Origin of the sequence: Carboxylicivirga agarovorans (assembly GCF_050589845.1) — a bacterium.
GTDB classification, from domain to species: domain Bacteria; phylum Bacteroidota; class Bacteroidia; order Bacteroidales; family Marinilabiliaceae; genus Carboxylicivirga; species Carboxylicivirga agarovorans.
The window spans coordinates 1-115,343 of sequence record NZ_JBNGPA010000017.1 but is presented as its reverse complement, the minus strand read 5'-3'; the positions used below and the strand labels follow the sequence as shown (position 1 = coordinate 115,343).

Sequence of the window (115,343 nt, the reverse complement as noted above, 5' to 3'; positions counted from 1 at the left end):
CTTCGTGTGAAACAATTGAAGAAACAGTTTCAGTATCAATTGAACGAACACCGTTATTTGCTCTTTCTTCTTTGATAGCATCCAGGCAGATGTTCCAAAGTTGCTTTGTTCTCTCAGTCGGACCACTTAAGAATGAACTATCACCATCATAAGGAGTGATGTTTTTTTGAACAAAATCTCTAACGTTGATTGCTTCGTTCCATGAACCCTTTACGAACGTCTCATTAATTTTACTCATAATTCGCTTATTAACCTGTACTTTATTATTTGTGCTTTTAATTTCGTATTTGCTCCGCAAAGTAAAGCCCTTTTATTTTACTGTGCAATCGTCTTTTAACGGTATAAAACAGAGTTTTAAGTCTTAAAATAGGGTGAGAGTAAGCTTATATTATTAGAATATCTGTGTGGTATATTCGAAAGAAAATTGTAATGTCCACATTACAAAAGGGATTTAAGAGTGGTAATCAGAAGCTGCAATAAGTGCTTTATTTAGGAATCTTCAGTTCTTTAATTGAAGATTGGTGATGAGGTGGATATTATATTTAACAAACTTTAACATGCCTGGGCGTTTTTTTATCTCCACAAACACTCCATTCAGTTTAAATGCAAAATTTCAGGAATACACATCTACTGTTTTAAGCTTTTAAATATCTTTATGCTTGTAACCTAAATTATATTCTATGAATAAAGTATTGTATTTGCTGGTTATAGCCTTTGCTGTAGCCTGTAATCCTTCGAATAAGAAAGTTTCAATGATTCCAGATGATTTACCACCAGCCCCAAGGGCCGAACAAAAAGATTCAGTATTAACCATTCATGATCATACCCGCGTAGATCCATATTTCTGGATGCGACTGACCGATGAACAGAAAGAAGCCGAAACACCGGATGAGCACACGCAAAAGGTGCTTGATTATTTAAATGCAGAAAACAGCTATACCGATGCTGTATTAAAAAACACTGAAGAATTGCAGGAGAAATTGTTCAATGAAATCGTTGGACGTATAAAGAAAGATGATGAGTCGGTTCCATACTTCTCCAATGGATACTGGTATTACTCGAGGTATGAAAAAGGAAAGGAATACCGTATTCATTGTCGTAAAAAGGAAAGTCTTGATGCCGAAGAGGAAGTGTTTTTTGATGAAAATGAACGTGCTGAAGGACAGGCTTATTATGCCCTTGGAAGTATGAGTATAAGTTTGGATAACAAGATGCTGGCTTTTGCCGAAGATTTCGTGAGCCGACGTATTTACACCATACGTTTTAAGAACCTTGAAACTGGTGAAATTTATACTGATGAACTTGGGAATGCTCAGGCAGGTGGAGCATGGGCCAATGACAACAGAACGTATTTTTACACGACAAAGAATGAAGTATCGCTTTTAAGTGAAAAGATATGGCGCCATAAGTTGGGTACATCAACTGATAAGGATGTGATGGTTTATCATGAAACCGATCCTTCTTTTTATATCGGTGTAAGCAAAACCAAATCGGACAAGTATATTGTAATTGGGGAAGACGCCACATTAGTAAGTGATTACTGGATATTAGATGCAAATGATCCGACAGGAGAGTTCAAGCAGTTCACACCAAGAGGAACAGAACATCAGTATTATATCGAGCACTTTGAGGATAAATGGTTTATTACAACCAATAGCGAAGCGACTAATTTCCGTTTGATGGAAACGCCGGTTGATGCTACTGAAATGAGTAACTGGAAAGAAGTCATACCACACCGCGAAGATGTATTGTTAGACGAAATAGAGGTGTTTAAAGAGCATTTGGTGGTGAGTGAACGAAAAGATGCTTTAACCCATCTGCGTGTTATTAATCAAAAAACGAAAGAAGAGCATTACCTTGATTTTGGAGAAGAGGTATATGTGGCCTATATATCTACCAACCCTGAGTTTGGTACAGATGTGTTACGCTTTGGATACAGCTCAATGACAACACCTGCATCAACGATTGATTACAATATGAACACCAGGGCCAAAGAGGTTAAAAAGGTACAGGAAGTAGTTGGGGGGCATAATCCGGATGAGTATGTTACAGAACGCTTATGGGCCAAGGCGCGCGATGGTAAAAAAGTACCAATGTCGGTAGTGTATAAAAAGGGTGTTGAAAAAGATGGGAATGCGCCTCTTTTATTATATGCTTACGGATCATATGGCAGTACAATGGAGCCATGGTTCAGTTCAACCCGCCTGAGCTTACTCGACAGAGGCTTTATATTTGTGGTGGCTCATATCAGGGGAAGTCAGGCCATGGGACGCCAGTGGTATGATGATGGTAAGATGCTGAATAAAATGAATACCTTTAATGATTACATTGACTGCAGTAAGTATTTAATTGATAAGAACTATACATCAGCAGATCATTTATACGCCATGGGAGGAAGTGCCGGAGGATTACTGATGGGAGCTGTTGCCAATATGGCCCCGGAACTGTACAATGGTATGGTGGCTGCCGTTCCTTTTGTTGATGTTGTTTCAACCATGCTGGATGAGACCATTCCATTGACAACGAATGAATTTGATGAATGGGGTAACCCCAAGAATAAAGAGTACTACGACTATATGTTGAGTTACTCACCATATGATAATGTTGAGGCCAAAGCGTATCCGAATATGCTGATAACAACAGGCCTGTTTGATTCGCAGGTGCAATACTGGGAGCCTGCCAAGTGGTGTGCCAAGCTGCGTGAAAAGAAAACGGATGAGAACATCCTGATTATGCATACCAATATGGAAGCAGGTCATGGAGGTGCTTCGGGTCGTTTTAAGCGTTATCGTGAAACTGCCCTGGACTATGCATTCTTAATGATGCTTGAGGGAATTAATGAATAATCAGACTGCTGTTAGTCAGTAAAATAAAACCCGTCAGCTTTTTAAGCTGACGGGTTATTTTTTTCTCTTTAGTCAACGTGTAGCTGACTAAGAAGCTATAATTTACAATGAATTCAAGTATTCAGTTACATTCTTTTCAACGCGACCAATTACTTCTGAAACATCAGCTTTTTCGAATTTATCACCAGTGATGCTTTCGTAAAGCTCAATGTAACGATCTGATACTTCTGTTACAAATTCATCAGACATTTCCGGTACTACTTCACCTTCACGGCCCTGGAAGTTATTTTCCATTAGCCATTCGCGAACGAATTCTTTTGATAACTGCTTTTGGTTTTCTCCTTTATCGAAACGCTCCTGGTAGCCATCAGCATAGAAATAACGTGATGAATCAGGTGTGTGGATTTCATCGATCAGGTAAATTTTACCATCTTTTCTACCAAACTCATACTTGGTATCAACAAGGATCAATCCCATTTCTTTAGCTATCTCGCTACCACGCTTAAATAACTCTAATGAAATACGCTCAAGCTCAAGGTATTCTTCTTCTGAAACCAAACCCTGCTTGATAATCTCTTCGCGTGTGATGTTTTCATCGTGCTCACCTTGCTCAGCCTTTGTAGTAGGCGTAAGGATCGGCTCCGGAAATGCCTGGTGCTCTTTCATGCCGTCAGGAATCGGTACACCGCAGATGTCGCGTCCGCCATCTTTGTACAAACGCCATGAGCTACCGGTTAAGTAACCACGAACGATCATCTCAACAGGATATGTTTCACAAAAATGACCAACGGTTACGGTTGGATCGGGTGTAGCTATTTTCCAGTTAGGAACGATATCAGCAGTCGCATCAAGGAACTTTTCTGCGATCTGGTTCAATACCTGTCCTTTGTATGGAATTCCTTTTGGTAATACCACATCAAAAGCAGAGATGCGGTCAGAAACAACCATTACCAAATAATCATCGTTGATGTTGTAAACGTCGCGTACTTTTCCTTTGTATACGCTTTTTTGTCCCGGAAAATTGTAATCCGTCTTAACAATTGCTTGACTCATAATTATTAGTTTATATCAATGTTTATTTTCCTTTAGTCCTGATATGTTCCTTTAGTTGTTGCTGTCTTTATATAACTGAATTTGTTTCCTTCAATAAGCTGATTGTAAATTTTGTGTGCTTATTCTTTATCATATGCTTCAACAATGTCCTGAACCAATTTATGACGAACAATGTCTTTGACGTTAAAGTTCACACGCTCTATTCTTTTAATACCTTTTAATATTCGCATAGCTTGCACAAGGCCGGACTGCGAATGACTGGGTAAGTCAATCTGGGTAACATCGCCTGTGATAATAAACTTGGCATATTCACCCATCCTTGTCAAAAACATCTTCATTTGATTATTGGTGGTATTTTGTGCTTCGTCCAGTATGACACAGGCATTGTTCAATGTTCGTCCACGCATAAATGCCAGTGGAGCGATTTGTATGGTCCCATTCTCCATAAACTCCTTAAGCTTGGCCCCGGGAATCATATCCTGCAGTGCATCGTATAAAGGTTGCAGGTACGGATCGATTTTCTCTTTCATGTCACCGGGTAGAAAGCCCAGTTTTTCTCCTGCCTCAACAGCCGGACGACTAAGAATGATGCGTCGCACCTGGCGATTTTTAAGTGCTGCTACCGCCAAGGCAATGGCTACATAGGTTTTACCCGAACCGGCCGGGCCAACAGCAAATAACAGATCATTCTTCTTGAATCCCTTAACCAGCTTTTCCTGGTTTTTTGTGCGGGCTTTAATGGGCTTGCCACTTGTGCTGAAAAGTATCACATCACTATCACTGCTGGCATCGCTGATTTTGTCGCCACCAAGTATCTCGCTAAGCGATTTCTCTGTTAATACGTTGTAGTTGTGGTAATGAGTGAGCAGTAAATTTACCTTTTCTTCAAAATCAGCAACTTCTTCGGCATCGCCCATGGCTTTTAGCCAATTGCCTCGTGCAATGATATTTAATTTTGGGAATCGATTTTTAATTAGTTCCAGCTTGGCATTTTTAATGCCTAAAAACTCCACCAGATCAACCGATTCCAGGTAGATTAACTTTTCTATCATAAAGTGGTTTAAATCCTTAGATTAATACAAATTCAATACATGAATTTTTTGCTTTATTTTAAAAGCACTACAAATATAGAGCAAAAATTGAGAAGATAATAAGGAAATATATCATGAAAATATAGTTATTGAGGGCATGCTTTCTTCTGTACTGTTCGATTTTAGATATCATTAATGAAATATATTGGAGAAAGCTTGACTCATGCAAGATAATGCATTCAATGTTTGACTAGGTGAGGGTTATTTAATAGGCTTTGTAATGCCTGTTACTCTATAAAAAGCGTTTACTTTACTCTCACCAATTTTGAAAGATTTTCCTTCTAAAGTTTTAAATAAATATTCCTCTTCAGTCTCACCGATTAGAAACTCTTCAATTGTGCAAAATATAAGCTTATCCTTATCATTTTCTAATCGCATTACATAAGGTTTATTTAAAACAAGTCCTCTGGCTTCTTTGAGATATAATATATCATTTTTGCAATATACATCACCTTCATTCTTTGTCATTGTTATCATTAATGTATATGGGAATGGGAATTTTATTGCTGGACTTGAAGGGTTGTTTTCTGTAAATAGTAAGGTTTGAAGGTCTACTTTTAGTATTTCTGAAAGCTCTTCTAAAAAAGTCAACTTCCAATCACCATATGACAATTTGCGACTTAATATCGGTTGGGTAGTTCCCATTAGTGCAGCAATTTCTTTTAAGGTATAACCTTGTTGTTTAATTGCCATCCTTAATTTGTTTTCTATCCTATCAGCGTTAATTGACTTATTTGCAGCACTCTTCATGAATTTGAAGTATTAAATTAATGATATACAAATATACAAATGAATGTCATAATAAAAATAAATAGCAAAAAAAGCATATTAGTTTTTGGTAAAAGAAATAAATATGTCATATTTGCAATGTAAAAATGAATGAGATAAATGACATCACCCCAAACGGAGGGAGCAAGTGATTGTTGTTTCATTCATGGCAAAATAAATTATAAATAGAATCGGGTCGCAAAATTAAAAAGACCCAACACATACATATTATAGAATTATGAAACAGGTTTAGTATAAAATATCGCACTTCATACACTTAGCGAAAGAGGCCTGTTTCAATGTTTAACGAAACAGGCTTTCTTTTTATATGTATGTGAAAAATTAGGAGAGAAGATTATGATTAAAACAAATGAGGTGGCGACCAACGCAAAGTTGAAAGAATGCAAGTGTTGTGGTGAAACAAAGATTCTAAAAGAGTTTAATAAGGATGCTCGGAATTTAGATGGTTTTGAAGGTGTTTGTAAAGAGTGCAGGAGATTAAGGCGTGTAGAGAGAAAGTGTGAGTTAGAAAGAGAAAGGTTTAATAATCTGCCATTTGGCGATCAAGTAAATGAGTTCATGAACGATTGTGACTTTTCTAAACAGGAAGCGGAAGAAGTACTTTTAGGAAGTGGTGCACCGAAATTACTTGATGAACAAGCTCCGATAGAAAGAACAGTTTTTGAATGCTCATACTGCGGTAAGCTTTACAAGACAGAAAGAGGTGCTACTAATCATGGCAAGAAGTGTTTTAAAAATCCTGATGCTTGGGATCAGATTGATTTTATAAATGGGGTGTTTGTAATAGAGCGCATAAATAAAAGTGGTGACAGATGGATAGCACACTGGAGCACTGAAGATGGTTTTCTTTCTTTTGAAAAGATTAAACGAGCTTCTTAAGGATTAGAGGTTTAATAGACCATATTTAAAATAAAGAGAAATGATTTAAAACAATGGGCAATATAATAAGAGGCGTGAAATTCGCCATTCTTAGGCCTGTATATATAACTGTACAGGCCTTTTTTATGCCCAAAAAAATAGATTGGCTTGGATAAACTAAAATTAGGAAGGTTAATTAGCTACTGCTGAGAAATGTATAGATGCGATGTTTACAATTAATTAACCTGCTTTTCTCAAATTGTCTCAGTTCTGAGGAATAGATAATTGGAGTCCATTTTTGTATAGCCTGTTGTTGGATTGATAACCATCATTGGGGATCCCATTGTCATTGTTGAGCTGTTGAAGAGGTGGACTGTGAAGTGTAATGTGCAGATATGTAGGTGCATGTAGTGTGAATATATTGATTTTCGCACACTATATGATTTATAAAAAGGTACTAATAAGTATTTAATGAGAGTGTGATTGTGAATTATTAGAATATTAAAAATTTTATAAGATTATGGGATTAGGGAAACATAAAGAAATAAGAAATTTCAAGAGAATACAAAAGGAGCGAATTGAGGGTAATTTTGAAAAAATCCTCAAGGAGGAAATTAAGCAATTGAAAGTTGATATGCTCAAACAACTTACAAAGGCTGTATTTGATATAAAAGTTGTGCAGCGATTTTTCTCGCCACGTTATGATGCGTTATTTGTTAAGTCATTGGTCAAGGTGTATGAGTTGTTAGTTCATCTCTCCGAGAGTGAAGAGTTGACACTTCAAGTTGCATCAGACAAAGTGCTTCAATTAGTTGGATATAATGAAGAGCAAAGAGCTGGGAGAAGTGCCCAAAACGTTGGTATGAAATTAACTGCTGCGTTTATAGATAGTTGTTCTATGTTGTATTTGCGTGGTGTAAGTGTTGAAAATGTAGATAGTCAAGTATTGGTGAATAGATTTACGCTTGAAGCATTGAGTCAATTACCTGATAGTGTGAAAAGATTATCAACACAACCATTAAAAAACATGCCGAAGGAGAAAAGCTTGAAAACTTTGAAAATTAGTGGGAATAGGGCTCTTTTTCGTGCTAAAAAGCAACAGCACCATCATAAGGTGCTAGAAGCAGCGACTAGGCTTGAGCAAGTAGAATTTCAGCTTAATAATGAAGTTAAAATTTACTTAGCTGAAAAATGGTCTGATCTACAGCCAGAAAGGAAGGGTGAAGATATGGACAAATGGAAGGCAGTTAACAGGATAGTGAATAGGCTATCAATCTTGCCCGAAACCTTTTACCTGAAAACTTTTTACGATACTAGAGGGCGTATATATTATGATAGTTTTATCAATCCGCAGCAATCTGATGAAATAAAAGGTCTGCTTCAATATGCAAATGGTGTAAAACTGACTGATAGAGGACTTGATTGGTCATTTGCTTATATGTCATCATTATTTGGGAAGGATAAACTCCCCTTCGAATCTAGGGTAAATGAAGGTAAAAAACTATTACATGCTGATTGGTTGCAGGCTGCAGAACCTTATCAGTTTTTAGGATTCAGGTCTGAAGTGATAAGGGCAATTGAGAATCCGAACCACCTCTTTAAAGGTCGTATTCATATTGACGCCTGTGCTAGTGGTACGCAATTTCTTAGTGCGCTAGCTGGAGATACAGAGGGGTGTTTGTTGTCAAATGTACTTCCATCATACGATGCAGAGGGGCATCTTATCAGAAAGGATATTTATCAATACTTGGCTGAGAGGGTAAAGAACTGGTTGGAGGCTGAACTTCTCAGGGGTGTGCCTGTTGGAAGTCTAAATGATGAAGATATACTGTATATAAATCATGCGGTTGATGCTCTTGCTAATCATGGTCGAAAAATGGGCAAAGAGGTGATTATGACAGGAAATTATGGTGCTTCTAAAGGGAGTATACAGAGAAATATTATTAACATTATTAATGATATTATACCTGATTTTTCTGAATTAGATGAGTTTGATTTATCCTTTACAGATGAAATGAAAGCAGACCTGGACTCTTTTGTTTCAGTGGCCATTGTTGATGAATCAGAAGGATTGCTCAAGGGTGCAACAGCTTTAAAGAAGTACCTTAGGCATGTTTTAGGAGACCAAGTTACAGAGTGGCAGACACCTGATGGTTTTCAAGCTGTGAATGGAGGTAAGTCTTCAAATACTCACAGGTGTTATTTAACTGTTGGTGGTGAAAGATATACTGCTCAGTATCGAATTTGGGACAATGATAGAAGCAATCATGATAGAAGTAAGACTAAAAGGGGTATTGTTCCAAATTTTATACATAGTCTGGATGCTGCCTTGTTAAGGATGACAGTGAATAAGTGTGATTTCGACATGACTGTTATTCATGATTCATATGGATGTCACCCAAATAATGTTGATGAAATGTTGCTAGCAACCAAGCAGGCATTTATTGAGATAATTGAATATGACCCAATTAAGCAGTTGACAGGTTCAAGTTTTAGTCTAATTGATAAAGATTTTAGTCTTGAAAAATTGACTGATTCAATATGGTTTTTCAGTTAAAAAATAGATAATTGTAATGTGCAGGTAGACAGCTGGTAAGGGTTTGTATTTATTGCTTTTTACACACTGTATGATGAGGAAAAACATAGGTTATTATTAAAATAGCTGCGTTGCAGCTCTGGTTCTAGGCTGGATCTGGCTTGTTACCAGTTCCAGTCACATACTCAAAATGAGTATTCCTGCAGAGCGTTCTGTAGGACTTTTTTACTAACCAGATGAGTGGTTAGTGTTAAATCCTTTTATGGGGTTGCTGTAAGTGATGAGATGGCAGCCCTGAAGACTTCATTACATTTCAATATATAAATTATCATCTCAGAGGGTGTGGGTTTTTAAATCTACACCCTTGTTTGTAATGGTATGAAGTACAGCAGTATATGTAGTTTTAGTATTAATTTAAATATAGTTTTATGAATTTCTTTAAGAAAAACAAGGTTGAGGAGACCAAAGCAGAAGTTAGACCACATGTTGTGGAATCTAAATCATTAGAACTGAATGCAGAACAGTCTGCAAGGTTAACTAAATTGTTAGAAATTAATCTTTTAACGAGAGAGATTGAAAAATCAATTTTTAAGGGGTTTAAGGTTGGTTTTGACTATGCAGTTCAAGAGAATTTTATCAGTGTTTATGGTGAGCAAATTATTGTCAATGCAATCGGTCGTAAATGGTTAAAAGAAGGGTTGTCAATAGACCAAAAGGCATTTATAAGAAAGTTGTTTAGTACTGGTTATAATAACTTGAGAACAAATACCAGATTTTTAACTGTCAATTCAAATCTGTTAGCAGAAAATTGGTGGCCGTTGGTTAGAAAGCTGGGTGTGCGGTTAACGAGTATGGAGCAATTCAACATCATATTGTCAAGAATGAGTGTGATGGAGTTTATAACTATTGAGCAACCACATGAAAAAGATCACTTTGATAGGCCTACAGTGTTTATTAAGGTGTCTGAAAAAGGGCTAAGGTGGTTAGCAAATAACCTTCCACAAAATGAGCGTTACACACTGCCTGAGCCATATAATTTATCAGACAAAGAAAAGGCTCGGATAGCAGAGAGTAAAGCTAAAGTGATGACAAGGCAACAAGGTATTGATTTAAAAGAGTTTAGGTAGATGAGGATTGTTGACAATCAGGAGTTTAGGAGAGTTATGGTAGCTTACTTTATTCTATTGATAATAGAGGTTGGAATTGTAATCAACCTATTTAATTCATAATAATAAAAACAAACAATATGACAGGAAGAAAATTTGACACTACGACAGAGGCTGGAAAAAACGAAATGAGCATTTACTTCGAGAAGTTGGAAGACAGGATTAAAAGGAAGGAGCTTTTCAACATCAAAGGATGCCAAATTTCAGCTAGATCACTGGAAGAAGCTGAAAATATCTGGAAAGATATACCATCCAGCTTTCGTGCAATGGCACAAAGAAGCGGAAATGAGGAAATTAAGTGTGAGAGTATCGGAGGACACGTAAGGGTAAATGATTAAATAAATACAGGAATATGAACAAAGTAATTTTAAAAGAAGCAGTATGTCAAGGAGTTGCAGCTTTAAGGGTTGATGCATCAAATGCAAACATTATTAAGTTAATTGTCGGTTGTACAGTTGATGTAGAAATATTTATGGAAGAGAATGTAAAATATTTGAAGCCAGAGCTGGTAAATGATGATTACTTTATCATTAAAGCGTTAGAGATTTCAAACTAAAGGTGTGTTAATAAATCTTATCGGGATGGCAGGTGTAACAACCTGCCTTTTTCGTTATAAAAAGTTTTGGGTATGAAGGTCAATATGAGTGATATGAATTTGATTGACAGCATGATAAAAGAGCTGGAAATGATTAAGGAGGTTGACAAGGAGCGTGAAGGGGTGAAGGTTCTAAAAAGGATAAGGAAACTGGACAAGGATGCTAGGATGAGTAATAAGGACAGGGCTAGCAAGTTTAAAAGAAGGTTAAAGGCCGTTAGTGAGTCAATGGCAAGTGATCCGGCACCAGAACGATGGCAAGCTTTACCACACTGCAGGCCTTATAAAATGATGGGAGGTAAACGATATAAGAGAATTTCAACACTAAGAAAAATAGCATGATAAGCAATAAGAACAAACAAGCAATAAGCAAAGCACTAGCCAACATTGATGGCAATAAGATCGATAAAGCAGATATAAGCAAATCAAGATTCAGCGCATTGAAAAAACATGGGATAGCTATTGAGAATGATGGTGTAATTACCATAGACAGACCAAGAGCAAGGAAATTATTAAATGATTGGCCAGTGAGTTAAATATGGGTGGTATGTTTCTAAAAAGATGGCAAGAAACTACAGAACATAGCAACCTGAACTGCTTAACCATGGCAACCAGAGAACAAAACAGGTTGAATAAAATAAACTGATGGATACTAACACATCATACTTTATCCAGAAGAGAAGCCTGAGAAACTAACCTGAGTATTAATGGAACTATAATCAGTAACATGGTAACCAGGCACACCTTCAAATTAGTTACATATGATTGAATAGTTATTGATGGTTGTTAACTCAGGTTCGATGGTTTGCCTTAGGTGATGGGTGTGTTTGATGGGAGGCGGGGCATGTTTTTGAGGCATAAAGATCTGATCAACCAGACACACCAGTCTTGTAATGTCACAGGGCAGTTCTTTAGGTTTGGGAATTAGGTAAAATGTTAAGGAAACCCAAGTGTTATAATGTGTATAGGGTGGTTTTTGTATAAAAAATAAGAAATGGTATATAGAAAAATAGATCGTAAAAAATTAGAGGAAAACCTTGGTAGACAGGGGTTTTTGGATGAAAAGCAAATAGTTGTAGAGCTGTTGAGAAAGTTGTTTTTTCTTGATGATTTGGCGTATTTCTACACTAAAAGCATTAAAAATGATGGTGTAATGATGAAAAGTACAAGAGGGCAGAAGGCAAACCCAGCAGTTCAAGCCCTAGAAAAGTGTTGTAAGGAGATAACTTCAATATTGGTTGAGTTAGCCAATTTAACAAATGATTAAAAGCTTATGAAGAGGTTTAAAAAAAAGAAAGGGAGTGCAGGTAAAAAATGCACAAATGAAGCACATTATTACAATGTCAGAGATTCTGTTACAAGTGTCAGTGGTGTCGAGGTTTATCGATGTAATTGCGCTGATAATTACCATGGGGTAAAAGTCAATGACTTGAGAGCAGGTGCAGTGCGCAACCATAAGAAAGACCTTGAGGAGGCCTTTGAAAAGGAGTTGGAGTTCATTGAGCAGGATGTTAATTATACGAATGAATGGTTTAGTGATGGATTCTGTTTGTGATTAAGCCGTTTGTATAATCTATATGAAGGTAGGTTTATTGTATTTGAATAGATTTTAATCTTGGTTTTTCGGTATGTTAATCAAATATTGCAAGTTTTTATTGGTGTGTATCAGTTTCAAATCTATATATTTGATTGTAAGTTAAATTTACAATAAATAAAGGCTATGATAAATACTAGATTGTACATAGGATTGGTTTTTATGATTCTTATTTCAAATAGTTCTTATGGGCAGGAAGAAATCTACAAAGAGAAAATTGATAGTATTCAAAATTTGATAGATTCTCACAAATCTTCTATTGATCTTTTAGTGGCAAAAAAAGATGAAGTAGCTGCAAACCTTAATGCTTATATGATTGAGAAAGCTAAAGGGGATGTTTTGATTTGTACGATTGGTACTCGTGTCTATAGGGAGTCTAATTGCATTGGTGATTATTATTGTTCAATAAATAATGGAGATAGGGCAATTGTTATAGAGATTGTAAATGAAAGGATCGTTCATGTAAAGTTTAGGGATCATCAAGGGTATGTCCTAAGGGCTGGTTTTATTACGATTGATGAGTATATAGAAAAGGAAGTCAATAAGGCTAAGATTCAAGAGTTGAAAAGGGAGCAAGAAAAGCAAGCGTTAGAGGCAAGGAAGAAAAGGGAAGAAGAGAAAGCTATTGCAGAAGCAAAAAGAAGAGAGAAACAAAGGCAGGCATTGGAGCAAAGAAAAAAAGATATTGTTGCGAAATATGGATTGATAAATGGGGAAAAGGTGCTAGATGGATATGTATGGATTGGTATGACCAAAGAAATGCTCATTGATAGTAAAGGGAACCCTGATGATATTAATAGAAGTGTTGGAAGTTGGGGTGTTCATGAGCAATGGGTATATCATTCAATTTACGTCTATCTTGAGGATGGTGTTGTAACATCTTATCAAGACTAATTACGATTATTTAAACTATTAAATCGGGATTCTAGGAGGGCTGAAAGGCTCTCTTTTTTTGCTTATAAAGATTGTTGGTTTTAATTATTAATGTTAACATTATGCTCAGATGGTGAGGTTGTTAGGTTGAATACAAATAATTAGGCAAAGTTTGTATAAGATTGAAAATTACCTCACGAAGAAGTGAATTTTTATCTGTAATTATTAAAAAAAGTTTAACATGGATTCAAAAAAACAGAATCTTTTTAATACAAAAGATCCGCTATTGACGATTGCTGAAGCTACAGATTATTTGAGAGTATCTAGGGCAACAATTTACAATATGCACAGTGAAGGACGCCTAAAGATGGTTGGTGTAGGAGGTAAAAGGTTTATAAGGTTATCAGAACTTGAAAAGCAAATTGTTGAACTTAGGTAATACGATGGTTTTTATTATATCGGGAATATTAGAAGGGTGGGCTTATGGCTCACTTTTTTTAGGTCAGTACTTTGTGAGGTGTTGATCATTTTCTTTTCTAGATAAATAATTATTAAATACTTTTATGATAAAGTAATTAAAACTGTAGTTGTATGGATAAGTACATTAAAATGGTTGAGGAGTATATTAGCATTAAAACCAATTATGCAATAATCTTAAGTGGCTCATATGGCGTAGGTAAAACCCATTTTTTTGAAAAACATATTACTCATTTGGTTGAGCAGATGCCCGTTTCTGAAGGCAATGCGATGTATAAGCCTATCCATGTTTCTTTATTTGGATTGAAGGATATTGAGGAGTTACAAACACAAATACTTTATAGGCAGTTTGAGAGTCAGGATAGGAATGTAAGTGCCTTGATGGGGGTTGGAAGGGCAGTTGTTAAAAAGGTTATTGGAGATGATGTATGTAGGGATTTAGAGGGGGTAGCTGGGGGATTAATTGACTTTTCAAAGATTGTGTTGTGTATTGATGATATTGATCGGAAAGATGAGGTGTTTCAATATTCAACCTTGTTTGGTTATATAAATATGTTAGTTGAAAAGTATGGCACTAAGGTATTATTGATTGCAGATGAAAATAAATTACTTGAATATCCAAAATATAAAGAGGAATTAAAGGAAAAAGTAGTGGGTGTAACAATAAAGTATAAGCCAGATATACAGGAAGCATTTAATTCTATAATTGATGAAAGAACCGAAGGATACTATAGAAAGTATTTGTACAATGAAAAAAAGTTGATACTAAAAGTTATTGAAGGAAGGGGAAGCAACTTGAGACACCTCGTATTTTTTGTAGAATGGTTTAAGAGGATTTACGAAAGGTTTGTTGTGTCAATGTTAGAAGATAATAATCAATATGAACTAAAAGATGAAGTTGTCTTGAGTGTTTTTTATTTTTCCTTAGTTGTTTGCGTGGAGTTTAAAAGTGGTGATCTTAATGCTAAGAATTATGACAAAATAAGAGATGCAGCCAAGGAGCCTAAATTAATTTGGGCTCCAGCTGCTAAAGTAAATAGAACTGAAGAACAGAAGGAAGCTAATGAGTATCGTGAAAAATTCATGAATGCATACTATACGAGTGCTGAGTATTTATTTTTTGATTCAATATTCAATAATATAATTGGTGAAGATGCATTAAATATTAAGAAGTTAAAGAAAGAAGTTAGTGGGTATTTTCCTGTAGGTAAAGAGTATAGCGATCTAGAGTTGTTATTTAAAGACTTAGATTATATGGATTGTTTAAACTTATCATTGAAGGAGTTCAGGCTTAAGGTAACAAAAATGCTAGGTTATATTGATAGAGGGGAACTGGACTTGATAGATTATTTTAAGGCTTTTAAATTAATAACTAACTTCAATAATATTTATGGATTTGATTTGAAAAAGTTGGTTAAGCGAATAAAGCGAGGAATAAAAGTAGGTGCGAATAATTACAGCTATGAGTCAAATCTTCATGTAAATTTTAGATATAGTAGTTATGCTGCATTTCAACCTGAGTTGCAGGAGATTATTCGATTTTGTCTTGAGTTTAACAAGGAACTTAAAGAAATTGAGCAAAGAGAAAAAAGTGAAATGTTGTTTACGATATTGAAGAGAGATGTTGTGAATTTCAAAAGATTAATGGAGGAGGATGATGATAATTTCTTTTCAAATAATCCTTTTCTAAATCACTTTACAGCGTATCAAATATATCAAGTAATAAATAAGATGAATAATGAAGATGTTATTGTATTTCGTCAGTTTATCACAGGCCGTTTTACTTATACGGAAATTCGAAAATCTGAAAGAGAAGTGTTACAAGAATTGAAACATCTTATAAATAAACCAAAGCGTAGAAAGGTAAAGAATATTCGAAATTTTGTACTTGATGAACTGGTAATTGAGTTAACAAATTTCATAGATACAGTGGACTAAAATATGTAGTGAGATTAGCTTTAGAAATAATCAAACCAAATACTAGTGAGAAAATTAATATATAAACTCATTGATAAGAACGATGGAAGTAGGTTGAGCACAATTTTTGACTATGTAATAATGACTTTAATTGTGCTTAGTGTAGTGTCAATTATATTGGAATCAATTGAAAGTATTAAGGTCTCATATGGTGGCTATTTAAAGGCTTTTAATATCTTCTCAATAACCATATTTTCAATTGAATATTTACTAAGAATTATTGCTTCAGGAAAAACGCACCCTGCAAATAATAAATTCAAATCTGCTCTAAAGTTTATCTTCTCAACTTATGGAATTATTGACTTGTTGGCTATCCTTCCGTTTTTCCTTCCAATGTTGATTAAGTTAGATTTGAGATTTCTCAGAGCTTTAAGGTTGACAAGGATTTTAAGGATATTAAAACTTAATCGATATAATAGTTCTATGAACCTGATTTGGTTAGTAATTAAAGAGAAGAGGCCAGAGTTAACTGTGACTGGTTTTATAAGCTTTTTGATTTTACTTATATCATCCTTTCTCATGTATTATATTGAGGGCAAAGAACAGCCCGAAGCCTTCCCAAATATTTTAGCGTCCTTCTGGTGGGCGGTTGCAACATTAACCACTGTTGGTTATGGTGATGTATACCCTGTGACTGCAATGGGGCGTGTTTTAGCTGGTTTAATAGCTATTCTGGGTATTGGTATAATAGCTCTTCCAACAGGTATTATAAGTAGCGGATTTTTAACCAAAGTTGAGAGGCTTAAGAGTTCAAATAAATGTCCACATTGTGGAGGTGAGTTGGAATGATGGACGCTGTTTAGCAGGTGGCTAAAAAAAAAACAGCTGTTAGTCAGGATTTTAACAGCTGCGTTTTGAAGCATTGGAGGTTGATAAATAATGTTTTATTCTTGCGTTTTGAGCCGGTTAGAGTATGTTGATATCACGATTCAAAAGGTTTATAGATTAACTTCTTTTTTGCTTGTTTGATATCAGTTGCGGGTGGGACTCTTAACCACTTAAAAGGCTTTAATATACCTCCAAATAGTAAGTTGTTTGTAAAGTTATTCATCCTTATTTCGAGGTCTTTAGGGGTTGATAGAATAAGGAGTTTAGGAAGTTTTAATTTTGTACCTGTTGGAGATTCTAAGACATACCACCAACCGCGAGAGCAGATATAAACAGCAACCTCATAGAGTCTAGCTTTAATAGCTACCCTATAAACAGCAGATCTTTTATCAGCTTTAACTTCATTCACAAAAGTGTTATATATTTCACCACCTTTTTGCATAGCTTCAACAGTTACAGAGATAATATTGTGTTGACAATATTCGGCAAAAGTTTGCATGGAGGTGTGAAATGATTCTTTGACCTTTTGTGGATTCATATAAACTTCAAATGCTTTGTGAAGATCGTTTATTTGTTCATTAATACGGTCTATTGCATTTGATGCCCTTTGTTTTGCTCCTTTAGTTTGGTTACTGTCTCTTTCGTAATCAGTTTGAGTATAATCTTCATCAATTGCAAATAATTTTCTATAACCTTTAAGTTCTTTTTCTGCCTTTTCAAGCTCCTTTTCAGCTTTTGTTCTTTCTTCTGTTAGTTCTGCTTGCTTCAGATGGAGCTCTTCAATTTTAGAGCCTAAAAAATCACTATCAATACCATATGTAAGTGCGAGGTCTATGATTAAATTATTAACCATGTTAAAATTGACATTTAAATGCCCTGCCTTATAGTGGCCATTGTTGCAACGATATATTGAAAAATCTCCTCTTCCATGAGCTCCTGCTGCAGTTCCGCCACACACTGAGCATCTGATTTTATTTTGCAATGGGTGCAGGTGTTTTTGACCTTTAAATATCTCATTTGAGTGTTTTTTGCCTGTCTGACACCTATCGAATAATTCCTTTGTGATAATAGCAGGGACTTCAAATTCTCCAACGGTGTTTCTGTAGAGCCCATGGTAGGTTTTATTTGATAGAATCTGCTTAATTGATGCTGTCTGCCAATTGCCACCCCTTTGTGTAGGTATGTTGTTTTTAATGAGGTGTCTTACAACAGTATAATATTTGTTAGTTTCTGCAAACTTTTCAAATATCATTCTTACACCTTTGGCCTGTTCTTCATCTATTACAAGAACTTTGTTTTTCATTATATACCCATATGGAGGTCGTCCAATTCGAATACCCTTTTTTGTAGTTGTTGAAACAGATTCGTTAACTCGGTTAATTAATGTTCTTCTTTCGCTTTCTCCAAATGTGGAAAGCATACCTGTCATTAATTGAGCCTGCATTGTCATTTTGCCTGCATCGTCAAGTATATACAGGTTAAATGTTGATATGTAAATGTTAACTCCTTTTTCTTCCCAATATTCAATTATTTGTAGGGCTTCTGTTTGTCTTCTTGATAGCCTGTTAAGCTCGGAAATGATTATTAGTTTAACGTCATTGTCAAGCACATAATCATGCATCTCGTTGTAAACAGGTCTTTTTTTAGTGCGCTTTGATCCAGATACAGTTTCAGAAAAGATTTGTGTAACTTCGTGACCATTAGTAGTAGCCCACCGCATTAGGTGTTCTTCTTGTCTATCTGTGCTTTGGTCTTCTGTTGATACTCGCTGAAATATTACTGCTTTCATAATAAGAGGTTTAATTATGTAGCAAATTTGTATAAAAGTTTAATTTTGTATTGTGCAAAGTAACAATATTTTTTGCATTTGTAAGCTGACAAAAGTGGTATTCATTGACCTCTGAATTGAAAAAAATCCTATTTATTATGAAAGAGGTCGGTATTAAAATAAACGAAGTGTAGATTATGAGTCAAAACCAGCATGCAGCAACCCTGACTGTTTTTAAAGAGTTATTGGAAATAATGGATGAACTGAGGGCTAAATGTCCGTGGGATAAAAAACAAACCAATGAATCGTTAAGAACTTTAACCATTGAAGAGACCTATGAACTGGCCGATGCCATTATTAAAAATGACGCGTCACTGATAAAAAAGGAATTGGGTGATCTGTTGTTACACATTGTGTTTTACGCCAAAATAGGTTCTGAACAATGTGACTTTACAATGGCCGATGTTATTCAGTCATTAAATGAGAAGTTGATTTACCGCCACCCGCATATTTTTTCTGATGTTGAAGCCAATGATGCAAAAACTGTGGAAGAGAACTGGGAGAAATTGAAGCTCAAGGAAAAAGGCGGAAATAAATCAGTGCTTGAAGGGGTGCCTTTATCTTTACCAGCCATGGTTAAGGCTAACCGTATTCAGGATAAAGCACGCGGGGTAGGTTTTGACTGGGAGCACAAAGAGCAGGTTTGGGACAAGGTTAGAGAAGAACTGGATGAATTAAAGGCTGAAATTGAAGCTCACGATGAAGATAAGATGGAGGCCGAATTCGGAGATTTGTTATTTTCAGTTATCAATGCTGCCCGCTTGTATGGTGTTAACCCTGAAAATGCACTGGAGCGTACCAATCGTAAGTTTATTAAACGATTCAACTACTTAGAAGAGAAAACCCTAAAGGTTGGAAAAGATCTAAAGCAGATGAGCCTGGCTGAAATGGATGAAATATGGGAAGAAGCGAAAAAACTGTAGTTTTTGACGAATGACCATTTTAATACTCTCTTATTGAACAGAATGTGAAGGGTTAATTGTCTGAATCAATATGATGTTGAAACGTGCATATCATTAACATTCAGTATATCTGTGCATTAGGAGGGTTGTTTTCTTTATGTTAGTTAAGTTGTGTCTTGGTTTAATTGAAATTATATCTATTAGAAAATTTCAGGGCGAAGATTAATCAATAGTATTAAGTCGTTCGTCACGAAAAAACGACCATTCGTCAATATTGAATAACATATAGTGGTTTGCTGAGGTAAATACAAATGAATTCACAATTCATTAAACACTCAATGAAACCGGAACGGACGGTTTCGAAACACCCAACACTATTCAACATCCTTTACCTCTGCAGTACAAATTCTAACCCGAAATTACTGCAGAGGTTTTTTTGTTTTCGATCGGGACATACATTTCCGCCTGTCATCACAGACTTGCTTTTGCATCAAAGACATTTTTCAGTGAGTCTATACACGAACTTCATTCATATTTTATTCAATTTTAATCGAACAAACATTGAACGAACATCGAACGAACATTGAACGAACATTGAACGAACATTGAACGAACATTGAACGAACATTGAACGAACATTGAGGAAACTTTGGTTGATTTTGTCCAATCCTAGAATTACTATACAGATTATTAATAGTGAACAGGAATAACGTTACACCATTGAAAGGTCGTCCTAAATTAACTATACAGTTTTGATATACAATACTGAAATAGCTACGCTGACAAAGTACCAATTATTGATCATACCTTATGGGATTGGGATAATTGCATTTGTTTAAGATGATACTACTAAATAACCAGCCATTTTTTTGATTAAGTTGGTATATAATGATATTGCGGCTGTCATGTAGCTCACACATTTTAGCAAATGTGCCTGTTTTTTTGTATTTCGAATTAGATACGTTTGTCACTGAAATCTGTACGTTTATCAAAAACGAGCAACGATTAGGCCTAGAAAGTGTATACTTGAGTGATTTCAAAAATTAAACACCGTAACCAAAAAGTTGGTTACACCCCCAACACTATTCAACATCCTTTTACCTCTGTAGCCAATCTAACCCTAGAGAAACTGCGGAGGTTTTTTATGTTCGTACCTATGTTTATTGATGTAGAATATCGACCAAAACAGGTTTCAGACCGCTAAAGAAAAACTCAACAGCAATGACCATTACGATCAGCCCCATTAAGCGCATCAGAACATTGTTACCAGTTTCTCCAAGTGCCTTAATAATTTTGCTTGAACTTAAAAGTATAAAGTAAGTAAGAAGAACAACCAGCGACAGGGCAGCAACTAAAATCAACGCTCCGGCCAGTCCACCCGCATCTTCCATAAGAACAATAGCATTGGTAATAGCACCTGGTCCGGCAATCATGGGAATTGCCATAGGCGTGATAGAAATGTCATTCACATATTTTTTGACCTCCGAATCTTTCAGCTTGACCTTTGTTAAACGAGCCTGTAGCATGTCCATGCCCATGATGAAAAAGATAACACCACCAACAATTCTAAAGCTGTTTACTGAAATCCCGAAAAACTTAAATAGCAACTGACCGGACAGGGCAAAGGAAACAATGATCAAAAAACCTACGATACTTGCTTTTTTAGCAGTTTGTGCCCGGTTTTTAGCAGTCAGATCGGCACTCATGGTCATGAAAATAGGCATTACCCCAAGTGGATTAATAAGCGTGAAGAATGAGGTGAATGCTAAAATACCAAAGGTAATCAGTTCGTTCATTGTTTTTGTTGCAAAAGTAGGATACTATTTGACATTGTTCAGGTCTTTGATGCCTGATTTTTGTCAATGAAAGAGAGGGAATCATGTTCTGTTTTGTATGGTCATGTTCTTTTAGCATAGCCTGCTTGATTTTCTTCCCCATCATTGATTATATTAGTCTTTGAACCTGAAAAACTGTACAATCATGCTTCAACAACCCCTTGTTTTTATTGTGTTAATAGTTCTGTTGTCCGCTTGCTCATTTGTTGAAAACAAAGAGCCCGATCGTCCCAATATCATTTTTATTATGAGTGATGATCATGCTTACCAGGCCATAAGTGCTTATGGTTACGGTTTAAACCATACACCTAATATTGATCGTATAGCAAGCGAAGGTGCTATTTTTAACAGAGCCTATGTCAGTAATTCGATCTGTGCTCCCAGTCGGGCAGTCATGCTGACAGGCAAGCATAGCTTTATTAACGGAAAAGTGGACAATATGCAGCCCTTTGATTGGAAACAGGATAACTTTGCCAAACAATTGCAGCAAGCCGGTTATCAAACAGCAATGGTGGGTAAGATTCATTTACATGGTTTACCACAGGGCTTTGATTATTCCAATGTATTACCAGGGCAAGGGCATTATTATAATCCTGATTTTATTGAGAATGGTAATAAGAAACGCTATGAGGGCTATTGCACAACTATAACCACAGAGATTGCCATGGACTGGCTAAAGAATAAGCGCGAGAAAGATAAGCCGTTTTTATTGCTCTACCACCAGAAAGCGCCGCATCGTTCATGGATGCCAGAAAAAAAGTATTTTAAACTATTTGATGAAAAGGAATTTACGCCTCCCGGTAACTTTTTTGATGATTATAAGGGGCGTAAAGCAGCCTTGGTGCACGAAATGGGCATATATGAACATATGGATATGGCTTACGACCTTAAGATGCTTGATGAGGAAGGAGAGTTGGGTGGCAATTTAAGACAAAACGCTGAATGGGTGATGAGTCGTATGGATTCTGTTCAAAGAGCTGATTGGGACGCCTACTATAATCCGATAATCGAGGATTTTAAAAAGCGTAAAATGATGGAAAAGGAATTGGCTGTTTGGAAATATAACCGGTATATCAAAGATTACCTGCGTTGCATTCAGTCGGTTGATGATGGGGTTGGTGAGGTGCTGGACTATCTTGAACAAACAGGTCTGGATGAAAATACAATTGTTGTTTATACCTCCGATCAGGGATTCTATTTGGGTGAACATGGCTGGTTTGATAAGCGTTTTATGTATGAAGAATCGTATCGAACACCATTGCTGATAAAATATCCCAATGGGATCGATGCCGGAAGTAAGGTCGATAAGCTGGTTCAGAACATTGATTTTGCACCAACCTTTCTTGATTATGCAGGAGTTGATATACCTAATGATATTCAGGGTGTATCATTGAAGCCCCTCTTAGCCGGAAATACAGAAAACTGGCGTGATGCACTTTATTATACCTACTACGAATACCCGGCGGAGCACAATGTTAAGCGCCATTATGGTGTGAGTACCGAGCGTTACAAGTTAATTCATTTTTACTACGACATTGATGAGTGGGAATTGTATGATTTACAAAATGACCCATCGGAAATGAATAACCTATATGGTAATGAAGAATATGAAGCGGTGCAGCAAATGATGCACCGAAGGTTGGAAGAACTAAGAGTGCAATATGGTGATAGCGATGCTTTAAATGAGCAACATCTAACAAGGTACCTTGAGAAAGTTAAGAACTAAAGTGGTAATTTTTTAAGCTGGTATTTGTTGTTTGTTAAAAGAAATTTGTATGTTGCCACGAATGAATTTTTTTTAAAGAAGCAAACATGCCGTTAAGCAGTATACTTAAACATATTCAGGCCGATGAGCAATTGTGGAATCAGGCCATTGATCAATGCTCTTCATTTAAAGGTGGAGAGATCGTATATGAGCAGGATACTAATATGAAACATGCCTACTTTGTAAAGAGTGGTTTGTTAAAAATATATCGTGTTGGCTCAAAAGGTGAGCAGCAAATTGTAAGGCTGGTGAAAGAGGGTGATTTATTTGGTTTTCATTCCTTACTGGGCGATGAGCCTGAGGTGACAGCCTGTGAGTGTTTGACTGATAGTGAAGTGTGCCGGATTCCGGGCGACGCTTTTAAGCGATCCATTAGTGCCAATAAAGAATTGGCCGATCTGTTGATCAAAAAGACCTGTGATGAGCTGAAAAATTCGTATAACTCACTGGTTGAGCTATCGCAACGTACCGTTCGTGGACGCCTGGCTAACCTCTTGCTGAAACTGCAGGATCTGTTCAAGACATCGTCTGATGAGGCTATCCCACTGGTTATCTCGCGATTGGATATGGCGCGCTGGATTGGGACTTCAAAAGAATCGGTAAGCAGGCTGATCACTGAATTTAAAAACGACGGAGTGATACGTTTTGACCGTCGCGAGCTGATCATCACCAATAAAGAAAAACTGGAACGAATTATTATGCTGTCGTAACAGAATAGATAAAGAGATTAATAAAAAGGCCGGTAAACTAAGTTACCGGCCTTTTCTTCGCTATTTTTTATTGAGTGGTAACTCAACACCAAAGTGTTTTTTCTTGTCTTCGTATTTAAGCAGTAAGGCAAATATCAGCCCCAATAAACTAACTGCCGCAAACATTAATATGGTCGCAGTGTAATCGGACACTTCAGGATTGCCAGGGTTAGTAGCATCCAGGATGATTCCGGCAATAATCGGGAATCCCCAAAGTCCTAAATTCTGGATTGAATACATCAGGCCATAAGCTGTTCCAATTTGACTTTCATCAACCAGCCTCACCATACTGGGCCACATGGCAGCCGGAACCAGTGAAAAGGCAATGCCTAATAATATGATAGGAGCCTGTGGTGGAAAATAGGTAAGGGCAAATATCAAATGAACAGCTAAAAGTGTGGTTGCACCAAATATCATAGCTGTGGCACTTCTTCCTTTGCGATCAATTAACCAACCAAAGAAGGGCGTAAAGAATAACGTTCCCAATGGCAATAAAGATGTTAGTTTACCACTTTCAGACAGTGTTAAATCAAACTTGTCAGCGAAAAAGTCAGGAGCAAAGGCCAGAAATGGGAAAACAGCTGAATAAAAAGTAACACAAAGCAAGGCTATGTATAAATATGCCCTGTTACTTAATAATCCGGTTATATCGCTAAATGAGAATGCTTTTGTCTGGCTTGCTTTACCCGATACTATTCCTAATTGCTTATCAAGCTTTGCATCTAATAGCATGTACACCATAAAAGCAAGTAAGCCTGTACAAACTAAGATAGCAGCCAGCCATATTGCACCCGTCAGGTTGGCTCCATCTTTGGCAACGGCAGGCGACAGGTTTAATGCAGCAAAGGTTCCTAAACGACCAAATCCAACTTTTAAGCCAAAAGCCAGGGCCAGATCTTTACCTTTAAACCACTTTACCAATATTTTACTAACAACAACAATACTTGTTTCTGCACCCAGGCCAAAAAAGAAGCGACCAATAAGCATCATCTTTAATTCGGGAGAATAGTTTGGTAAAAATGAGGCCATCAAACTATAACCAATGCCACCAGCTCCATAATAATCAGATGCTCCATAGGCAGTTAGTAATGCTCCGATAGCCATAAAAAACACAAACATGAAACCAGTTTTACGTATGCCCAGTTTGTCAAGGATAACACCTCCGATAACTGCCATTAGCAAGAAGGTGTTGGGAACTGAATAGAAAGATACAAATAAGCCGTAATCACTATTGGTAAAGTCAAACTCAGCTCTTAACAGATCCTTTAATGTTGAAAAGGCATCATAGAAGTAATAATTAACAGATAGTACAAATCCTACTAATAAGAGGATTCCCCAACGCATGGCGGGAGATTCGTTCAGTGCTTTTTTAATTGTATTCATGTAGTGATATGATATAGTTTTAGTTGGCCAAAATAAGCAATTAATGACTGGGCCTTAATTATTTTTGTGGGCTTTCTGATTTAAATGATGCTCAAAGCTCTTAAATTCATGTTCGAAGTTCGGCGTAAAGATGCCTTTCCCCATGTTTTCTTTAATCTCATCAAAGGGCCAAAACCGCACTTCATCTACTTCTGTTGTATCAAATTTAAAGGGCCCCTTGTGTTGGGTGATGAAACAAAATACCATTTCCTTTTCAACATCGCTGGTCCATATGTATTGCCCAATGGCACTTGCTTTGAAATTTATCAGGCCTATTTCTTCCGATGTTTCCCTTTGCAACGATAACTCAATGCTTTCGCCGGCAGTAACATGACCGCCCACAGCTGTATCCCATTTGCCAGGCTGGATCAACTTGTGCTCAGGGCGTTTTTGCAATAAAACATGTCCGTTGTTGATAACATGCAGATGCACCACAGGATGCAAAAGAAACGATTTTTGATGCACAACAGACCTGGGGGCCGAACCTAGTATCTGGCCTTTTTCATCCACCAATGGCAGCCATTCTTCATCTTTATAGTGCTTGTTTTGCCTTTTTTTACGGAGCCATTCATAGGCCAGGAATACGCCCATTGCAACAAATAAACCTGCACTTCCCATAAAGCTCCATATGGCTTTGTTCTCAAGAAAAGAAGATGCGATGGTAAGCAGTGAATAGATCAATAGCAGCCAGAATATCCGTTTCATGCTTTGTTGCATCATCCATAATTGATAGGGGTTCATCTGCGTGTCCTTCATGTATCGCTGCGTCATTTGTAACATGAGGTTATGTTTCGAAAAGGCTGAAAAACCAATGAGTCCGGTCATTATAAGGCTGATGATGCCTGGCTTTAGCTTGAAAAACAAATCGTTGTCAAGTAGTATGGATACGGCACCGAGCGCAATAATGAGTCCAACGTCAAACAAGATAAACCGCTCTGCTTTTTGTTCCCTCATATAGCCAATTATCAGTTCAATAACACCAATAAATATGGCAACGACCAAGCCGTAAATGGTTCCCCATATTTCATCTACAACAATAAATACAAGAATGGGTAAAAAGCCTGGAAGTAAGTTTTTTACAATTTGCGCTCTGTTCATCATTTATACTTTAGATTGCGAATATAACAAATGATAACCTAAAGCATAAGATGAACGTATAGTTGGAATATTACCCATTGCGTCATCCTTTTTATTACTTTTGTGGTCTATTATCGCTGAAACATTATATATGAACGGTTACATAATACAGTTATTAGTGCCTTTTGCGTCCTTTTTGTCATTTATGATGGTGTTTTTAACAATCCCTACTATCCTGAGGGTCGCTCACTCGAAAAACCTTTTTGACGAACCGAACAAACGTAGTGTTCACCGCATGCGTATTCCTACGCTTGGAGGCCTGGCCATATTTGTTGGCTTTCTGTTTACCTATTCATTATTTGTTGATTGGTTTAAGTTTATTGAGATTCCATTTTTAATACCTGCCCTGCTTATTATTTTTGGCATTGGTATTAAAGACGATATACTGGTAACAGCGCCAATGGTTAAGCTGGGAGGGCAGTTGGTGGCAGTGATGATTGTAGTGGGGCTTGGAGGATTACAAATTACCGATTTTCATGGTTTCTTTGGATTGCAGCCGGACCCGTTTTGGGGTACGGTGTTAACCATTGTCGGAATGGTCTTTATCATTAATGGATTCAACCTTATTGATGGAATTGACGGACTGGCAGCAATTACAGGTATTATAACGATGTTATCCTTTTCTGTCTGGTATTACATCAATGATGAGTTCCATATTCCAACGCTTGCGGCAGCGCTGGTTGGAGGCCTGCTGGCCTTCGCCTACTATAATATTTTTTCAAGGCGACAGAAGATCTTTATGGGAGATACCGGTTCATTGATCCTGGGCTTTTTAGTAGCCGTGGTAGCCGTTCACTTTAGTGAATTTAATAAACCGGATAATCAGGTTAATTTAATTCATACAATGAATAGTGCACCAGCGGTTGCAATGGCTATTCTGATCGTACCAATAGTAGATACCTTGCGTGTATTCATGTTACGGGTTGCACAAGGTAATTCACCTTTTATGGCGGATAAAAACCATATTCACCATCGTATGCTGGCACTTGGTTTTTCGCACTTGCAGATCAGTTTAATAATCGGTGCCATTAATATTGGTTTTATTATTCTGGCTTTTTCCCTTCGTAACTGGGGAATGCTTCGTTTGAGTATTTTGGTTTTAAGCCTCGGCTTCGTAGTGGCTTACATCCCTTCGATAGTGCTTTTCTACAAGCGTCGTCACTTTATCAGACGATTACGGAATATCAAAAAAAGCAGGTCGTAGAGACCTGCTAACTTATGATTTTTTGAGAGCAGCATCTTTTGATTTGAAAGATGCAGGTGCTTTTGACTAATAAATTTGTCCATGTGGATGAATCTCTTTAAACATCTGTCAATATCAGATGTTATATAGTCTAATGATTCTGGATAAAATAAAGATTTAAAAATGCAAAAACTATCAGATATAGGCTTGATAGGCTTAGCCGTAATGGGCGAAAACCTGGTTTTAAATATGGAGAGCAAAGGATACCGTGTTTCGGTATATAATCGATCTACAGAAAAGGTAGACAACTTTATCAATGCTCGTGGAAAGGATAAAAATATACAAGGTACTTATTCACTTGAGGAGTTGGTGTCATCATTAGAGCGTCCGCGCAAGGTTATGATGATGATCAAGGCCGGGGGTGCTGTTGATGCGACAATAGATGCTCTGTTGCCTTTGCTTGAACCCGGTGATATTATAATTGATGGTGGAAATACGCATTATCCTGATACTGACAGACGTGTGAAACTGGTTGAGGCCAAGGGGATTTACTATATTGGAGCCGGTGTTTCAGGAGGTGAAGAAGGTGCTTTGCTTGGGCCGTCAATTATGCCTGGAGGATCTAAGGCGGCATGGCCTGCAGTTAAACCTGTTTTTCAGTCAATAGCAGCTAAGGTTGAAGATGGATCACCTTGTTGTGACTGGGTAGGAGAGAATGGAGCCGGCCACTTTGTGAAGATGGTGCACAATGGTATAGAGTACGGAGATATGCAACTGATCACGGAAGCTTATCATATAATGAAAGATCTTCTGGGGCTTTCTGCCGATGAAATGCATGATGTCTTTAAAGAGTGGAATGAACAGGAACTTGATTCATACCTGATTGAAATTACACGTGATATAATGGCTTTCAAAGACGAGGATGGGGAGCCGCTGGTTGAAAAAATACTGGACAAAGCAGGTCAGAAGGGTACCGGAAAGTGGACCGGTATCACAGCTCTTGATTTGGGAGTGCCGTTAACATTGATAGGTGAGGCGGTCTTTTCCCGTTGTTTGTCGTCTATTAAAGATGAAAGAGTTGAGGCCTCAACTGTTTTGTCGGGACCTTCACCAAAGTTTGAGGGCGATAAACAGGCTTTTATAAAAGCTATTAAAGATGCCTTATATGCTTCAAAGGTAGTTTCGTATGCCCAGGGATATGCATTGATGCGCGCTGCAGCTGAAGAAAATAACTGGAACCTTAACTATGGGGGGATAGCTTTAATGTGGCGGGGAGGATGTATTATCCGCTCCGGCTTCTTAGGAAAAATTAAGGAGGCCTATGATAATCAGCCAGGCCTGACCAACTTATTGCTTGATCCGTATTTTAAAGATGCAGTTGAGAAAGCACAGGAGGGATGGCGTAAGGTGGTTGCCACAGCTGTGATGAATGGCATTCCAACACCAGCCTTTGCCACGGCATTGAGTTATTTTGACGGATACAGGTCAGAGCGCTTACCTGCTAACTTATTGCAGGCACAACGCGACTATTTTGGTGCTCACACCTATGAACGGGTGGATAAACCACGTGGTGAGTTCTTCCATACCAACTGGACCGGCAGAGGTGGTGATACGGCAAGTACTACCTATAATGTGTAGCAGTATATTGAAAATCGATGAGTAGTCATTTGAACTAATATAGATAATAATCCATCACTGTTTTTGGTGATGGATTTTTTTTGTTTCCTTTATAAAGGCTAACGTATGAGCATTATCATTCTTGCGTAGCCTTATTTTTTCTTATAATTGCATTAGGTTAACATTGGGCGAATACTAGTTATGCAAATATCTGTCGACAAGGACATGCTAAAGCTGTTGCAAAAAGGTGATGAAGATGTGTATCGTAGCATCTTTAATCAGCTGCAACCGGCGTTGGTTATTTATGCCAAAGAATATGTGCCTGATACGGATATGGCATCAAACCTGGTGCAGGAAGCCTTTTTAAAAATGTGGGAAAAACGCCACAGTTTAAAGGTTGGAACAATTCTTAGTGCCTATTTGTATAAATCAGTCAGGAATTTGTGCCTGAATTATCTTCGCCATCTCAAGGTTCAGGATAAGTATTTAGGCAATGAACAACATGTGCAATTGAACTATGAGGCTTTAAAGGATAAAAGTGCTGAGCGCTTACTTGAAGGTGAAATTCTGGAACGTATTCAGCAGGCAGTTGAAAAGATGACACCTCAGTGCAGACGAGTCTTTGAGTTGAGCCGTTTTGAGGGAAAAAGCTATAAGGAAATTGCCCTGGAAATGGGAATTGCAGAGAAAACAGTAGAAAATCAAATGGGAAAAGCCCTTAAAGTGGCGCGCGCCGAACTGAAAGAGTTTTTACCCATCACTATTCTTTTGTATAATATGATGCCTTAGTTTTTATCTGGCCAGATAGGCATTTCTGATTCATCATCCCAAAACGGACCCCACTGAATTTCGGTAAGAATGTCATGGTCGAAAAACAGGTTAAGGCTAAAGTCTGGATTAGCTGCCAGTGTTTGATTTGGAATAATGTCTGTTGACAGATCCTCTAACTCAAATTCACCCAAATTAAATACTTCCATTTGTTCCATCACTTCCCCCTGGCTCAAGCCGATCAGGTCAATGCCTTCAAACAGAACTTCAGGTGATGCAGATGTGATAGAAGTTAATTTCCAGTTACAGTCCTCCTCAAATGACAGAGATAAGTGCATTTCATCGTAGTGCCAGGCTTCCATGGCACCCGAATCCTTGTCTCCATCCATTGCCTCAACTTCGCTTGGTTCACCTATTAGCTGTGTGATTTCCTGTCGGTTTAATCCGAATGTTATTTTTTCGAGCCCCTGACCTAGAGTGATGTCTTTCATTGTGTTGTATTAATTGATTTGTATACGGGTGCAAAAATAATGAATTGTTGAAGATCCACCTAATAAGCTGAGGCTGACATTGAATTTCGATTGAAATCAATGCTTAAAAATCCTTCATTCGCCTGTTGGCTTTTTTCTGTGACTGTTGTTTTTTGTTTGATAAACGCTTTTCAATGGAAGCCCTGGTTCTTTTGGTTTTAAACCTTTTCCTGACTGGAGTTAGTGCTTTTTCAATCAGCTTGAAAAAAGTTTCAATTGCCATGGTTTTGTTTTGTAACTGAGAGCGGCTAACCTGACAGCTAATAATCAGTTCATTGTCATTGCTAAGTCGATTTTTGAGTTTAGTGATCAATAATTGCTTTTCTTCAGTCGATAAAAGCAGTGAGTTGTGGATGTCAAAGCGCAGAATGACTTTTGAGTTGACTTTATTTACATTTTGACCACCAGGACCACTGCTGCGTGCTGTTGTGATTTTAGCTTCAGAGATGAGTCCGCGATATCTGATAGGGTTTAACATTTATATGATTGTAGTTCAGTAAGCGGATAAAGTTATCTAAAAAGGTTTATTCCATAATAATTTTCATTTATTTTAGTGATAATTTAAATGCCATGAAGCGTCTATTTCTGTTATTACATATCGCTTGTCTGTTTTTTGTTGGGCGAGCCCAGGAATTTACGGGGATCCATACGAGTCCGTATACGCCATTTATTGGTATTGTAAATCAGCCGGCTGAATTAACCCGCCATGACGCTACATGGAATATCAATGTACTATCAGGAGACATTGGGCTGATAAGGGATTTTAACCTTGTGTCAGCTGATTTCTGGGATGTGATAGCCAGGGTTGGGATGGGTGACCTGAAATATTTTTTAGCATCAGAAGAATCATTGCTCTATGTGAAAGGGAGGCTTATTGTGCCTTCACTGACATTCAAGCTAAATGATAAACATTCATTTGGAATAAGTACTAATGTGAGGGCTGATGGTGTTTATAATTCGTCGAATGATGATTTGTTGAAGATCTTTCAGGGAATTGAAAATCCAGAGTATTTTGAAGATATCAATAATGAGTATTTCCGGTCGCTGTTAAGTAGTTGGGTTGAATATGATTTTGTATGGTCAACGACGATTTTCAAAGATAATAACCGCTGGTTAACGGGAGGGGTGGTTGTTAAAATTCTTAATGGCTCGGGTGCAGGATATCTTGAAATGGATGATATAGATATAAACTTTGACAAAGAGTCTATTGCGCATTTAGATATGGAGATGTCTTATGGCTTCAATGAGAGTCTGAGTAAAACCATTGATGGCGGTGATATTGTTGAGCAATCCGGCGATTTTGGAATAGGTTTGGATTTAGGTTTGAGTTATTCGTACTTGCCAGAACATTTAATGGGGGTGAAAGGTATACCATACAGGTATAAGTTGGGATTTGTTGTGTCTGATATTGGAAAGATAAAACATAAGAGTACAAAGAACCAGGCTTCGTATTTTGTTAAAATGGATGATGTCCCTTATTCACGATTCAGAGGGGTCGAGACACTTGAAGCATTAAAGGATTCTATTGAAAAATCAATAGATTACGAGGAGATAAAAGGAGGTGGTTTTGAAACTAACTTGCCCATCACTATTGCTGCTAATGTTGACTACTGCATCAGACCTCATTTGTTTGTCAATACAACTGTTTTGTTACGGCCAAATTATTACACCAAACTTGTGAAACTGATTCAGAAGAATGTCTGGAGAACTAATGTAACAATGCGGTATGAGAAGCGGAAATGGGGAGTCTATTTGCCGCTGACTTATTCTAATGTTTTAGGTTGGAACATGGGGCTTTCGGCGCGTTATGGCAACTTTTTTATGGGGTCATCAACAATTCTGGATAATATTCTTAGTGGTAGTAATGACCGGCAGGTATTGTTCTTTGGTATGTCAATACCAATTTACTCCTCAAATCAATAACGTTTTAATGCTTGCAACAATTTCGTGATCAGTTGTATAGAGTATCCCTTTATGATTCATAAACGTTGACTCTTTACGATTTAAGTCCAATGCGTCGCCGTTAAAACTCCTGGCATAGGCACCAATTTCACTAAAGATGCAAGATGATGCTGCATAATCCCACAGGCTACCACCTCCACTTTCTGCTTTGGCTTGCTTAAAATATATAGCCGGATGGTTTTCTATCACCCACATGGCATTCATGGCTGCTCCTCCATGGCTGATTATTTTTATATCACTAAGGGATAAGTCTTGTAGCTTGTCAGTTGTGGCTTGATAATTCTTATTCCTCAAAAAGCTTCTGTCACAGACTAAGGTGAGGTTTGTACCTGGCACAGGCAGAAGCCATTGTTTATTGTTTTTAAAAGCACCCTGCCCCTTTATCGCGTGGTATAGTGTTCCGTCAACCGGGTTGTAAATAACGCCAATATGCGCCACCCCATTTTTGTCAACCAGGGCAATGGAGACTGAATAGCCATCTGTTTGCTCAATAAACGGCAATGTACCATCTAAAGGGTCGATGCACCAGAAATAGTCCTTTTTAAAGCGGCTATGGTCATCTGTCGTTTCTTCGCTTAATAAGGCTAGTTCATATTGCTCAATAGTTGGTTTTAATGTTTCAATAATTACCTGCTCACTGGCTAAATCAACTTCAGTAAACACCTGAGAAGCTAAACTATCACCTCCTGTTTTCATGTTAACAGAAAAATGCTCTTTACTTTTTTGTGCAATTAAAAGTCCGGCTCTTCTTGCTGCTTTAATGGCAAAGTCTGCAAGTTCATGTAGTTGTTCAGGTGATAGTTTCATGATTCTATTGGTTTTCCTTCAGCTTGGCAATAACCTCACGTGCCATTCGTTCACTGTAGCTGTTAATCTTCCAGTGATCGGGACTCCATCCCTTTAAAAAGCGATGGAAATCTGTCCAGGCAACAGGGTAAAGCTCACGCCATTCTTTTTCAAGTTTATTGAAATCAACAGCTGCTTGTTTTGTGGTAATTGCTGTCTTTAATTCAGTGAAATAAAAGCCTAATATTTGTTCTTCCATAGCTTCGCAATCATCTTCATACAGACAACTGCCAACAAAGTAGGCGAGATCTTTCATGCCACAGCCACCACCAACGTATTGAAAGTCTACTGCTGCAACCTTTTGACCATCTTCACTGAAGCAAAAGTTAGCCAGCTTGGCATCACCATGAACTAGTGTCTGGTAATTGCCATTTCGCAGCATATTATCGATGGCGGGAGCTGCTTTTTTTAGCTCCAGATCATCCATTATCTTTAGTTCATCGGGACGGGTGTCGAGGTGCCAGTATGTGCCGACGTCCCATAGCCTATCGGGTGTTTGATTGATGAATGTAGCGTGAAAATGAGCTAACCAGCTAATGCATGCCTGCATGTGCTTCCAGTTAACACTTGATAAACGTCCGGAGAAACCTGATGCATCCAGATCTTCCATGACCATTAGTACTTCGTCGTTTAAGTGTTGCAGAGCCAATACATGAGGTGTGCGGCAGTTGTTATCGCATTGACTGTTCCAGAATTCATACCAGGCTGTTTCAACTTTGTATGATTTAACCTTTCTTTCGTGTGAAAAGCTGGTATTCCACCCTCTGGGATGATGGCTGTTGTCAGGTAGTTTAACATGCTTGACAACCACACTTTTAAATTCACTGTCTTTTAAGCCAATTCGAATAATTTTCCCATAGCCGCTCCACAGGTTTTGTATGGTTTCTATCTCAAACAGCTCGCTGGCCCGGGTGGCCTTTAGTATTATGTCTTTAAAATGTTGGTTCATCTTATGGCGCTAAAAATTGTGCGCAAAGATAACTTAATTAGTCTCTGAAAGAAAACTCCGCTTTCTTCGTAATGACTGTTTTCTTATGGTTGTCCCGTTATAGGTTTTGTTGTGTTTTCATTGAATAATCTATAACGGGACTCATGCTTAATCTTCGAGCATTGCTTTAAGTACTTTGTAATCTGTTTTACCGGTTCCGAGTACTGGAATTTCATCAACCCTAATGGTTTCACGTATTTTTGAGATTGGAGCAACCCCGTTTTTGAGTAAATGATCATTGGCCTCGTTAAGGTCAATGTCGGTGGTTGAAAAAAGTGCAATGCGTTGTGGGGTGGTCTTATCAGTTCCTTCAACGGCCAGTACCTGCTCCTCATCACTGCCGTACTTTTCAAGCAGGATCTTTTCAATAAATGGCAGGCTTATCATTTCACCGGCTATTTTTATAAAACGTTTCAGGCGTCCGGTGATAAATAAATAACCTTCATTATCGATATACCCCAGGTCTCCTGTCTTGTAGTATTGCTTACCATCAATAGTTTCAAAAGGATTCAACTCTGGTTGATTGATGTAGCCGTTAAAAATGTTAGGTCCGTTTACATATATCATGCCTGGCTTTCCTGATTCACAAGGCTGGTGAGACTCCAGATCAAGGATGATCCCTTCAATGCCCGGTAAAAACTGTCCCACACTGTTTAGCTTTTGCTTTTTTTGTGGGTTTAGTGTTAAAACAGGTGAGCACTCAGTAATGCCATAACCTTCCAGGATAAGGCCTCCGTCTGTTACCGTTTCAAATTGCTCTTTTAATGAAGGAGGCATGGCTTCAGCACCGGATATGGCAAACCTGACAGATTTGAATGCATAGGAAGCCGAAGAGCTCTCGGCCAGTAATAATTTTAAAAAGCCAGGAGTGCCAAGTAAAACATTGGCCTTTATGTGCTTTAAGATGCGCAATACTTCACGGGAGTCTGTCGGATTTGGCGTATAGCCAACCTTAACTGCTGTTAACAAAGGCATGATGTTCAATACTGTAAATCCAAAGCTGTGAAATGGAGGTAAGAATGATAAGAATGTTTGATTGTTATCAATATTAACCAACTTAAAGGCACCTGATAGATTACTCACCAGGTTGGTGTGAGTCAGAGGTACAGCTTTGGGTAATGATTCACTACCTGAGGTAAATAATATAACAGCAGTTTCGGGCTTGCTTTTAGTCGAGATAAGAAGCTTTGGTAGTTTTGCCTTAATGGCACCTTTCAGTTTGGTAGCCAATGATAATTCAGGCACTTTCTTTTCCAATAGAACCAATTTCTCCTTGATTTCAGAGGGCAGCTGTTCATCGATCTTCTCAACGAAAGCACCTGCGGAAAGAATGGTTTTAACCCCAACTGTTTCGATGCAATGCAGCAGCACCTTTTTGCCAACGGTCCAGTTGAGCATAACCGGTACTTTGCCTGCCAGGTAACAGGCTGCAATTAACAGGGTGGTGCTCTGCAATGCCGGAAGCATTATTCCTACATTCTCTTCTTTAATTTCTTTCTTAAGTAATTCAGAAACCACACATGCCTTCAAAAAGAATTCTTTGCGCGAGGTAGAGCCTAGCATGGCATCGTAACAGAACGGGTCGTTACCATCTTTGCTGAATGATTCGATAAACTGGTGTAATACATTGTTTTTCCCATCAACCGTAAGGCGTTTGATGCTTGTAAGGTTATGATGTAATGTTGATGGCTTCAGGTCACTTTCACTTTTAAACTGGCCCATAGCCACCAGGCACAGATCCTGAACACTGCGTATCTCATTGATTTCAGGTGCTGAAAATGTCGGGAATTGATTCTCTACCTCAGATATTATCTCAACAATATTAAGAGAGTCAGCCCCTAAATCGAGTTGAAGGTAGTTTTCTTTTTGAATGGATTCTTTCTCAATTTCCAGAATGGAAGCAATGCATTCTTTGACTGTTGCTAATATTTCATCAGGAATGTGCTGAGAAGAGATGGTATTACTGCTTTTTAATGATTGATCAGAACCGGCTATGTCATCAGGTAGTTTACGCTTTAAGGCACCGGCAAGGAAATGGTATTTGATAAAAGTGGCTTGCTCTTCTCCATTTACATTGTAGACCTGTTCAAGGAACTGGTTGAATTCTGTTTTTCCTGATTGACTCTTGGCTTTGGCCTTTTCTGTAATGTTTTCAAATTCGATCAAAACACGACGCCTTGGCATAAAGAATAGCAGGTTGCTTACTATCAGGCCCAGCGATTGCAGAAGAGTGGGAAAAAATGAGGGTGATTTACCCTTCCATGCTCTGGACCAACGACTACCCCATAGACCTGAAAAGCGCACAGCAATTACCTCTGCCTCTTCCGGCATGTTTTTAACTGTTAATTGTGCGCTTTGCTTGTTTAAGATGCGCTCATAGCCTTGCGCGGCAATCTGGCCGCTGGGGTATAACACAATGTTTTTACCCATATCCAGGCCTTTGTCTACTGATTCAACGATTTGCTCAAGCACGTTGGTGTTCCTGCTTCCTTTTTCCAGGTCGCTAACCCTGACAGCTCCCCAGGCCTTAAAGACCGATTTTGCCACAGGTATATCATAATAGGTCGATAGCATAACCGGTACCGCTGAGTTGTACTTATATAAATGAGCAAACAGAACGATCGGATCTGTAATAGCCTGGTGATTGGGCAGAATAAGTTTGGCGCCTTTTTCTTTAAGCAGATTACCTCCTTTGACTGTTACCCGATAGCGGGAGCTTAAAATAAAGCGTAATAGGGCAAAAAAGCACCTGGCGAAAGCTATTATTATAGGATGATGTTGTTTCATAGTGTTAAATCATTAGGCTTTGATCCTGCCGGCTCCAGGAATGCGCAACCAGGCAACAATTGTTATAACAAGGGTGATGGCAGTTACGGCCCCAAATACCATCAATGAATTGGCCATGGTTTCTACCACGCCAAAAACACCGGCAGACAAAAGGATGAATGTAAATAGCATCAGGTTGTTGTAGGCGAGGATAAGTCCCAGCTTGCGTCCTTCAACACGATCTTGTATAAAGGCATTCAATGGTATTTTGAATACACCCGCAAAAAAGGCGGTAAGCACAATTAGTACTGTAAACAGAATGGTCTCAGGATTAAAAATAAAAATGGAGGCCACACATATCAGCATGCCTGTTCCGCCAATAGGGACTAAATACATTTTTACCTGTTTGTTTGATATGACACCTGTAACATAGCAACCTGCGCCAATGCCTATGGCTACAAGGGCCATTATTGAGCTGGTAGCAGTATCGGATAGTTCAAGCATATTGCGGCAATGCACCGTAATGTTCATTTGTAACAGGGATCCTATGGCCCAGAAAGTGGCCAGTCCTATGATGACACTGTTCAGGCCTGGTATCCGGCGACTCCATTTGTATGAGTTTATTAAAAAAGCGACAGGATTTAAGGTGGTCTGTTCCTCATCATCTGGCACAGTTTCCCGGGGAGCGATCTTTAAACTGAACAACCAGCCCATTACTGCAAACAGAATTAAGGCGCAACAAACAATGATCGTACGATAAGGAGCAAGCGAGTCAATCAGGCTGATGTCAGACGTAACACCTGCAATGTAGGTTCCAATTAATACCCCCATGAAAGTGAGCATTTCCATAGCTCCTGTTCCAAAAGGTATGCCTTCTTTGCCTCCGATGTCACGAATAATGCCATATTTGGCCGGGGAGAACAAACAACTTTGCAGGCCCATCAGGAAAATGGCAAACATAGTGATGCTGACGCTTTGAAGAATAAAGCCCAAAGAAGCTATGGCCATAATAGGTATTTCATAAAGTTTGGCCCGCTGAATGATTTTTGCTTTGGAATGATCACGCGCCAGTTTACCCGCTATCGGTGAAAATGCAATGTAGGGAATAACAAAAAGTGCGGAGGCCAGCATAATTACGATGGACTCTTTGTCCTTCATCATCCAGGTTGTGGAGATAAAGAAGACAAGATATTTCAGATAATTATCGTTTAATACCCCCAGAAAATTGGTGATAAACAATGGTAACCAGTTGGCTTTTTTTGTAGTATTCATAGTGATCAGATTATAAAGAGCTTGTCCCTTTATTTATTACTCATGGAGGGACAAGCTCATACAAATATAAGTGATGCGTCTGATTTCAGGTTAATATCAGGTTAATTAGTCGCTGTGTGAAAGCCTTGTTTAGTCTCTTCTCAATAGTTTTTATAATGAGTAACAAACTATTGAGGCTTCACGCAGAAGCTGGAAATTATTGACGAACACTCATGTTATATTATTGAGTCGAGCTAAGTTTCCTGTCCGTTGGTAATGCCGCTTTTTCAATGTTTTCTTTCTCAAGCCAGTGTTTATTAATCCGGGCAATCAGTAAAGTAACCAGACCTATTATTAATAAAAACACCATTTTACTGATAGTAGCTTCACCCGGAATATCCCAAAAGAAGACTTTAGCCGAAGTGAGAACAAGAACAATGGAACCCATTACCCTAAACGCGATTGCTTTAGTGTGTGCTCCCCATAGGAATATCAGCAGGGCATAAACAATATAAGAAATGGATATGGCCAGGTTTCGGCTGATAAAGTCAATGTTATAAGCTACCCACAGGTTTTTGATCTGAATGGTGAATAGTCCAGCCACTATAATGTTTGAAGCAATAGCCAGTAGGGTACTTAAACCACTGTTGTTGCTGTTTTCTTTTTGGGAAGCGTAAAATCCAAAGCCGGCCAAAGCCATCCATGTAAGTGCACCGGCGTTAAGGAATGGCAGGTATTTGATGCCAAACAGTTCAATCCACTTAACATCCCATGCTACGGTGAACCAGTAAATGAGAAGCATCAGCCAGGCGGCATAGCTCACATAAATTAATTCGTAAGCTTTGGCAAAGCGACCAATGGCATAGGTGCTGATCACTACCAGCAACCATAACATGGTAGTAATAACATATTCCATTCCGTTAATACTCATCGGTTGGATGTTGGAAGCTGAAATGGCAAATAATAACAATCCAAGACAAGTGTATATGATGGATGGGAATACCTTTTTGCCTGATAAGGAATAAATAAATACAGAGGCAGCAATAAACGTTGTTCCAACAATTAAAAGGGGAACTGTAAATGTTATATCAAAGCTACCAAGTATATAGATGGACCAGAAGATGAAAAGCATGGCATTAATAAGGCTCAAATACAGGTTCCAGCCTGTAAAACGATCGTTTTCGGCATAGGCAGCATAAATGATACCGCCCATGTATGTGATAAACAGAGCTGCAGCATAAAAGAATGGGCGTCCCCATGTTTCCGGCTCAAAATAAACAAAGTAGGTGGCGTATATTAGCACGGTGATCACAAAGGTCATGGCACGTAATTCGGTCCAGCGTTTGGAGATACTTACATAGAGGGAGCCTACATTTAATATCAGGACATAAGCAAATAATAATAAGTCGTGATGCGACTGTGCTTTCATAAAAAGAGGAGAGAGTAATCCGCCCATAATGCTTATGAATATCAAGGCGCGTAAATTGTAGCGATAACTTAAAAAAGTAGTTAATGCTGTAATGCTCAACACCGAAATAAAGGTGATGTTGTAGGGCCAATTGAGAATATCGCCAAAGGCGACATAGGAGAAGGTGGCATAAATAATGCTCATGCCCGTTCCGGCCAGTATCTGGCAGGTGTTGACGTTTTCTTTTTTGTAGTAGCTGTATCCGGCAAAAAGCAAGGTAATACCCAATGCAAAGCCCGATAGCACTCTTAGTTCTGTCGGAAACCAATCGTTTTCAAAAGCAATTTTGAGAAAATAAGTAAATGCTGAAAACAAAAACAAGATACCTAGTGTGGTTATCCAGTGTTTCTTAATTAATTCAATCATGATCATCTGATTTGGGTTAAACTTTCATTAATTGACGATGTAAACTTACAACCCGTATCAAGTCAAAGGCAAACCAAAATTGATCAAAAAAGGACTTTTAAAAGTGTGCAAAGTAATTAGTTTGTTATTGTGGGGGATTTGTGTGGTCTGTGATTTTAAATGCTTGATGAGTAGTCTTTAAGCTTTGTTTGCGATAGTGGAGTGCTTGGAGAGTATATCAGAGTGTTTACTTGTTTGTTAAAAGTATCAGTTTTAAAAAGGACTTTTAAAAAGAAAGAAAATACCTATATTGTTGTATAAATCATTGAGCATTATTTGTGGAGAATGGATAATGTGCCGTTGATGCTAAGCTTTTAGTTTTGTAAAGATGGTGTGATCATTGCCTTGAAGTATGGTCGTTATGGAGTTTTGATTGATATTGAAAGATATGGATGCATTAGTTGAAATTATTAAAACTTTCTCTGCTGGTGAAGCTTCTGAGTTCACTACTTTTATTAACCGGCTTAAGCGTAAGCAGAATCGTAAGGACCTGGAGCTGTTTTGGCTGTTGTACAGAGAGGATACATTGGATAAGCAGAGTTTGTTAAAGCGCTTGTACTCCGACGGTAATAAAGTGGCTTACCATGCTTTGCGAAAAAAGCTGTTGAGGCATGTTACTGATTATATCTTTTCAAAGCAGCTGCGCGAAGACTATACAAGTGAAACGCAGGTCTCGGCTTATGTTGGTTTAGCCCGCTATTTGAGTGAGCACAATATTGATACCCTGGCATGGAAATATTTGCGTAAAGCAGAGCAGATGGCGGTTAAAACAGAGCAGTATGCCATGGCCAATCAAATTGCCCGTCAGCAGCTAGATATGCCACTGCATCAGCTAAAGCAGGATATTGAGCCCGTATTGCAGCGTAAGAAAAACTATCTGCAGTTGGCTATTGAGGACGATAGGGCAGATACAGCCTATAAAATAATACATTATCACCTGCAACAGTCTAAAAGGGATGTTGAGGCAACCGATGTACAATCCGTTATTGAGCAGATCTTAAGTGAATATGAATTAACCGGGGCGGTATCGCGTCGTCCGTCAATGGTATACCGCTTAATGTCTATTGCCCGCAGTGCAGTCAAATCCTCCAAGAGTTATTATGGTTTTGAGCCTCTCTTGTTACAGTATTATAAAGGAGTTGAGCTGGGTGATGAGCCATCGGATAATGATCAGTTATATATGGCACGCCTGCAATATATGATTGCTCATACCCTGTTCAGGAATAAAAAATTTAAACAGGCACACGACTATATTTATCTGCTGCGTGAGCAGTTGCGTATTGTATCTAAAACAGAGTATACCCGGCTATTACCAAGGTTTACACAACTGTATTGTGCATTGCGTTTTTTCTCTGGCCATATTAATGAAGCTATTCGTATGGTTGATGCAGCTTTTATGCAAAAACTGCGTTTAAAGCCGGAGGAGGTTTTAAACTTAAAACTCAACAAGGCTATTTATCATTTTTATAACGAGGATCATAAGGTTGCACTGCAGGAGTTACTGCCTGTTGAGCACAGTAATGCATGGTGTGCTAAGGTGGCAGGAATAGAATGGGTCGTTAAAAAGGAGCTGCTTGAACTGTTTATTCAATATGAATTGGGTAATTATGATATTGCTTCAAATAAAATAAGGGCAATGCAGCGCCATAAGTACAGCTCAGGTAAACTGCCTCAGATGGAACGTGTTTTGGTGTTTTTGAATTTAATAAACCAGATAGTTGACGATCCTGCGGTGGCTCAAACCAGGCAATTCTACGATCTGGTTGAGGGGAGTTTTGACTGGATACCTATCGAACAGGAAGATTTACATGCTTCGGTCTATTATGCCTGGATGAAGTCCAAGATCGTAGATCAGAAACCATATAAAGTCTTGCTTGATCTGATATTGATAGAATAGCAGACCTTTGATAAAGAAGGTGAATGGGAGTGGATTTGTATTTTTGTTATTATCAGATACATAACCACTATACTATGGTATGGAGAACAGCTGTCCTGAATTATGCTAATTTTGTAGCATTACATTTAAATTAAAGGGTAATGATCAATGATGTGCCGATAATCAGTAAGCATCCAATGGCCGATATACCAATCGAAGGACTTGATTCAAGATTAATTCAGTCAGGCGATCAGCAGTTTGTTTTTATGGAGTTTGATGAAGATACTGAGGTGGAGCCTCATGCGCACGAGGCTCAGTGGGGTGTCGTGCTTGATGGTGAAATGGAAATTTGTATTGGAGGTAAGGTGCACCATTTAAAGAAAGGTGATACCTATTTTATTAAGAAAGATGAGGTGCATTCGGCTAAAATAAAGGCTGGTTATAAGGACCTGACCTTATTTGATCAGAAAGACAGGTATAAAGAAAAGAATTTGATAAAATGATTACAGTGCACTTAACTGCGAAAAGCAGAGTTGAACAGGTTGATATTCCATCTGGAACAAAACGACTACTACTGGAGGTGTCGCGGGCTAAATGTAAAGATGTGCTCCTGGAGGTGGTTGATGACTCAGGTCAGGCGAAAGGAAAACCACTGGAAAAGTGGTTGCCGCACATCAAACAAAAAGGGGTAAGTGCTTTGCGTTTTATGATGAATGATTTTAGTACTCAACCTATCAAAATACAAATAACATGCAAATGAACAGAATTGTAAGATCTGTTGTTATTGTCCTTTTAATCTTAGGTATGGGATGTACAGATAGTGACAATCATCGTCGGTTTCAAACAGGTGATATACTTTTCAGAGGGCGGTTAAACGGTTCTTTATCGCGGGCAATTGATGCTGTTACACAAACGGGTATGGAGCATCACTATACTCACATGGGTATAGTGGAACTCATTAATGATACTGTGTGGGTATATCATGCAGCTCCTGTAAAAGGTGTGTGTAAAGAACTGCTCGCTGATTTTTGTCTGGCCAATGAAGATTCGGTAGTAGTAGGTCATTTCAGGATTAAAAATGGCAGTAAATTGATGTTTGATACTGCTCTGGACAGAGCCAGGCAAGAGTTGGGGCAGCCCTACAATTACTCCTATATATTAGACGACGAAGGTTTTTATTGTTCTGAGTATATTTACCATTTGTTTGAGCAGGATTCCGTATTTAAACTTAATCCAATGACATTTGTCGATCCTTCAAGTGGCGAATTTCACAGTGGATGGATCCGTCACTATAAAGACCTCGGTATTGAAATTCCTGAGGGTGAGCCCGGTTGTAATCCTAATGGGATGGCTGCCAGTGAGAATCTTGAGTTTCTGGGAAGAGTGATGGAATAATGAATTATGATTGTAACGAATAAATTACAGAAATGGGCATATTAAGAAATATTAAAAGCGACTACGAAATTTATGAAAATCAGGGTATGGAATGCCTGGTAGCCATTCAAAGAGATGAATGCAGGCAAATTAAAGTTTATCGTAAAAAATATAAAGGTAAAGAGCCACTGCCGAGCCAAACCATAAAAGGATACAAATTTGTGATGGATGAGGAATTTGAGTCGCTCAAAATAGATTTCAGTAAAGAATATCAGTTCGAGATTAAGGATTTAATCAAAGTAAAAGGTTAACGATTGATTTTTACGGGCAATTAATACCAGTTTTATGAAACAATATCAGACTGGTAGGGTATAAATATTGTAAAATATTATGAATATTAAAATTTCAATTATTATGAAATACATTTGTACCTTTATTATTATTGCTTTAAGCTTCCTGTATACTGGATTAAATGCTCAAAAACTGGCAGATAAGAGTATTTACTACAAGTTTATGCAACTGCCTTCTTATCCGCTTGGCGTTGAGAAATACGATTATGTTGTATATCAAAATGGAGAAACTCCTGAGCAAGAAAGTGCCGTTGAGCAAAATAAAGCTGCGCTAAGAAGTGGATATGAGACTGATATTAAGCTGTATTATGACAGGGTTTTTGAAATCGATAATCAGATATACGAAATAGGCACTTCCAAGGACTTATCGCTGATAAAAAAGCAAATTAAAATGGGCGAGGTTCATAATACCATGCCCGAAAAACCAGCTCGTCCGAGTTTGGGTTATGAAGAGGAAATGGAATTGTATGCTCTTGAAATGGACTTTCATAATGCAAGGGAAGATTCTTTGAATAAGCAGGAGATAAAAATGATATTCAAGGAGCAGCTGCGTGTATTAATTAATGAAACAATACCGCTTAAGCCATCAATGTCTAATATGAATGCTGGCGCCTATCGTTTACCAGATGCTTTGGTGGCTAAAATTTTTGTGTTGGATGGTTTAGAGCGTGTTTATGATGAGCAGAATAAGACGCGTTTTGAAATCGCTTTGGCTGAGTTTGAAGTAAAGGAAAAAAAAGAAAAGGGTATCACTGAGATAAGCGGTAATGCAAACGAAACAGTCGTGGAATACCGCCGAATTGCAGGTTATAAGGTATATGATCAAAATAATGTAATGATTGATGAGGGAATCATTCCGGCCACAGAAGATTGGAGAAAGGAAGAATTCGGTGAAACAGTCAAGAGAAGTGAAATTGACAAGAAGATCAAAGCCTTTGAGAAGAATAGTGCCGAAAGCAGTCTGTATTCAGCCAAATACTTCCTTGCCAACAAATTTGCCTATGCAACCGAACAAAGAAACTTTGAACTAGGCTATGCAAAAGGTAAAAATCATGATTACAGTCAGTTGACAAAGGCCTATGAAACATCGTTTGAAATATTTGAAACCGCTTTGACAAAAGAAAATCCAGACCTGAGCGTGCTAAAGGAGGCGATTGAAATATGGGAATCGGAGTTAAAGACTGCAGACTACACAAATAAAAAGGCACGTATTAGTGCTCAAATTGCTGTGGGCTTGTATTTTAATATTATAGAAAGTTCTATTTGGTTAAATGATTTTGATAAAGCATATACAATGCTTGATGAATTGGCAGGCATGGATGGGATTAAATCAAAAACAGAACGAAAAATTAAGTACAGTCGTCAATTTATCGAAGATCGTCAAAAACGATTTGAAGCCAATAATAACCTTGTGGCCGATAATTAATCTGGCATAGAAAAAATAAACGATGGTAAAAATAACCTTCACCATTAACAGTCAGGTGACGAGAATTGCAGTCTGATCGAAGTGATAGATTGTGGAGTTGTTACGTTGGGTGGGTGATGTGTTGGTTGTCATCGAAAAGGTAAAAGTACTACAGGTCAAAAGTGCAGCAAGGAATACCTTGTGAGCTTTTGACCTGGTGTTTTTTATAATATGCTCTCTTGCTTTTTGTTTTCTTTACCATGAAAGTGCAGGCGCTAAAAGGGGGGCTGTTGATATAGCCGGCCGCTTATTATCAGATTATAAACCTTTTTCATTAAAGCTTGTTTGGTAATAATGCTGAAGAAAGCTTACAAACGTTCTTTCAAAGACATGGTAAGTCTTTTGTAATCTAAAGTCTTGCAACTAATAGCTGGTGATAATATGAAACAATTGATTCTAATAGCAGGCTCTGTTTATGGTGGCCTCTCGGTAATTTTTGGCGCAATGGGTGCTCATGCACTAAAAAAGGTACTGACAGAAACCCAAATTCAGAGCTTTGAAGTGGGGGTGAGGTACCAAATGTATCATGCCATCGTGTTGTTGATACTTGGTTTTTTCTTGTCGTTCGAAAGCCGCCTTCAGGTATATATGGGCTGGAGTTTTATTGTTGGAACATTCCTCTTTTCATTTAGCATCTACCTGTTGTCACTGCAATCGGTATTAGGCGCTAGTCTTAAATTTTTAGGTCCTGTTACTCCTTTGGGAGGTTTACTGATGATTGTTGGCTGGTGTTTGTTGTTGGTACAGTTGGTGCGGCAGGGGTCATAAATGGGCTGTATTTAAATAAAGGGTTCTTGTATTTGTTAAACATATTCAATAAATTAATAACAAATCCAATAGTTAATCCTTTATACCCCAAGTACTATGTCAACATCCAATCACCAACTCGACCGTATAGCTATTTCTGTTAAGTCACACATGCTGCTCAGGCAATTGCTACGCGAAAATCCCATACTCGAAGAAATTATGCGTAATGCCAGAAATGAAACAGAGGTTCTGGTTGGTGTTCGTAACTGGGTGCTTGATGAGATTAAGAAGAATAAGGATGCATATCAATTTTATAAGCGTGAAGCCCATGGCAGGGAGGCCTTTGAAAAGCTGAGTTGGAAAGACTTTGCTGCTATTCGAATTTTAGATTATATTGATAATGCCGGCCGTGAATTTGAAGATCTGAATTTAAGAGGTGAACTAGCCATTAGTAATCCTATTCATCTTATATGGCTTGCTGTCACAAACGGAACTGGCGGCGCCAAACCCTTTTTCTTCAAGGATATGCTAATGCTGTTTAAACAGTTCAGAGGCGAATATAAGCGCTCTATCCCATCGCGAGAACAGGTTGAGAAGTGGATGGATCGCTGGAGTTCAGGTTTGGACCCACGGATTGTTAAACTACGTGAAGAGAACAAAGAACGTATACTTAAGATCATTATCCGGATAATTGATTCGGGCGAATTAAGTGATGGTCGCTTTGTTTTCAAGGAAGGCTTGTCGAAGGAGCAAAAGTATCTGCAGGCGCTTGACTGGTGGGATAATCATTTGTTTCATTTGCGATTTGCTGTGCGATCGCCCGATCTCTTAAATGAAATGCTTGACAATTCGCTGGACCCCGATACCATGAAAGTTCTATATGAAGCAGCCGGCAAGGGAATTCCTTTCTTTGTGAATCCATATTACCTGTCACTATTGCATGTACGTGTACCTTACTTTGCAGTAGGAGCAGACCTGGCTATTAGGCATTATGTTATTTACAGCCAGAAACTGATTGATGAGTATGGCAATATTGTTGCATGGGAGAAAGAAGATACCGTAAAACCCGGCGAACCAAATGCGGCAGGCTGGTATTTGCCAAATGAGCATAATATTCACAGGCGGTATCCGGAGGTGGCTATTCTTATACCTGATACCATGGGACGCGCGTGTGGAGGTTTGTGTGCTTCGTGCCAGCGTATGTATGATTTTCAACGTGGTAATCTCAATTTTAACCTTGATAAATTAAAGCCCGGGCAAACCTGGGATGAAAAGCTGGTTTCATTACTGGACTATTTTGAAAAGGACTCACAATTGCGCGATATTTTAATTACGGGCGGAGATGCACTCATGAGCTCGGATAAATCACTTGAGAAGATACTGGACCGGGTATATCAAATGGCGGCCAATAAAGTGGAAGCTAACAAGGCCAAAGGTAATGGTGATAAATATGCTCATTTTGTACGTATCAGGCTGGGGAGTCGCTTGCCTGTCTATATGCCCCAGCGTATAACACCTGAGTTGGTCAATATATTGGGTGATTTCAAAAAGAAAGCATCAAAAATAGGTATTAAGCAGTTTTTTATGCAAACGCATTTTGAGTCGCCAATGGAAGTTACTCCTGAAGCAAGGCAAGCTATTAAGTTGTTAAACTCCGCGGGATGGACAGTTACTAATCAGCATGTCTTTACTACAGCAGCCTCAAGACGGGGGCATGCCGCCAAGCTTCGCAAAGTATTGAATGAGATCGGCGTTATTAATTACTATACCTTTAGTGTGAAAGGCTACATGGAGAACAGCTTTAATTTTGCCACTAATGAACGCGCAGTTCAGGAGCAAATGGAAGAGAAAGTGATCGGCAAAATTCCAAAGCAGTATTACGACATCATTAAGGAATTTCCCAATGACGCCGGTGCCATTGAACAGGAAATGGCCAAGCTGATGCAGGAGAGTGGTTTACCGTTTTTGGGAACTGATCGTAATGTGCTGAACCTACCAGGGGTTGGAAAGAGTTTGACATTTAGAACGATAGGCATTACCCGTTATGGGCGTCGAATTCTTGAGTTTGAACTGGATCACACCCGCAATCATAGTCCTGCCATGAAGCAGATGGATAAGGTGATTATAATTGAATCCAAATCCATTAGTGAATACCAACGCCAGATGGAAGATCTGGGTGAGGAGTTTAAGGATTATGAAAGTATCTGGGGGTACTCAATTGGTGAAACCGAGCAGCGTATTCCGATTTATGATTATCCTGATTATGACTATGAAGTAACCAGGCAATATACTAACCTTAGGGAGGAGGCTAAGGCGTAGAGCGAATCTGATAAATTAGAATGATTATGTTATGAAAGCCAGAATTAAGCAACTACTTATTATAGCACTCATTTGCTTATTGGTATTGGCCAGTACTTTTCTATTGCCTTTTGGATTTTCGGCGATTCATGATGGTATTGCAGCTGCTTTCTGGCTGTTTATCTCAGAAACGGGTGGTACGATTGGAGTGGTAATAATAACCCTTGTCTTTTGTGTTTTGGTCAGCTGGCATAATAAAGGTTGGAAGCGTAAGATGCTGACGATTGTTTTGTCTTTGGTAGCTTTTTCTGTGGTGCTGGGATTGGTGGCACGCCTTAATGAGTTTTTTATTAAAGAGCAGCTTAAGGTTCAGCGTCCCAATATTCAGTATCTGTCATCAGATAAAGGCTTTGATAGTGATGAGTTTTACGCCCATGAAAGTAAGGAAGAGAGACGACGCTACCTGGTGTTCTTTTTAAGAGCCAATGCAGAAGAAATAAGTTTTAATGACGAAGCCTTGCATCCAAAAGTGTTGGAGCATTGGGGCCACGAAACAGGTTATTCTTTTCCATCAGGTCATTCATTCAATGCCTTTTTAATGGCTACTTTAATGGCGTATATTGTGCTGTTTGTTTATTCCGACTTCAGGAGACGGCGTTTTTTTATTTTGCCCTTTGTATGGGCCACCATGGTGGCTCTGTCGCGGGTTATACTGGGTGTACATTCGCCCCTGGATATAAGTTGTGGTGCAGTACTGGGTGTAATTATAGGATTTTGTATAATCAAAATGCACTTAATTGACAGGTTGTTGAAGCAGAAAACAGCATGTTAAAAGGGTGTTATCCCCTAAAGGGAATAACACCTTTTTAGTGTTAGGTATTTCAATGCTGTACGCTCATGAATTAGTTCGAATTCATGGTGTCTATACCTCTTCTTATGCCTTCTATTGCCCTTTTGAATATCCAATTGGGGATATTTCTTAGCTGATCATAGGCTTTATTAGTCTTTTGATTCTAATTTTTCTTCTAATTCATCATACTCCAATCGTATAATTTTAAGTTCGGCAGGTTGCATAGCCCAAGGATGACCGTATGCCTCAAATCCAGAAATGACTGGCGCCGGAAATGATGGGTCTGTTAAGGTTCCTAACGCAATGCCAATAATATCTGGTGCGGCATCAATCTCCCAGTAAACGGTTGTGCCACATGTTGGGCAGAAATGAAATGTGGCTCCGCCGCTATCGCAAGAACGATAGTTAGCCTCTTGTCCTTTCTCATTTGGAAACCTCCATGCTGTAGATTTGCCCTCGATTTTTAAATTATTCTTCGGAAACCGACCTTGTATGCTGAAAGCAGAACCTGTCCTCATCTGGCATGAGTTGCAGTGGCACAAGGTACGTCTCTTGGGGGTGGGGCCGTTGTATGTTATACTAAGCTCTCCACAGCGACATGAAGCCTTGTGGGTTCTTACTATAGTATCCGGTGCTGATGTAACATCAATAATATGATTTTTATCGCTAGTAGGTTTGTCTACTGTTATGGTCGTTTGGGAATTACAATCTATTGTTACCAATAGAATTATCCCAATAAACCATGTTGTATAAGTATAGGTCTTCATTATTGTTTAATTTAGGTTATACAATAGCTTTTTAATTCTATACTCTTAAGGATTTTTGCCTTTGTATAATTATGTTTTAACGATTATTCTACCAGCACTGCATCAGAAGGATACCATTCGTTATCAAACCATGACTCCAGGGGACCGTAGAGCCTGAAAATGGTATTCCAGCCTTTACCAGGAATAGTTTGTACCCAATTATTTTCCATTCCTTTGGGTGCTTCGGGGCCAATGTAGATATCCCAGCTGCCATCAGCATTCTGCACTAAACCTTCTTTATTGTTATCAATGCCAGGGAACTGCTGGTCGGTTTGTAACATAGAGCGTGTTTGATTATCATAGATGGTGAAAGACCAGAAGTCTTTCATCGGCGGATTAGCCGGTAGATGAAATTTATATGTTTTGCTGCCGTCAAAGGTGTTGCCATCAGCATCCGAATAGGCAATAGCATATTGCGAACCTTTACCTATAATCTTCATGGACATAGCAGGCGTTATACCGGTTGCGTAAAAGTGAAACGCACTTCTGGCATCCAATAGTCTTACTCCTTCATGTTCAAATAAGTAACTTTTGTAAGCTAGTGGATTCAACCATTGTGTGCCTTTAAACTTGTACAGGTATTCTGAACGCGGTTTAGCCATTTGTGTCCGCACGATGGCAGCACCGATCTTTGCAGCTTCATCTAAAATTTTCTGCATACGGGCATCAGGCTGAAAGGCTTGTCCCTTTTTAATGCCTATGGCGGCCAGTGAGCCTAATAATTCAGGGTTTTCACCAATTAATGGTTCCGACTGAACCACGGCATTGATTTCATTAAAAATTTCAGCATCCATACGGTGGATGGTATTAATTGATTTTCCTGAAGCATTAATGAAATTCATAGCCGGAGGGTTGTCTTTCTGTGAAAGCGGGTAAATCCTAACACTTGCTTTGGTGGCGTCAACCGCTGGTTTTGGACTGCCGTCTTTTTGAAAGCCGCGCCAAATAACCCAATGACCATAGGTATTGGTTGTATACGTGTAATATCCTTCGGGTACTTCTCCTTTATAGCCTGGAGGAAGTATCAGAAATTTTCCTCCTTGCGCTTTGTCTGGTCCTAAGCGTCCGAAATCAGCGACATACTTAAACCAATGGTCGTCAATTATTCCTAGCACATCAGGCGGTGTTTCAATCACCATTGGTTCATCACCTAGTTCCACCCACGACATCATATAGACAGAGGTGGTATTGGCAGTTAGGAAAAAGGATTTGGAATCCATCAGGTCTTCAAACAAAATGGCTGTGGAATTGGCCGGGCCCAATTCCAGGATGCCTCTTTTAATGGCTTCCATTGATGCGATATGAATGCCTTTTACAAAAGCGTCAACCGCATTGTGTAAATCAATATAGTCGTATACTTTATCTGCTGTTGCGGGATTAGGTACTCCATCGAAAAACTCTAAGGTTCCCAGGTTGTCTGAATTCAACACATTGGGAGTGACAATACCTTCCGGAATTGCAGTAGTCATTTTCATTTTAGCTGGTGCGCGCTCTTCATCTTGTATTTTAGATTCAGGTGAGCTGCAGGCAGCTGCAGTTAAGCATAGTAACGCGACAATAAGGTTTGGTAAATTTCTCATTAGATATAATTTTAGGGGTTGATTTGTCTATAATTCACTTTTAGTATTCTTGTGAGATAATAGAGATAAGTGTGTAGTTCTGGCATAGTATTTACGTGTTGTGGTATTTAGTCAAAAGAATGTAATTGTTCATTGTCATAATTGGCTTGTTATCAGAATGCTTTATCAAGTTACGTAATTTTTCAGATAATTGCTCTGAATACTGCTGAAGTGGTTTTTAGTTGTTCTTATTCAGGTTATTACATGTGGTTGAGAGAAGCAGTTGGAGTGCATAAGCCATTTTTGAACCTGGTATGACATAACACTTTTTTAATACAATAACATTGACACTATGCCCAATGTGATTTGTAGTATTGGATAATGGATTGGCGTAAATAGTAATCCCGTAGGGTGAACAAATATGGCTCAGACAATCTTTTTATTAATAGAAAATCTCTGAAAAAAACTGCCAGTCACTACTTGACTTTGAGTCCATGTAACTGCTATATTAAAAACTGACATTGAGTAAGTTGCTGATGTGCGTTTAACGTCATGCGGCAAATCCTTGCTTTGGCATGTATTAGAAGGTATTAGGCTGCTCTTGCTGTTGTTTTTATGATGTGTCTGTTTGTAAATGCATGATTTAAAGTTGTTTTAGGTGGTTTGCTTTTAATTTATAAGAATATAAAACTCTTAAAACTCTTATTGTTATTTATTCGGTATTGTCCAGTTGTAAATTCTTAATTAAAGAAATAATTCGTGAATTTTCATTTTTTTAACATTTATATAGCCAACTTATCACTTGTAGTATATATTTTTGGCGGCATAAAAGACAATTAAAGAATTTTTGGTGTAATTGTAAAGTATCTGTATTTATGAAAGTATCTGAAAAGATTGAGCTACTTAAAAAGAAACGTGAAGAAGTCCAGAAAATGGGCGGTGACGCACGTGTGGCTAAACATAACGAAAAGGGCAAACTTTCAGCTCGTCAGCGTTTAGATCATCTTTTTGACGAAGGTAGCTTTAGGGAGGTAGACATGTTTGTTGAGCACCGCTCGGTAAACTTTGGTCTTGAAAAAATTGAAATCCCTTCTGACGGTGTAGTTATCGGTCACGGTTTAGTTAACGGTCGTCCTGTATTTGCCTATTCTCAAGATTTTACTTCACGCGGAGGTTCTCTTGGTGAAATGCATGCAGCTAAAATCTGTAAAATTATGGATTTGGCAGTTAAAGCAGGTGCTCCTGTTGTAGGCCTAAACGATTCTGGTGGTGCCCGTGTTGAAGAAGGAGTTGATGCCTTAAAAGGTTACGGTGAAATCTTTATGCGTAACTCACGTGCATCAGGTGTTATTCCTCAAATTTCGGCTATCATGGGTCCTTGTGCCGGTGGTGCTGTGTATTCTCCTGCTATGACCGACTTTATCTTTATGGTAAAGAAAAAGAGTCACATGTTCATTACAGGTCCTAACGTAATCAAAACTGTAACAGGCGAGGAAACTACCTTAGAAGATCTTGGTGGTGCAATGGTTCACAATAGCAAGAGTGGTAATGCTCATTTTGCCTGCGACAGCGACGAAGATACAATTGATGCTATTAAGGAATTACTGGAGTTCTTGCCAAACAATAACCTTGAAGAGGCTCCACAAATCCCTATGGGTGATGACCCGGCACGTATTTGTGAAGAGTTAGATACAATTATACCAGATGATCCTAAAACACCATACAACATGGTGGATATTATTGAGTCGGTACTTGATAATGGTGAATTTATGCAGGTGCATGAGCACTATGCAGAGAACGCTATTGTTGGTTTCGGTCACTTAAACAATCGCTCTGTTGGTATCATTGCTAACCAACCAATGATTCAGGCAGGATGTTTGGATATCGATGCTTCGGATAAAATTTCTCGTTTCGTACGTACCTGTGATGCTTACAATATCCCGATGATCACCTTTGTTGACGTACCAGGATATTTACCAGGTGTTCAGCAGGAGTGGGACGGTATTATCCGTCACGGTGCCAAGTTATTGTGGTCGTATGCTGAGGCTACTGTACCTAAGTTTACAGTAGTTACCCGTAAAGATTATGGTGGTGCATACCTGGCAATGTGTTCTAAGCCATTGGGTGCCGATATGGTATTTGCATGGCCATCAGCCGAGATCGCTGTAATGGGAGCTAAAGGTGCTGTTGAGATTATCTCGACTTACCGTAAGCAAATTGCAGAGGCTGAAGACAAGCAAGCTATGACAGACGCTAAGATTAACGAGTACGAAGAGGCATTTAACGTACCTTACTTAGCAGCTAAGCGCGGTTATATTGATGATGTTATCCTGCCAAGCGAAACTAGGCAGCGCCTGATCGACGCCATGGAAGTGATGTCGACTAAGACAGAGGTGTTACCTCCTAAAAAGCACGGAAACATTCCATTGTAAAAAACGATTGTACTATGACAGCAAGAGAAAAAAAGAGAAAAGCGGCAATGATTGCAGTAGCTTATTACCTGGAGCAGGAAGCAGCTAAAAACAATGAAGGAAAAGCTGTGAACTCATGGAAGGCTGCCGGTAAAGAGGTTATCATGAGTAACAGGGCTATGGTACAACGTCGCGGTCGTTTGTTACGTTCTCGCGCTTAAGGTTAAGTAAAGTAGTTTAACAGGCAAAAGGCAGAGTTAAAGCAGTGCCAAAGAAGAGGTGAGACTCCGATGACTATCGGGGGAGAGGTGAAAATCTTTCAGTTCGACAGTTCATTTCTTTAATAATTCGATAAGAATTTCAGGCACGACGCGCTTTGCACTAAGCACTAAAAAAAGAAAAAGATGAATTTCGATAAGCACGGAGCATTAGAAATGGCTCCACTAGAGTTTGGCGCTGACCGTCCAAAGGCAGCCAATCCAATTAAAATTAACGACGTTAGTTTACGTGACGGACACCAGTCTTTATTTGCAACACGTGGTCGTACAGAAGATATGTTGCCAGTTGCTGAGATGATCGACAACGCAGGTTACAACGCTGTTGAAACATGGGGTGGTGCAACTTTTGATACAATGCACCGATTTTTGGCTGAGGATCCATGGGAGCGTCTGCGTACCCTGAAAAAGCACATGCCTAAAACTCCATTCTCAATGCTACTTCGCGGACAGAATGTGGTAGGCTACCGTAACTATGCTGATGATGTGGTAGAAGCTTTCGTTCAGCGCGCTATTGATAACGGTATGGATATCTTCCGTTGTTTTGATGCTTTGAATGACTTCCGTAACTTCGAAACAGCAGCTAAAGTTATCAAAGACAACCAGAAGCACTTCCAGGGTGTTGTATGTTATACATTGAACCAGCCTCGCTTAGGTGGTGATATCTATAACATGGAATACTACATCAATAAAGTAAAAGAGTTATTAGAGTTTGGTGTTGATTCTATCTGTATCAAAGATATGGCTGGTTTGATCGCACCTTACGATATCTATAATCTTGTTCGCGAGATCAAGAAAATTACTGATACGCCTATCAACCTTCACACACACTTTACTTCAGGTATGGGTGACTTAGCTATCTTCAAAGCTATTGAAGCTGGTGTTGATATCGTTGATACATGTATCGGACCTTACGCTTACCGTACGTCTCACGCGGCTGTTGAGCCTATTATCATGTCATTGTTAGGTACTAACCGTGATTCAGGTATGGATATCAACAAGATCACTGCTATCTCTGATGAGATGGAGAAATACATACCTAAGTACAAGCACCTGGATAACAATCCTAAGTACGCTACTACTGATATCAATGTATTGCTTCACCAAACTCCGGGTGGTATGTTGTCTAACCTGGTTAACCAGTTGAAAGCAATGGATGCTTTGGATAAATTACCTGAAGTATTCCGTTTATTACCAAAAGTACGTAAGGACCTTGGTAACATTCCTTTGGTAACACCTACTTCACAAATCGTTGGTGTACAAACAGTAAACAACGTATTATTTGATTCATACGAAGGTGAGTATGCTCAGATCACTAAAGAGGTAAAAGACCTTTGTTACGGATTGTATGGTAAAACAACTGACCCGATCAATCCTGAGGTTCAGAAGAAAGCATTGAAAGATTACCCTCGTGGAGAAGAGCCTATCACTGTTCGTCCAGGTTCTATACTTGAGCCGGAACTGGATCAGGTGAAAGATGAATTCTCTGGATTAGCGCAGGATATCGATGATGAAGTATTATGTGCTTTATACCCTGTAACCGGTAAGCGCTTCCTTAAATGGAAATACGGTAAGGAAGAGGTTCCTGCTGAATTCAAAGCGAAGACCATGGAGCAGGTAGAGAAAGAAGAAGAGTTGGTGCGTAAAGCCTTATCTGGTGAGTTAACATCAAAAGGTGGTTCAGGTGCTACTCGTGAATTGGAAGTTAAGGTTGACGGTGAAGTATTTACTGTTGAAATTAATGACCCTAACGCAGCTGCAGCTCCTCGTGCCCGTCGCGGTAAATCAGGTGGTGCTAAAGAGGTTGAGTCAACAGGTAGCTTAGTTGCTCCAATCCCGGGTATGATTGTTGAGTTCAAAGCAAAAGTTGGCGATGAGGTGAAGGCTGGCGATACCTTGGCTGTTCTTGAAGCAATGAAGATGATGAACAACCTTGATGCTGCTGTTGACGGTGTTGTCAAGGAGATCAAATTCGATTCAGGTGATTCAGTTGCTAAAGGTGATGTGTTAATGGTAATTGAGCCGGCAGAAGCATAGTAACTAAATCCAATACAATATACTCCAAGAATTGAGGCAGACCTTTTGGTCTGCCTTTTTTTTGTTTTCACTTCATTCCTCCTAATTGTCATTTCATCCATCACTTTTAGGCATTCGGCAATATTAGTTGCCATAGTACGATAGGAGTGCCTAAATTTGTTAACGTTATTGTTGCCATCGAACCAGATGGCCGCTTAATATGTTAACCTAAATGATGATGAACCCAAATATAGATTGGCGAGCACTGGCAAGCGTATTATTCATTGTACTTGCAGTTTCTTCATGCGAAGAAGTGATCGAGTACAGTCCTTATCAAAACATTGTTAAGTCAAAATGGAAGAAGCAAAACATCAGTAACTACAATAAATTGCTTCCTGCAGCCAACGAGCCCTTTGAGCCTTTCAGGATTGGTCTGATCGCCGATTCTCATAGTTATTATGATGAGTTTGAAGATCAGGTTAAATACATCAATACACGCGATGATTTAGACTTTATCGTGCACCTGGGTGACGTTACCCTGAGTGCCAATGCGCGTGAGTATGACTGGTACAGCGATATTATGAATAAGATCAATATACCGGTTCTCACGCTTATAGGAAATCACGACTGCCTGGGTAATGGTTATGATATTTATACCGAGATGTTCGGTGAATCCAATTTTTTCTTTGAATATAAAGATGTTAAGTTTGTAATGTTCGATGATATCATATGGGAGAAAAAGGTGCAGGATCCGGATTTTGAGTGGTTTGATAATGCACTGGCTAATGATTCTGAATACAAATATGTTCTTCCGTTTGCACATATTCCACCCTGGGATGATCAGTTTTCCATGGGTAACGAGTATTTATACAATCAGATTCTCCTGAAGCATAACCTGGATTTATCAATCCATGGGCACGGTCATAGCTACCGTTACGCACAACCGTATGATGACGTCAATTATTTATCAATACCATCTCCTGAAAGATATCAGTTAATAATTTTAGATGTTCAGGCAGATACTATTAAGCACGAGGTAATTAAATACTAAAATTAGAATGACAGAAGTTATAAAATATCGTTTCCGGTATATCGTGCTGATAGGTTTTGTTCTGCTTAGTGTCTTTGATTTGAAGGCGCAGACTGATGACGTGGACACCACAAAGAACGATATGCCTAAAATGCTCGAAAAGGCCTATCGGGAAAGGACTGCTATTATTAAAAAGGACACCATTACCTATCGCCACCGCTGGTTTATGCCAGGGCAGTACAAACTGCAGTATGCCGGTAGCATTGGTTTTATGTCCATTGGTTTTGGCTACGCCATTACTCCAATATATCAGCCGGCCTTATTCTTCGGTTACTTAAGTGAGAATTTCGGAGGTAGCAAAAACAGCGTTGTCAGTATTTCACTAAAGAATAGTTTTTATTTTACGAAGCAGCCATTATTCAGGTATTTCAGACCATATGGTGGCCTGTCTGTTACCTGGGGGAATACCAATAATACGTTTAATCGTTTACCCGACTATTACCCCAAGGAGTATTATTTTCAGAATAAGATACATTTCTACCCGTTTTTGGGAGGAGAACTAAAGTTTGCACTTAATAACCGTTACTTTGACGGAGTAGGTGTTTATACCGAGTTTTCAGCCATGGATGCTTATTTACTGGAAGCCATCCGAACTAAATATGTAAAACCACACATGGCCTTATCTATGGCTGTAGGTGTGACGTTTTACCTTCGTTAGACATTTCTTTTCATAGGTGAGTATAGTCATCTATAGCTCATAATTAGTAAGTAGAAAGGGTTGTATTCAACGGAATATAACCCTTTTAATTTGAGTAATAAACAGTGTCTTAGTCCTATTGATGGCTAAATCATTGCAAACCCTAATCTTTGTTAAAGACTGTAAACCTCCACCTCTTTGGTACTGCTATTGTCTGTGTACCGGTATTAATTTTAAGAGAAAAGCCATGATACCAATTGAAATTTTTCTTGTTACTGTTGCAGTCATTGTTAGTGGAACCATCTTATTAGCAGGACTTGAAACGATCAACCAATACAAACCAAAGCTTCTCAATTGTTTCCTGATGGTGTAACATCATTATAGATAAGGTTAACAGGGGGCGATAAGCCTAATGTATACCGCTTGCTGTTCAGGTAATACAAAAATATTCATGACCAGCGCTTTGATTGAAGCAGAAATTAGGCGAAACACAATTGCTATATATGTCAAAAGAGACATGGTTTAGTTAAATAAGCGTTAAAAATTGCTATATCATTCCAATAAGTATCGAAAGCATAATTGTTTCATCGGGCTTTTTTTTACTTTTAGTGTCGGTCTGGTGCTTAATGGCTGTTCAGTATATGTTTTACTCTACAGTTTTTACCGCTTGAATAATTGAGAATTGTCTGAAGCCAGGCATTTTACCTGTTAATATTTTGAAATGAAGGCATAACATATAACTCATGAAAAAAACACGCATACTTTTAATAGTTCTGATTATCATTATCGGTCTCCTGGTCGGCAATTGGGTTTATGGAAATATTCTGTCCAGAAAAGTCGAATCGCATCTTGAGAAACAAATTGAATTGCTTTTTGATGATGCAGAAGTAAATTTCGAAAAAATAAAGGTAAACCCCTTGTTATCGAGACTTGAGTTTTACGGCTTAAGTGTGCAGACTAATAATGGCCTTGAATTGTTGCGTAGCTCCGAAGTAAAGTTGGGAATGCCATATTCTGAAGCCATGCGCTTGTTGAAATCCAATAGCTTTGATGAGATAAAAACATTTAGCGTGTACTTTATAGATGCTTCAGTATATATTGAAAATGCAGACGATAATTTATTGGTTGATGAGTTGTTTTTCTCTTTCAAGGGGCATCTGACAAAAGAAGATATAGATCAGCTGGATTTTAAATTCCCAGATAAAAAACAAGCAGTTAAAATTGATGCCAGAGGTCTTAGTTTTGCTGAAACCCCATGGATGGATGCCCTTGGCTTCTCGGCAGAACAGATCAGAAAATTCAATAAGGTGGACAAGCTGACTGCCAGTCTGAATTATCATCCCGGCAAAAACCAGCTTAAACTAAATGACCTGCAATTGCACTCGCCGCTGGTATCTTATTCATCAGAGGGCTTGTTGCGTTTCGAGAATGAAGGTCTTAAAAATATGAAGCTAACTCATTCATATTCAGCCATGGAGATGCAACTGAATGATAAGGGTGTTGAATGGGGCGATGCAGAAACAAATGGTAAATTCAGTCTTGATAATTTATACCTGAAGATGGAAGGGGATATCACCTATAAAGATAGTGTGCCGGAAATCAATTCCCAGACCACACAGTTATTGATCGAAAATCTGTCGGTGGAGTTTGATGGAGCCAAAAAGGCACAGATGGAAGCCCAAACGGCCTTATTGGGATTGGAAATGGATAAACTAAGCATCAAAAAGTTAGCCATCCAGTCAGAAATGACCAATAATGAATTAATTATCAGTGAGGGGGAGTTATTATCAACACTCTTGAATGCTGATCTTAAAGCTAAAATAAGAGTCAATACATCCGATCACAAATCTTCACAGATTGAGAAGGCCACTTTAATTGTAAGTGATCTCGTTCCGGGAATTGAGAATGCATTGACAACATTTGAGTTAATGACAATGCAATCATTGCCTCGTAAAGGTAAAAGCATTGTTTTGGAAATGAGTGGTGAACTGGCACGACCAACTATTAAAGGATTAAGATACTAGAAGATTGGAATATAAAATAAATGGAACCGGTCTGGTTCTCGAAGGCGGAGGATTTCGTGGTATATTCTCTGCCGGAGTAATGGATTATTTTCTTAAACGTAAACTGCATTTTTCATATGCCATTGGTGTATCAGCCGGTGCCGCCTATGGTATATCTTACGCGTCGCAACAGTTTGAACGTAACCGCGTGGTTAATGAAAAATATACTGCCGATCGAAGATACATGGGTTGGGGTAACTGGCTTAAATCAGGTAACCTGTTTAATCCTGATTTTATTTATGATGAGATACCCAATCAACTGGTTCCATTTGATTTTAAAGCCGCTTTTAACTCCTTTTGCGATTTCAATATTGTCGTCACCAATGTTGTCAGCGGTGATGCCGAGTATTATTCTGCCAAAGAGCTAAATAAGCAAGAGCTGCTGAGTACGGTGCAGGCTTCAGGCAGTTTACCCATGGTATCGAAAATGGTCCGTTTAAAAGGGGGCTTGTACCTCGATGGAGGCATTGCAGATTCCATTCCTGTACAGCAGGCTTTTAATAGTGGTTGTAAAAGAGCGGTTGTTGTCTTAACACGAAATAAAGAATATAGAAAAGAAGCAGCCAGGTTTCAATGGCTTATTAAGGCAAAGTATGCCAAATACCCCAGGCTGGTTGATAAAATCCTGACGCGTGCCCACAACTATAATGCAACACTCGATGAACTTGAAAGGCTGGAGGAGGAAGGCCGTGTTTATATTATCCGACCTAAAGCACAGATGACCGTTTCGCGAATAGAGAATAATCCGGAAAAACTGGATAAACTCTACCAGCAAGGGTTTGATGAGATGCATGACGAGTTTGAAAAGCTGCTCAGCTGGCTGAAAGGATAAATGTACTTTGCAGAAGAATTTTCCTGAATCAATCTTAAAATATAGGATTAGCCCTCCCGGTAAAACATAAGCTTGCCGATTGGCCAATGGATAAAATACGATGATAGCAGATTACAAGCAGTTCTGATAGCAGGTATATAACGCACATAAATTTAAGGAAACAATTCTGTTAGGATTGTTTTGAAATTCGCTTGCCTTAAAACGAAGCTAAAACGTAAAGATATTTAGTCGAAAGACCGGGTATGCCCCTTTAAAAAGACCGCTAGCACCTTAAAGAATCGTTATGCATGCCGCCTAAGATTATACTTAACAATAATGTGTCTTTGAGAGTTGATCTTATCCCCATTTGAACAAATTCAGGCAGGAAGGTTTTTTCGGAAAGTCCTGAAATTTCTTCGGTAAATCGATGGGTGTTCTTCGGTAAGTCTTTGGGGCTTCTTCGGAATTTCTTCGGAACCGCTTCGGGTCAACCTCGCTGTCAGCGAGGTTGATCCCGAAAAAGACCCCTGTTTGCTACCGGGTAGGTACCTCTTTGATAGTAAGCTGTCTTGTCTTGTTGGTTCACTATTTTGATAAATAGACAAAGGCTGATCAGACCTTGTTGACTCAAGATATTTCCATTTGGACAAGACTTCTTCACATTAATCAGACTAAGCTGCTTCACTTTATGAGTGATAAACCATAACTTAGGGCTAAATGATCAATTATGAGTAAAAAAGTTAAAGGTATTGGAGGTATATTTTTCAAATGTGAGAGTCCTGAAAAGATGCGAAACTGGTACAAGCAGAACCTGGGCCTTGTGACCAATGAATATGGTTCTCTGTTTGAATTCAGAGAGTCGGATAAGCCTGACCAAAAGGCCTACGCGCAATGGAGTCCTATGGCTGGCGACACCACCTATTTTGAGCCATCAAAGAAGGAATTCATGGTTAATTTCAGGGTTGAAAACATAGAAGCTTTGGTAGAAGAGCTTAAACAGGCTGGTGTCACCATTTGTGATGACATTGAAACCTATGAATATGGGAAGTTTGTTCATATTCTTGATCCCGAGAATAACAAAATCGAGTTGTGGGAACCTGTTGATTCTGTTTTTACAAAGATGTATGATGGAGAAACTACAAAATAGCCATGTAATAAGGCCTTAAAGGCATTGATTGGTGACTTACATAGGGTCATTGCCAATTGGCCCGCGTGTGAGTTCGATAATGGTTATTTCAGGTGGCATACCAACGCGGGCAGGCATACCCAAATAACCTAAACCGCGATTCACATACAGGAACTTGTTGCCTTCGTTGTATAAACCGGCCCAGCGACGGAATTTGTATTTAGCAGGACTCCACTGGAAGTTTTTAAACTCAATGCCAAACTGCATGCCATGTGTATGTCCTGCAAGCGTCAGGTCGTAGTTATAGCTCTGTTTTACTTCTGCATCCCAGTGATCAGGATCATGCGATAATAATAGCTTAAAAGGTATGTTTTCGGTGCCCTCTGAAGCCTTTTTCAGATCGCCATATTGCGGAAATGGAGGATGGCCCCAGTTTTCAACACCGGTAACAACGATCTCTTCACCATTTTGTGCGATGGTCCTCGATTGGTTGTTTAGGAGCTTAAAGCCTAAACGTCCGTGAGCTTCTTTTATCTGACGTAAATTATTACTCTTTTCTTCCGCAGATGACCATTTTGAATAATCACCATAGTCGTGGTTACCCAGGATAGAGTATTTGCCGATGCGTGCATTCAGCTTTGAAAAGACCTTTTCCCAGCCAATGGTTTCTTCGTAGAAATTATTCACCAGATCGCCAGTAAAGCATATTAAATCAGGATGCTCGTCGTTGATCAGCCGCACAGCTTCTTCCATTTCTTCATAGTTGGAATTTAAACTGCCCAGATGCAGGTCAGAGATCTGAATGATCTTAAGGCCGTCAAAAGACTCTGGTAAATTCGGGAACGATAGTTTTGTGTAGCGCTTGCTAAAAGCAAATCGTCCTTTCATTACACCAAACAACAAGGATACAAATGGTAATGACGCCATTACAATACCCACCTGGCTTAAGAATTTTTTACGTGATATAGTAGGGTAGCGCCCTTCATTCATCTTTTTAATTTTCCCGTCACTGGAAAATTTATTCTTCACCTTTATGGCCCGGTGTGTTAATTTATATCCCAGGTAATAAAACAACTTTGGCAGATAAACAGCCAGGTAACTCACCAGTAGCCATTGAAAAACGACATAGGTAAATGCTGTGCCGGTTGTTTTGATAATGGCAAAAATGGTTGAGAATGCTATGATGAAAAATGTTGGAATACTGTAAAACCAAAAAGATCCTAAAGGAAAAGCAAAGTAGTTAATTCGTTTGTCATCATCAGAATGAATCAAACGATGCAATAAGAAGTCAATTAAAATTGTAAAAACCACAAACCCCACAAAAGCTCCCAAACTGTATTTCATTCGTAATTTTTTCGTTACTACTAAAAAACTCCTGGTCCCGGTGTCTTGTTACGCAAGAATAGTGCAAAGGTTTTATATATCAACCCTATATAAACAAATTTTAAGCTTTTTTATTATTAAACCCGCATCAGGATTAAACTTAAAACATCAGATGGAGCCATTTGTTCATGACTGTCAATTGCCGCTTATTTTCCTACAACAATACCTGCTAAACCCAATGAAAACAGTACTTCATGATAATGTTCCCTGCTGTCATGAAGATAGGCGTAACGGTAGCCCATGGTCACAGGAAATACAAATCGCAAGGGATGTAACTCCGCTCTTATTTCAGTTCCCACAGAGCGAAAATCGCGTTCTCGCGTTATCCAGTTTTCAGTTTCTGTTTCCTGAAGGTCTATTGTCGTATGGGAATAGTCAAAGAAAAGATTGGTCGTAATTCGTTTCAGGTACAGCACACCCGGTATGTTAAAATCAGGATTGGCAAGCGGTAATATGTAATCGGCTTTAAACGAATATAGTTCATCATTAGATACGCTGTTTACACCACGTGGAAACCTGGCATAGTCTGAGAATCCCCTGTAGAAATTGTAGGTTGAGCCATCCTGAGGCACGAAATCGCCACGTTGCTTTGAGTGCCAGTCGTTATCTATGCGAATGGCATGGTGACGTCCAATGCCCGGGAAGTACAGACGCGTATGAATGCCAAAGATGCTACCATAATCCCAGCCATTAAAAGGTGTATTGCGGTATTTTAACTCAGCCACCTGTCCCCAACGGGTTGATACATCACGTTGCGTGGTTCTTAATAAATTATAGGCGAAAAGGGAGTAATCCATTGATGTTATATCTATACCATCAGCCCTTTGTGTCTCTACCCGATCAGTGACATATCTGCCATCTTCAACAATAGGCAGGCCATCATCACCCAGTTTAAGGTAATACCGGTCGTATTTAAAATCATCAGACACCTGGTAGGTTAAACCCACAGATGGCTCAATAAATCTGATGTATTTTCCCCTTGTCAGGTTTAAAGGTAACTTCATTTCGAAGTCCAGAAGATAGTGATTGGGTTTGGCATCATAGATATTGACATACCAGTCATTTTCATTAAGGTAGGCACCCTCAATGCTTTCATTTCCTGCTTTGAATTCCAATTCAAAAACCGGCCACCAGGCACGGTACGACAGGTTTAGGTTGAACTTTTCACGCGAGTATTGTTTGTCGGCATTATATCCGGCTGTGATGAAAGTTGTTCCTAACAGGTTTTGCGACATAGCACTAATGCCGGGTGTAAGTTCAGTGTTATCTATGTTAATATAAGCCGGTGCCCAGCTGTGGAAGTTGAACAGGTTCCATTTCGAGTATTTTTTGGAACTGTAAGCCAGTGTATCAACTTCTTTTAATGGGGGGAGTCCTTTTTCGTCTTTTTGCAATTGTTTGATCAGGGCTTCGTTTGGCAAATCATGTGCTTCATATGCCCTGGCTTTAATCGTATCGATGCCTGCCATAGCGACCAGGTAACCATCGGAGCTGTAGTTCTGATAAAATAACTGCCCTTCACGTATGGAAGAGTATGCAGCGCCGAATTCTGATTCTGTTAACTTCTCCATTTTACCACCTGCCAGTGGCACCCGATACAGGTTTTCCACACCATTGTAGGAGCCGGTAAAATAAACATGTTGTTTGTGGAGCTTAGGAAATCGTATTTCAGTATAAGTTGGAGAACTGATACTGGTCCATTGCTCACTCCCGGGATCCAATGTCTCAATGCTTTTCCCTGCTTTCGATAACAGTATCAATACTAATTTATTTCCCTGGCTATCCCATGAAGGGGTGAAAGGGTAGGCATTAGCGGGAGTTGCTATTTCTTTTATTAACTGACCTGTTTTCGCATTCAATAGGTGAATACTAAATTGATTGCTTAAGGAAGTGTTGGTAATGGCAATGGTTTGTCCGTCAGGAGACAGGGCAGGAGCCTTGTAACGGCCGGTTCCATTGATCTTTGTTTGTTTACCTGTATTGATATCCAAGGTGCGAACAACTGAAAAGTATTGATTTTCCCAGCGGGGGTGTCGTTCCAGCTCTGTCCATACTATGGTGTTATTGGCATATGAAAAGGGCTCACGGTTTCGCGTTCCCGTGATCAGTAGTTTTTCCTCTTCACCTGTTGCCATGTTTATTCTTGCAAAATGATTCAGTTCTCCCGGTCCGTTAATTTCTGCAATAAGCTCGTTATTGTTTACCGGAGTGGGGTAATTGTAATTTTTGTACCTGTCATCTCTTGCCGTTATAATACGATGAGTGTCGGGTGTTATTGAATCATTAAAGTGCTGCCAGCGCTGACGCCATTCATCATAGACCTCATTGTATAATGGGACTTTGTTTTTGCCGCTTACACTTTTAATACCTCTGTTAAATGGTGTTATTGACCAGCTTTTACGCCCAGATTCATCCAGTGCCCTTTCCCAGACGTCAGCCCCGTATTTGAATCGAGCCCCGGCGACATATAAATAGCCCATGTGGTAATGATTGGGAACATAATCTTTGTAGGAGCCAAAATAGGCTTTGTCGTAATGATAAATCTGTTTTTCCAGCACCTGGGCTTTGGTTTCCTGTTCAAATGAGGGGCGACGGCCACGACCGGCCTTGCTAAGCGTTGTTTCTGTCACTACGGCATCACCTTCGAGAAACCACAGAGGGGCATATAATCCCAATACTGCTCCAATGGCCTGCTGTCCAAATGGTATTGTCAGAAATTTGGTGAATCCTTTGTTTAGTTTATCAATTTGGACCACATGCCTGAATTCATGAATAGCCAGTTGCTCTAACCAATCCTGTGCAAACATATCCTGGTGTGGTGTCGGGTATATTTCCATGCGCTTGGGAGCCCATGACACAAAACCGTTGGAGTAAGCAGTTTTTGAGTGGATAAGTACCTGTATTGGTTTTGGAGTGTGTTCCAAACTATAGCTGCCATATTCATAAAGAGAGTCCAGCATGGCGATAAAGCGCTTGGCTTCACCTTCAAATTCTTCGGGATAAACGACTTTAAAGGTTTCTGAATTAAGCTGTCGCCAACGGGTGTTGGCAGGATCGGCACCTGAACTATAATATTGAGCTTTTATAGAAAGTGATAAAAACAGTAATATGATGATTGCCAGACTTTGTCTCATAGTCGATAGTTAATTCTTTGCTTATAAAAGTAAAGGAAATTTGTAAGAACTTGTTTAAGCTGTTTTAATAATGCGGGAAAATTACCTTTATCAATATGTTAAAGGAATCAAACATTTATTCCTCTTTACCTGTGTGTTGACTGGCCAATGACTTCATTGTTTAAGCTGTAGATCAATCGAATTGAAAGCATTATTATCTGAGTTTTAATTTCACCTTATATTGTTAGGCAAATGCTTTGTGACAATTGCCCTGCCTTAATAATTAAAGAATTTTTTAGTTATTTAAATTGATTCTAAAACGCTTCTGTGGTAACTTACAAACAGATTGATTTTAAAATGATTACCGACTAATTAATTTTGACCAATTATAAATCTACACCTAAAGGAGTATAGCCATGTCACAAGTCAGTTTTACATTCACCGTTATGTTGGACGAGAATGAATTTATCCGTGTTGATGATCATTTGTATACAACCCGTTGTTCATTGCAACGTGAAGAGCCAAAAATTCACATGATTGATAACTGTTGCCTGGAAGTATTAAAAGAGTTCGAAGGCGAATTAACCCAACCCATGGTTGAAGAGTGGTTGCTGCTGTCAAAAGCCCTTGATCAATCATGTAGTTTTGAAAGTAAGTGGGATGATAAGAAGATAATACAAGAACTAATCTCTGGATCAGAGCATCCTGTATCGTGGTATGCTGCTCATTGCAGGGTTAGCTAAGTTTAACTTTTCATGGACGGTAACAGCTGCAATAACTTGGTTATTGCAGCTGTTCTTTTTTTGAAAAGTGTTATTTTCGTGAGCTATATTTTAAGCAAGTAATTAAAAACAAGAAAATGATTGATTTTACACAGGCTACCATTCAAAATATCATTGTTCACCACATTGGCTGCAGGGCCGAGGCTGAAGAGATCCGTTTTTCAAAGGGCGAATTACAATTGCACGATGATGAAATGGTAATAGAGGTGCTAAAACAATACTTTTTCAAACCGTTTAAAACGGAGGCTTATTTTAATTTTCACCATGAAGAGAGTATAGAGCAAAACCTGATGTTTGGCCTTGTTGATACTATTTTTAATAGTCCGGCTCAATTCTATGATAATTCTATTGCCATTGCCAATCACTTGTATGAGCAATCTAACCACCCTAAAATAAAAGGGGGTGAGTTTTACATGGTATTGTTCAATAACTGTGTAATCGATGGTGAAATAGTTGATGCACTGGGTATCTTTAAGTCTGAGAATAAAGATACTTTTTTGAAGGTGATGCTTCGTGATAACAACTTTGAACTGGGAGCACAGGAAGGAATTAATATTAAAAAGTTGGATAAGGGATGCCTTATTTTCAATACAGAGAAAGATTTAGGCTATAAAATTTGCTCTGTTGATAACATCAACAAGGGTAATGAGGCCCACTTCTGGAAAGATGATTTTCTAGGTCTGAAGCCGCGCGAGGATAATTATTACTTTACCAATAATTACCTACAGATGTGTAAAGGATTTGTGGGAGAGGTGTTTAATGAAGAAAATGATGTGGAACGACCTGATCAGGTTGATATGCTAAACCGTTCCATGGACTATTTTAGTAAGCATGCGGCTTTTGATGAAAAGGAATTTGAGAAAGAAGTGATTCGTCAACCTGAGGTGGTTGATGCTTTTCAGGATTACAAAAACTTCTTTGAATCGGAGAAAAACATGCCATTGCAAGATAGCTTTGACATATCGAAAGATGCTGTCAAGTCAGAAAAAAAGCACTTTAAGTCAGTGTTGAAGCTAGATAAGAACTTCCATGTTTACGTTCATGGTAAACGTCAGTACCTCGAAAAGGGCTTTGACAGTGCACGTGGGCTGAAATTCTATAAGCTGTATTTTGAATACGAAGAGTAGGAGTATGTGAGGATGTTGGGATGTTAATTTCCTTGTTAAGCAAGCTGATGTATTGTGTAAAAAAAGGGTTCAACTATAAATAGCTGAACCCCGATATTTTTATCTCACAGGAGATATATGCACCTTCTTCTAGTATCCATAAAACTCATCCAATGGCGTTTGTGCCAGTTCGTGTAAAAACTGACTAATCACCTGGCACAGATCGTTGAAGAAACGTTCGCCTTTTTCGGAACTGGCCTTGCTTGGATTACCAACGCCGGTATCATTACTCACTTTGGTCCATTCTCGTTCGGCCCAGGCCCAGCTTTGGTTAAGGGCTTTTACTTTAAAGGCCTTGCTTTGTCCATTTCCTGCTTCAGAAAGAGGTTTGACTAATTCAGGGTATAAATACATCATCAGGCTGCTTTCTGTTTCATCGGCATGATCACCTGGCTGAGCAAAATATTTGGCGGCATCAAGTGCCTGAAACCAATTGCAGGTTAATAGCTTTTTACCAGGAAATTCCATTCCCAGTTCCCGTATGATCGTTTTAAAATCATTACCGCCATGGCCATTAAATATCAGCAATTTATCACATTGCTTAAAAACAGATGTGGCCACATCTTTGATAATTGCCTGCTGCGTTGAAGGCAGCATATTAATGACAAAAGGAATGTCTGTTTGACCGGTATTAACACCGTAAGGAATCTCAGGTAATATCAGGACCTTTACTCCCTTGTCGTTAACCAATTGTGCGGCTTGTTTAATGATAACGCCGTTTTGGTAGTTGTCGGTTCCATAGGGTAAGTGGAAGTTATGTGCTTCTGTAGCGCCCCATGGCAGTACAGCTAAATCAAATTGGTGTTTATTAATGTCCTGAAGAGTGAGTTGTTCAAGCAGCATACTTAGAGGTATTAAAAATATGAGGGTGTGAAAAATTAAGTTTCACGCAAAGGTCGCAAAGTATATGGTGATGTTATTCAATGCTTTGCGACCTTTGTTTTTTGCGTTCTTTGCGAGAAGTGTTTTGTTTTACACAGCTCAGCTTATTATTACTTTTTATTTTTAACGTACTTATCGAGCCACTGGTCTTGTTCCCATAGCATATGAAGAACAGATTCGCGGGCACGATAGCCATGACTTTCCGAAGGTAGCAGTACCAGGCGAACCGTTGCTCCCAAGCCCTTTAAAGCATTGAAGTAACGTTCACTTTGCATGGTGTATGTACCTGAGTTATTATCTTCAACGCCATGGATAAGCAATAAAGGATGCTTCATTTTGCTGGCGTTCATAAATGGTGACATGGTATTGTAAATATCTGGCGCTTCCCAATAATTACGCTCTTCGCTCTGGAAGCCAAAAGGCGTTAATGTGCGGTTGTAGGCACCACTTCTGGCAATTCCGGCTGCAAACAGATCGGAATGAGTCAACAGGTTAGCGGTCATAAAAGCACCGTATGAATGTCCGCCAACGGCAACACGCTCCCTGTCAATAAAACCTTGCTCATCTAAATAATCAATGGCTGCTTTGCCATTGGCCACTAACTGCGGAATAAAAGTATCATTCGGTTCTTCGTCTCCTTCACCAACAATTGGGAATGAAGCATCATCAAGAACAGCATAACCTTTCATTACCCAATAAACAGGAGAGCCATACCATGGATAGATAAACTCATTGGCTGATGTTGTTACCTGGCCGGCACTTTGCTTGTCTTTGTATTCGGTAGGGTAGGCCCACATAATCAACGGTAAGCGCTCTTTATTATTCATGTCATAACCAGCCGGTAAATACAAGGTTCCTGATAGTGGCAACCCATCTTCACGCTCATATTTAACCAGTTCTTTATGAACACCGGCCAAGCTTTTAAACGGATTTTCAAACTGTGTAACAGGACGCGGAGCTTTACGTGATTTGATGTTTCGTAAGTAATAGTTAGGGTAATCAGTAGGCGACTGAACGCGGGTTATAACCTGCCCTTTTCTGATGTCAATAATTTTAGAAATAGTCTCCAGTTTATCTTCATTGGAAGCCTGGTACAAGCGTACCGTTTTTTTAGAAGCCAGGTTCATTTTATCAATAAATGGTTTCTGACCTTCTTTTGAGTAACCGTCTCCTTCAAGGTATACATCGCCTTTGTCCAGCACCAATACACTTCGGTTGTATTCGTTACGTTCTGTAATGAAGTCACCCGGGTCATTGTACCTGTCCTGGTAGTTTCTGTCATTCAGAATTTCTGGCGTTTTAGCTGCGTCAGACGGATTGAAAAGATATGTTTTTGTATTACGGGTATTCCACCAGTAGTCATATCCGATGGCAACATCGTCGTTACCCCAGGTGATGCCACCAAAACGATTGATTGATTTGAAGATCGATTTAGGCTCAGCGGTGAATGGTGCAGCAAGTTCAAAAACTTCATCACGGTATTCCACTTCAACTTCAGGGTCACCTTTGTCAAGAACCTCAGCCCAATATATGGTGGCGGGTTTATCGGCGCGCCATGCTATATTACGCTTGCCTGTTCGTTCGGCCATAAAACCTTTTGGTAACTCTTCAATCAAAGGAACTTTCTCAATGGTCTTAACCTTTTTACCGGCTTTGTCCATCAATACATATTCCGTTGGGAATCGACGGTAAGGAACGATGTATGAAAAGGGTTTGCTAACGATTGATACAATGGCATAATTTCCATCGGGAGAGAAGCTGATACTGCGGTAAATGGCTTTAGGAGCCCAATCTTTAACTGTTCCATCCAATGAGATAACTTTCAATTCTGATTCAGCCAGTTTAGTGAAGTTATCTTCATCAACCTTGTCTTTTAATAAATCCTGGTAAGTTCTGTTTTGTGCTTTCTGGCCTTCATTAACCGAAACGATTGGTCCTGAAGGTATCGCCGTGCTTTTGTCAGTCAAAGGCTCACGGTTGGCCGGCATCATGCGCACAACAATACTGCTGTTGTCCTTCATCCAGGTAAAAGGACTGCCTAAGTTACCGTTTAGAGTTGCCTCTGTTAGTTTATGAGCAGTTGAGTTGGCAATATCAATGTACCATAACTCTGTTCCGTTTGCCACCGTATTGGTAAAAGCCATTTTGCTCTGGTCGGGCGACCAGGAGAAGTTGGCAAGGCGGGCTTTGGTTGGCATGCCCTCAACTTCTGTAATATCACCTTTTTTATGCATCAGCTTAATGTTGTTGGAAAAGCGGGTGCGCGACGAAACATTGGTGATAGGGTTGGTACGTATACCTCCCAGCTTTATCTCTTTTTCAGAAAGCTCACCTATACTTTTGTACTGATTACGATAGATTAAAACAATAACAGAGCCGTCGTCGTTAATGGCTGTTGAGGGAGGAAGCGGTACATCCGCCAGATCCATTATTTCTTTAGATGGTTCCTGGTAGGTAAGGTCAACCTGTGCATAGGGTGTAAAACAGGCAAAAATTAATAATGTAAGTAATAAATTGATGTGTTTCATATTAGTTATGGGTTTAAAATACGTCGGAACACAAATAGACGCGTAGATTAATAAGTTGTAATGAACAGTTAAGTTAGTATTAATACTCTAACTAACCAACATACCATTAAAAACAAAGAAGAAGAATTTGTTCGTTGACCACTTAAAGATAATTTGTACTTTCGGCTGCAAATACGATGCGATGAATCCTGAATTACTAGAATTGTTAACAACTATGCGCATGCCATATGGGAAGTATAAAGGCAGAATACTTTGCGATCTGCCTGAGCCATACCTGGTTTGGTATCATAATAAGGGTTTTCCGGAAGGGAAACTGGGCATGCTGTTGCATACTTTATATGAGATAAAACTGAATGGTTTGGAGTACCTGCTGAAACCATTGCGTAAATAAAAACCCTGACCACATTGTAGTCAGGGCTTGCTCTCCGATTAATAGTTTGCTTATTTCAATAGCTTATATTGATTTCAGCATTTAAGTTACTGTCCGAACTTATAACTTATTCCGAAGCCAAATAGCTGCTTAAACTGAGCCCTTGGTCCGTGTTCAACCTGGTCTTCGTCAATATATTTAATGTCATCATCGTAAATGAGATTAAATGAAGCGATAGCGCTTAAATAATCATTGACTTTCATATTGAATACCAACTCCCAGTCTACATCTACATTTTGAGCATTGTCAGTTAGATTAGAAAATAAATCAAGGCGAGTGTTGACGTCCACATTTTTAATAAGGTTAGCTTTTTTGGCTGTCAGTTTAACCGATGCACCATACTCACTTCTTAAATTTTCTCCTTCTTCTACGCCAAATGCACCTGCATTTGATAATGAGTCGTCTAAAACAAAGGTCATTTTACTGGTCAAAGGTGAGATGTACAATGAAAAGTTGTCATTGGGCTTATAATCCATACCTATTGACAGGTTAAGGTAACCCGGCGACATAAATTCTGATAGCTTCACTGTGTTTTCAGGAGGATCATTGTAACCCACATCAAACTGAGTTTTAAAGTCAACAAGTCCCGAAAGGTACCATTTGCTGGCATCAACCTGGTAACCCAGTTTGGAGGTGAAATACAGTTTATCCTCTGTCTTTACCATGTTATCGCTACCTTGTTTGGTTAAACCGTAGCCCATATCAAGGGTGTTGTCCCAGTTTACTCTTTCTTTACTGTAGTTAAAATACGTGTTGAGTAAAAAGGTACCGGCCACAGAATTTTTACCACCGGCCGCCCAATTGGTTAAGGATACCTGGTTAAAGGTGAAGGAAGGGGTTCCTCCGATTTTCCAATACTTAATCGTATCGTTGTCTGCTGTTTGAGCACTGACAGTCAGTGTTACTAAGAACAGACATGCACTTAAAACTTTCTTCATAATTAGAGTTAAAAAAGAAATACTCCGCCGAAAAGCGGAGCCTGGTATTTATTTAATGATTATTTTTCATTGTACATGTGTACATCGCGCTGTGGATAAGGTATGGTGATGCCTTGTTTGTCAAATTCTTTCTTAACAAACTCCATCATATAGAAATACACAGTCCAGTAATCCGATGTTTTAGACCATAAGCGAGTAACCAGGTTCACAGAGCTGTCTCCGTGTTCCAATACGGCCACAAAAATTTCCGGGTCTTTCATGATCAATTCATTCTTTTCAGCCACGGTCTTGATAATGTCGCGTGCCTTATCGATATCATCATCGTAACCAATGCCAAAAACAAAGTCAACACGACGCGTATCTTCTTTAGTATAGTTGATCAAGGCTCCTGTAGCAAGGCCTCCATTGGGTATGATGATCACTTTATTATCCAGCGATGTGAGGATGGTATTGAAAATCTGAATTTCCTTAACGATACCGGCATGTCCCTGGGCCTCGATATAATCTCCCACTTTAAAAGGCTTGAGAATAAGCAGGATTACACCGCCTGCAAAGTTTTGCAAAGTGCCCGATAAAGCCATGCCGACAGCCAGACCGGCAGCACCAAGTAGTGCAATAAACGATGTCATTTCAACCCCTAAATAAGTAATGACACTGATGAACAGCATTACCTTTAAGGTCACAGATGTTAAGCTTACAATAAATGGGATCAGTGTCTCATCAATATTACGGGCTATTAATAGTTTCTTAAATCCCTTAACGATTTTGTTGATGATCCACAAACCGACAACGGCAATGAGAATAGCTGCCAGTACCTTGATTCCATTGGTAATGATCCATTGGTAAATCTGTTGCCAGTCAAAATTTTCCAGATTAAAACTTTCCATTGTTTTATGAGTTAAGTTTGAAATTAATTTTGGTGGTTAAACATATTAGCTCTGCTAATGTTCTGGCTAAGTTAGGAATTGTTATAATATTAAAATGAGATTTTACAATCTTATTGTTTATTTTCGCGACTCAAAACGAAAAACATGTACAAGCAAGATAATAGTAACGAATTGAAAATAAAGGTACCATCATCAGTAAAGGGCTTAATATTTGATATGGACGGCACATTGGTAAACAGTACTCCGGTACACTATAAGGCGTGGTCAGAGGCTGTTAAATCGTATGGTGTTGATTTTACTTATGAGTTCTTTATTACATTGACCGGTCGTCCGGTGGTTGAGCTTAGTAAAGACCTGATAAAGCGTTACGATTTAGATGTTGATCCAATTGAACTGGTAAGCATTAAAGAGCAACTGGTTGAAAAGAACCTGAATAATGTAGAATTGATTCAGCCCGTATATGAGGTGATGAAGCAATATAAGGGACAGCTGCCTATGGCTGTAGGTACAGGTGCCAGTCGTGAAAGAGCACAGTTTCTGTTGTCAGCAGTTGGTATACTTGATGAATTCGATGTTATTGTTACCTCTGATGATGTTAATAATTACAAGCCACACCCTGAAACGTTTTTAAAGGCTGCTGAAGGTATTGGTGTGGAGCCGGTTGACTGTATGGTGTTTGAAGACGGCCACCTGGGAATTGATGCTGCCAATGAAGCCGGCATGCATGTTATTGATGTGAAACCCTATTACGAGTAAAGAAAATAATGCCTTCATTAGATCTGATACTGACATTTGACTACATAGGTACCATGGTATTTGCCATTAGTGGTACTTTAACAGCAGCCCAAAAACGTCTTGATATTTTTGGAGCCATCTTTATTGGGTTTGTTACCGCCATTGGCGGTGGAACGGTCAGGGATATTATGCTGGGTAACCTGCCTGTATCATGGATACAGTCTTATGACTACTTTTTTTTGATTCTGGCAGGTGTTCTGATCACCATTCTTTTTAAAAAATTTGTACTTAAGTTGCGGAATACCCTGTTTTTATTTGATACCATAGGGATAGGGGTGTTTACTGTTATAGGTCTGGAAAAAGCGCTTGCTTTTGGTATTTCAGCTCCTATTGCTGTTATAATGGGACTGTCGTCAGCGGTTGTAGGTGGTATTATTCGTGATACTTTAACCAATGAAGTGCCTCTTATTTTCCACAAGGAGATATACGCCACCGCTTGTATCACCGGGGCTGTTGTTTACCTTATTTTATACAATTTGCAGGTGCCACAGGTGATATGCGAAAGTATTACGGTAGTAACAATAATAGGCATTCGACTTTGGGCGGTGCGCTATAACATTACCATGCCGCATATTTCGTTGGGAGATAAGTGATCTTTGCTTTTTAGTTCCGGTTTCAGAAGCTACTTCTGTTGAAATAAGTATGAATACTAAGCTGAGAATTATTCTTCAAAGCCCAGGTGCTCGGCAATATTCTTATACTCCAGGGCCTTATCCATATCACCTAACTTCTCACAGGCTTCACCTAAATAGTAATAGGCCTCGGCCTTATCTTTTTTAATACGTGTGGCCTGAAGCAGGTCATTATAAGCTTTTTCGTATTTTTTGAGTTCAAGGCGTGTACGCCCCCTGTTGTACTTAACTTTGTACGATTTCTTTTTGATTTTATCGGCAGCAGTATAATCCTTCTCAGCGTTTTTCAGATCGCCTGTCTCAACATGGATGGCTGCCCGTCGTACAAGGGCATCAAAAAAATGGGGCTTGAGCTTGAGTGCCTTGTTCAGGTTGGCAATGGCTGATGGCTTGTCGTTAAATTTAACGATGCATTCGTTGGCCATTAAAAAGTATTCGCGTGCAAACTCCTCAACGCTTTTTTGCTGACGCTTAATGGTTGCATTCAATTCTTTTACTTCACGCTCAAGGTGGTTTATTTTCGATAGTTTAATGGCTATTAATCGCTGTACAGATTCAACAGATAAGGCCTCCTGCTTCTCGTTGGCTATGGCAAAGGATTTTACTGCCTCATTAAAATTATGGGCATCAAATTCCAGCATGGCATTCCGGTATAGATCTTTTGCTTCGGCCTTGCTAAGCTCTTTTTCGATCAGGACCTTGTCGTTAGCCGCCCTGGAAAACTTAACCACTTCGTTATTTACGATGACATCACGTGGTGATATTTGCGTTTTAAGAACAATGCCTTCCAATGAGATACAACGTGACAGGGCCACGTATAACTGACCACCTGCAAAGGCACCTCCCGAAAAGTCAAGCATCACTTTGTCAAAGGTCAGGCCCTGGCTTTTGTGAACGGTTATGGCCCAGGCAAGTTTGAGAGGGTATTGCGTAAAGGAGCCTAATTCTTCTTCGATGATACGGTTGTTCTTTTCGTCGTATTTATAACGAATGTTACGCCACACTTCCTTCTCAACCAGGTGTATCTCTTCATTCTGCAAGCGCACATAAATGCCGTTTTCATCAATTTCTTCCACTCGTCCAAGGCTGCCGTTGTACCAACGCTTCTCCATGTCGTTTTTAACAAACATCACCTGTGCATTTTCTTTCAATACCAGGTCTTTCAGCGTTGGAAGTCCCGATTCGGGAAAATCACCGGAAATACGACCGGTAAACTCATGTTCTTTTCCTTCCAGCTGCTCCAGTTTACTGTCGTTGATGTAATCAACCGTATTGCGACGGGTAGCCAGGGTGATAAAAAACTCATCGATGGGGCTTTGAAATTGCGGGTTGTAGCGCGCATTGATGGCTGCAATATCATTGTTGCCGGCTTGTTTCAAACGAATGCGATCAAGCAGGTTAACAAAGGTCGAGTCATTTTGACGATACACCTTTTTTAACTCTATCTGCACAAGTGGAATCTGCTTAAATACCCGTGCAGAAAAGAAATAGGGCGAAGGGTAAAAACGTTTTAATATTTGCCAGTCATCACGTTTAACAACAGGCTCCAGCTGAAATACATCACCAACCATCAGTAATTGCTTACCCCCGAATGGCTGGTTCATATTTTTGGTATATACCCGTAAAACACGGTCAATAAAATCGAGCACATCACCACGTACCATGGATACTTCGTCAATAATGAGCAGGTCGAGCTCCTTAATGATTTGTGTATGTGCTTTCCTGTATTTTAAAAAGTCAAAGATACGGCCCTTTTGCGTTGATAAGTCTGGATCGTCGGGCAGGATAGGACGAAAGGGAACCTTAAAAAACGAGTGTATTGTAACACCGCCCGCATTAATGGCAGCGATGCCTGTAGGAGCCACCACCACAAATTTCTTGTGTGTGTGCTGGCAAATGTACCGTAAGAAAGTGGACTTACCCGTTCCGGCACGTCCTGTTAAAAAGACCGATGAACTGGTGTGCTGAATCAGTTTCAGGGCATCCTGAAATTCAGCATTATCCGTATCGAAATTATCTGGTAATACACTCATTTATTCAACCTCTGCTATGCTTTCTTTCCCTGAGAGTTCTTCAGAACCATAGCGTTTTATCACATTATATGCTTTATATATACCCAGTTCACCAGCCTTACTTAAGTCGGCTGTACCATCAGCTTCCTTTTTCAGGTAGATCAATGTCAGACCGCGATTGAAATAGGCCTCTGCAAAATCAGGGTTTAATTGAATGGCCTGGGTAAAGTCTTCAACTCCCTGCAAAAAGTTCTTTTTCAGACATTGCACAATAGCCCTGTTATAATAGGCAAACTCAAACTCTGGCGAGAGCTCAATAACCCGGTTCAGGTCTTTGATAATTAGCTCGTAGTCCAGTATGTGAGATGCGTCTTTTTCAATATTGGTCTGATGTTGCTGATTCTTGGCCTTTATTGGTCCCTGCAGCATGATATTGTTCGGGGTCTGCGTTTCCTCTTCAAGGGCTTTGATCACTTCGACCATTTTATGACGTGTATAGGCACGGTTGAACAGGGCCACAACATTATCAGGGTCTGACTTTAAGATTTCGTTGTAATCAGCCATGGCATTGCTGTAATTCATAACCATGCTGTAAAGTGCACCGCGGGTAATCAGTATCTCACGATCCGTTTCTTCATCCTGCAACTCTTCGGTAATATTGGTGATGTCGTTAATCAGTCGAATGTATTTAATGCCCTCTGCCTCAATCTCACGATTGGTTATCATTAATGGCTTTTTATACAACTCTTTTCTGTTAAAGCTAACGACTTCTTTTTCGTAATAAGAAGGTCGGCTTAAAATAGTGTCACCCGAGTAATAGGTCAGGCCAAATACAGGCTCCAGATCAATGAAGATGTTGCGGTTCTGCACTTTACCGCGAATGTTGTCAAAGCGCTCTTCGGTTGATTCATCATCGCCAAAGTCATCAAGTACAGCTAATTTATCGTAGTTGCGAATGTCCTTATCAGACTTTTTACGGGTAGCTTTACGTTTTTTAGACGAAGTTTCCTTTTCGTCACTATCATCTTCTTTCTGGTCTGTTGTGTTGGCAGCCAGTTCGTCATTCGTGCGTCTGTCGGCTTCTAATTTAGCTGCGGTCATGTAATCTATCTCGGCACCATTCATATCACCCATATTCTGCTTGGCAATACTCCTGTTGTAATAGGCCGGGCCGAATTTCGGATAATTTGAAACAATGATGTTTAAATCGTTTAAGGCTTGTTTGTTTTGCCCTAGATCAAGATAAAGTATGGCACGATTGTACAGTGTTAAGAGGTTGTTTGGCTCTAGTGCCAGTACACGCGAAAAGTCTTCAATGGCCCTGTTTTTATCTCCTACCTGGGCTCTTAAAATACCCCTGTTATTGTAAGCCAGGCTGTTTTTGGGATCCAGTTCAATAACCTTGTCAAAGTCATTCATGGTGCCTTGCAGATCATCCAGCTGGTAACGTATAATTCCACGCATGGTATAATATCCTGCGAAATCATCTTTAAGATCAATTACTTTATTGTAATCGGCCAGTGCATCTTCGTACTTATTCATCTGATAGTATAAAGCCCCCCTGGATGCGAAACCGTCTGACATATATGGGTTTCTCTTTATTACTGTTGAAAAATCATTCAGTGCACCAATGGAATCACCGGCGTTGACTTTAGCAGAACCACGACTCAGATAGGCACTTAACATGCCCGGATTGTGCTTGATTATCTCGTCAAAATCTTTGATTGCTAAATTATATTCTTCAAGGATGGAGTGACTGTTACCACGATTGATAAGCAGGTTGGTATTCGACGGTTCTATTTCCAATCCTTTGGTGTAATCTTTAATGGCACTTTCATGATTGTCTTTACGACTCATAATAATACCCCTTACGTTATAGGCATCTACCAAAAAAGGATTCTTACTCAGGCAGGTGTTTAAGTCAATTTCAGCTCCGTTATAGTCCTCAAGATAGTACTTGGCCAGGCCACGGTAGAAATAAGGATCCGATAAGTATGGTTTTACTTTAATAACCTTATTGAAATACTGAATTGCCAGCACGTAATCTTCAAAATACAGAGCGTTTTTGCCAATTGTGAGCATACGGTCTGTATTAATTTGTGCTTTTATATCAGGGCTGATCAGACATTTAATAAGCAATATGATTAGTGTAATTTTTCTCAACATATAGGTCAATCTGAATACAACAATGCGAACAAATATACAATAGTTAGTTTGTTTAAAGCCATCAAACAAAAATAATGTGAGTTGTTACTCCGGTTACTCCCGAACTGCTATCTCTCAAAAATTAAGCCAATTTTAATTGCTAAAACTAAACTCTTTAATGGTTTCATTGTCTCTGTTGTCGCTTACTTTAACCTGCAGTACATGTTTGCCTTTTTCGAGAAATGGCATGTGCTTAAATGTACCAGTTAGCCGATAGTTTTTAGCATCATATTCAAAAAGAGCCCATTGACCATCTATGAGGCATTCGTACTTTTTAATACCGCTGTAATCATCATTAATAAGCAATTGAATGTTTTGACGCCCTGAATAATTATTGTTTTCAGGAGCTTTACGCAATTTTATTGTAGGAGCAATGGTGTCAATGGCCAGTGAAAACCGACCAAAGCTACGTGTACTGGTACTCATGCGACCATTCTCATATTTTCCTCCCAAAGAATAGGTTTTCCCGTTTGTGGAAACTCCTGCCATTACTAATTTATCAGCATATTGATTCAATGAGTCGGGAACGGGGACGCTTACCGACATGGAACGGTGTAAAGGAATGTGATTGTCACCAATAACATATACAGGTGCCATCATACCCTCTTTTTCATCCTTATGAATCAGCATGTCGATGTTGGTGTAAAACGTATTGGCAGGTATTGAAAGCTTTAAGCCCAGTGTATCCAGGTTAAATGATTTACCGTAATCCACATGTACCAACGGGCTATCCTTATCAACAGGCGGTGGAGGCGGGTTTTCTCCATTAACCGTAAAGGCTAATACCGAGCGGTTGCCATTAAAATCTTCAATGACATATTTGAATATTTTCTTGTCACCCGGTTTGATATCTGTGGTATAAGGACTACGCTTGCCATATAAACTTAGTCTGTTGTTGGGTTCAACCCAGCTCTTCTGAATTACCTTACCGCTTCTTTTTTTCTCAGCATAATCGATGTGAGAATTGATGTAGCGCGATTCTGCAAAACTGAATTTCTCAATTTTAAAGTCATATACGAGGGTGTCATTTACAAACAGATCAATGGTTGTAATACCGCATTTACGCCAGCTGTCTGAGAAATAGTCCAGCACCTGAACACCAACTCCTATTTTGCCATGTGCCGTAAATATGGTTGAGCCTTTGGGGTGAAAAGCCTTATCGTAAAAGACCGTTGTTACATACTTATCCTTTCGTTTTCCACTAATTGAAGCATCGTCTGACAGGCAATATAATTTCATGCCCTGTATTTGGGGGCGTACATCATCTTTAATATCGTCTCTGAACAAGAGGGGATTCATAGGCTTTTGACTGGCTTTGTCGCGCACCTCATAGTGAAGGTGAGGGCCGCCTGAACTGCCTGAGTTACCACTATAGCCAATTACCTCTCCACGCTCAACGGGCACTTCGCCTGCTTTGAAGAACAGCTCTATGGCAAATGATTTTTCTTTGTACTGATGAGCACGTATTAGTGAATCAATGCGGTTGGAATAGCGCTCAAGATGGGCATAGACAGTGGTGTAGCCGCCTTCGTGATCAATATAGATGGCTTTACCATAACCATAGGGAGAAACTTTGATACGTGAAACGTAGCCTTTATCAGATGCGTATATACGATAACCGGTTTTACGGTTGGTTGTTAAATCGAGCCCCGAATGAAAATGATTGGAACGTAGTTCCCCAAAACTACCGCTGACATAAGGTTTCAGCTTCATAGGTTTAACAAAACGCTCACTATCTTTGACCTGTGCTTCTGAAATATGACTTGCTAAAATTAAACTCAACAGCAATAAAGCAATTGGCTTCATGTTATCTCTCCTTACCTTTTAAATAAAACCCTTCCAAAAATAACCTTCATTTGTAACAATTACAATTGAAAGTGTAATTGATACCTGTGATTGACGCAACCCTTTCCTTAAAAGTTGCTCTTAATAGTTAATCATTGTAAACGTAAAAATATTGGCACGGTATTTATTACGTTAGGATGGAAACAAAGTTTAATTCTTAAATAGAATCCCATGAAAAAGTTAAGATTTGGAATTTTACTGGCACTGGCCAGCGTTTTGTTTTTTAGTTGTTCAGATGATGATGGTTATTCGTTAGGTGACTTTTGGGTAACAACAGGTACGGTGGTTGAAACAACTGATTATTATTATGTCGTAACAGATGGTGGCGATGCTTTATGGCCTTCAGCAACTAATGTTCCGCCATCACGAGTAGAAGATGGTATGCGCGTTCTGGTTAATTATACGATACTTGGTGATGCTGATGACAATGAGCAATACGATTACTACGTGAAGGTTAATGGCATATCAGAACTGTTGACCAAGCCTATTTTTAACTTCGATGAAACGACCACTCCTGAAGTGAAAGATTCAATTGGTAATGATCCGATAACCATTGTCGATACCTGGTTTACCGATGATTATTTAAATGTGCAGTTTGAGTACGGAGGTGGTTATGGTATTCATTTTATCAACCTGGTAAAAGATACAGAAGACCTTGAAACCGAAAATGGTGAAATTATACTGGAGCTAAAGCATAATAAAAATGATGATCCGTATAACTATAAACAATGGGGAATTGCTTCATTTGATATTTCTGAATTGCAGAAAGATGGTCAAAGCTCGGTTGATATTTTTGTAAGGAGTCTTAATTCAGATGGTGAATACCACTACAACAAGGTACTTACTTATGAATATGATTTGCCAGAGGTTGAACCTTACAGTAAAAAGTTCACTGATGAACCGATGACTGAAATGGTCGAGTAACGATAAGGTCATAGAGATACAAAAAGAAAAGCTGCAATTTTTTGCGGCTTTTCTTGTGTTGCAAAGTTCTGAAACCCTTATTGTTGCTGAAAAGCGGGAAAAATAATTGTAATTTTTTCATTAAATAATTTGGTGTTTTAACCGCATTATTTCTATATTTGCACCGCATTTGAGAACAATGGTTCACTAATCAAAGCAAAAACATATTGGTTCCGTAGCTTAATTGGATAGAGCACCTGGTTACGGCCCAGGAGGTTAGGGGTTCGAGTCCCTTCGGGATCACAGTAAAGCCTGCAAGTTTTTTAACTTGCAGGCTTTTATTTTTTAAGGTGGTTCTTTTAATGAGAAGTGTAGGATCACAACCAATTTCTGGGTCCAGGCATAAATTTTACACAAACGATAGAGAAAGAACTTCACATCTGTCACGCCTCTAAACAGCCATCTGTTTTTATTATATTAGGTTTGGGGTGATTAACTGAAATTTCAGTTTCTCCGTTGATGAAAAATTTAATAATAGTATAGCCTAAGAGAAACTATAAATAGATATATAATCAACCCAAAAGAACATCATAAGCATTTATCCTATCAAGAGGAGCTTGAGATGTTTTCTGCTTGAATATAAAGAGAACTAAAGACGCATTAATGCATGCATTATACCATTTTTGTTATAGTTTAGCATATCTTTTAATGGTATATAACAACCGGAATTTGTATTCTCAACAGGAGTGATTGGATCATATGAAACAGCATGTTTTAATAGTAGTTTTTTGCCTGAGTATCTGCCCCATTATATTTGCCAATGATATACCTGGCCATTTGCTTAAAGAGATAAAGGGAACTGAGCAAAATTATAGTCGGCGAAAAGTGTTTGATGCGCTAAAACTGGAACGTGTTGATTCATTAAAAGTTATATTGCTGCAAAGTAACTCAATGACTGATGAAGAACAGTATGTTATCAATAAGCAATTGTTTCAGGAGTTGTACTCGTTTAAAAGTCATGAAGCTTTCAATACAGTAAGGCAGTTGGAGCTATTGGCCAACCGTATGAATTCACATGAAAAACAAACCGAGGCCTTACTTTGCAAAGTCGATGTCCTTTTATGCGCAGGATTATTTAATGAGGCTACAGAAGCAGTTTCAAAGGTGACAACCATACCAACTTCTGAGTTAAAAGTGTATTACTATGGTTTAAAGACTAGGCTTTATGGCGACTTAATGGCGTATAATGATGTGCCGCTGTATAACCTGAATTACAAGCAGCTAAATCATCTGTATGCTGACTCGGTCCTGATATTTGCAGAAAAAAACAGTGTGGACTATCAGATGGTGCAGGCGCTTAAAATGATCGATCTGGGACAAACAGAAAGGGCCATTTCAGAGTGCAGGATGTTTACAAAACAGCCCAATGTTTCGGAGCATGAAAAGGCAATGATCTATTCGTGTATGGCCTGGGCCTATCAGCACTCAGGCGATATGGAGAACCAGGTCCGTTACTTGCTTAAAAGCATTGAATCCGACATCCGCTCTTCAACTTACGAAACAACATCGGGCCGCTTGCTGGCACAGTTATTACTTGATGAGGGTGAAATAAAGCTGGCTCATCAGTTTCTGATCAGGGCCATAGAAGATGCCGAGTTTTATGGCGCCCGACAACGTAAAGCTGAGATTACGCATATTGTTCCCATTGTGGAGGTCCAGTTAAAGGAAATGCAGCAATTAAGATGGCTGGCCATATCTTCAGTACTTATACTGGCTATTATTAGCCTTGTTATCATTGTTTACCTGTGGATGAGGCTGGTGCGTAAGCATCGGGAGGTAAAAAGCGGACAGGATGAAATAAAACGTCAAAACAGATTGCTGGAAAATAAAAATGAACAGCTCACCGAGTCTAACAAGATCAAGGAAGAATCACTGACCAACTATTTTGAATTGAGCTCAGTCTATTTTCATGAGATAGAAAAGATGCAGGCAAAAATCAGAAGCCTGCTCCTGCAAAGGAAGTATGATACCATTGCCGATTATTTGGAGAAAAGCAATGCCCAGGCGGATAGAGATCGACTCTTTGAGCGATTTGATGCTCTTTTTATAAGGCTGTTTCCCTCATTTATAAAATCAATGAATACAGTATTGGACTCAACTGTCCAGCTGGATGAGACAGTTTCGCCTGTATGCCTGAGTGCAGAAATTCGTGTTTTTGCCCTCTTGCGCCTTGGTATAGATAGTGCTGATCGGGTAGCATCTATTTTGGGAGTATCACGAAATACAGTTTACACCTACCGCAACCGGATAAAAACAAAGGTAAATATGAGTCCTGACGAGTTTGAACAATATGTCATGGCAATTCCTGCTTATTAATAAGAATATATCAGAATGTAGTTTTAATCATAATTCTCACTGCTCATATTTCTCCTGCATACTTTGTCAGATAACTTTACATCCTTTCTTCCATATACAATATCTACCACAGACAGCTCAAAACAGTAATTTTACCTTTGTATCCAATCTGCACTTCTGTAATCCTTAGGTTCTGTGTATTAGAGTTGTAGCCTTTTTTAAATCTGTACATGCACCTGTATTTGTTTTTCACCTGGTGCTTTTCCCTTTTAAGCTCCGTAATTTAGCATGACGAAAGTCGTACCGGTTTTGCTTTTGTAAACTGTGTGCTGCAATAATTCTGTTCGCATGGGGGATTTATGCCGGACGACTCAATAATAACTCCAGGATGATTTAAAATAAAACAAGAAACTATGAAGACGATCATGTACATTTCAACTGTTCTGCTCTGTGTTTGGGGGCTGTTTGCCTGTAGCGCAGATAAAACGGAATATACGGTCACATCACCCGATAAACAACTGGCTATAGGATTTGACCTAAACAGTGGAAAACCTTTTTACCATGTTACATTCAGAAAGGATACTGTTATTTATCCATCTCAATTGGGTTTGATGTTTAAAGAAGCGGCAGCTCTGTCAGGGGGCTTTAAAGTGCTTAAATCGGAGATTGCCCAACACCATTCGTCGTGGGAACAAGCGTGGGGGGAGAATAAGCTGATCCAGGATCATTATCAGGAGCTTGTAGTGTACCTGCAGGAAGAAGCAGGTCAACAGCGTTTGATGAATTTATATTTCAGGGCATATAATGATGGTGTTGCTTTTCGTTATGAAATACCCCGTCAGGCTAATATTGACAACTTTGTCATGATGGATGAGCTAACGCAGTTTGATGTGAATGGTAACCCTGATACCTGGTGGATTTGGGCCGACTATAATACCTATGAGAAGCTGTATCAGCACACAACAATGGAGGAAGCAACATGGGTGGCAACACCTGTTACCATGAAAGGAGACAAGAATGTGCATATCAGCATTCATGAAGCAGCCTTAACTGATTATGCGGGTATGACACTTAAACAAAAAGAAACGGGAGTGTATGAGGCGGAGTTGGTTCCTTGGGCCAATGGAGATAAGGTACGTGGTTCAGCACCGATGAAAACACCCTGGCGTACGATTCAGCTGTCTGATAATGCTGCCGGGCTGGTTCAGAGTAATCTGATACTTAACCTAAATGAACCAAGTCGTATTGACGATACATCATGGATTCAACCCATGAAATACATTGGTATATGGTGGGGCATGCACCTGGGAACTGAAACATGGTATCCTGGTCCGCGACACGGCGCCACCACTGAAAATGCAAAGGCACACATTGATTTTGCAGCTGCCAATAATATTGAAGGGCTTGTGATCGAAGGCTGGAATGACGGATGGGAAAACTGGGGGGCCAAAGATGCATTTGACCATGTTACACCGGCCATTGACTTCGACCTTAAAAAAGTAGCTGAATATGCACGTGAAAAGGGTGTGATGCTCATTGGACACCATGAAACAGGGGGCGATATTGAATCATATGAGAAGTATATGGAAGCGGCCTATCAAATGTGTCACGACCTGGGTATTCATGCGGTTAAAACAGGTTATGCGGGTGGAATTTATCCACGTGGCGAACATCACCATGGTCAGTTTATGGTGCGCCATTATCGCAAAGTGGTTGAGCTGGCTGCCACATACCAGATTATGCTCGATGTGCATGAGCCCATTAAACCAACAGGTATAAGACGTACCTGGCCCAATATGATGACCCGGGAAGGTGTAAGGGGCATGGAGTGGAATGCATGGAGCGATGGCAATCCTCCTTCTCATACACTTACGATACCATTTACACGCGGACTGGGAGGGCCAACAGATTATACCCCAGGGACCTTTGATCTATTGTATCAGAATGCCGGCGAACGTGTCAAATGGAATACTGAAGACATTAGTATGACCCGTACGCATTCAACTTTGGCTAAGCAACTTGCAAATTTTGTTATCCTGTACAGTCCATTGCAAATGGCCAGCGACTTACCAAAGAACTATGAAGGGCATCCGGCTTTTCAGTTTATTGCCGATTTTAATGCCGATACTGATGAGTCGCGTGTTTTAAACGGCGAAGTAGGTGAATACATCACTGTGGTACGCAGAAGTGGTGATGAATGGTTTTTGGGGAGTGCTACCAATGAAGAGGCAAGAACATTGAAGGTTGAACTGAACTTTCTTGAGCCGGGAGCCGGCTACCTTGCTCAGGTATATATGGATGCGGAGGATGCTGACTGGCAAACAAACCCACAGGCATATCTGATCAGGGAGAAAGAAGTTGCTTCAGACACTGTGCTGGAATTAAAGCTAGCCGCCGGGGGTGGTCAGGCCATTCGTTTTGTAAAGAAATAATCGTTATCATTATTCATAACCTGAGTTCGGCATTAAGTTGTGAACTCAGGTTAATACCTTAATGATATTTGGACGATCAATGCACAGGTCTCGCTGTTAGCTTTCTTGTGATAATTGGAAAGGTTGAGTAAGTGTTGATTTGACGATTTGTTGATACGGCTGAAGCAATAAGGAATATTGATCCGGTAGTCATTAACAGGCGGAGGTCTGTCTGCACTCATCTTTCCGGTTAATTGATCCAACTATGAAAAAAATACACATGAAACTACTTATATGTATGCTGCTTTGTTGGGTGTCTTTTGGCACGCAAGTGGCAACAGCACAATCCGGGTGGGAAATAAGCACCACTCAAAAAGATAATTACGTACCTACTTGCGTTGCCAATGGACAAATTGGTATTGTGCCTGATGTCATGCCTTTTAAAACGCGGGATGTGGTATTGAACCATGTTTTTGACAGGGGAGCACCCTACGATGTAAGCCGTGTTTTGCATGGTGTTAATCCTTTTAACCTGGAGGTAATGATCGATGGTAGCACGATATTGCTTGATGAATGCAAAAACTGGCAACAGGTTTTAAATATGCGTGAAGCGCATTTGTCAGCTTTTTTTCAGTTTGGAGATAAAGCAACTGTTGAATATTCGTTGCAGGCACTGAGAAACATGCCCTTTGGTGGCTTGATGCAGGTGAAAATTGAGGCCCGTGATGATATAGAACTAGATGTTGCAAATTGCATACACATACCTGCCAATTATCAAGAGCTGCGGTCGCTTTTTCGGATGATGCGCGATCTGGATGCCCGCATGCCTGTTTTTCAAACTACATCTGTCAGTCCTTATGGGGCACATGAAGTTGCTGCTGCTTCAGGTTTTTTGTTTGAAGGCCAACTACCTGAGTTAAATAATGACGTGGAGGATGTTTACAATGCCAGGCAATCATTCAAAGTAAAACTGACTAAGGGCCAGGTATATTCGTTCAGTTTATTTGGCGCTGTTTGTACCTCGCGCGATTTTAATGATCCTTATGGTGAATCGGAGCGCATGGTTGTTTTTGCACAGCGCGAAGGAGCTCATAAGTTAATAGCAAGACACAAACAGGAATGGGCTAAGTTATGGGAAAGTGACATAATCATTGAAGGGGACATAGATTCTCAGTTGGATGTCCGCTTTGCCTTATACAATCTGTATTCATATCAACGTGCCGACACAGACCTGAGTATTTCACCAATGGGTTTATCGGCACCTGGTTATAACGGGCATGTTTTCTGGGATTCTGAAATATGGATGTATCCTCCCTTGTTGCTATTACAGCCTGAAATGGGACAGGCAATGATGAATTACCGGATTAACAGGCTGGATAAAGCCAGGCAAAAGGCACGTAATTATGGATTTAAAGGGGCCATGTATCCCTGGGAGTCTGATGATTCAGGAGAAGAAGCCACGCCTACCTGGTGTCTGACCGGTACCTTTGAGCAGCACATAAGCGCCGATGTTGGCATTGCCCTCTGGAATTATTACCGTCTTACCAGGGATCTTGAGTGGTTAAAAAACAGGGCCTGGCCTGTGTTAAGATCAATTGCAGAATTCTGGACCAGCAGGGTAGGGGTTAATGAGGATGGTTCATATTCTATTGTTAATGTTGTTGGAGCCAATGAGTTTGCTCATGGTGTAACAGATAACGCCTTTACCAACGGTTCTGTTAAAGTTGTCTTAAACGATGTGATCAAGGCTGCCAAAGTGCTTTCATATGATGTGCCGGACAGGTGGTTGTTGATCAGTGACGGACTTCGTATTGAAAGCTTTGAGGATGGAGTAACGCGTGAACATGCCACTTATAATGGTGAGGTCATTAAACAGGCTGATGTAAACCTACTGGCTTATCCTTTGGGTTTAATTTCTGATCCTGATATTGTAAAGAAAGATCTTGAATATTATGAATCCCGAATTTCACCTGTTGGGCCTGCAATGACGTTCTCTGTTTTTAGTGTGTTATACGCGCGACTTGGTCAAGCCGACAAAGCTTTTGAAATGTTTCAACGCAGTTACCAGCCCAATAAACGTGCGCCATTTGGAGTGTTGGCGGAGTCGGCCGTTTCAGATAACCCTTATTTTGCAACAGGTGCGGGAGGTATGTTGCAGGCTGTTTTGTATGGCTTTGCTGGAATAGAATTAACTGATGATGGCATTGAACAGGGCCGGGCGTGCCTTCCTGACCATTGGAAATCGCTTACAATAACCGGGGTTGGCTCAGATAAGAAAACCATTTCATGTTCCAATGACAGGTGATTATACCTAAGAGATATTTCACATCGCAATTAGCTAAAACAAACAGTTTGTTGTCTGAGCAACTTAATTGTATATATTTGTCCTTACTAAATCGGTTAGAAAGTTCAATCCATGGAAGGAAACATCAAAGCTATAACATTTGATGATATTTTTAATCTTTATTATCCAAGGTGCATACTATTTGCCACTAAAATACTGGGTAATACCTGGGATGCTGAGGAAGCCGTGCAGGAACTTTTTATCAACTTATGGTCTAAAGGCAAGCTGACCTCCATTGACGGATCGGTAAAGAGTTATTTATTCAAGGCTGTATTCAATATTTGCGTTGATGTACAACGAAAGAATAAGGTGAAGCAGCGCGATGAGGTTGATTCGCCCGATGGTAATGAAATAACCGTTCCATTTAATAACCCGATACTCGAAGAAGAATTAGAGACGCATATCAGTAATGCGTTGTCACAATTGCCTGAAAAAAGGCGTCAGATATTTTTAATGAGTCGTGATGAAGGGTTGAGCTATAAAGAAATTGCTCAAAGGTTGTCTGTATCAGAGAAAACCATCGAAACACAAATATCCCGTTCATTGAAACAACTGCGAAAGTCGCTTTCGGAATACCTGCCGAATGTGTTGTTTTAGAAGAGATTGTAATTTTTTTTCAAAAAAAGTTAAAAAGAGTGTCAGGGTGGCACTCTTTTTTTTCGTTTACACTATAGAAACAGTTATGAAATGATCGAATCGGAAAAAATAGAACTCTTAATATTACGTCATGTAAATGGTGAAATTGATGAAGTGGAGCAGAAGATCTTAGATGCCTGGATCAATAAGAGTGAAAAAAATAAAATACAGTACAACAAGCAGCTTGAGTTATTCAAAGCCCAGGCAGTGATTTTCACCCCTGAGGCCATTGCTAAATCAAGGGAAAGAACCAAAACAGGTGTTATTAATCATTTGATTCACAAGTCCAATAAAGTTAAGGGCTTTATCTATACATCATTGTCGGTTATGTTAGTGGCTCTGGTGGCTTCTTCTTTGTTCTTTAATACAACTATCAGTAAGCAAAATGATATGCTTGCCAGTGCTTTTCAAATTACAGCACCAGAGAGTGGACCTGCAAACTTTCAATTACCCGACGGTAGCAATGTATGGCTTAATAGTTCATCGGAACTGAGCTACCAGTACGAAGCTGAAAGCAACAGTCGGGTTGCCAAAATTGAAGGTGAGGCCTTTTTTACTATTGCTCACAATCCAAATCAGGCATTTCTGGTACAAGGGTATAACCATACAGTAAAGGTATATGGTACTGAATTTAATATGATCTCAAATAAGGATGACAAAACGTGTGAAGTTACTTTGCGTCAGGGTTCAGTTGGCTTATTAGATAATCAGCAGAAAGAAGTGGCGCGCTTAAAACCAGGACAACAGTTCAGTGTTGATCAGGCTGGTAAGGCGACGATCAAAAACATTGAATCGGTTAAACTTATTTCAGACTGGACTACCGGACGATATGAATTTAAAGATGCAACCTTGGTTGAGATAGCCTCTAAGCTGTCTTCCTTATATGATATTGACATTATTATCGCTGATGAAACTTTAAAACACAAACGTTACCGTTGTGTGATACAAAAAGAGCAATCGGTACTAAAAACGCTGCAACGTTTTAGTATCATAACCAACCTTAATTACGAAGTAAATGATGATTCAATAACCCTTAAATCAAAATAGTTAATTAATGAAATAAACTATGAACAAAAGACTTAGAGGTTCAGCCTCGGGTTGAAATCAAAAAGAGCTAACAAAAAACGGGAATAGCTGCAACTACTCCCGATGTAAGGTACAACCGGTCTGCAAACCGGCTATAACTAATTATAAACTGTATAATTAAGCATTGCAAATTTATGAAAAAAAACAAAACCATAGTTGGTATCCCTTGGATCCAGCTAAAGAAACTAGCACGTATTATGAAACTATGTGTTCTATTTATGATAGTTGGGATGGTACAAATTAGTGCTGCCACATTTGGGCAAAACGCCAAAGTATCTATCAACTTAAAGAAATCTACGCTATCCAGAGTCTTTGATGAAATTGAAAAACAATCTGATTTCAACGTTTTCTATAGTAAAGAAGATGTGAACGAAAATCAGCTTGTTGATGTTAATGCCAATGATAAAGATATTGAGGAAGTTCTTGATAAGGTACTAAACCTTAACGAGTACAAATATCATATTATTGATCAGGATATTATTATTACAAAACGTTACCAGACTGTAGAGGCTTCAAACATGCAGCAACAGATTAAGGTTAGCGGTACAGTTACTGATGATACGGGGGAACCGTTACCTGGGGTAAACGTTTTCGAAAAAGATAACGTAACTAATGGTACTATCACAAGTATCGATGGTAGTTATGAATTATCTGTCTCTAACACAGAAGCTATTCTGGTATATTCTTTTATTGGTTATGCAGAGCAAGAAGTGAATGTTGCAGGACGTAATTCAATTAATATCACATTAGTGTCTGATGCATTGGATATTGATGAGGTAGTTGTAACCGCTCTAGGTATTAAGCGCGAAAAGAAGGCCTTGGGTTATGCTGTTCAGGATGTTAAATCGGAAGCGCTTACCCAGGCTGGTGATGCTGATTTAATTAGCTCACTACAAGGTAAAGTTGCCGGTGTTCAGATTAACCAGTCTGGTGGTGGTATTGGAGGTACTTCACGTATCGATATTCGTGGAGCAAGCTCATTAACCGATAACAATGCACCTCTTTGGGTGGTTGACGGTGTGCCGTTTGATAATGGAAATGATCGTGATGGCAGTATTTGGGGCGGAACATCCCGCGCTGGTGGTGCTTTTGACTTGAACCCTGAAGATATTGAGTCTGTATCGATATTAAAAGGTCCTAACGCAGCTGCCTTATATGGTGAGCGTGGTGGTAACGGTGTGATCGTGGTAACCACTAAAAAAGGCAAGAGCCGTAAAGGTTTGGGTATCTCATATGCAGGTGGTGTTACATTCTCTGAAGCCGCCTATATGCTCGACCTTCAGGATCGTTACGGACAGGGTACAGATGGCGTCTATTACAAGGACAGTGAATGGTCATGGGGACCTGAAATGAACGGACAGGAATTAGAATCATGGACAGGTGAAGTAATTCCATTTACAGCTCAAAAAAACCGTTTAAGAGATTTTACCCGCACAGGTTTAAGTCACAAGCACAACGTTGCTTTTACTGGCGGTAATGATGATGGAACGTTTCGTGTTTCAGTAGGTAAAGATATTATGAATGGTATTTATGAAGATCATAAAGTTGAGAAGACAACTTTTGACTTCAGAGGAGATTACAATATCAACTCATGGTTAAATATCGATACAAAATTATCATACTTTGTAACAGAAGGCGATCAGAGACCTGAGATTGGTAATTACAGTTATGTTTCTTATTTCAACGCAATGCCACGAAATATTCGTAACCAGGACTTAAAACCAGGTTATAATATTGTTTCTGGTGAACACGTAGAAAAGTTATATACTACTGTTAATGCTAACAATCGTAACCCATACTTTTTACAGGCGCAAACAGATAATACAGACAGTAAAAACAGAACCTTTGGTTATGTTGCAGCTAATGTTAAACTTCACAAGAACTTAAAAGCTAAGTTTAAGTATGGTTTGGATTTTTACCAATTTAATGCTGTTGAAGGTTATTTGTATGGTGATAATGTAGATTCATCTCGTCCAAACTACAATACTGAACAGAGTAACTTTAAAGAAGAGAACTACGAGTTTTTACTGTCATATAACAAAACATTCAATGATGATTGGGCAGTTGGTTTAAATTTTGGAGCCAATAATATGTCACGTATGGATAAACGCCTTCGTGCGACATCCGGTCGACTTGCTTCTGAAGGAGACTATTTCTTAGGAGCGGGTTCTAATATCAATGCTACAGAATCAATTACAGAGTCGGAAGTACGATCTGTATACGGATTTGGACAGGTGGCTTACCGCAATAAAATTTTCTTCGATTTCACAGGTCGTAACGACTGGTCTTCGACTTTAACATCAGCTGATGCTGAGTTTGATAACTCTTATTTTTATCCATCTTTGAGTTTAAGTGGAATTATCTCTGATATGATTGATATGCCAACCTGGGTGTCATTTGCCAAAGCAAGAGCTTCATGGGCACAGGTGGGTAAAGCAACAGATCCATATAATACCAGTCAACTGTATAAATTAGAAAGCTGGAACTATGGACTAACAACCGGAATAGTTCCTGAAGATGCTGTTATCGAAGATTTGAAGCCTGAAATTTCTACTTCGTGGGAAGCAGGTGTTGACTTACGCTTTTTTAATAACCGTCTTGGTTTAGATTTTACTTACTACAATGAGTTAACTAAAAACCAAATTGTTAACATCGAAGTGGTACAAAGTTCTGGTTATAAAACAAAATATATCAATGCTGGTGAAATCAGTAACAAAGGTATCGAGTTCATGCTATCTACAGTACCGCTTAGAACACAAGATTTTACTTTAGGTCTTGACTTTAACTTCTCTAAAAACGAAGGAGTACTTGAAGCATTGCATGAAGACCTGAAGGAGTATGATTTCGGTAGCAATGTATGGGCCGTTGAAGGCGGTAAATTAGGAGATATCAGGGGGTCGGTTTATGCCCGAAACGATCAGGGACAAATCATTGTTGATGATAAAGGATTACCAACTTTAGCCCAGGGAAGTGATCATGTAATTGGTAACATTCAGGCTGATTGGACAGGGTCTATTAACCTGACTGCAGATTACAAAGGACTATATATGTCAGCTTTATTCTCTGTTCAGGAAGGTGGAGATATTCTTTCTAGCTCTGAACGTGGTGCTACTTCGGCTGGTACGGCTAAACGTACTGATGTTAATGATCGTATGGCCTTCTTTGTTGATGGTGTAACTGCAGATGGCGGACCTAATAACGTAATGGTGAGTGCAGAAGAATACTGGCGCCAGGTGGCCAAAGTGGATGAGGAGTTTATGTATGATGCATCACATATGAAGTTAAAAGAAATTGTTATCGGATATAATGTGCCAAAATCTTTGTTAGAAAGAATTTCTGCAAATAATCCTATTCAGTCGATGCGAGTTGCTGTTGTTGGAAGGAATCTTTGGTACCTGTATAAAGACACACCAGGTACTGTACCTGACGCAAGTGCTTACAGTTCAGCTTATGCAGCACAAGCATTTGATTTTGCTCCAGTTCCGTCAACCAGAACATATGGTTTCTCGATTAACTTAGGTTTTTAATTAGCTAAAAGAAGAAAGAAATGAAAAATATATATACAGCATTACTAGCTATACTGCTTCTGGTAACAAGTTATAGCTGTTCAGATGATTTTGGCGATATGAATGTTCCTTCTGATGCAACTACTAAGGTGGAGCCTAAGTTCTTCCTTAATAAAATGCAACAGGAAGTATTCGCTAATTACCAGCGTAATGTCAATTTATACCCCGATTTATATAGTCAATACTGGGCTAATACAGTATCTAGTTTCGGCTCGCCACGCTACGAATATGTTGATGGCTGGATTGGTAACCAATGGAGTGAAATGTATACTCGTCACTTAAGAAGCTCACAGGCTATTACAGATCAGTATGGAGGAAATGAATTCTATATTGATGCCCTGGCGATTAATGATATCTGGATGTGTTACTGGTGGTCGCGAATGACAGATACATATGGTGATATACCATATTTCGACGCTAGTAAGGGGAATCCGGTACCTTATACTGCTCAAAGTGAGATTTATGATGATTTATTTAAACGTTTAGGTGCAGCAGTTGAAGCGATAACAGGTGGATCAGAACAATATAGCTACGGTTCAGAGTATGATCTGATATATAAAGGAGATGTTGAGAAGTGGAAACGCTTTGGAAACTCACTACGCCTTCGTCTGGCCATGCGTATTGCCAATGTTGACCCAGCGCGTGCTGAGGCCGAAACAAAAGCAGCACTTGAAGGACCTGGAGGATTATTAATGGGTAATGATGATGTGGCACGCGTTCCAATGTGGAGTGAAGGATGGTATGATTATTTACATCAAATGGCTTGGGCGTGGAATAACATTCGCATGTCAAAAACCATGTCAGATTATTTATATTCAGAGTCAACAGCAGGTGAAGATCCACGTGCGCCAATGTGGTTTGCTTATCAACGAATAGAGAATGATAAAGCGGTTCCAAAAACAAAGGAAGAAGTAGGGGAGAATGAGTACCGTGGAATTGAAAATGGTTACAACATCGTTCCTGTCAATTCGAAAGAGATATATGCAACCATCAACCTTGAAGGTGGCTATGAAGACTTTGTTGGTAATGGTGCTGATAAAATGTATTGCCCCGTTATGTTCTTCTCAGAAGTTAAATTTCTATTGGCTGAAGCTGCATTGCGAGGATGGACTTCAGGTGATTTTGAATTACTTTATAAAGAAGGAGTTGAGGCTTCAATGAATTATGTAGGTGTTGAGGCAGATGCGATTACAACTTATGTTGATGGCTTGCCTGCATTTACTGCTGATAATGAGGCGCGCTTGAAGCGTATTATTACTCAAAAGTGGATTGCTAACTTCCCTAATGGACCTGAAGGATGGGCTGATTTTCGACGTACTGACTACCCGGATATTACATTGCCTTTTGAAGGAGTAAGCGGTAGTTCAACTGTGGCTGCAGATACATGGGTAAAGCGTGTAAGATATCCTGATAATGAGCACCGTCAGAATGAAGAAAATATGCCTGAAGGTATGCGCTCAGAGGATACAGACAGAATGGACATTAAAGTTTGGTGGGATACGGCTGATACTAAAACCAAAAGTAATGGTCTAATGAGTACAAATTTCAACTAAATCAGGATAGTAATGAAAAAAATATATAAGTATAAAATAACGCTTTTATCAGTGCTTTTTACAGCATTGGCAATAGGATTTGTTTCATGCGAAGATGATGAAACAAGTGGTCCATGGGATACAGCTTCTTTGGATGCATTAATTGTTGAAGCTGAAAATCTGATTGCAACTTCGGAGGAAGGTGGTAATCCGGGTGATTATAAACCTGGTGCTAAACAAGAATTACTGGAGTGTGTTAACTGGTGTAAGTGGAAGATAGACAATTCAGATAGTCAGGAGGATATTACTGATGCAGCAAATAAACTACAGATTTATATTAACAAGTTTAAGAATAATACAGTTGCCCTGGCTATTCCCTGGATTAAGCAAACACCTGATACTTACATCCAGATTTCAGATAATATTAAACCTGTATTAGATGGTGCCTGGACAATAGAGATCGAATGTTACATTATTGATCTTAATACACGTGGCTATTCCAATAACCTGTTTTCGTGTGAGCAAAGCGGTCCTGACAGTGGATTTGGTGTTCGTTATTTTGGAGATGGTAATATCCAGACAGTAGTTGGTAACAATAACTGGGTTGATACAGGAAATCAGGCTGGTGCAGGCACAATGAAAGCCGGAAAATGGATGCATGTTGCATTAAGTAATGATGGTTCAAACCAGGTCATGTATATAGATGGTGTTGAAGTTGCGACTAACAGTAATACGCATTTATTGGCTGCTGATAAACCATTTGTGATTGGTAACAGTCCAATGTGGACAGACAGAGTTTGTAACACAATGGTTCGTGATTTCCGTGTTTGGAATGGAGTACGTTCTGCACAACAAATTGCTGATAATAAAGATGCAATCATCAATGGTGATGAAGATGGCTTAGAGGCTTTCTTCCCATTCGAAACAGATTTAGGTGACAGCTTTACTGATGTAACAGGTAAGTATACCGCCAAAATGATTGGCGATATTGAATGGCTTCTGGATGGAACACCTCCTGAGATTGTATTGGATTATACAGCATTAAATGATGCTATTACCGAGTTGGAAGCATTTAAAGCTACTATAACCGAAGGTACTGCAGATGGTGATTATCCGGTTGGAACTGTAGCTTATATTGATGAGCTGATTGAAGATGGTAATGTCACTAAAGAAAATGCAAACCGCCAGGATCAGGTTGATGAAAAAGCTTCTCAGTTGCTTGCTAAAATTGGTGTTGTTAAAACGATGTTGGTGGCCGATGCAATGGGTATTTTTATTGATCGGGAAGATAGTGATGCCGTAGGTTTACGAATTACACCTAACTATACACCTCAGGGTGATTATACGGTTGAATTTGATGTTAAAGTACGTTCATTGTTTGGTTACGGAACAGGTGAGTTCTTTAACAACGGTGAGTATGGAGTTTGGGTATATGGTTATAGTGAGTTAACCGAAGAGAACGTGCTGGCTTCCGGTGGTCTTTGGAACTTTACAAATGCAGGTAACGGCTGGCAAGGACCAAAAACTGATCCTTTGGTGATGAAAACCGGCGAATGGCAACATGTAGCGTTAGTTCATGATAATACGGCCCGTACAACAAAGATTTTTGTCGATGGTGAAGAAAAAGCATCTTTTGAAGATATTGGTGCACCAAATGTTTCTGGCTGGGGCGAAATGTGGCTTGGTAATGGCTGGGGCAAAATGGATGGATACATCAAAGACTTCCGTCTTTGGGACGTTGCCCGTAATGTTTCTGATCTGGATGCTGATATTATTGGTACCGAGACAGGTTTGAATGCTTACTTCCCTCTTGACAAAGTGGCCGGTGTTAAGTTTAACGACGTAACAGGAAACTACCAGGGTGAAATGCGTGGCATTTCATGGAATAAGTAATTTGAGAATAAAACTGATGAATAGCCACAGTATTTTACTGTGGCTATTTGCAATGTTTTTAATGATCTGCCTGTGAATATCTTCCCAAATAGTTTGTTCACAGGTAGATAATAATTCTTCATTATGCAACAGCTAGCTATTTCCGTATCCAATCCACAGTGGAATCAACTCAAGTCAGGTGCGCTTTCTATTGTCCCTCAGCAACATATTGTTGTGATAAATAAAATGGGTAACAACCTGTTTTCTTCTGATCTTGAAAGTGAATTCGCAATCGTAAAGGCTTATTCTAATCAACATGGAATAGAAAATACATTGGCAATTCTACCTAAACTGGTTTTATTTGCGTCTTATCGGGTAACAGATGAAGATACGTACCTGGTTCAAAACTTGCGAGATAATCCTTTAACCGCTCACATTCCTGTTGTATTTATAACGTCTGAAATATCAAATCAGCAGCAAATAAATTGTTTGCAGGCCGGTGTTGATGCAGTGTTCCAAATGACAATCGATAAGGATGTTTTAAATGCCCAGTTGAAAGCCCTAATTAACAGCAGGGAGCACCTCCGTGCCGTTTATAAGCAAAATCAGGCCTTGGTCAACGGTATGCACAGCGATTCATTAGACCGCTTGTTTATTAAGCGTGCCCGTCAGATTGTTTTGGAGAACTATACCAATTGCTCCTTTAATATTGATGAGTTTGTAAAGCTGATGAATGTAAGCCGAACAATGCTCTATGTGAAAATTAAAAGCTTAACTGATAAAACAACGAGTGAATTTGTCAGAGATATCCGTTTAGAAGAAGCAGCCCGCTTGTTGAAAGAGGGTTTGTTAAATGTGTCTGAAGTTGCTTTTGAAGTAGGCTTTAAAGACCCCAAGTACCTCTCAAAGAAATTTAAGCAAAAGTTTGGTATTACACCTGCCTTATTCAGGAAAGGAGAAGTTTGAAGCCGAACTATAACTTCCGCTATTTCTGTTAACTCTGGGTTTAATGTATTGAGAATATTATCTGGTGGACTATTGTGCAATAAATGGTGCCAATCATTCACCGGATATCCATGTTGAAAAATCATTGCATAATATTGTATGTTCAAACATATGCACAAGATGGAATTAAGAATTGATCATAACAGTCCGCTGCCACTTCATGCGCAGGTAGAGCAGTTGTTAAGAAAACTCATTGAGCAGCCCGAATTCAAAAACGGGGGCTTTCTTCCTAAAGAAGTGGACCTGGCCAAAAAGTTAGGTATTTCGCGTAATACTTTACGACAGGCAACCAATAAGTTGGAGTATGAAGGCTTGTTGATCCGTAAAAAAGGGGTGGGCACCAAAGTGGCTGAAAAGGAAATATCCACCAACCTTGACAGCTGGTTAAGTTTTACCCAGGAAATGTCAGAAAAAGGGGTGCAGTTCATTAATTTCTCTGCTGAGGTAAAAATGGCAAAGGCCAATGCCAAAATAGCATCATTTTTTGGTGTTGATGAAGGTACTGAGCTTTTATGTTTATGTCGTCTGCGTGGCAGTTCCGAAGGTCCTTTTGTGTATTTTGAGAGTTATTTTCATCCAAGAATTGGCTTAAGTAAAGACGTTGATTTTACCCGGCCTTTGTATGAGATTTTAGAAAACGAATTTCATATTGTACCAACCAGTTCCAGGGAAAAGATAAAGGCCAAGTCAGCTTCCAGGATAACTGCGGATAGGTTAAAGATAACAGCGGGTGAGCCTGTGCTGGTAAGAGAACGATTTGTTTCTGACCCGGGAGCAAGGCCAATTGAGTATAACATTGGCTTTTACAATGCTGAGAAGTTTACCTATTCCATAACCATAAAGCGTTAGTATCATGCAGAAAAAATTATCAATAGGTGTTGATGTTGGCGGTAGTCACATTAGCTGTAAAGTAATTGACTTAAATACCAGGCAATTGGGAAATGTAGGCTTCAACTCGTTACCAATGAATAATCAGGGCAGTAAAGAATCTGTTTTTGAAACCTTTGCTGAATTAATTAATCCATGTATTCAGCAAGTTGGTAAAGAAAATGTAGTTGGAATAGGGCTGGCTTTTCCCGGCCCAATTGATTACGAGAATGGGGTGGGACAATTTACCGGGGAGAATTCAAAATACCAAAATCTTAACCAGGTTAATATTCGCGAGGAACTTCGGGATCGTGTCGACATTGCAGGTGATCAGATTCGCTTTATTAACGATGCTACAGCATTTGCGGCAGGTGAATATTTCAATGGAGAGCTTACCGGTAGTTGCAGAAGCCTGGCAATTACATTGGGGACCGGTTTTGGAGCTGCTTTTCTGGATATGGGTGTTCCTGTTATCAGTGATGAAAAAGTGCCTGAAGGAGGATGTTTATGGCATCTGCCATTTGATAAAGGCATTGCCGATGATTATTTCTCCACCCGAGGGCTGGTTGAGCGATTTAATGTCCTGTCAAACAGGTATGTAGAAGGGGTGAAAGAAATGGCTGAATTGTACAGCACAAACCATATTGCTCAAGAAGTATTTACTGACTTTGGTAATAAACTGGCTTTGTTCCTAAGGCCCTGGTTGCAAAAGTTCGAAGTTGATAAAATGGTCATTGGCGGTAATATTTCACGTGCGTTTCACTTGTTTGAAGGAGCCTTAAATCATGGCTTGAAACAGACGGGATTGAATGTCCTTGTAAAGCCATCATCCAGGCTTGAAGATTCAGCATTTATTGGTGCTGCTATGTTGCTTGATGATGATTTCTACCAGTCAGTTAAAGAGCAGTTAAAACGAATGTAAATCAGATCTATGAAGAAAATACATCCCAAAATAGTATTACCCGTTTTGTTCTCATTCTTAATCGTCAGTTTTGTCGATCTTGTGGGAACGGGCGTTGATGAATTAAAGCAAAGTAGCGAAACACCGGCTTACTTGCTGCAATTGATTCCTTTTGTGGCCTTTATATGGTTCTTCTTATTGTCGGTTCCGGCAGGAATATGGCAATCTAAAGTGGGAAAGAAGAAAGTACTGAGCCTGTCAATTTTAATAACGGCTATTGGCTTATTTGTTCCTGTTATAGGAAATACACTACCGGTCATTTTGTTGTCTTTCTCACTGCTGGGCATTGGTAACACCATTATGCAGGTCTCAGCCAATCCATTATTGATGGATGTTGTACCGGATGAAAAGGCCTCCGGGTTTTTAAGCTTTTCTCAATTTATAAAATCATTGGGCTCAATGATCGGGCCCTATGTAGCCGCTGTGGTGGGGCCTCTTATTGCTCAATCAATAGGATTTGAAGGAGAAGGTGCCTGGCGCTTCGGTTTGTACTTATTTGGAGCAATATCAGTATTGGCCTTTGTTTGGTTGAGTTATACCTCTATCAATGAAGAGCAAACGGATAGTACCCAGGTTAGTTTTTCTTCCTGTCTGCAGCTGTTAGGTAACAAATACATTGCCTTAATGGTGCTGGGTATTTTTGCAATTGTTGGTGTTGATGTTGCTATTAATTCAAACATTGGTGCTTTTCTGCAACTTAAAATAGGTGTTGAGGAGGAAGCCGCCAAGTACGGCAAAACAGTTTATTTCTTTGCCAAGATGATAGGTACTTTCATTGGCGGCGTTATCCTGATGAAAGGAAACGCCTCTAAGTTTTTAAAAGTTTCAGCATTACTGGCATTGATATTTGTATTGACTCTTACAATGGTTGAAAACGCAGTGGCCGCATGGGTGTTGATTGGTTTGGTAAGCCTGGGGGTATCCAATGTTTTTCCACTGATCTTTTCCATCACCGTTGGGCAGTATCCGGCACGATCTAATGAAATATCAGGCTTAATGATGATGGCTATTTCAGGCGGTGCCATATTTCCTTTTTTGGTTAGCCTGGCCATGGAATATCACCTGAATGGGGGACTTTGGGTCATCTTCGGTTTATTACTCTATATACTCTTGCTAACAATCTTAAAACCAACGAAATTGTAATAAAATTATATTTTTATGAGACCGCTATTTATAATATTGATCAGTACATTGCTGATGTTTGCCTGCGACAATTCATCAGAATTACCGGCATATAAAAACGCTGATCTGGATATTGAAACCCGCATAGCAGATTTACTTTCCCGGATGACACTGGAAGAAAAAGTGATGCAGCTGGATATGTATTCGGCTGGTGATGTATGCCATGAAGGACGCCTGTCGGTCGGGTTGGCTGAAAAAGCCTTAAAGGGCATGAGTATAGGAAGTGTTCACGATTATTATCCTGAAGAAGCAGCATATGCCAATGAACTTCAGAAATACATTATAGAAAATACACGTCTGGGTATACCTGCCTTGTTTATAGAAGAGGCTTTACATGGATACCAGGGTAGCAAATCAACAGCTTTTCCGGTGCCTGTTGGCATGGCTAGTGCCTGGGATGTGGAGCTTATGGAGAGAATTGGTAAAGTGGTTGGTCGTGAAACCCGTTCAGTGGGCGTTCACATGGTTTTGGCCCCGGTATTAGGGATAGGCCGCGAGCCTCGCTGGGGACGTGTACAGGAAACCTATGGTGAAGATCCTTACCTGGCAGCACGAAATGGTGTAGCTTATATTAATGGCTTACAGGGTGATGATTTAACCAACGATGATGCTGTAATAGCCGAGCCAAAGCACTATGGTGTTCATAGTATACCCGAAGCAGGAAAAAATACCGCCCCTGTTTATATTGGAGAGCGTGAGGCCCGAAGTAATTTTTTATATGTGTTTGAAAAGGCATTTGTAGAAGCTGAAGCTTTGGGGGCAATGGCTGCTTATCACGAGTGGGACGGTATTCCTGCGGCAGCTGATCCCTGGTTACTGAATGATTTGCTAAGGGGTGAATGGGGCTTCAAAGGCATGGTATTATCCGATTTGGGAGCTATTGCCAAGCAAACCAATTCTCACGGAACAGCTGAAACTCCTAAGGAAGCTATCTCTAACTCCATAAGAGCTGGCCTGGATATGCAGTTCTATGATTATAAACATGATGTATTTCAAAACGCGATCATAGAGGCGGTTAATGATAATACCTTAAAAATGGAAGATGTTGACCGGGCAGTGGCAAGTGTGTTGTATGTAAAGTTCCGTCTTGGTTTATTTGAAAATCCATATACCAATGTTGATCTGAAAGCAGAGCGTTATCACAGTAAAGAACACCAGGAGATCGCATTGGAGTCAGCCCGAAAATCCATCACTTTACTACATAACAACGATATTCTGCCATTGGGCGATGATGTGAAAAAGATTGCTGTTATTGGTGAAATGGCGGGTAAAGTGCATCTGGGCGGTTACTCACCTAAAAATGTGGAAGGTGTTTCAATTGTTGATGCTTTCAACGAAACAGACTATGATGTTAATTTCGTAGACCTGAATGTTCCTGCCTTTAACCTGGAGCAAATAAGTGAGAAGTTTTTATTGACTGAATCGGGCGAACCTGGCTTGTTAGCTGAATATTTCAATAACACTGACTGTTCTGGTGAACCTGTCTTCTCGCAGATTGAGACCAGCCTGGTCAAATACTGGCATAACCTGAGTCCTGAGGCGGGTGTTAACAGCGACAACTTCTCGATCCGATGGACTGGTTTTATCGTACCTGAGATTTCGGGGATTTACAATTTTGGAATGATCGCCGATGATATAGCGCGACTGACGATTGATGGAGAGGTGATCATTGATAACTGGGACAGAGCGACAATTAACCAATGGACACATCACCAGTTACGATTGGAAAAAGGGAAGAAGTATGCCGTGAAACTTGAGTTTGCCGAGTTTGAAGATTATGCAGGACTGCAGTTGAAATGGGAGATCAAACCTGATGTGGACAAGAAAAGCACCATGTTTGAAAAGGCAGTGGTAGCTGCTAAAAAAGCCGATGTGGCTATTCTTGTATTAGGTGAAACTGAAGATGATAGTGGAGAAGGAAAAGATAAACTTCGACTTGAATTAAATGCGAACAGCAAACGTTTATTAAACGAGGTGGCAACTACCGGAACGCCAATCATCCTTGTGCTTCAGAATGGTCGCCCATTGGCTATAACAGAAGAATTAGAAAAGGTTGACGCGGTGTTGGAAACATGGTATGCAGGCGAATTGAGCGGACAGGCCACAGTGGAGATATTAACAGGTAAAGTCAACCCATCCGGTAAATTGCCTATTACCGTTCCTAAAACAACAGGTCAGGTGCCTTTATATTATAATCAGAAGAAATCTGCTACCGCCTCTTATGTTGATGGAACACGCGATCCTTTGTTTGCCTTTGGACATGGCTTAAGCTACAGTGAGTTTAAATATGCCGACCTGAAAATAGAAAAGCCGCAGATCAGTGCTAATGATGAGCAGATCGTAAGTGCAATGATCAAAAATACATCTGAAATAGCAGGAACAGAGATTGTGCAGTTGTACATTACCGATGTATTCAGTTCAGTTGCCACACCGGCCATTCAGCTTAGGGGCTTCACACGTGTCGAGCTGCAACCGGGCGAAGAGAAAGAAGTATCATTTACCATATTGCCAGATGACTTAGCGCTTTGGAATAAAGAAATGAAGCGAGTGGTTGAACCTGGTGAGTTTAAAGTGATGGTAGGGGCAGCCTCCAATGACATTCGTTTGGAGTCGTCTTTTGTGGTGCAATGATTCAGTAGATGACAGTGAGGGTTAAATTTCAATTAATGACGTGTAAAGATGTATTTAAGTAAATGTTCAAACATATTAACAAGCTATTGCAAAGGGGGGATAATTCTATTCTTAACAATGTTAATGATAGCTTGTCAGGAGCAGGTGAATCCAATTGACTATGTCAATCCCAATATTGGTACAGCTCATAGTCGATGGTTTTTCTATACACCGGCTTCACTGCCCTTTGGCATGGCAAAACCAGCACCATCAACCAACGGTCATTACGGCAATAAGTGGGGGTGGGAAGCGGTAGGTTACGACGAGCGTCATACCTCTATTGAAGGATTTGTTAATACCCATGAGTTTCAGATTGGCGGTATTTCACTGATGCCTACCTGTGGCTCCTTGATAACAAAGCCCGGTAAACTTGAAAATCCTGATGAAGGTTACCGTTCACGCTTTTCGAAAGAGACCGAAGAGTCCAGACCCGGATATTATAGTGTTGTGTTAGATGATTATAACATTAAAGCTGAACTGACTGCATCAAAAAGGGTGGCCTTTCACCGCTACTCATTCCCTGAAAATGCTGAGGCTAATCTTGTTTTTGATATCGGACGAAGGCAGGGCGAGAGTGGCAAGGTACTCGATGCTCATGTAAGCAAAGTGGATGATAATACCATTGAAGGCTGGGTGAGGACTGAGCCCGAGTATGTAAAGAAATATCAGAAAGGTGCATGGATCGACATCTATTTTTCTGCATCACTAAACAAAAGCATAGAGAACTTTGGCATGTTTATCAACGATTCTGTTATGCCCGGTAAATCATCGGTTTCAGGAGTTGGAGCAGGTGCATATGTATCCTTTGTAACAGATAAAGCCGAGCAGCTTGATGTACAGATTGGGATTTCATTTACTTCCCTTGACAATGCCCGCCTCAATCGAAAGGCAGAGTCAATGTCATTTGATAAGGCAAAGGAAATGGCACAGGAAATATGGACCAATGAATTAAACAAGATCAACGTGCAGGGTGGAGCTGTTGATGATCGAATCAAATTCTACACCGGCCTGTATCACGCTTTGTTAGGTCGGGGACTGGCAAGCGATGTCAATGGGGCTTATCCGAAAAATGATGGTAGTATAGGACAGATTCCTCTAGATAGTAATGGTCAGCCCGAATTTTCGTTTTACAATACGGATGCAGTTTGGGGTGCTTTCTGGAACCTGACACAACTGTGGGCTTTGGTCTGGCCCGAATATTATAACGATTATGTGCAATCACACCTGCTGGTATATAAAGATGCGGGTTGGTTAGGCGATGGACTGGCCAATAGCCGGTATGTATCCGGAGTAGGAACCAATTATGTTGGTCTGATTATCGCCGCGGCTTACAACTGTGGTATTCGGAACTACGATGTTGACCTGGCTTTTGAGGCTGCTTATAAGAATGAATCAGGCTGGAAAGACCGTCCTTATGGTGCAGGTAAGTTAGATGTTAAACAGTTTGTTCAAAATGGTTTTCTCCACCATTCAGATATCCCAACAAGCGATATACCTGAGCAATACCAGTTTTCAGCATCCCATACTTTAGAGTATTCATTTGGAGCACATGCAGTGGCTCAGTTTGCCCGGGCTTTAAATAAGGAGGATGAATACCGGCAACTGAAACAGCTGTCATATGCCTGGAAAAGCCTTTTTAATGAAGAGAACGGCTTTATACATCCAAAGGACAGTATGGGTAATTTCATCGACGATTTTAACCCGTTGCAAGGGTGGAGAGGCTTTCAGGAGGGTAATGCCTGGCAATACAGCTTCTATGTGCCGCATCATCCCAGAGAGCTGGTAAATAAGATAGGGGTGAATGAGTTCAATAATCGCCTGGATTCTGTTTTTCTGTCATCGCGAAAAATGAGCTTTGGCGGAGGAAAGGAAATTGATGCTTTTGCGGGTGTTGAAACACTATACAACCATGGCAATCAGCCAAGTCTTCATATACCATGGCTGTACAATTTCTCAGGTCAGCGTGAGAAGACGCAATACTGGACCCGGAAAATAGGACGTGAATTTTATGGCACAGGCCCGATTCACGGTTATGGCTATGGACAGGACGAAGACCAGGGACAACTTGGGGCCTGGTATGTAATGGCATCGATCGGTCTATTTGATGTGGCCGGCCTTACCAATGAGCATCCGACCATGCAAACCGGTAGCCCGGCTTTTGATAAGATTGATATTCAGCTGAATAAGGATTATTACCCTGGCAAAAGCATCACAATAAAGGTTAGGAATAACTCCCCTGAGAACCTGCTTGTTAAGTCGGTGATGTTAAACGGACAAGCGGTCAACGGACAGGTGCCTTTCAACGAGTTGGTTAAAGGTGCCACTTTAGACTTTGAAATGAAATCATCAACAAATTTATATAACAATGAGGACTAGTTTTTTCATATTAGGAATGACCTTCCTGCTCTTGGGCTGTGCCCCAAAGTCAGGAATCAGTAAGGAATTAAAAGAATCCATTCAAACCAATGAGAGCTTTGACTTTGTCAAACAAAAGGCACTGGAGGTGGTGAAAACCGGGTTTAATGCCGGCGATGGATATGGTGAGGTATGGATACGCGATTATAACACTTTTATTGAGTTGTCGGCCGAGGTATATCCCAGGGAGGAACTTAAGGAGAACCTGCGTGTCTTTTTCCGGCTACAGGGCGATGATGGTAACATACTCGATGGCTTTATCCCACAAAGTAAAGCGGTTCATACCGAGGGTGGGTATAAGTATTTCTACAGCGATCTGGAACCCAACTATTGCGGCCACAAAAACACGGTCGAGACTGATCATGAATCTTCATTGGTGCAGGCAGTATACAAGTATGTAATGAAAACCGGCGATAGGGAGTTTTTGAATGAGAAGATTGGTGATAAAACAGTTGCTGAGCGTCTCCAATGGTCAATGGAATTTTTAATGAATCATCGCTGGAGTGCAGATCATGGGTTAATATGGGGGGCTACAACTGCCGACTGGGGCGATGTGCAGCACAGTCACCCCTGGGGTGTCTATATCACCGATGATACCAAGTATTGCCTTGATATTTATGATAATGCCATGATGCTTATTGCTTTGAATAATATCATAGAACTATTGCCAGAAACCAAATCGAGGTGGAAACCCGTGCGAGATAAATTGGCCAAAAATACCATGAAGCACCTTTGGGATGAAAGTAATCAAAAGTTTATACCTCATGTGTACCTCGACGGTTCACCTTATCCTGATGACTTTAATGAGAATGAGATATTTTATCATGGTGGAACGGCAGTGGCCATTGAGGCTGGTTTATTAAACCGCAAACAGATTAAGACTTCCCTTGATAAGATGATCGCCAATGTTAAGGCTTCAGGAGCCGGTTCTATTGGTTTAACCATGTATCCGCCATACCCCGGTTGGGCTTTTGAAAATAAAGGCATGTACCCTTATGGTTATCAGAATGGTGGTGACTGGACCTGGTTTGGTGCCCGTATGATTCAGCAACTGGTAAAGTATGGTTTTTACCAGGAAGCCTATGAGCAATTACTACCCATGACAGAACGTGTGCAAAAGAATGATGGCTTTTTTGAATGGTACACGGTAAATAACGAACCAACAGGGTCGGGTACCTTCAGAGGTTCAGCAGGCGTTTTATACAAAGCCATTGAGATGTTGGAAAATGTAAGTGAAAAATAATGGAGAAGATAAGAGAAACGAAGCAGTTTCTGTTACCTGTCAATAAGGAGGTAACTGAAGAGGGAGCCTATGATATTTATCCAAGCATGAAGCTTGAGGCAGGAAGCATACACAATGATATTGAGTCATTGGCTGCCAGGCTTGCCGGTAAGGAAACCATTTGCATTGATGGATATGTTGGCGTCTTTTTTGAGCCCTTTATCAAACTGTTAGGCAATGCCCTGGAGTCCAAAGGCAGAAAGGTTAATCTTGTGAAGGTTGATCAGGCTCTTAGATCTCCTGCTGAAATTGATGATCTTGTCAGGCCTTTTTTGGGTGGTGATGATCCCATTTTTGGTAAACGCACAAGCCTTGAATTAGCAGACTTTTTTGATAATGACAAACTACAAAGTCTTCAGAAAAAGTCAGGTGTTGATATCAATATCATGTATGGTATTGGAGCCTCATTAAGCAGTTGGAATGGAACCTTGCTATACATTGATCTGCCTAAAAATGAGTTACAGTTCAGAGCCAGGGCCCGATCAATATGCAACCTGGGCGCCCATAAGCCTGATGCCATAAAACCCATGTATAAACGGTTCTATTTTGTAGACTGGGTGGTGCTAAACAAGCATAAAGCAAAGGTTTTAAAGGACATTGACATGGTGATCGATGGCCAGCAAACAAACGAAGTGGTATGGATGACTGGTGATGATTTACGAAAGGGATTATCATCAATGGCTAACAACGTGTTTCGTGTAAGGCCATGGTTTGAGCCGGGAGCCTGGGGTGGTCAGTGGATCCGCGACAGAATAAAGTCTTTGAATAACGATGTTATTAATTATGCCTGGTCCTTCGAATTAATAGTACCCGAAAACGGATTGCTGTTTGAGAGTGATGGTAAACTGCTGGAGGTGTCATTCGACTGCCTGATGTTTCATGAAAACAAGTCTGTTATGGGGGTGAATGCCGATCAGTATGGCTATGAGTTTCCCATCAGGTTTGACTTTTTAGATACGTTTGAAGGTGGTAACCTAAGCATCCAGTGTCACCCGCAACTCGAATATATGAAAAAGCACTTTGGCGAAACCATAACACAGGAGGAGACCTATTATATTTTAGACGCCGGCAAAAATGCCAAGTGTTACCTGGGGTTCCAGGAAAATGTTGATCCAAAGGTTTTTGAAGAAGATTTAAAGCATAGCTTCCAAAATAAGGAGGCCATTGATATCACCAGGCATGTTCAGGTACATGACTCTCATAAGCACGATCTGTTCCTGATTCCGCCAGGTACCATACATGGCTCCGGAACCGAGAACCTGGTTTTGGAAATAAGTACAACACCTTACATCTTCACCTTTAAAATGTATGATTGGTTACGTTTGGATCTGGACGGAAAACCTCGGCCCATTAATGTGGAGCGCGGTATGGAGAATCTTTGTTTTGATCGCAAAGGTCAGTATGTGAAGGATAAGTTAATAGCTAAGCCAGCATTGATAAATGAAGGAAGTGACTGGAAGCAATACCATTTGGCGACACACGAGAAGCATACCTACGATGTAGAGCGCTATCATTTTAATACTGAGATTGCTATAGAGACAGGCGGAAAGTGCCTTGTGCTTTCACTGGTTGAAGGAAGCAGTATTATTGTTGAAACTCAAAATGGCGTGAAGCAACGCTTTAACTATGCCGAAACTTTTGTAATTCCTGCTGCGGCAGGGGCCTGTAAAATCACCAATGAGTCCGGAAATGAGGCCATGATGGTTAAAGCTTTTATGAAGTAATTCTAAACACAGCACTATGTATAGGTGGATTTTTTTACTCATTGCCGCTTTTCTGATGGGATGTCATACGCAGAATGAGAGCAGCAAAGAGCTGGCTGGTAAAATACTGGCTGACGAAAAATTTCAGAAGGTTGACGCAATGGCCCGTGAGTTAATGAAGAAGGGCTTTTATGCAGGCTCGGGCTATCAAATGGTTTGGAGCCGTGATCTGAATACCTTCATTGAGCTTTCGTGCGATGAATATGATAACGGTGTTATTCGGGAAAACCTTTTACTATTTTTCCACTTCCAACAGGAAAATGGGGAATTACTGGATGGATATGTTCCCCGCGAAGCTTTCACATGGCACGATCCCAATACCTATGAGTCGGAAACGGCCCCTGGTCATATTGGTTTTAAGAATACTGTGGAAACTGACCAGGAAACATCATTGATACAGGCAATTTATAAATACATTCGAAAAACGGGGGATAGGTCTATTTTAACAGAGCTGGTGGCCGGTAAAACTGTTTCTGAAAGAATGCGTTTATCAATTGATTTCCTGTTAAACGAAAGGTATTCGGCACAGCATCAACTTATCACAGGTGCTACAACCTTTGACTGGGGCGATGTTCAGGTTGAAGGAGGAGCAGTGGTTGATACAGATTCTTTAACACATTGGAGCATAGATGTGTATGATAACGCCATGTTGGCTATCGCTTGTCAGAACCTGTCACAACTGACTTCTGATAGTGAGGAGATAGCATACTGGAAGACCAGGTATTCAGATCTTGTTAACAACATCAGAAAATACTTATGGGATGCCGGCAGGCAGAAATTTATTCCACACGTTTATATCAGCGCTTCACCCTTTCCGGCTGGTTTCGACGAGAATGAAATCTTTTACCACGGCGGAACAGCTGTAGCTATTGAGGCAGGCGTGTTAACATCAGATGAAATTGCCGCTACCATATCGCATTTCAACAGCAATGTTCAAAAGGCGGGTGCCCAATCGGTTGGCTTAACGGTCTTCCCGGCCTACCCTCAGGAGGTATTGGGTAAGGGAGTCACTGCACCTTATGAATATCAGAATGGCGGGGACTGGACCTGGTTTGGAGGCCGTTTAATTCAGCAGCTCATAGCAAATGGATATGTGAGGGAAGCCTATGTAATGGCTCAGCCCATGATGGAAAGAGTAATTAGCAATGATGGCTTCTACGAATGGTATACCCTTGATGGAAGTCCAATGGGCTCGGCCGATTTTAAAGGATCAGCAGGTGTATTGGCAAGGTCAATTGAAATGTTTTACGAATGGGCGGAAAAAAATAAATAAAGTATGAGAACAATGTATTTAGCTGTGGCGGCATTATTAGTGTTGATAAGTTCCTGCACACAGCAAAGCAAAGTAATATGGCAAATAGGTCAGGATAACAATTCAGGTAATGAATTTGCCTTGTCTAACAATGGCTACAATGATTATATCGCCAATGATTTTGGCTGGGAGGATAAGTATTACCTGGTTGGCCGGTCCGATGCATCAAAAGACTGGCCGTATATCATACCCGGCACCAGCGATACCTGGGGCGGTACATGGGGAACATCAGGATGGCGTTCCAGTACCCTGAATATTTTGTTTGGTGTTGAGGAATTACCCAAACGTGGTCAATGGAACCTTAGTATCAAACTATTGGACTACAATGGCAAAGATCAACCGCTATTTAAGGTCACCGTTAATGGGAATGCCCGTAAATTCAAATTACCTGCACGGGCTTCTGAAAGTAATATCGACGGTGAACCCTGCGACTCGTGCCACCACCTGATTGAAATACCATTGCCGGCAAGTGAGATACATGCGGGGGGCAACGAAATAAATCTAACAACACTTGAGGGTTCATGGATCAAGTTTGACTGTATCAAGCTCGAAGGTCCGGGGAATACAATTTTGACTGATCCGGGCAGCGTATTTGTAAGAAATATCGAAGCTGCTGATTACGAGTTGAAAGGCTCTCAGCCTTTATTGGTTGATGTGGAGCACCTGGCTGGTACACCCGATTTAGTGGTAATGCTTGACGGCAATGAAATTTTTAAAGAAAAGGTGGAGAAGGGGCGTTACATTTTTGAAGCACCTATGCCGGGCGTTGAAGCACCTGTGGAAAGTGAATACGAAATACTGATTGATGGAACAGCGGTAGCCTCAGGATTGGTTGAGCGGAACCCCGGTGAAGAAGTGACACCGGCCGCTTATGTGGATACAAAAATGGGGACTGGCCATTCGCGTTGGATGATAGCACCAGGTCCATGGATGCCATTTAGTATGGTTAAGCTGAGCCCCGATAACCAAAATCCGGCCTGGCAAGGGGGCTATGAGCCTAACTTTGAATCGGTAGCTTGCTTTAGTCATATTCACGAGTGGACCGTTGCCGGTTTAGGTATGATGCCGACCAACGGTCAATTGCAGATCAAGGTTGGTGATGAAAAGGATCCGGATAGTGGCTATCGATCAAGGATAGATAAAGCAACAGAAAAGGCTCCAATAGGCTCTTACAGCGTAGAGCTGACTGATTACAATATACTGGCCGAATTGACCTCTACCACACGTTGTGGATTACAACGCTATACCTTTCCTGATGATGGTGAGTCAAGGGTGCTCATAGATTTGCAAATACCGGCTGAATATACGTATCAGAATAAAGAAGTGGAATTGACACAGGTGAATGATCACCGCATTGAGGGATTTTCACATCAGATAACTGAAAATACCTGGGCTGGAGGTATCGATCAGGAGTACATAGTGTTCTTTGTGATTGAGTTTGATCAACCAATTGCATCAGCCAGTGTTTGGGTCGATGATGAGGTGATTAAAGCCAGTAAGCTGAGACATAAAAATCCTGAGGATGCAGGATTTATAGCCGGCTTTAATACAACTAACAATAAACAGGTACAGGTTCGTACCGGAATCTCCTATGTCAGTATCGAAAATGCATCTGAAAATTTACAGAAGGAGATTACTGAACCCTTTGGCTGGAACTTTGATGCAGTAAAAAACTATCATATTGCGGAATGGGATAAGCTGTTCAGTCGTGTTGATATCACCACTTCCAATCAAATGGAAAAGAAGCGTTTTTACAATGCCATGTACCGCTCATTGTGCAGTCGCAACATATACAGCGATGTCAATGGCGAATGGCGCGATGCGGATGAGGTGGTTCGTAAAATGGATAATCCCCTCAATCCTGCTTTAGGCTGTGATGCCTTTTGGAATACCTTCTGGAACCTGAATCAATTCTGGAACCTGGTAACACCTGAATGGAGCAGTAACTGGGTGAAATCGCAACTGGCCATGTACGATGCCAATGGCTGGCTGGCTAAAGGGCCTGCTGCCATGGAGTATGTTCCGGTAATGGTAGCCGAACACGAAATTCCCTTAATTGTTGGTGCTTACCAAATGGGTATTCGCGATTTTGATGCGGAGAAAGCCTTTGAAGCCGTTAAAAAAATGCAGACAACGCCTGCGCAGGAAGTTGGTGGTGGCTTTGCCGGGAACCGCGACCTGCTGCCTTATTTAAAGTACGGTTATGTACCATATGACATGGGGCGTTTTTCCAACTCACTGGAGTACTCGTATGATGACTGGACTGTATCACAATTGGCCTTGTCGCTGGGTAAGAAAAAGGATCATAAGACCTTTCTGAAGCGCGGATATAACTGGAGGAATGTGATTGACACAGATACGGGGTATGCCCGTTTAAAGGACTCCAAAGGCCAGTGGAAAGAAGATTTCGATCCTTATAAATCAGGGGCCAACCACCATTATGTGGAAGGAAATGCCTGGCAGCTCACGTATTTTGTGCCCCAGGATGTACCTGCTTTAGCCGAAATGATCGGTAAAGAACGTTTTATCGAACGCCTCGACTGGGGATTTGAAGAGAGCGATAAAACACGTTTTAACGGTATGAATGACCAGTACTGGAACTATCCGGTGATACAGGGTAACCAGCAATCCATGCACTTTGCTTTCCTGTTTAACTGGGTGGGTAAGCCCTGGCTTACACAAAAATGGAGTCGCGCCATTATGGAGCGGTACTATGGCTACGGTATCTCAAATGCCTACCTGGGCGATGAAGATCAGGGACAGATGAGTGCCTGGTTTGTAATGGCTTCGCTGGGCTTATTTCAAACCGATGGTGGTTGCAGTGTTGATCCTGTCTATGAAATTGCCAGTCCGTTGTTTGAGAAAGTAACCATTGACCTTGGAGGGAGATACAACAGAGGAGAACAGTTTGTTATTGTGGCCAATAACGCATCCCGATTAAATAGATATGTACAGTCGGCCCGATTAAACGGAGTCGAACTAAGGGATTTTAAATTTCCGGCCAATGAATTGCTGAAAGGTGGTAAACTGGAGCTTGAAATGGGCGATAAACCCAATAAAAATTGGGGAATAGATAATTAGTGAATAGTGGGTAGTGCCTGGTGCCCGCGCCGGGTGCTTCGCTACCCTCATCTTTTTGTCGATCCCGATAGCTATAGTTAGTCGAACTGATAAATAGTCGAACTGATTAACTGTCGAGTTGTCGAACTGTCGAGTAGTTGAATTGTCGAACCGTCAAATTGTTTATGAGTTTATGCGTTTATAAGTTGAACGATTAAACTAATAAACTATATTTTTTAACCAAGCTGTAAATAGCAGGCTGTAGGCCTGCCACATCATAGCCCGGGGCAAAGCATAGCGCCGCCCACGAGTGTTCGAAAAGATTCAAACATTCACATATATAGTGTTTTGCAAGCTGTAAATCAGCTCTCCTCCTGGCAAGGAGGAGTACCTCGACGAAGGAGAGGGGAGGTGGTTTTAAGTCTTTTTATAAATTAGTTTTCAACAATATAAGAAAGATATGAAAAGTAACCGGCCAGAAATGATTTATAGGAGAAAACTATTGAGAAACAGAGCAACTCCAGCGGAATGTGAACTTTGGAATTACCTTAAAGGAAAAAAGAATATGGAATCTGAAGTTTAGGCGACAACATTCTATTGGGCAATACATTCTGGATTTTTATTGTCCTCAATTAAAGCTAGCTATCGAATTAGATGGGGAATA

The 115,343-nt window shown here is 39.8% G+C and carries 90 protein-coding genes and 1 tRNA gene (1 of these 91 running past the window's edge); 65 read left to right on the top strand and 26 right to left on the bottom strand.

Translation table 11 applies throughout. The features are described from left to right. Window positions 1–238: the 5' portion of a formate C-acetyltransferase gene (gene pflB / locus ACRD69_RS16275; protein WP_430816174.1), read on the bottom strand. Its footprint begins 1,994 nt before the window's first position; 238 of the gene's 2,232 nt are visible here — the first part of the coding sequence; it begins with the start codon at window positions 236–238; the stop codon falls past the left edge of the window. 442 nt (window positions 239–680) lie between these two features. On the opposite strand from pflB, the gene ACRD69_RS16270 reads away from it, so the two are divergent. Then, window positions 681–2,846: a S9 family peptidase gene (locus tag ACRD69_RS16270; protein WP_430816173.1), complete on the top strand. Its 2,166-nt coding sequence runs from the start codon at window positions 681–683 to the stop codon at window positions 2,844–2,846. Between the two features lie 102 nt (window positions 2,847–2,948). Here ACRD69_RS16270 and ACRD69_RS16265 read toward each other — a convergent pair whose 3' ends face one another. The 3 genes from ACRD69_RS16265 to ACRD69_RS16255 all read right to left on the bottom strand — a co-directional run bounded on the left by ACRD69_RS16265 (window position 2,949) and on the right by ACRD69_RS16255 (window position 5,740). Continuing rightward, window positions 2,949–3,899: a phosphoribosylaminoimidazolesuccinocarboxamide synthase gene (locus ACRD69_RS16265; protein ID WP_430816172.1), complete on the bottom strand. Its 951-nt coding sequence runs from the start codon at window positions 3,897–3,899 to the stop codon at window positions 2,949–2,951. A gap of 119 nt (window positions 3,900–4,018) precedes the next feature. Next, window positions 4,019–4,951: a PhoH family protein gene (locus ACRD69_RS16260; RefSeq protein ID WP_430816171.1), complete on the bottom strand. Its 933-nt coding sequence runs from the start codon at window positions 4,949–4,951 to the stop codon at window positions 4,019–4,021. A gap of 240 nt (window positions 4,952–5,191) precedes the next feature. After that, window positions 5,192–5,740 (bottom strand): helix-turn-helix domain-containing protein, encoded by a 549-nt coding sequence (locus tag ACRD69_RS16255; protein ID WP_430816170.1) that lies wholly within the window; start codon window positions 5,738–5,740, stop codon window positions 5,192–5,194. A 375-nt stretch (window positions 5,741–6,115) separates the two neighbouring features. Between ACRD69_RS16255 and ACRD69_RS16250 the strand changes: the two genes are divergently transcribed. The 13 genes from ACRD69_RS16250 (at window position 6,116) to ACRD69_RS16190 (ending at window position 16,644) form a co-directional block, all read left to right on the top strand. Continuing rightward, window positions 6,116–6,658 (top strand): hypothetical protein, encoded by a 543-nt coding sequence (locus tag ACRD69_RS16250; RefSeq protein WP_430816169.1) that lies wholly within the window; start codon window positions 6,116–6,118, stop codon window positions 6,656–6,658. 499 nt (window positions 6,659–7,157) lie between these two features. Beyond that, on the top strand, window positions 7,158–9,194 hold the full coding sequence (locus tag ACRD69_RS16245; RefSeq protein ID WP_430816168.1) for a DNA-directed RNA polymerase: 2,037 nt from the start codon (window positions 7,158–7,160) through the stop codon (window positions 9,192–9,194). Between the two features lie 407 nt (window positions 9,195–9,601). After that, window positions 9,602–10,300 carry a hypothetical protein gene (locus ACRD69_RS16240; RefSeq protein WP_430816167.1) on the top strand — a complete coding sequence of 233 codons (699 nt, stop codon included), beginning with the start codon at window positions 9,602–9,604 and terminating at the stop codon, window positions 10,298–10,300. A 119-nt stretch (window positions 10,301–10,419) separates the two neighbouring features. Further along, the gene (locus ACRD69_RS16235; protein ID WP_430816166.1) at window positions 10,420–10,677 is read left to right on the top strand and encodes a hypothetical protein; all 258 of its coding nucleotides are present in this window, start codon (window positions 10,420–10,422) and stop codon (window positions 10,675–10,677) included. A 14-nt stretch (window positions 10,678–10,691) separates the two neighbouring features. Then, the gene (locus ACRD69_RS16230) at window positions 10,692–10,895 is read left to right on the top strand and encodes a hypothetical protein (RefSeq protein WP_430816165.1); all 204 of its coding nucleotides are present in this window, start codon (window positions 10,692–10,694) and stop codon (window positions 10,893–10,895) included. A gap of 72 nt (window positions 10,896–10,967) precedes the next feature. Next, the gene (locus ACRD69_RS16225) at window positions 10,968–11,276 is read left to right on the top strand and encodes a hypothetical protein (RefSeq protein ID WP_430816164.1); all 309 of its coding nucleotides are present in this window, start codon (window positions 10,968–10,970) and stop codon (window positions 11,274–11,276) included. After that, the gene (locus tag ACRD69_RS16220; protein WP_430816163.1) at window positions 11,273–11,470 is read left to right on the top strand and encodes a hypothetical protein; all 198 of its coding nucleotides are present in this window, start codon (window positions 11,273–11,275) and stop codon (window positions 11,468–11,470) included. The genes ACRD69_RS16225 and ACRD69_RS16220 overlap by 4 nt, the downstream gene beginning before the upstream one ends. A 458-nt stretch (window positions 11,471–11,928) precedes the next feature. Next, the gene (locus ACRD69_RS16215) at window positions 11,929–12,201 is read left to right on the top strand and encodes a hypothetical protein (RefSeq protein WP_430816162.1); all 273 of its coding nucleotides are present in this window, start codon (window positions 11,929–11,931) and stop codon (window positions 12,199–12,201) included. A 6-nt stretch (window positions 12,202–12,207) separates the two neighbouring features. Next, on the top strand, window positions 12,208–12,489 hold the full coding sequence (locus ACRD69_RS16210) for a hypothetical protein (RefSeq protein WP_430816161.1): 282 nt from the start codon (window positions 12,208–12,210) through the stop codon (window positions 12,487–12,489). Window positions 12,490–12,654: 165 nt separating this feature from the next. Then, window positions 12,655–13,422: a hypothetical protein gene (locus tag ACRD69_RS16205; RefSeq protein WP_430816160.1), complete on the top strand. Its 768-nt coding sequence runs from the start codon at window positions 12,655–12,657 to the stop codon at window positions 13,420–13,422. 220 nt (window positions 13,423–13,642) lie between these two features. Further along, the gene (locus ACRD69_RS16200; RefSeq protein WP_430816159.1) at window positions 13,643–13,840 is read left to right on the top strand and encodes a helix-turn-helix domain-containing protein; all 198 of its coding nucleotides are present in this window, start codon (window positions 13,643–13,645) and stop codon (window positions 13,838–13,840) included. A gap of 152 nt (window positions 13,841–13,992) precedes the next feature. Then, window positions 13,993–15,816, top strand: a complete 1,824-nt coding sequence (locus tag ACRD69_RS16195; RefSeq protein WP_430816158.1) for a P-loop NTPase fold protein — start codon at window positions 13,993–13,995, stop codon at window positions 15,814–15,816. A 45-nt stretch (window positions 15,817–15,861) separates the two neighbouring features. Continuing rightward, entirely contained in the window at window positions 15,862–16,644 is a 783-nt protein-coding gene (locus ACRD69_RS16190; protein ID WP_430816157.1) for an ion transporter, read from the top strand. 133 nt (window positions 16,645–16,777) lie between these two features. On the opposite strand, the gene ACRD69_RS16185 is transcribed toward ACRD69_RS16190, so the two are convergent. After that, a complete protein-coding gene (locus ACRD69_RS16185) occupies window positions 16,778–18,472 on the bottom strand; it encodes a recombinase family protein (protein WP_430816156.1) in 1,695 nt (564 codons plus the stop codon). Window positions 18,473–18,648: 176 nt separating this feature from the next. Here ACRD69_RS16185 and mazG point away from each other — a divergent pair, with 176 nt between their 5' ends. After that, window positions 18,649–19,434, top strand: a complete 786-nt coding sequence (gene mazG, locus ACRD69_RS16180; protein ID WP_430816155.1) for a nucleoside triphosphate pyrophosphohydrolase — start codon at window positions 18,649–18,651, stop codon at window positions 19,432–19,434. Between the two features lie 1,139 nt (window positions 19,435–20,573). Here mazG and ACRD69_RS16175 read toward each other — a convergent pair. Beyond that, entirely contained in the window at window positions 20,574–21,209 is a 636-nt protein-coding gene (locus ACRD69_RS16175) for a MarC family protein (protein WP_430816154.1), read from the bottom strand. 184 nt (window positions 21,210–21,393) lie between these two features. Here ACRD69_RS16175 and ACRD69_RS16170 point away from each other — a divergent pair, with 184 nt between their 5' ends. Together ACRD69_RS16170 and ACRD69_RS16165 are read left to right on the top strand one after the other, a co-directional pair. Then, entirely contained in the window at window positions 21,394–22,974 is a 1,581-nt protein-coding gene (locus ACRD69_RS16170) for a sulfatase family protein (protein WP_430816153.1), read from the top strand. Between the two features lie 86 nt (window positions 22,975–23,060). Beyond that, window positions 23,061–23,723 (top strand): Crp/Fnr family transcriptional regulator, encoded by a 663-nt coding sequence (locus ACRD69_RS16165; RefSeq protein ID WP_430816152.1) that lies wholly within the window; start codon window positions 23,061–23,063, stop codon window positions 23,721–23,723. A 60-nt stretch (window positions 23,724–23,783) separates the two neighbouring features. On the opposite strand, the gene ACRD69_RS16160 is transcribed toward ACRD69_RS16165, so the two are convergent. Further along, window positions 23,784–25,145, bottom strand: a complete 1,362-nt coding sequence (locus ACRD69_RS16160) for an MFS transporter (RefSeq protein WP_430816151.1) — start codon at window positions 25,143–25,145, stop codon at window positions 23,784–23,786. Between the two features lie 54 nt (window positions 25,146–25,199). Beyond that, the gene (locus ACRD69_RS16155) at window positions 25,200–26,282 is read right to left on the bottom strand and encodes an NUDIX domain-containing protein (protein ID WP_430816150.1); all 1,083 of its coding nucleotides are present in this window, start codon (window positions 26,280–26,282) and stop codon (window positions 25,200–25,202) included. A gap of 130 nt (window positions 26,283–26,412) precedes the next feature. Between ACRD69_RS16155 and ACRD69_RS16150 the strand changes: the two genes are divergently transcribed. The 3 genes from ACRD69_RS16150 to ACRD69_RS16140 all read left to right on the top strand — a co-directional run bounded on the left by ACRD69_RS16150 (window position 26,413) and on the right by ACRD69_RS16140 (window position 29,910). Then, window positions 26,413–27,525 carry a glycosyltransferase family 4 protein gene (locus ACRD69_RS16150; protein WP_430816149.1) on the top strand — a complete coding sequence of 371 codons (1,113 nt, stop codon included), beginning with the start codon at window positions 26,413–26,415 and terminating at the stop codon, window positions 27,523–27,525. A gap of 162 nt (window positions 27,526–27,687) precedes the next feature. Beyond that, on the top strand, window positions 27,688–29,142 hold the full coding sequence (gene gnd / locus ACRD69_RS16145) for a decarboxylating NADP(+)-dependent phosphogluconate dehydrogenase (RefSeq protein ID WP_430816148.1): 1,455 nt from the start codon (window positions 27,688–27,690) through the stop codon (window positions 29,140–29,142). Between the two features lie 180 nt (window positions 29,143–29,322). Continuing rightward, the gene (locus ACRD69_RS16140) at window positions 29,323–29,910 is read left to right on the top strand and encodes an RNA polymerase sigma-70 factor (protein ID WP_430816147.1); all 588 of its coding nucleotides are present in this window, start codon (window positions 29,323–29,325) and stop codon (window positions 29,908–29,910) included. On the opposite strand, the gene ACRD69_RS16135 is transcribed toward ACRD69_RS16140, so the two are convergent. Further along, window positions 29,907–30,380: a hypothetical protein gene (locus ACRD69_RS16135; RefSeq protein WP_430816146.1), complete on the bottom strand. Its 474-nt coding sequence runs from the start codon at window positions 30,378–30,380 to the stop codon at window positions 29,907–29,909. The two genes, ACRD69_RS16140 and ACRD69_RS16135, sit on opposite strands and share 4 nt — an antisense overlap. A 103-nt stretch (window positions 30,381–30,483) precedes the next feature. Further along, complete coding sequence (gene arfB, locus ACRD69_RS16130; protein ID WP_430816145.1) at window positions 30,484–30,897, bottom strand: alternative ribosome rescue aminoacyl-tRNA hydrolase ArfB; 414 nt, start codon at window positions 30,895–30,897, stop codon at window positions 30,484–30,486. 92 nt (window positions 30,898–30,989) lie between these two features. Here arfB and ACRD69_RS16125 point away from each other — a divergent pair, with 92 nt between their 5' ends. Then, window positions 30,990–32,342, top strand: a complete 1,353-nt coding sequence (locus ACRD69_RS16125; RefSeq protein ID WP_430816144.1) for a DUF5723 family protein — start codon at window positions 30,990–30,992, stop codon at window positions 32,340–32,342. On the opposite strand, the gene ACRD69_RS16120 is transcribed toward ACRD69_RS16125, so the two are convergent. From ACRD69_RS16120 to ACRD69_RS16100, 5 genes are all read right to left on the bottom strand, one after another. Continuing rightward, complete coding sequence (locus ACRD69_RS16120) at window positions 32,331–33,188, bottom strand: 3'(2'),5'-bisphosphate nucleotidase CysQ family protein (protein WP_430816143.1); 858 nt, start codon at window positions 33,186–33,188, stop codon at window positions 32,331–32,333. The two genes, ACRD69_RS16125 and ACRD69_RS16120, sit on opposite strands and share 12 nt — an antisense overlap. Before the next feature lie 4 nt (window positions 33,189–33,192). Further along, window positions 33,193–34,176 (bottom strand): oxidoreductase family protein, encoded by a 984-nt coding sequence (locus tag ACRD69_RS16115; protein ID WP_430816142.1) that lies wholly within the window; start codon window positions 34,174–34,176, stop codon window positions 33,193–33,195. Window positions 34,177–34,323: 147 nt separating this feature from the next. After that, window positions 34,324–37,002, bottom strand: a complete 2,679-nt coding sequence (locus ACRD69_RS16110; RefSeq protein WP_430816141.1) for an AMP-binding protein — start codon at window positions 37,000–37,002, stop codon at window positions 34,324–34,326. A 12-nt stretch (window positions 37,003–37,014) separates the two neighbouring features. Further along, window positions 37,015–38,253: an MFS transporter gene (locus tag ACRD69_RS16105; protein WP_430816140.1), complete on the bottom strand. Its 1,239-nt coding sequence runs from the start codon at window positions 38,251–38,253 to the stop codon at window positions 37,015–37,017. A 220-nt stretch (window positions 38,254–38,473) separates the two neighbouring features. After that, complete coding sequence (locus tag ACRD69_RS16100) at window positions 38,474–40,066, bottom strand: DUF2339 domain-containing protein (protein ID WP_430816139.1); 1,593 nt, start codon at window positions 40,064–40,066, stop codon at window positions 38,474–38,476. Window positions 40,067–40,493: 427 nt separating this feature from the next. Between ACRD69_RS16100 and ACRD69_RS16095 the strand changes: the two genes are divergently transcribed. From ACRD69_RS16095 to ACRD69_RS16055, 9 genes are all read left to right on the top strand, one after another. After that, a complete protein-coding gene (locus ACRD69_RS16095; RefSeq protein WP_430816138.1) occupies window positions 40,494–42,002 on the top strand; it encodes a hypothetical protein in 1,509 nt (502 codons plus the stop codon). A 140-nt stretch (window positions 42,003–42,142) separates the two neighbouring features. Continuing rightward, window positions 42,143–42,484 (top strand): cupin domain-containing protein, encoded by a 342-nt coding sequence (locus ACRD69_RS16090; protein WP_430816137.1) that lies wholly within the window; start codon window positions 42,143–42,145, stop codon window positions 42,482–42,484. Beyond that, window positions 42,481–42,741: a hypothetical protein gene (locus tag ACRD69_RS16085; protein ID WP_430816136.1), complete on the top strand. Its 261-nt coding sequence runs from the start codon at window positions 42,481–42,483 to the stop codon at window positions 42,739–42,741. The genes ACRD69_RS16090 and ACRD69_RS16085 overlap by 4 nt, the downstream gene beginning before the upstream one ends. After that, complete coding sequence (locus tag ACRD69_RS16080; protein ID WP_430816135.1) at window positions 42,738–43,376, top strand: YiiX/YebB-like N1pC/P60 family cysteine hydrolase; 639 nt, start codon at window positions 42,738–42,740, stop codon at window positions 43,374–43,376. The genes ACRD69_RS16085 and ACRD69_RS16080 overlap by 4 nt, the downstream gene beginning before the upstream one ends. Window positions 43,377–43,408: 32 nt before the next feature. Continuing rightward, complete coding sequence (locus tag ACRD69_RS16075; RefSeq protein WP_430816134.1) at window positions 43,409–43,666, top strand: hypothetical protein; 258 nt, start codon at window positions 43,409–43,411, stop codon at window positions 43,664–43,666. A gap of 103 nt (window positions 43,667–43,769) precedes the next feature. Further along, the gene (locus tag ACRD69_RS16070; protein ID WP_430816133.1) at window positions 43,770–45,131 is read left to right on the top strand and encodes a hypothetical protein; all 1,362 of its coding nucleotides are present in this window, start codon (window positions 43,770–43,772) and stop codon (window positions 45,129–45,131) included. Between the two features lie 420 nt (window positions 45,132–45,551). Continuing rightward, the gene (locus tag ACRD69_RS16065; RefSeq protein WP_430816132.1) at window positions 45,552–45,938 is read left to right on the top strand and encodes a DUF423 domain-containing protein; all 387 of its coding nucleotides are present in this window, start codon (window positions 45,552–45,554) and stop codon (window positions 45,936–45,938) included. A 96-nt stretch (window positions 45,939–46,034) separates the two neighbouring features. Continuing rightward, window positions 46,035–48,236 carry a KamA family radical SAM protein gene (locus ACRD69_RS16060; protein ID WP_430816131.1) on the top strand — a complete coding sequence of 734 codons (2,202 nt, stop codon included), beginning with the start codon at window positions 46,035–46,037 and terminating at the stop codon, window positions 48,234–48,236. 31 nt (window positions 48,237–48,267) lie between these two features. Next, the gene (locus tag ACRD69_RS16055; RefSeq protein WP_430816130.1) at window positions 48,268–49,047 is read left to right on the top strand and encodes a phosphatase PAP2 family protein; all 780 of its coding nucleotides are present in this window, start codon (window positions 48,268–48,270) and stop codon (window positions 49,045–49,047) included. Window positions 49,048–49,214: 167 nt separating this feature from the next. Here the strand turns inward: ACRD69_RS16055 and ACRD69_RS16050 are convergent, their stop codons facing one another. Then, entirely contained in the window at window positions 49,215–49,832 is a 618-nt protein-coding gene (locus ACRD69_RS16050) for a GFA family protein (protein ID WP_430816129.1), read from the bottom strand. Window positions 49,833–49,915: 83 nt separating this feature from the next. Further along, window positions 49,916–51,451, bottom strand: coding sequence for a DUF1254 domain-containing protein (locus tag ACRD69_RS16045; RefSeq protein ID WP_430816128.1), 1,536 nt, complete (start codon window positions 51,449–51,451; stop codon window positions 49,916–49,918). A gap of 854 nt (window positions 51,452–52,305) precedes the next feature. Here ACRD69_RS16045 and ACRD69_RS16040 point away from each other — a divergent pair. The 9 genes from ACRD69_RS16040 to ACRD69_RS16000 all read left to right on the top strand — a co-directional run bounded on the left by ACRD69_RS16040 (window position 52,306) and on the right by ACRD69_RS16000 (window position 61,880). Next, window positions 52,306–53,862, top strand: a complete 1,557-nt coding sequence (locus tag ACRD69_RS16040; RefSeq protein WP_430816127.1) for an acyl-CoA carboxylase subunit beta — start codon at window positions 52,306–52,308, stop codon at window positions 53,860–53,862. Between the two features lie 14 nt (window positions 53,863–53,876). Further along, the gene (locus ACRD69_RS16035; protein ID WP_430816126.1) at window positions 53,877–54,062 is read left to right on the top strand and encodes a hypothetical protein; all 186 of its coding nucleotides are present in this window, start codon (window positions 53,877–53,879) and stop codon (window positions 54,060–54,062) included. A gap of 183 nt (window positions 54,063–54,245) precedes the next feature. Then, entirely contained in the window at window positions 54,246–56,153 is a 1,908-nt protein-coding gene (locus ACRD69_RS16030) for a pyruvate carboxylase subunit B (RefSeq protein ID WP_430816125.1), read from the top strand. Window positions 56,154–56,370: 217 nt separating this feature from the next. After that, window positions 56,371–57,183, top strand: coding sequence for a metallophosphoesterase family protein (locus ACRD69_RS16025; RefSeq protein ID WP_430816124.1), 813 nt, complete (start codon window positions 56,371–56,373; stop codon window positions 57,181–57,183). Between the two features lie 7 nt (window positions 57,184–57,190). Beyond that, window positions 57,191–57,880 (top strand): hypothetical protein, encoded by a 690-nt coding sequence (locus ACRD69_RS16020; RefSeq protein WP_430816123.1) that lies wholly within the window; start codon window positions 57,191–57,193, stop codon window positions 57,878–57,880. Window positions 57,881–58,106: 226 nt separating this feature from the next. Further along, window positions 58,107–58,232, top strand: coding sequence for a hypothetical protein (locus ACRD69_RS16015; RefSeq protein WP_430816122.1), 126 nt, complete (start codon window positions 58,107–58,109; stop codon window positions 58,230–58,232). A 370-nt stretch (window positions 58,233–58,602) separates the two neighbouring features. After that, window positions 58,603–59,883: a hypothetical protein gene (locus tag ACRD69_RS16010; protein WP_430816121.1), complete on the top strand. Its 1,281-nt coding sequence runs from the start codon at window positions 58,603–58,605 to the stop codon at window positions 59,881–59,883. Between the two features lie 4 nt (window positions 59,884–59,887). Continuing rightward, on the top strand, window positions 59,888–60,754 hold the full coding sequence (locus ACRD69_RS16005) for a patatin-like phospholipase family protein (protein ID WP_430816120.1): 867 nt from the start codon (window positions 59,888–59,890) through the stop codon (window positions 60,752–60,754). Window positions 60,755–61,460: 706 nt separating this feature from the next. After that, window positions 61,461–61,880, top strand: a complete 420-nt coding sequence (locus ACRD69_RS16000) for a VOC family protein (RefSeq protein WP_430816119.1) — start codon at window positions 61,461–61,463, stop codon at window positions 61,878–61,880. 36 nt (window positions 61,881–61,916) lie between these two features. Here ACRD69_RS16000 and ACRD69_RS15995 read toward each other — a convergent pair whose 3' ends face one another. Both ACRD69_RS15995 and ACRD69_RS15990 read right to left on the bottom strand, forming a co-directional pair. Continuing rightward, window positions 61,917–63,203 (bottom strand): metallophosphoesterase, encoded by a 1,287-nt coding sequence (locus tag ACRD69_RS15995; protein ID WP_430816118.1) that lies wholly within the window; start codon window positions 63,201–63,203, stop codon window positions 61,917–61,919. Between the two features lie 185 nt (window positions 63,204–63,388). Then, window positions 63,389–66,376, bottom strand: a complete 2,988-nt coding sequence (locus ACRD69_RS15990) for a TolB family protein (RefSeq protein WP_430816117.1) — start codon at window positions 66,374–66,376, stop codon at window positions 63,389–63,391. Between the two features lie 395 nt (window positions 66,377–66,771). Between ACRD69_RS15990 and ACRD69_RS15985 the strand changes: the two genes are divergently transcribed. Together ACRD69_RS15985 and ACRD69_RS15980 are read left to right on the top strand one after the other, a co-directional pair. Beyond that, window positions 66,772–67,098: a hypothetical protein gene (locus ACRD69_RS15985; protein ID WP_430816116.1), complete on the top strand. Its 327-nt coding sequence runs from the start codon at window positions 66,772–66,774 to the stop codon at window positions 67,096–67,098. Between the two features lie 116 nt (window positions 67,099–67,214). Continuing rightward, window positions 67,215–68,264 carry a nucleoid-associated protein gene (locus ACRD69_RS15980; protein ID WP_430816115.1) on the top strand — a complete coding sequence of 350 codons (1,050 nt, stop codon included), beginning with the start codon at window positions 67,215–67,217 and terminating at the stop codon, window positions 68,262–68,264. A gap of 129 nt (window positions 68,265–68,393) precedes the next feature. Here the strand turns inward: ACRD69_RS15980 and ACRD69_RS15975 are convergent, their stop codons facing one another. Both ACRD69_RS15975 and ACRD69_RS15970 read right to left on the bottom strand, forming a co-directional pair. After that, a complete protein-coding gene (locus ACRD69_RS15975; protein ID WP_430816114.1) occupies window positions 68,394–69,146 on the bottom strand; it encodes a creatininase family protein in 753 nt (250 codons plus the stop codon). A gap of 149 nt (window positions 69,147–69,295) precedes the next feature. Continuing rightward, window positions 69,296–71,713: a S9 family peptidase gene (locus tag ACRD69_RS15970; RefSeq protein ID WP_430816113.1), complete on the bottom strand. Its 2,418-nt coding sequence runs from the start codon at window positions 71,711–71,713 to the stop codon at window positions 69,296–69,298. Window positions 71,714–71,894: 181 nt separating this feature from the next. On the opposite strand from ACRD69_RS15970, the gene ACRD69_RS15965 reads away from it, so the two are divergent. Beyond that, window positions 71,895–72,104, top strand: a complete 210-nt coding sequence (locus tag ACRD69_RS15965; RefSeq protein WP_430816112.1) for a DUF3820 family protein — start codon at window positions 71,895–71,897, stop codon at window positions 72,102–72,104. 86 nt (window positions 72,105–72,190) lie between these two features. On the opposite strand, the gene ACRD69_RS15960 is transcribed toward ACRD69_RS15965, so the two are convergent. Both ACRD69_RS15960 and ACRD69_RS15955 read right to left on the bottom strand, forming a co-directional pair. After that, on the bottom strand, window positions 72,191–73,081 hold the full coding sequence (locus ACRD69_RS15960; protein WP_430816111.1) for a DUF3078 domain-containing protein: 891 nt from the start codon (window positions 73,079–73,081) through the stop codon (window positions 72,191–72,193). A 59-nt stretch (window positions 73,082–73,140) separates the two neighbouring features. Further along, window positions 73,141–73,968, bottom strand: a complete 828-nt coding sequence (locus ACRD69_RS15955; protein WP_430816110.1) for a mechanosensitive ion channel family protein — start codon at window positions 73,966–73,968, stop codon at window positions 73,141–73,143. A gap of 144 nt (window positions 73,969–74,112) precedes the next feature. Here ACRD69_RS15955 and ACRD69_RS15950 point away from each other — a divergent pair, with 144 nt between their 5' ends. Continuing rightward, window positions 74,113–74,724, top strand: coding sequence for an HAD family hydrolase (locus ACRD69_RS15950; RefSeq protein ID WP_430816109.1), 612 nt, complete (start codon window positions 74,113–74,115; stop codon window positions 74,722–74,724). 8 nt (window positions 74,725–74,732) lie between these two features. Beyond that, a complete protein-coding gene (locus tag ACRD69_RS15945) occupies window positions 74,733–75,356 on the top strand; it encodes a trimeric intracellular cation channel family protein (RefSeq protein WP_430816108.1) in 624 nt (207 codons plus the stop codon). A gap of 68 nt (window positions 75,357–75,424) precedes the next feature. On the opposite strand, the gene ACRD69_RS15940 is transcribed toward ACRD69_RS15945, so the two are convergent. The 3 genes from ACRD69_RS15940 to ACRD69_RS15930 all read right to left on the bottom strand — a co-directional run bounded on the left by ACRD69_RS15940 (window position 75,425) and on the right by ACRD69_RS15930 (window position 81,418). After that, window positions 75,425–77,428, bottom strand: coding sequence for an AAA family ATPase (locus ACRD69_RS15940; RefSeq protein WP_430816107.1), 2,004 nt, complete (start codon window positions 77,426–77,428; stop codon window positions 75,425–75,427). Further along, a complete protein-coding gene (locus tag ACRD69_RS15935) occupies window positions 77,429–79,489 on the bottom strand; it encodes a tetratricopeptide repeat protein (RefSeq protein WP_430816106.1) in 2,061 nt (686 codons plus the stop codon). It lies immediately after the preceding gene. 216 nt (window positions 79,490–79,705) lie between these two features. After that, window positions 79,706–81,418 carry a M23 family metallopeptidase gene (locus ACRD69_RS15930; RefSeq protein WP_430816105.1) on the bottom strand — a complete coding sequence of 571 codons (1,713 nt, stop codon included), beginning with the start codon at window positions 81,416–81,418 and terminating at the stop codon, window positions 79,706–79,708. A 210-nt stretch (window positions 81,419–81,628) separates the two neighbouring features. Here ACRD69_RS15930 and ACRD69_RS15925 point away from each other — a divergent pair, with 210 nt between their 5' ends. From ACRD69_RS15925 to ACRD69_RS15825, 21 genes are all read left to right on the top strand, one after another. Beyond that, window positions 81,629–82,381 (top strand): NigD1/NigD2 family lipoprotein, encoded by a 753-nt coding sequence (locus ACRD69_RS15925; protein WP_430816104.1) that lies wholly within the window; start codon window positions 81,629–81,631, stop codon window positions 82,379–82,381. A gap of 208 nt (window positions 82,382–82,589) precedes the next feature. Then, window positions 82,590–82,663 (top strand) — tRNA-Arg (locus ACRD69_RS15920). Between the two features lie 456 nt (window positions 82,664–83,119). Continuing rightward, on the top strand, window positions 83,120–84,736 hold the full coding sequence (locus ACRD69_RS15915; protein WP_430816103.1) for a DUF6377 domain-containing protein: 1,617 nt from the start codon (window positions 83,120–83,122) through the stop codon (window positions 84,734–84,736). Window positions 84,737–85,128: 392 nt separating this feature from the next. Beyond that, entirely contained in the window at window positions 85,129–87,147 is a 2,019-nt protein-coding gene (locus ACRD69_RS15910) for a glycoside hydrolase family 97 protein (protein ID WP_430816102.1), read from the top strand. Window positions 87,148–87,406: 259 nt separating this feature from the next. After that, a complete protein-coding gene (locus tag ACRD69_RS15905; RefSeq protein ID WP_430816101.1) occupies window positions 87,407–89,431 on the top strand; it encodes a kojibiose hydrolase in 2,025 nt (674 codons plus the stop codon). Between the two features lie 111 nt (window positions 89,432–89,542). Beyond that, window positions 89,543–90,067 (top strand): RNA polymerase sigma-70 factor, encoded by a 525-nt coding sequence (locus ACRD69_RS15900; RefSeq protein ID WP_430816100.1) that lies wholly within the window; start codon window positions 89,543–89,545, stop codon window positions 90,065–90,067. Window positions 90,068–90,157: 90 nt separating this feature from the next. Next, window positions 90,158–91,153, top strand: coding sequence for a FecR family protein (locus tag ACRD69_RS15895; protein WP_430816099.1), 996 nt, complete (start codon window positions 90,158–90,160; stop codon window positions 91,151–91,153). Window positions 91,154–91,326: 173 nt separating this feature from the next. After that, entirely contained in the window at window positions 91,327–94,719 is a 3,393-nt protein-coding gene (locus ACRD69_RS15890) for a SusC/RagA family TonB-linked outer membrane protein (RefSeq protein ID WP_430816098.1), read from the top strand. Window positions 94,720–94,739: 20 nt separating this feature from the next. Further along, complete coding sequence (locus tag ACRD69_RS15885; RefSeq protein WP_430816097.1) at window positions 94,740–96,311, top strand: SusD/RagB family nutrient-binding outer membrane lipoprotein; 1,572 nt, start codon at window positions 94,740–94,742, stop codon at window positions 96,309–96,311. A gap of 12 nt (window positions 96,312–96,323) precedes the next feature. After that, a complete protein-coding gene (locus tag ACRD69_RS15880) occupies window positions 96,324–98,183 on the top strand; it encodes a LamG domain-containing protein (protein ID WP_430816096.1) in 1,860 nt (619 codons plus the stop codon). A 123-nt stretch (window positions 98,184–98,306) separates the two neighbouring features. After that, window positions 98,307–99,128 (top strand): response regulator transcription factor, encoded by an 822-nt coding sequence (locus tag ACRD69_RS15875; RefSeq protein WP_430816095.1) that lies wholly within the window; start codon window positions 98,307–98,309, stop codon window positions 99,126–99,128. 159 nt (window positions 99,129–99,287) lie between these two features. After that, window positions 99,288–100,016 (top strand): GntR family transcriptional regulator, encoded by a 729-nt coding sequence (locus ACRD69_RS15870; protein WP_430816094.1) that lies wholly within the window; start codon window positions 99,288–99,290, stop codon window positions 100,014–100,016. A 4-nt stretch (window positions 100,017–100,020) separates the two neighbouring features. Continuing rightward, complete coding sequence (locus ACRD69_RS15865) at window positions 100,021–100,956, top strand: ROK family protein (protein ID WP_430816093.1); 936 nt, start codon at window positions 100,021–100,023, stop codon at window positions 100,954–100,956. Window positions 100,957–100,965: 9 nt separating this feature from the next. Further along, on the top strand, window positions 100,966–102,138 hold the full coding sequence (locus tag ACRD69_RS15860; protein WP_430816092.1) for an MFS transporter: 1,173 nt from the start codon (window positions 100,966–100,968) through the stop codon (window positions 102,136–102,138). 15 nt (window positions 102,139–102,153) lie between these two features. Then, a complete protein-coding gene (locus ACRD69_RS15855) occupies window positions 102,154–104,808 on the top strand; it encodes a glycoside hydrolase family 3 N-terminal domain-containing protein (protein ID WP_430816091.1) in 2,655 nt (884 codons plus the stop codon). 123 nt (window positions 104,809–104,931) lie between these two features. Then, entirely contained in the window at window positions 104,932–107,223 is a 2,292-nt protein-coding gene (locus tag ACRD69_RS15850) for a GH92 family glycosyl hydrolase (protein WP_430816090.1), read from the top strand. Continuing rightward, window positions 107,213–108,505, top strand: coding sequence for a GH36-type glycosyl hydrolase domain-containing protein (locus tag ACRD69_RS15845; protein ID WP_430816089.1), 1,293 nt, complete (start codon window positions 107,213–107,215; stop codon window positions 108,503–108,505). Before ACRD69_RS15850 ends, ACRD69_RS15845 begins: the two co-directional genes overlap by 11 nt. After that, window positions 108,505–110,268 carry a class I mannose-6-phosphate isomerase gene (locus ACRD69_RS15840; protein ID WP_430816088.1) on the top strand — a complete coding sequence of 588 codons (1,764 nt, stop codon included), beginning with the start codon at window positions 108,505–108,507 and terminating at the stop codon, window positions 110,266–110,268. Before ACRD69_RS15845 ends, ACRD69_RS15840 begins: the two co-directional genes overlap by 1 nt. Window positions 110,269–110,284: 16 nt before the next feature. Continuing rightward, on the top strand, window positions 110,285–111,580 hold the full coding sequence (locus tag ACRD69_RS15835; protein WP_430816087.1) for a GH36-type glycosyl hydrolase domain-containing protein: 1,296 nt from the start codon (window positions 110,285–110,287) through the stop codon (window positions 111,578–111,580). Between the two features lie 3 nt (window positions 111,581–111,583). After that, window positions 111,584–114,700, top strand: a complete 3,117-nt coding sequence (locus ACRD69_RS15830) for a GH92 family glycosyl hydrolase (RefSeq protein WP_430816086.1) — start codon at window positions 111,584–111,586, stop codon at window positions 114,698–114,700. Between the two features lie 509 nt (window positions 114,701–115,209). Then, window positions 115,210–115,343: endonuclease domain-containing protein (locus ACRD69_RS15825; protein ID WP_430816192.1), on the top strand; the 134-nt coding region annotated here is incomplete at its 3' end.

Excerpts from the sequence above, each read along its gene's own strand:
- ACRD69_RS15850 (WP_430816090.1), top strand. The coding sequence starts at position 104,932 with ATGATAGCTTGTCAGGAGCAGGTGAATCCAATTGACTATGTCAATCCC.
- ACRD69_RS16090 (WP_430816137.1), top strand. The coding sequence starts at position 42,143 with ATGATCAATGATGTGCCGATAATCAGTAAGCATCCAATGGCCGATATA.
- ACRD69_RS16165 (WP_430816152.1), top strand. The coding sequence starts at position 23,061 with ATGCCGTTAAGCAGTATACTTAAACATATTCAGGCCGATGAGCAATTG.
- ACRD69_RS15930 (WP_430816105.1), bottom strand. The coding sequence starts at position 81,418 with ATGAAGCCAATTGCTTTATTGCTGTTGAGTTTAATTTTAGCAAGTCAT.
- ACRD69_RS15910 (WP_430816102.1), top strand. The coding sequence starts at position 85,129 with ATGAAGACGATCATGTACATTTCAACTGTTCTGCTCTGTGTTTGGGGG.
- ACRD69_RS15855 (WP_430816091.1), top strand. The coding sequence starts at position 102,154 with ATGAGACCGCTATTTATAATATTGATCAGTACATTGCTGATGTTTGCC.
- ACRD69_RS16255 (WP_430816170.1), bottom strand. The coding sequence starts at position 5,740 with ATGAAGAGTGCTGCAAATAAGTCAATTAACGCTGATAGGATAGAAAAC.
- ACRD69_RS15890 (WP_430816098.1), top strand. The coding sequence starts at position 91,327 with ATGAAAAAAAACAAAACCATAGTTGGTATCCCTTGGATCCAGCTAAAG.
- ACRD69_RS16025 (WP_430816124.1), top strand. The coding sequence starts at position 56,371 with ATGAACCCAAATATAGATTGGCGAGCACTGGCAAGCGTATTATTCATT.
- ACRD69_RS16220 (WP_430816163.1), top strand. The coding sequence starts at position 11,273 with ATGATAAGCAATAAGAACAAACAAGCAATAAGCAAAGCACTAGCCAAC.
- ACRD69_RS16115 (WP_430816142.1), bottom strand. The coding sequence starts at position 34,176 with ATGAACCAACATTTTAAAGACATAATACTAAAGGCCACCCGGGCCAGC.
- ACRD69_RS16045 (WP_430816128.1), bottom strand. The coding sequence starts at position 51,451 with ATGAGAAATTTACCAAACCTTATTGTCGCGTTACTATGCTTAACTGCA.
- ACRD69_RS15895 (WP_430816099.1), top strand. The coding sequence starts at position 90,158 with ATGATCGAATCGGAAAAAATAGAACTCTTAATATTACGTCATGTAAAT.
- ACRD69_RS15985 (WP_430816116.1), top strand. The coding sequence starts at position 66,772 with ATGTCACAAGTCAGTTTTACATTCACCGTTATGTTGGACGAGAATGAA.
- ACRD69_RS16125 (WP_430816144.1), top strand. The coding sequence starts at position 30,990 with ATGAAGCGTCTATTTCTGTTATTACATATCGCTTGTCTGTTTTTTGTT.
- ACRD69_RS16150 (WP_430816149.1), top strand. The coding sequence starts at position 26,413 with ATGAACGGTTACATAATACAGTTATTAGTGCCTTTTGCGTCCTTTTTG.
- mazG (WP_430816155.1), top strand. The coding sequence starts at position 18,649 with ATGAGTCAAAACCAGCATGCAGCAACCCTGACTGTTTTTAAAGAGTTA.
- ACRD69_RS15840 (WP_430816088.1), top strand. The coding sequence starts at position 108,505 with ATGGAGAAGATAAGAGAAACGAAGCAGTTTCTGTTACCTGTCAATAAG.
- ACRD69_RS16260 (WP_430816171.1), bottom strand. The coding sequence starts at position 4,951 with ATGATAGAAAAGTTAATCTACCTGGAATCGGTTGATCTGGTGGAGTTT.
- ACRD69_RS16030 (WP_430816125.1), top strand. The coding sequence starts at position 54,246 with ATGAATTTCGATAAGCACGGAGCATTAGAAATGGCTCCACTAGAGTTT.
- ACRD69_RS16120 (WP_430816143.1), bottom strand. The coding sequence starts at position 33,188 with ATGAAACTATCACCTGAACAACTACATGAACTTGCAGACTTTGCCATT.
- gnd (WP_430816148.1), top strand. The coding sequence starts at position 27,688 with ATGCAAAAACTATCAGATATAGGCTTGATAGGCTTAGCCGTAATGGGC.
- ACRD69_RS15845 (WP_430816089.1), top strand. The coding sequence starts at position 107,213 with ATGAGGACTAGTTTTTTCATATTAGGAATGACCTTCCTGCTCTTGGGC.
- ACRD69_RS16215 (WP_430816162.1), top strand. The coding sequence starts at position 11,929 with ATGGTATATAGAAAAATAGATCGTAAAAAATTAGAGGAAAACCTTGGT.
- ACRD69_RS16065 (WP_430816132.1), top strand. The coding sequence starts at position 45,552 with ATGAAACAATTGATTCTAATAGCAGGCTCTGTTTATGGTGGCCTCTCG.
- ACRD69_RS16160 (WP_430816151.1), bottom strand. The coding sequence starts at position 25,145 with ATGAATACAATTAAAAAAGCACTGAACGAATCTCCCGCCATGCGTTGG.
- ACRD69_RS15950 (WP_430816109.1), top strand. The coding sequence starts at position 74,113 with ATGTACAAGCAAGATAATAGTAACGAATTGAAAATAAAGGTACCATCA.
- ACRD69_RS16200 (WP_430816159.1), top strand. The coding sequence starts at position 13,643 with ATGGATTCAAAAAAACAGAATCTTTTTAATACAAAAGATCCGCTATTG.
- ACRD69_RS16170 (WP_430816153.1), top strand. The coding sequence starts at position 21,394 with ATGCTTCAACAACCCCTTGTTTTTATTGTGTTAATAGTTCTGTTGTCC.
- ACRD69_RS15880 (WP_430816096.1), top strand. The coding sequence starts at position 96,324 with ATGAAAAAAATATATAAGTATAAAATAACGCTTTTATCAGTGCTTTTT.
- ACRD69_RS16205 (WP_430816160.1), top strand. The coding sequence starts at position 12,655 with ATGATAAATACTAGATTGTACATAGGATTGGTTTTTATGATTCTTATT.
- ACRD69_RS15900 (WP_430816100.1), top strand. The coding sequence starts at position 89,543 with ATGGAAGGAAACATCAAAGCTATAACATTTGATGATATTTTTAATCTT.
- ACRD69_RS16185 (WP_430816156.1), bottom strand. The coding sequence starts at position 18,472 with ATGAAAGCAGTAATATTTCAGCGAGTATCAACAGAAGACCAAAGCACA.
- ACRD69_RS16095 (WP_430816138.1), top strand. The coding sequence starts at position 40,494 with ATGGATGCATTAGTTGAAATTATTAAAACTTTCTCTGCTGGTGAAGCT.
- ACRD69_RS16225 (WP_430816164.1), top strand. The coding sequence starts at position 10,968 with ATGAAGGTCAATATGAGTGATATGAATTTGATTGACAGCATGATAAAA.
- ACRD69_RS16230 (WP_430816165.1), top strand. The coding sequence starts at position 10,692 with ATGAACAAAGTAATTTTAAAAGAAGCAGTATGTCAAGGAGTTGCAGCT.
- ACRD69_RS16035 (WP_430816126.1), top strand. The coding sequence starts at position 53,877 with ATGACAGCAAGAGAAAAAAAGAGAAAAGCGGCAATGATTGCAGTAGCT.
- ACRD69_RS16240 (WP_430816167.1), top strand. The coding sequence starts at position 9,602 with ATGAATTTCTTTAAGAAAAACAAGGTTGAGGAGACCAAAGCAGAAGTT.
- ACRD69_RS15925 (WP_430816104.1), top strand. The coding sequence starts at position 81,629 with ATGAAAAAGTTAAGATTTGGAATTTTACTGGCACTGGCCAGCGTTTTG.
- ACRD69_RS15905 (WP_430816101.1), top strand. The coding sequence starts at position 87,407 with ATGAAACTACTTATATGTATGCTGCTTTGTTGGGTGTCTTTTGGCACG.
- ACRD69_RS15990 (WP_430816117.1), bottom strand. The coding sequence starts at position 66,376 with ATGAGACAAAGTCTGGCAATCATCATATTACTGTTTTTATCACTTTCT.
- ACRD69_RS16070 (WP_430816133.1), top strand. The coding sequence starts at position 43,770 with ATGAAATACATTTGTACCTTTATTATTATTGCTTTAAGCTTCCTGTAT.
- ACRD69_RS16250 (WP_430816169.1), top strand. The coding sequence starts at position 6,116 with ATGATTAAAACAAATGAGGTGGCGACCAACGCAAAGTTGAAAGAATGC.
- ACRD69_RS16140 (WP_430816147.1), top strand. The coding sequence starts at position 29,323 with ATGCAAATATCTGTCGACAAGGACATGCTAAAGCTGTTGCAAAAAGGT.
- ACRD69_RS16135 (WP_430816146.1), bottom strand. The coding sequence starts at position 30,380 with ATGAAAGACATCACTCTAGGTCAGGGGCTCGAAAAAATAACATTCGGA.
- ACRD69_RS15885 (WP_430816097.1), top strand. The coding sequence starts at position 94,740 with ATGAAAAATATATATACAGCATTACTAGCTATACTGCTTCTGGTAACA.
- ACRD69_RS16210 (WP_430816161.1), top strand. The coding sequence starts at position 12,208 with ATGAAGAGGTTTAAAAAAAAGAAAGGGAGTGCAGGTAAAAAATGCACA.
- ACRD69_RS15980 (WP_430816115.1), top strand. The coding sequence starts at position 67,215 with ATGATTGATTTTACACAGGCTACCATTCAAAATATCATTGTTCACCAC.
- ACRD69_RS15935 (WP_430816106.1), bottom strand. The coding sequence starts at position 79,489 with ATGCTCACAATTGGCAAAAACGCTCTGTATTTTGAAGATTACGTGCTG.
- ACRD69_RS16235 (WP_430816166.1), top strand. The coding sequence starts at position 10,420 with ATGACAGGAAGAAAATTTGACACTACGACAGAGGCTGGAAAAAACGAA.
- ACRD69_RS16020 (WP_430816123.1), top strand. The coding sequence starts at position 57,191 with ATGACAGAAGTTATAAAATATCGTTTCCGGTATATCGTGCTGATAGGT.
- ACRD69_RS15865 (WP_430816093.1), top strand. The coding sequence starts at position 100,021 with ATGCAGAAAAAATTATCAATAGGTGTTGATGTTGGCGGTAGTCACATT.
- ACRD69_RS16040 (WP_430816127.1), top strand. The coding sequence starts at position 52,306 with ATGAAAGTATCTGAAAAGATTGAGCTACTTAAAAAGAAACGTGAAGAA.
- ACRD69_RS16110 (WP_430816141.1), bottom strand. The coding sequence starts at position 37,002 with ATGAAACAACATCATCCTATAATAATAGCTTTCGCCAGGTGCTTTTTT.
- ACRD69_RS16195 (WP_430816158.1), top strand. The coding sequence starts at position 13,993 with ATGGATAAGTACATTAAAATGGTTGAGGAGTATATTAGCATTAAAACC.
- ACRD69_RS15940 (WP_430816107.1), bottom strand. The coding sequence starts at position 77,428 with ATGAGTGTATTACCAGATAATTTCGATACGGATAATGCTGAATTTCAG.
- ACRD69_RS15970 (WP_430816113.1), bottom strand. The coding sequence starts at position 71,713 with ATGAAACACATCAATTTATTACTTACATTATTAATTTTTGCCTGTTTT.
- ACRD69_RS16060 (WP_430816131.1), top strand. The coding sequence starts at position 46,035 with ATGTCAACATCCAATCACCAACTCGACCGTATAGCTATTTCTGTTAAG.
- ACRD69_RS16100 (WP_430816139.1), bottom strand. The coding sequence starts at position 40,066 with ATGATTGAATTAATTAAGAAACACTGGATAACCACACTAGGTATCTTG.
- ACRD69_RS15860 (WP_430816092.1), top strand. The coding sequence starts at position 100,966 with ATGAAGAAAATACATCCCAAAATAGTATTACCCGTTTTGTTCTCATTC.
- ACRD69_RS16050 (WP_430816129.1), bottom strand. The coding sequence starts at position 49,832 with ATGAAGACCTATACTTATACAACATGGTTTATTGGGATAATTCTATTG.
- ACRD69_RS15975 (WP_430816114.1), bottom strand. The coding sequence starts at position 69,146 with ATGCTGCTTGAACAACTCACTCTTCAGGACATTAATAAACACCAATTT.
- ACRD69_RS16055 (WP_430816130.1), top strand. The coding sequence starts at position 48,268 with ATGAAAGCCAGAATTAAGCAACTACTTATTATAGCACTCATTTGCTTA.
- ACRD69_RS15830 (WP_430816086.1), top strand. The coding sequence starts at position 111,584 with ATGAGAACAATGTATTTAGCTGTGGCGGCATTATTAGTGTTGATAAGT.
- ACRD69_RS15995 (WP_430816118.1), bottom strand. The coding sequence starts at position 63,203 with ATGAAATACAGTTTGGGAGCTTTTGTGGGGTTTGTGGTTTTTACAATT.
- ACRD69_RS16015 (WP_430816122.1), top strand. The coding sequence starts at position 58,107 with ATGATACCAATTGAAATTTTTCTTGTTACTGTTGCAGTCATTGTTAGT.
- ACRD69_RS15870 (WP_430816094.1), top strand. The coding sequence starts at position 99,288 with ATGGAATTAAGAATTGATCATAACAGTCCGCTGCCACTTCATGCGCAG.
- ACRD69_RS16085 (WP_430816136.1), top strand. The coding sequence starts at position 42,481 with ATGATTACAGTGCACTTAACTGCGAAAAGCAGAGTTGAACAGGTTGAT.
- arfB (WP_430816145.1), bottom strand. The coding sequence starts at position 30,897 with ATGTTAAACCCTATCAGATATCGCGGACTCATCTCTGAAGCTAAAATC.
- ACRD69_RS15965 (WP_430816112.1), top strand. The coding sequence starts at position 71,895 with ATGAATCCTGAATTACTAGAATTGTTAACAACTATGCGCATGCCATAT.
- ACRD69_RS16270 (WP_430816173.1), top strand. The coding sequence starts at position 681 with ATGAATAAAGTATTGTATTTGCTGGTTATAGCCTTTGCTGTAGCCTGT.
- ACRD69_RS16080 (WP_430816135.1), top strand. The coding sequence starts at position 42,738 with ATGAACAGAATTGTAAGATCTGTTGTTATTGTCCTTTTAATCTTAGGT.
- ACRD69_RS15875 (WP_430816095.1), top strand. The coding sequence starts at position 98,307 with ATGCAACAGCTAGCTATTTCCGTATCCAATCCACAGTGGAATCAACTC.
- ACRD69_RS16075 (WP_430816134.1), top strand. The coding sequence starts at position 43,409 with ATGGGCATATTAAGAAATATTAAAAGCGACTACGAAATTTATGAAAAT.
- ACRD69_RS16245 (WP_430816168.1), top strand. The coding sequence starts at position 7,158 with ATGGGATTAGGGAAACATAAAGAAATAAGAAATTTCAAGAGAATACAA.
- ACRD69_RS16010 (WP_430816121.1), top strand. The coding sequence starts at position 58,603 with ATGAAAAAAACACGCATACTTTTAATAGTTCTGATTATCATTATCGGT.
- ACRD69_RS15945 (WP_430816108.1), top strand. The coding sequence starts at position 74,733 with ATGCCTTCATTAGATCTGATACTGACATTTGACTACATAGGTACCATG.
- ACRD69_RS15835 (WP_430816087.1), top strand. The coding sequence starts at position 110,285 with ATGTATAGGTGGATTTTTTTACTCATTGCCGCTTTTCTGATGGGATGT.
- ACRD69_RS16155 (WP_430816150.1), bottom strand. The coding sequence starts at position 26,282 with ATGAACAGAGCGCAAATTGTAAAAAACTTACTTCCAGGCTTTTTACCC.
- ACRD69_RS16105 (WP_430816140.1), bottom strand. The coding sequence starts at position 38,253 with ATGAATACTACAAAAAAAGCCAACTGGTTACCATTGTTTATCACCAAT.
- ACRD69_RS15960 (WP_430816111.1), bottom strand. The coding sequence starts at position 73,081 with ATGAAGAAAGTTTTAAGTGCATGTCTGTTCTTAGTAACACTGACTGTC.
- ACRD69_RS16000 (WP_430816119.1), top strand. The coding sequence starts at position 61,461 with ATGAGTAAAAAAGTTAAAGGTATTGGAGGTATATTTTTCAAATGTGAG.
- ACRD69_RS16265 (WP_430816172.1), bottom strand. The coding sequence starts at position 3,899 with ATGAGTCAAGCAATTGTTAAGACGGATTACAATTTTCCGGGACAAAAA.
- ACRD69_RS16175 (WP_430816154.1), bottom strand. The coding sequence starts at position 21,209 with ATGAACGAACTGATTACCTTTGGTATTTTAGCATTCACCTCATTCTTC.
- ACRD69_RS15915 (WP_430816103.1), top strand. The coding sequence starts at position 83,120 with ATGAAACAGCATGTTTTAATAGTAGTTTTTTGCCTGAGTATCTGCCCC.
- ACRD69_RS15955 (WP_430816110.1), bottom strand. The coding sequence starts at position 73,968 with ATGGAAAGTTTTAATCTGGAAAATTTTGACTGGCAACAGATTTACCAA.